The following is a 115,343-nucleotide window of genomic DNA, read 5'->3' on the forward strand; positions in this document are numbered from 1 at the left end:
TGTCCAACCACCGCCTGCACGTGCGCTGGGCCAGCGGACAGTTGCCGTTGAGCCAGGTGCTCAGTGAGCTGCGCCATATCGGTTATGCCGCCCATCCCTATCAAGCTGACCGTGCCGCCGAACAACTGGCCGGTGAGAATCGCCTGGCCCTGCGCCAACTGGGTGTTGCCGGGTTACTGTGGTTCCAGGCCATGATGGCGACCATGGCCACCTGGCCGGAATTCAATATCGACCTCAGCCCCGAGCTGCATGTGATCCTGCGCTGGGTCGCGCTGTTTCTCACAACCCCTATCGTGTTCTACAGCTGTGCGCCATTTTTCAAAGGGGCGTTGCGCGATCTGCGCACACGCCACCTGACCATGGACGTGTCGGTGTCCCTGGCCATTGGCGGGGCTTACCTGGCGGGGATCTGGACTGCAATCACCGGCGTGGGTGAGCTGTACTTCGACGCGGTCGGCATGTTCGCACTGTTCCTGCTGGCCGGGCGCTACCTGGAACGGCGTGCCCGCGAACGTACCGCCGCCGCCACCGCGCAGTTGGTCAACCTGCTGCCCGCCTCGTGCCTGCGCCTGAGCGCGGACGGGCAGAGCGAACGCATCCTGCTGGGCGAGCTGGCCGTGGGCGACCGGGTGCTGGTGCATCCTGGCGCGGTGCTGCCAGCGGACGGAGTGATTGTCGAAGGTCAGTCCAGCGTCGACGAATCCCTGCTCACCGGCGAATACTTGCCGCAGCCCCGGCATGTCGGTGATGCCGTCACCGCCGGCACCCTCAATGTGGAAGGCGCGCTGAGCGTCCAGGTGCGCGCCCTCGGCCACGACACGCGCCTGTCTGCCATCGTGCGCCTGCTGGAGCGCGCCCAGGCCGAGAAACCGCGCCTGGCGCAGATCGCCGACCGCGCCGCACAGTGGTTTTTGCTGGCATCCCTGCTGGCGGCTGCGGTGATCGGCCTGGTGTGGTGGCAGCTGGATGCCTCACGGGCGTTCTGGATTGTCCTGGCCATGCTGGTAGCCACCTGCCCGTGCGCGTTGTCCCTGGCGACACCCACCGCCCTCACCGCCGCCACCGGCACCCTGCACAGCCTTGGTTTGCTGCTGACCCGCGGCCATGTGCTGGAGGGTCTGAACCAGATCGACACGGTGATTTTCGACAAGACCGGTACGCTCACCGAAGGGCGCCTGGCGTTGCGCGCCATCCGGCCCCTGGGCGAACTGGACAGCGACCAGTGCCTGGGCCTCGCCGCCGCACTGGAAAACCGCTCCGAACACCCGATTGCCCGCGCCTTTGGCCGAGCGCCGCTGGCGGCCCATGACGTATCAGGCACCCCCGGCCTCGGCCTGGAAGGACGTGTGGGCGAACGCCTGTTGCGCATCGGTCAACCCGGATTTGTCTGTGAACTCAGCGCCAGCCCGATCCCGGCGTCACCGGACGAAGCCGGGCAATGGCTGCTGCTGGGCGATCAACGCGGCGCACTCGCCTGGTTCGTCCTCGACGACCGCCTGCGCAGCGATGCACCTGCCCTGCTGGCTGCGTGCAAGGCGCGCGGCTGGCGCACATTGCTGCTGTCGGGAGACAGTTCGCCAATGGTCGCCAGCGTCGCTGCCGAGCTGGGCATCGATGAAGCCCACGGCGGCCTGCGTCCCGACGACAAGCTGCAGGTGCTGCAACGCCTGCATCGAGAAGGCCGCACGGTGCTGATGCTCGGCGACGGCGTCAACGATGTGCCCGTACTGGCCGCCGCGGACATCAGCGTGGCGATGGGCTCGGCCACCGACCTGGCAAAGACCAGCGCCGATGCGGTGCTGCTGTCCAACCGCCTGGAGGCGCTGGTGCAGGCGTTTACCCTGGCGCGGCGCACACGCCGGGTCATCATCGAAAACCTGCTGTGGGCCGGGCTGTACAATGGCCTGATGCTGCCGTTCGCCGCCCTGGGGTGGATCACCCCCATCTGGGCGGCGATCGGCATGTCCCTCAGTTCGTTGACAGTGGTGCTCAATGCCCTGCGCCTGACTCGCCTGCCGAGCGCGCCGGCCGCTGGCGCCCCCTTGATCAATCGCCCGCTGCCGGCTTGAGCCGCGCGGGCATGGAGTGCAGATGCCAGCTCTATACGTGATGATTCCGGCGGCGCTGCTGTTAGTGGGCGTGGCCATCTACATCTTCTTCTGGGCCGTGGACAGCGGCCAGTACGAAGACCTCGACGGACCGGCCCACAGTGTGCTGTTCGACGACCAGGACCCGAATCACCTGGCCGCCATCGACGAAGCCAACCGTGCCGAGCAACCGCCCAAAGAGCCGCCCCATGCTTGAGCTGGCGCCTTTGCTGGCCTCTGCGCTGATCCTCGGCCTGCTCGGCGGTGGCCATTGCCTGGGGATGTGCGGCGGGTTGATGGGCGCGCTGACCCTGGCGATTCCCAGGGAACAGCGCAGCCGTCGGTTTCGCCTGCTGCTGGCGTACAACCTGGGACGCATCCTCAGTTATGCCGCGGCGGGGTTGCTGATCGGCCTGGCCGGGTGGGCCGTGGCCAACAGCCCGGCGGCGATGTTCATGCGGGTGCTCGCCGGGCTGCTGCTGATCAGCATGGGCCTGTACCTGGCCGGCTGGTGGAGCGGCCTGACGCGTATCGAAAGCCTCGGTCGCGGCCTGTGGCGACATCTCCAGCCGATTGCCAACCGTTTGCTGCCGGTCTCCAGCCTGCCCCGCGCTTTACTGCTGGGCGCGCTGTGGGGCTGGTTGCCGTGCGGGTTGGTCTACAGCACCCTGCTATGGGCCGCGAGCCAGGGCAATGCGCTGGATAGCGCGCTGCTGATGCTGGCGTTCGGCCTGGGCACCTGGCCGGTATTGCTGGCGACCGGGCTGGCCGCCGAGCGCGTTACCGCGCTGTTGCGCAAGCGCAGCGTGCGCATGGCCGGTGGTCTGCTGGTGGTGCTGTTCGGGCTCTGGACCCTGCCCGGGCCGCACCAGCATTGGCTGATGGGGCATTGACCGGCCCTGTGGCATAGCGCCGCTCCTCGTTGATGCAAATCAACATGCCCTCCCCAACCTGCCCCTAGACTCGGCCCACCAGCCAAACCGGGGGACCGCCCGCATGCTCGACGCCATTCGTTGGGACACCGATCTGATTCACCGCTACGACCTGGCGGGGCCGCGCTACACGTCCTACCCCACGGCCGTCCAATTCGACAGCCAGGTCGGCACCTTCGACCTGCTCCATGCGCTGCGCGACAGTCGCAAAGCCACGCGGCCGTTGTCGCTGTACGTACACGTGCCGTTCTGCGCCAATATTTGTTACTACTGCGCCTGCAACAAGGTGATCACCAAGGACCGTGGCCGCGCCCAGGCCTATTTGCAACGCCTGATGCAGGAGATCCAGCAGGTGGCCTGCCACCTCGACCCGAAACAGCCGGTGGAGCAACTGCACCTGGGCGGCGGCACGCCGACCTTCCTCAGCCACGACGAGTTGCGCCAGGTGATGAAACACCTGCGCCAGCACTTCAATTTGCTCGAGGACGATTCGGGCGACTACGGCATCGAGATCGACCCTCGCGAAGCCGATTGGGCAACCATGGGCCTGCTGCGCGAACTGGGCTTCAACCGCGTCAGCATCGGCCTGCAAGACCTGGACCCCGAAGTGCAGCGTGCGGTCAATCGCCTGCAAAGCCTGGAGGAAACCCGCGCGGTGATCGACGCGGCGCGCACCCTGCAATTTCGCTCGATCAATATCGACCTGATCTATGGCCTGCCCAAGCAGTCACCGCTGAACTTTGCACGCACCGTGGAAGAAGTCATCCGCCTGCAACCCGACCGCCTGTCGGTATTCAACTACGCACACCTGCCAGAGCGTTTCATGCCCCAGCGGCGGATCAACACCGATGATCTGCCCTCGCCGGCAGAAAAACTGTTGATGCTGCAAACCACCATCGAACAACTGACCCAGGCCGGCTACCGCTATATCGGCATGGACCACTTTGCCCTGCCGGACGACGAACTGGCCGTCGCCCAGGAAGAAGGCAAGCTGCAACGCAACTTCCAGGGCTATACCACCCACGGGCACTGCGATCTGATTGGGTTAGGCGTGTCGGCGATCAGCCAGATCGGCGATTTGTACTGCCAGAACAGCAGTGACCTCAACGCGTACCAGAACGCCCTGGCGGGCGCGCAATTGGCGACCAGCCGAGGCTTGATCTGCACCACGGATGACCGTTTGCGGCGGGATGTGATCCAGCAATTGATCTGCAATTTCAGCCTGGGATTCGAGGGGATCGAACAGGCGTACAACATCGACTTTCGCGGTTATTTTGCCGAGCTGTGGCCGCAACTGGAGACGATGGCCACCGACGGTCTGATCGAGTTGGACGCCCAGGGCATTCGTGTACTGCCGGCCGGGCGTTTGTTGGTGCGTTCGGTGTGCATGGTGTTCGATGCCTACCTCGAGCACCAGAACCGGCAGCGTTTCTCGCGGGTAATCTGAAAATACCTATGCCATAGCCAGGGAGGCGGCCTTCATCGCATCGTCGCCACTGAGCCCCTTCATGGCCTTGCTCAAGGACGCCTGCGCCGTGACGAGGCTCGCGTTCAGCGCGGCAAGTGCCCCCTGCAGGTTATTGACCTTGACCCTGGCCTGCTCCGGAGAAAGGGTTTTATCGGCCATGACGGCGGCCAGTTCGGCCTGCTTTTCTGCAATCTGTTTCTTGATCTCGCGGATCATCTTCAAGACCTGCTGGACATCGTCGGGCAGGCCGCTTTCCTCGATATCGCTGTTGGATTTCCTGGTGTCACTGATCGCCAGCAAGGCAGCGCCGGAAAACGTCACTTTCACGCCTTCTTCCGTCTTGGTGCTGAGGGGCGCCGACGTGGCGTCCTTCAACTCTTTGGCAGCCGCAGCCGACTTCGCTTCCGCCACCAGATCTTTCGGCTCCGGCAGAGGCAGCGCGCTGAGGCTTGCCGAGGTATTTGCACCAATGGAAATCATGGGTCTGGCTCCAAATTCAAAGAGTATCGTTACTTTGTATCGGCCATGACACACGAACCTTTATACCCGTGAGGCTTTTTTGTACACGCTGGTCTCAGCCCCCCCAGTGCGTTACCCTTACGTCTTATGTGTGTTTTTCCCACAAGGATTTAAGAAATGTCCGAGCCAGTTAAACTGCGCGCTCACAGCCAGGCCCATTGCAAGGATTGCAGCCTGGCCCCCCTCTGCCTGCCACTTTCGCTGAATCTGGAAGACATGGATGCGCTGGACGACATCGTTAAACGCGGCCGCCCCCTGAAAAAAGGCGAGTTTCTGTTTCGCCAGGGTGACAAGTTCGATTCCGTTTATGCAGTCCGTTCAGGGGCGTTGAAGACGTTCAGCCTCAGCGACGGTGGCGAAGAGCAAATTACCGGTTTCCACCTGCCCAGCGAACTGGTCGGGCTGTCGGGGATGGACACCGACATGCATCCGGTCTCGGCTCAGGCACTGGAGACCACGTCGGTGTGCGAAATTCCTTTCGAGCGCCTCGATGAACTGGCCGTGCAGTTGCCACAGCTGCGCCGTCAGTTGATGCGCGTCATGAGCCGCGAGATTCGTGACGATCAACAGATGATGCTGCTGCTGTCGAAGAAAACCGCCGACGAGCGCATCGCAACCTTCCTGGTCAACCTGTCGGCGCGCTTTCGCGCCCGTGGGTTTTCAGCCAACCAGTTCCGCCTGAGCATGTCGCGCAATGAAATCGGCAATTACCTGGGCCTTGCGGTGGAAACCGTGTCCCGCGTATTTACCCGCTTCCAGCAGAACGCATTGATTGCCGCCGAGGGCAAGGAAGTGCACATCCTCGACCCCATCCAGTTGTGCGCGCTGGCCGGTGGTTCCCTGGAAGGGTGATCCGCGATCTGCGGCCGAGCGAACCGGCAAGGCCGCAGGTATACTTCGGGTCCGTTTTCCGCCCAGGACCCTTCGACGATGACTTTCGATTCGTTCGACATCAAATCCCTGATTCGCCCCGTCATCGACTTCCCCAAGCCTGGGGTGATCTTCCGTGACATCACGCCATTGTTCCAATCGCCCCGCGCCCTGCGCCTGGTCGCCGACAGCTTTGCCCAGCGTTATGTCGAAGCCGACTTCAGCCATATCGGCGCGATGGATGCCCGCGGCTTCCTGATCGGCTCGATCGTCGCCTACCAGCTCAACAAGCCACTGATCCTGTTTCGCAAGCAAGGCAAATTGCCGGCTGACGTCCTCGCCGAGGCTTATCAGACCGAATATGGCGAAGCGCTCCTCGAGGTCCATGCCGACAGCCTTTGCGAAGGTGACTCGGTGCTGATGTTCGATGACTTGATCGCCACCGGCGGCACCCTGATTGCCGCAGCGAACCTGGTGCGGCGCATGGGCGCGCAGATTTTTGAAGCGGCGGCGATTATCGATTTGCCGGAGCTGGGTGGGTCGCAGCGTTTGGAAGATATGGGCATTCCCACGTTCTGCCTGACGCAGTTCGGGTTGACCGAACGATAGTGTGTGTCAGGACGGGCCTCATCGGGCCGAGCCCCCTCCCACATTCGACCGAGTTCCAAGTTTGGAATGTGGTCAAAATGTGGGAGGGGGCTTGCCCCCGATAGCGGAGTGCCCGTCAACACATTCATTGCTGATCCACCGCGATCGGGGGCAAGCCCCCTCCCACATGTTGTCCTGCTGTGGCTTTAGAGGGCGATCGGCTTGCGGCCGGCGAACGAGTGCGCCAAGGTGCCGCCGTCGACCAATTCAAGCTCGCCACCCAGGGGCACGCCATGGGCAATACGTGAGGTGATCAACCCCTTGTTGGTCAGCAACTGGGCGATGTAATGCGCCGTCGCTTCGCCTTCGACCGTAGGGTTGGTCGCCAGGATCACTTCGGTAAATGTGCCCTGCTCTTCGATCCGCGCCACCAGTTGCGGAATGCCAATGGCTTCCGGCCCCAGGCCATCCAACGGCGAAAGATGGCCCTTGAGCACGAAGTAACGCCCGCGGTAGCCGGTCTGCTCAACCGCATACACGTCCATTGGCCCCTCCACCACACACAGCAGCGTGTCGTCGCGTCGTGGGTCGGCGCATTGCGGGCAGAGTTCTTCTTCGGTCAGGGTGCGGCATTGGCGACAGTGGCCCACGCCTTCCATGGCCTGGCTCAGGGCCTGGGCCAGACGGGTGCCGCCGCTGCGATCACGCTCCAGCAGTTGCAGCGCCATACGCTGGGCAGTTTTCTGGCCGACGCCCGGCAAGGTACGCAGGCCGTCGATCAGTTGGCGAATCAGGGGGCTGAAGCTCATGGGCGAAGGGTCCGACAAAACAACGAGACGCGGTTTATACCCGCGCCCCGGATTAGCGTCAAATGCTCAATCCTGTGCGACGCGCACGACCAACTTGCCGAAGTTGCGCCCTTCGAGCAAACCGATAAAGGCTTCGGGCGCTTGCTCCAGGCCGTCGACCACGTCTTCGCGGAACTTGATCTTGCCCTCGCGAACCCAGGGCGCCATGGCGCTGAGGAACTCCGGCTGGCGATCACCGTAGTCGTCAAACACGATAAAGCCCTGGATGCGCACACGCTTGGTCAGCAAAGTGCGCTGCAGCGCCGGCAGACGATCGGGGCCGCTTGGCGCTTCATGGGCGTTATACCCGGCGATCAGCCCGCACAGGGGCACCCGCGCCTTGGGGTTGAGCAACGGCATCACGGCGTCGAACACCTTGCCGCCGACGTTCTCGAAATAAATATCCACGCCATTGAAGCAGGCCTGGGCCAGCTCGTCGGCAAACCCTTCGCTCTTGTGGTCGATACAGGCATCGAAACCCAGCTCATCGACCACGTAGCGGCACTTGTCCGCACCGCCGGCAATGCCCACCACGCGCAAGCCCTTGAGCTTGGCAACCTGGCCCACCACCGAGCCCACCGCACCCGAGGCCGCCGCCACGACCAGGGTTTCACCGGCCTTGGGCTGGCCGATATCCATCAGGCCCATGTAAGCGGTCATACCGGGCATGCCCAATACCCCCAGGGCCATCGACGGGCTGGCCAGGCCATTGGGCACCGGCATCAGGTTGCGGCCATCGGAAATACTGTGGCTCTGCCAGCCGGTAGAGCCCACGACCAGGTCGCCCACCTCGAATTTCGGATTGCGCGACTGCTCGACACGGCTGACCGCGCCACCGGTCATCACGTCGTCGATTTCCACGGGTGCTGCGTACGACGGCGCGTCGCTCATGCGTCCGCGCATGTAGGGGTCCAGCGACAGATAGAGCGTCTTGAGCAGCACCTGGCCGTCCGCCAGCTCTGGCAGGTTCACGCGTTCGAGGCGGAAATTTTCCGGAGTCGGCGCGCCTTGAGGGCGTGAGACCAGGACGATGCGTTGGTTCAGCGTCGGTTCTTGAGGCATCAGGGGCTCCTTTAAGCGAATGCATACGTATAGGGTGCAGACCCTGCTTGCTGCCCCAGGGTTCAGTTGCAATAGGCACAAACAAAAATGCCAGGCACGAGGCCTGGCATTGGAGTGCAGCTAAAACCTGCCGATCAGAACGGCAGCTTCATACCCGGTGGCAGTTGCATGCCAGCGGTCATGCCGCCCATTTTTTCCTGGCTGCTGGCTTCGATCTTGCGCACCGCGTCGTTGACGGCAGCGGCGAACAGGTCTTCCAGCACTTCACGGTCGTCATCGCTGACGCCTTCGAGCAGGCTTGGGTCGATGCTGACGCGCTTGATGTCGTGACGACCGGTCATCACCACGCTGACCATATCGCCACCGGCTTTACCGGTGACTTCGGCGTTGGCCAGTTCTTCCTGCATCTTGGCCATTTTTTCCTGCATCTGCTGCGCCTGCTTCATCAGGCCGGCCATGCCACCTTTCATCATGGGAATCACCTCAAAAGTACGTGGATCAAAAGAGTCGCCCGGTTCATGACGCCTGGGGCGCCGGGGCTTCGACAGGTTCAATAGTATCGTGACGGACGACCGCACCGAACTGTTGCATCATTTGCTGGATAAGCGGATCAGCCTGGATCGACGCCTCGGCGTCGCGCTGGCGGTTCAGGCGGCGACGCGTCGCGGCCTGGGCCGGGGTTTCCTGCTCGGGCTTGATCAGCTCGATGGCGATTGTCAGCGTGCGCCCATGGTACTGGTTGAGCGCGTCGTTCAGACGGCGCTGCTGGGTGGCATTGAACAAGGCGCTGTGGGCCGGGTCCAGGTGCAGCAGCCAATGGTCGCCGTCGATGGCAATCAACGTGCAGTTGGCGGCGATACTGCCGGTCATGCCGGAGATCGGCAACTTTGGAAACAATTCCAGCCATTGCAGGGCCAGGCCGGTGGCCGGGGCCGCGGCGGGCTCCACCTCCGGCTCGGGGGCGGGCTCGGCGGTGTGTTCGCTGGCGAGTTCGTCCAGGTAGCTGTAGGCCGAATCCATGTCCGGCTCGATGTAGTCTTCGTCCAGCGGCGGTTCGTCGTCGAGGTCAATGCCGGGCGTGGCGGCCTCGACCTGGGCCACGGTCGGCTCCGGCACCGGCGCGGACACCCACTCCGGCGCATCCGGCACCACGCTGTCCGGGGTCGGCGCGGGCATTGGCGTCAGTTCGGGCTGCTCGCCCGTGGTGTCCAGTACCGGCTCCACGGCGGGCTGTTGCTCGGGCTCGACGGGCGCTTCGACCGGGTCATTCCAGGGCAGATCCACCACCGGGGCGACTTGCGGCTCAGGCTCAGGCTCAGGCTTAGCCTCGATCACCGCTTCAGGCTCGGCCACCGGGGCGGCAACCACCGGCTCGGTAACCGCTGCGGGTGCAGCTTCCACTGGCGCGACCACCGCCGCGCCAGCCACTGGTTTGGCGGAATCAGCTGTGGCCTGGCTGATCCCCACTGGCTTTAGCGGCTGTCTCGGCGCATCCGCCGAGTCGGCGGGCCGGAAGGCCAGCATGCGCAGCAGGACCATCTCGAAGCCCCCGCGCGGGTCCGGCGCCAGGGGCAGGTCGCGGCGGCCGATCAGGCCCATCTGGTAATAGAACTGCACATCTTCGGCCGGCAACGCCTGGGCCAGCGCCAACACGCGGTCGCGGTCGCCATGGCCGTTGTCGACCGCCTCAGGCAATGCCTGGGCGATAGCGACGCGGTGCAGCACATTGAGGATTTCCGAGAGCACGCCATTCCAGTCCGGACCTTGCTCCGACAAGTGGCGCACGGCTTCGAGCAATGCCTTGGCATCGCCTTCGATCAGCGCGTGCAGCACGTCGAACACCTGGCCGTGGTCCAGCGTGCCAAGCATGGCGCGCACATCGGCGGCCAGGACCTTGCCTTCACCAAAGGCGATGGCCTGGTCGGTGAGGCTCATGGCATCACGCATCGAGCCATCGGCAGCACGGCCCAGCAGCCACAGTGCGTCGTCTTCGAAGGGGACGTTCTCGACGCCCAGCACGTGGGTCAAATGCTCGACCACCCGCTCGGGGGTCATGTTCTTCAGGGAGAATTGCAGGCACCGCGACAAAATCGTCGCAGGAAGTTTCTGCGGGTCGGTGGTGGCCAGGATGAATTTGACGTAGGGCGGCGGCTCTTCCAGGGTCTTCAACAGCGCGTTGAAGGAGTGGCTGGACAGCATGTGCACTTCGTCGATCAGGTAGACCTTGAAGCGGCCACGGCTCGGTGCGTATTGCACGTTATCGAGCAGTTCACGGGTGTCTTCGACCTTGGTGCGGCTCGCGGCGTCGATCTCGATCAGGTCGACGAAACGCCCTTCGTCGATCTCGCGGCAGACCGAACAGGTGCCGCACGGTGTCGAGGTGATCCCGGTTTCACAATTCAGGCATTTGGCGATGATGCGCGCAATGGTGGTCTTGCCCACGCCGCGGGTACCGGTGAACAGGTAGGCGTGGTGCAGCCGCTGGCTGTCCAAGGCATTGATCAGAGCCTTGAGCACATGGGTCTGGCCGACCATTTCGCGGAACGAGCGCGGACGCCATTTACGTGCAAGAACCTGATAACTCATCGAAAACCGTCGCAACTGGGAAGCGGAAGCCGGTAATGCTAGCGGAGCAAGGGGGAAATTGCATCCGGCACGCTCGTCTTATCTGACTAAGCGCCCCTCAAAGGCCTGAACCCGCCGCGTCGATCCACGTGATTATCCGGCTGTACGCCGCAAAGAACGCACCCAGCGCGCCTCCAGACCGATAGCGGCCACACTGGCCAGCACCATCAGCCCGCCCAGCAGCACCTGCAGGGTAATGCGCTCGCCCAGCAGCATCGCGGCCATGATCATCGCCACGGGTGGGATCAGGTACATCGCTACCGAGGCGCGGCTGACTTCAACGTGCTTGAGCACGTAGCCCCAGGCCAGGTAGGCCAGGGCACTGGGAAAAATACCGAGCACCAGCACCGCCATGTTTTCCGGCAACGGTGCCCGTGCCACTGCAGCGGGCAGACCGGGCAGGTTCACGCACAGCATCAAGGTGCCGGACCAGACCATATAGCAGGCCAGCGTCAGCGGGCTGTAGCGGCAAGCGTAATGTCGCAGGACAGCGAAATACACGCTCCAGGACAGGGCCGCCAGCAGGATCAGCAAGCCGCGTGGGTCCATGTCGGCCATGCCATGCCCGCCCCGGATCACCACCAGCACACCCCACAATCCCAACAGCACACACCCCCAGCGCCAGGCACTGACCCGCTCTTTCAGGCAGAAAAACGCAATCAACACACTGAACAGCGGTGCCGACTGCGCCAGCACGCTGGACGCCGACGCGCTCACCCATTGCTGGCCGCTATTGAGGCAGGTGTGGTGCAGGAATACGCCGAAAAAACCCAGCACCAGCAGCCACGGCAAATCCCGCAGGCGCGGCCGGCCAATGCCCGTCACCAGCGCCACCGCGCCCATGCACACCGAGGCGATCAGGAACCGCAGCAGCGCCAGGTGGCCAGGGCTGTAGCTGTGCAAGCCGACGTGCACGCCAATCGGCGAATACGCCCAACAGAGGATGACGACGGCAACGACTAGCGTAAGCTTTACAGGAGACGGGGCATTCATCGGCGGCATCCGGCACTCGGTGGGAATGCCGTCAGTCTTGGCCCGCGCCAGGCGCAGCACAATTAAGCGTTTCTGACTTCTGAGATCACGGGAACTGAGCAATGGAACTGGCCCAACTGAAAATGGTGCGAGCCGTGGCGCAAACCGGCAGCGTGGCCCAGGCCGCCCTGCAATTGCACTGCGTGCCGTCCAACATCACCACGCGTATCAAGCAGTTGGAAAGCGAGTTGGGCACAGCCTTGTTCATCCGTGCCGGACGCGGGCTGGCGATCAGCGCCGCCGGGGAGATTTTCCTGGATTATTGCGAGCGCATCCTGGCGCTGGTGGACGAGTCCAAACGCGCGGTGGATGCCACCGCGACCCCTCGTGGCACCTTGCGCATCGGCGCGGTGGAGTCCAGCGCCAGCGGGCGCCTGCCGCCGCTGCTGGCCGAGTACCACCGGCGCTACCCTGAGGTCAGCCTGGAATTGGTCACTGGCGCCTGGGCGCAATTGCTGGACGACCTGCAGCACCATCGGCTTGATGTGGCGCTGGTGGCATCCGGCAACCCGCGCGCCAAACTTGAGCACAGCGTGGTCTACAGCGAACGCCTGGTATTGATCGCCAGCGCGTGCAGCGCCCCCATCAACAGCGCCCGGGACCTGGCCGGTCGCACCTTGCTGGTGTGGCCGCCGGGTTGCCCCTATCGCGCCGCCCTGGAAAACTGGCTCAAGCCCCATGACGTCAAACCGGCGATTGCCAGCTATGCCAGTTGGGGCACGATCATCGGTTGCGTCAGCGCGGGCATTGGCGTGGCATTGGCGCCGGAAGGCATTCTGGCGCGCTATGAGCAGGCCAACGCGTTGGCATCGTATCGCTTCGAAGCGCTGGCGCCCGTGGACAACCTGCTATTCTGGCACACGGACACCCAACGGCACCTGGCACGGGACGCATTTGCCGGGCTGCTGCGCGAAACCTTCGGCTGACCCAATCCAAAATCTGGGAGGGGGCTTGCCCCGATAGCCATGGATATCTACACAGCTCTGTAGCGCCCAACGCTAACCACGATGCGCAGCGAGTCGCTCTTGATCTTGATCTGGCTTTTGATCTTGATCTGGCTTTTGATCTTGATCTCAGGCGCCCCGTTAAACCACGCTGGCCGAACGCGGGCTTGAATCCGTGGGTAACCCGGCAGGACGCCGGGTTAGCCGCCCCGCGCCATGGATGGCGCGTGGCGGCGGCCCACGGATTCAAGCCTGCGTTCGGGCACACCGAGCCTAGGCGAGGTGCCGAGTGGTGGGGCAAGAGCCTTTTTGGTNCCCGGTCCAATCCAACATCCTGGTCGGCCCTGAGGCCGCCATCGAGGGCAAGCCCCTCCCACATTTTCTAGATCTTCGGTGCAGCCAGCCGTGCGTACTGGTCCTGGCTGATCCAGCCCGTGAACGAACGCTCGTCAGCATTGACAAATTCCACCTGCGCCCAGCCGTCCTTGAACGCCAGTACCCCCACCACATCATTTTTGACGATGTAGGGACGCTTTGTCGCTTTGGCGCCCGGCGTTTTCAACAGGTAGGCCTTTTGCGCCGATACCGTCACCAGGCCGATCCATTTTTTCCGCGCGGTCTGGCTCAACTCCAGGCCCGTGGCGATGTCCGGCATCAACACATTGATACAACCTGGATGCTGGCGACCTTGCTCCACGGTCAGGGTCACGCCGTCGGCCGAGGCCGCCACGCTGCCGGGATAAGCTGCATCGCGCCAGGTGGTCAGCGCTTGCGGCTTACCCTGCAGAAAGAAGCTGCACCCCCGCGTGACGCCCTCCCCCATCGCCTCCGAGTAGAACCCCTCGACCTGCTGCTGCGGTGTCACCGCCAGCATCAGCCCTTCGTACTTGCCCGACTGCAACGCGCCAGGCCCTGCAAACGCCGGCACCACGACGCATAACGACAACACACCCACCGCCAGAAAACGCATCATCTTATTTCTTCCCTTCCAGTACGTCGTAGGCCTGCTTCATCAGCACGTCGTAGTTGCCGTAGTCCTCACCGTTGTAGTTGCGGGCCATGGCGGTAAAGTCCTTGTTTTTCATGGCCGTCATCAACGCGGTATTTTTGCCGCAAAGGCTGAGATAGGCCTTGAGCTGATTGCCGGCATTGACCTTCAAGGACGCCACGAACTCAAACACGGTCTTGAATCCGCAAGACGCGAAATTGAACCCCATGATCTGAAACATCCCCCACGAGGCCGACAGCAACGCCGCTTCCTGATCCAGTGCAAACGCCGTGGCCATGGTTTCCCAGGCCTTGACCTGGTCCTTGTTGTTGGCCTGCCACTGCGGCCCGGCTTTCTTCTTGTAGATGTACGACAGCAGCGGGTGCGACTGGTCGTAAATGTGCTTGGTGTACTTGCGAAAATGATGGCCTTCGAACGCGATGATCGGCAACTTCGCCGGCCCGAAGCCCACCTTCCCGCCCGATTCGATAGTGGCGAACGCCTTGATGACATTCACCGAGATCCCGTTGCCCAACTGCTTGGCGGCGTTCTGAAAGTCAGTGTCGCTGAGCGTCATGCCGCCATCGCAAGTGGACTGCATCATCAACTGCCGGTTACGCCGTTCGGCCTCGATCACCGCACGCATCTGGTTCAGATAGACATTCACGGTGGCCTGCACCGCATCGGCATTGTTATTGCCGAAGGCGTTGAGAAAACTCGGAATGCGCATCGCCGGGAAGGCCGTCACCGGCACCTTCAATGCCTCTTCGATCAGGCTGTTGAAGGTACGACCGGTAGGGTCGATCACGCCATCGGGATGGGCGTACTTGAGATGACGGAACTGGTATTGGCTGATGCACTGCACCAGTTGGCCGTCGCATTTGCCGTTTTCGGGCAAGGCGAAACCCAGCTTGGGAATGATCAGATTGAAGAGATACTGGATGCACTGAACATCGGCGGGCAAGTTGCGGGCTTTGCCGGGCGTGCCGACCGAGGCACTGATAAGACGAGGCAACCCTTGCAGGCTTTTCATGACAGACATCCTTGTGAGGTAAAGAAGCGATTGCGCTTCGATATCAAGTCCACGCCCTTGTCATACTCTGAAACAAGTGGCCGGCGGAAGCTAACAAGGTGCCTTGGGGTTGTCCAGAGAGGGTTTCGAAAGTTGTGAATCAGCCAGAGTAAATCACTCAGTAGCCATGCACATCGCGGGTCTTCTGGTACTGGTGGTAGTCGATCCACTCGACCACGTCGTAGGGAAGATAAAGCTGCACGGTGGCGCGGGAAATCGCGATGTACACCGCACACAAGCGCTGATCGAACGCATAGGCATCCTGGAATTTCACAGTGGTGAGCAACTCGGGCGTGAGCAGGACACGCTCGAACTCCATGCCGCCGGCGTCTTGCGCCAACATCAACAAACAGCGCTCGCCCGGGTGACCGCTGAGCCTGTTCAACCGTGTCACGTCGGCCACATTGAAGCCTTTTTCCAGTTCCGCCTCGACCCACAGAAACGCGTCATCGAACCGGCACGTGTCGCGCACCTGCTGCCAGTCGGCCATATCGCTGAAAAACGAATGAGGCCCACGGTCGCTGTACTCGCTGCCATAGAATTCGGGTTTGAACAACGCGATGACGGTGTCCATGAAGTATTTGAGATCCTGCTGCGCTTCGCTGCTGGCAAACGCACAGGCACGGCGCTCTTCGCTCAGATGCATGAGCCACTTCATGGTGTCCCAATAGGACGCGGTCAGCACCACGCAGCCTGGCGGCGGTACAAAGCCCTGGGGATACAGCTCGATACCGACGTCCGCATCCCGTGCGCCCTCGAAGAGCACCTTGCTTTTCTGCGAGTGCTGGCTGATCAAGGGATTGACCAGGCGCTCGACGTTGCGCCCGGAGCGTACGCTATAGCTCACATCCGTATGGCGAACCTCGCGCGCGCGCTTGACCAGTACACCGCTGGCCTGCTGATACTCGTCGCCCAGGGTGATCAGCACCTGGCGCCCGCGCTCGATGATTTGCAGCAAGGGCGCCGGAATGTCCTGGCTCTCATCAATCAACACATGGGTATAGCGCTCAGGCACCACACTGCCGGCGAGGCTGGCGCGCTTGACCATCAACAACGCTTCAAATCCGGTGTGAGCGCTCCAGGCCGGATTCGCCTCAAGGTAGGTCCATAACCGGCTGGAGTATTCGACAAGTACTTTGGCATCAACGCTGGACAGCGCTTGCTTGAAGTGCGGCAGATGCTTCGCCGACAGGCTGTAGTCCCGGGAGCCGCAGTAGTTTTCAAGCACCTTGAGGCAGACATCCAGCAGCGCCTGTCCTTGCAGATGACGAAAACCGAAGATGTTCAATTCCTGCGCCAGTGTCTGCTTGCTCGGGACGCGCCCTTGCGTAGCCAGCGGCTGTGACCTTGGGCCATGTAACAAGACGTGCGCAAACCCGTGAAAGGTTTGCCCGGCCTTTCTCTCCCGCACGCCCACCATGCGCGCGCGCAGGGTTTGAAGCTTTGCCGGTGTACGTGCCAGCAACAAGGTCTTTTCGGGTCGCAGATGCTCCATCAGCGCCACCAGCAGGTGACTCTTGCCAATGCCGGCGTACCCTTGGACATGCAGGTCTTCGTTCAGGTTGGCGCGAAAGGTCCTGACCAGTTTGTCCTGCTCGGCGCTCAGCCAGCGCTCGCGATGCCTGGGCGTGACCATCTGCTGGCGGAAGGGATTGTTTGCCTTGAGGTGACGGACTTTGTACTCGACGTCCCATTGGCCGTCGGGCAATAAATAATCTCGCGCCAGGACTTCATCCGCCAACAGAAAACGCAACTTCAGGCTCTTGACCACATTGAGGCCGAAGTACAGCTTGCGCGGGTCAAACAACCGTTGTGCCTCCGACAGCAAGCTCACGGCAGCTGAATGCCTGCCCTGCGCCGCCCAGCCAATGAGCTTGGCCAACACTCTTTCAGCGCCCACTGCGCTCAACTCGTGTTCCGGCATCTGCGCCAGATTCTGGATAACCAGCAGCGCTGCCAGCTCCGGCTCACTCAGGGTTTCCAGCGCACCCGCACCGTCAGAACCCAACAAACCCGCACAGGTTTCATCGGTGATCGGCAAGAACACGGGGCTGGATAAATCAAAATGTTCCGAGTGCATACAGCCTCATGGCCAGGGGAAAGACGCTTGGGAGTATGCCACCAGTCGTGGAAGGGTCGTCATGCACTGCGCAATAAGCGTCACAGATGACTGGCTGAATAATTGAGATTTTGGGGGGTATTACAGAAGGGAGCGTTATGGAGGCAACCCCACCAGCCACACCCCGGCACACAATGTTCCCGCTGTGGCTGCTGCCTTCCGGCTCTGACCAGGTTCACGGGTAATCGTTGCGGGGGGACCGATGGGGTCACCATAACGACGCTGGCCTCTCGGCAAGCGGGGCCATTGTACCGATCTCATCGGAAGTTACAACCGTAAAAAAATGAGAAGCTTCAAGTACTTGCCATGGCCCTCAACAATGACGCTATCCCAGCCACTCTGTAGGAGCGAGCTTGCTCGCGAAAAACGTCAACGATAACGCGTGCTTTCTGAATGAACGCGGTGCCTGTAAATTTTTCGCGAGCAAGCGTGCTCCTACAGACTGGTATCAGGGCTTGCCCTCGCACATTTCATCATTGTGCCTGCAGCACCTCATCGGCCCTGCCGCCCTCTTCCTGGATGACCAGGTGGATAAAGTGCAGCTTGGCAATCACCGCCGGGGGCAGCACGAAGGGGTAGAAATCCGGCTGGCCCATGCTGCGCGACAGTTCGTTGAGCATGCCGGCCAGTTCGATCCAGGCATTGACGAAGGAGAGGAACGCCGCCCCGCCAGGGTGTTCGGGGTCGTACAAGGTGCTCAGGGGAAACGGCTGGTAATCGAGGTCCATCTCCCGAGCGCTCATGCCAAACCCCAGGGCGGTGTCGACCGCGTCCATCATGTGCAGGTAATGCGCCCAGGTCTCGGCCCAGTCTTCCCAGGGGTGCATGGTGGCATAGGCGCTGACGCAGGTTTGCTGCCAGTCCGGGCGTGGGCCGTTCTGGTAATGCTGGTCGAGCGCGTCGGCGTAACTGGCGCGTTCGTCGCCGAACAGGCTGCGAAACGGCTCGAGCCAGTGGCTGTTGGCGATCAGGCGGTCCCAGTAATAGTGGCCGACCTCATGGCGAAAGTGACCGAGCAAGGTGCGGTAGGGCTCATGCATCTGCACGCGAACCTTTTCACGATGGGCGTCGTCAGCTTCCTTGATATCGAGGGTGATCAGGCCGTTGGCGTGACCGGTAGTGGGCGCATTGCCTTGCAGGTCGATGCCGACGAAGTCGAACGCCAGGCCGGTGTCTTCGTTGACGCTTTTGGGCACCACCTGCAGGCCCAGGCTGACCAGCTGGGCGACCAGTCGGCGCTTGGCGGTTTCCACCTTGCGCCAGCGCTCGGGATTTTCCGCGATGGACAAATCAGGGATGGTGCGGTTCAGGCTGCACGCCACGCACAGGGCCGAGGTGCTGTGCGCCGGGATCAGCCAGTTGCACGCCGCCGGGGTCTGGAGGTTGGCGCAGCGGCGAAAGGCGCCGGCGTCGAGGTTGGCGTCCATCAGCCAGGTGTCGGCCACGGGACCGGGTTGCAGTGAAGACAGGCGGCTTTGCTGCGGGTGGTAGCCCAGCAGCGCCGAGCAGGCCAGGCATTGGCTGTTGCGAAAGAACAAGGACTGGCCGCAGCGGCATTGCCATACCTTGCTGTTACGCGAGGATCCGGCCATGAACGGTGCGGCGATGCGCGTGCTGAGTTGCTCGAAGTAGCGGAACATGGCGATCTCTCCCAAGGGTGACTGAGACTAGATCATTTACCGCTCGGGATCGTTCCACTTTCCTGGAGAGGGGCTGCTTCGCAGCCCGGCGCGAGCTTGCTCCCTCGCCACAGGATGCAATCAGACCGCGATGTTGTGCTTGGCCAGGAAGGCGACGAAGGCCTCTTCGTCGAGCACTTTGAGCCCCAGTTCGCTGGCCTTGGCCAATTTGGAGCCGGCGCCCGGCCCGGCCACCACGCAGTGGGTCTTCGCCGAAACGGAACCGGCCACCTTGGCGCCCAGGCTTTCGAGTTTGTCCTTGGCCACATCGCGGCTCATCAACTCCAGGGAGCCGGTGAGCACCCAGGTATGCCCGGCTTCCGGCAGGCCTTCGACGACCTTTTTCTCGCTCTGCCAGTGCATGCCGAAGTCCTTGAGCTGCTGCTCGATGGCCAGGGCGCGGTGGGCGTTGTCCTCGCTATCAAAAAAGTCGCGCACGGCCTTGGCCTGTTTCTCGGGCAGGGCCTGGCGCATGTCCAGCCAGTCGGCCTTGATCACGCCTTCGAGGCTGCCGAACTTGTCCGCCAGTTTCTGCGCCGCGCCCGGTCCCACGGAGGGCACGTGCAGCTTGTCGAGCAGGCCGCCCAGGGTGGTGCTGGCGGCGAACTCGGCACTCAGGTCGCCCTGCTCCTGCAATTGCAGGGCGCACTCATCGGGCGACAGCAGCGCGCCAATCACCTCCTGGTTATGGCGGTCTTCAAAGAAGCTATGGATCTCGTGCGCCACTTCCAGGCCTACGTCCGGCAAGTACGTCAGCACTTCCGGCAGAGCCTTCTGCACCCGTTCCAGGGAAGCCAGGGAGCGCGCCAGCACCTTGGCGGTCTCCTCGCCCACATCGGGAATGCCCAGGGCGTAGATAAACCGCGCCAGGGTCGGCGTCTTGCTGTTTTCGATGGCGGCGATCAGCTTTTTGCTGGAAATATCGGCAAAGCCTTCCAGGTCGATGATCTGCTCGTACTTGAGTTTGTAGAGGTCGGCCGGCGAGCCGATGAGTTTTTCATCCACCAGTTGCTCGATGGTTTTATCGCCCAGGCCGTCGATGTCCATGGCACGGCGCGAGACGAAATGAATGATCGCCTGCTTGAGCTGCGCGCCACAGGCCAGGCGCCCGACGCAGCGGTACACCGCGCCGTCGCTGACGGTTTCCTTGCCCTTGCTGCGCTTGACCAGTTGCGTGCGCTCCACGTGGGAACCGCACACCGGGCAACTTTCAGGGATCTGCACCGCGCGCGCGTGCTCCGGGCGACGCTCGGTGACCACCGACACCACCTGCGGGATCACGTCCCCGGCGCGGCGGATGATCACCGTATCGCCGATCATCAGGCCCAGGCGCGCCACTTCGTCCATGTTGTGCAGGGTGGCGTTGGACACGGTCACGCCGGCAACCTTGACCGGTTTCAAACGCGCCACGGGCGTGACGGCGCCGGTGCGGCCGACCTGGAATTCCACGTCGAGCAACTCGGTCAGTTCTTCCATGGCCGGGAATTTATGCGCAATGGCCCAGCGCGGCTCACGGGCGCGGAAGCCCAGTTCCCGCTGGGCGGCGGTGCTGTTGACCTTGAATACCACCCCGTCGATCTCGTACGACAGGCTGTTGCGCCGTTCGCCGATGTCGCGGTAGTAGTCCAGGCATTCCTGAATGCCCTTGGCCAGTTTCAGTTCATGACTGATCGGCATGCCCCACTTCTGCAACTGCTTCAGGTTGCCGATATGAGTGTCACTGATATCCGTCGTCACCTGGCCGATGCCATAGCAGCAGAATTCCAACGGACGACTGGCGGTGATCTTCGAATCCAGTTGGCGCAGGCTGCCGGCCGCCGCGTTGCGCGGGTTGGCGAAGGTCTTGCCGCCGACCTCCAGTTGCGAGGCGTTCAGGCGCTCGAAACCGGCCTTGGACATGAACACTTCACCGCGCACTTCCAGGGTGGCCGGCCAACCGCTGCCGTGCAGCTTCAACGGAATGTTGCGCACGGTGCGCACATTGACGCTGATGTCTTCGCCGGTGGTCCCGTCGCCGCGAGTGGCGCCGCGCACCAGTTCGCCGTCCTGATACAACAGGCTGACCGCCAGGCCATCCAGCTTTGGCTCGCAGCTGTATTCGACGCTGGCGAACAGGTCGCCGGCCGGCAGATCCAGGCCCTCGGTCACCCGGCGGTCGAATTCCAGCATGGTCGCTTCATCGAAAGCGTTGCCGAGGCTGAGCATGGGGATTTCATGCCGGACTTGAGTAAACGCCGACAGCGCCGCGCTGCCGACCCGCTGTGTCGGCGAATCACGCGTCACCAGCTCCGGATGCTCGGCTTCCAGCGCCTTGAGCTCATGGAACAACCGGTCGTACTCGGCGTCCGGAATGCTCGGCTCGTCGAGGACGTGATAACGGTAGTTGTGCTGATCCAGTTCAGCGCGCAGTTCGAGGATGCGGGTATGGGCGGCGGTCATGGGTGTTCTCTCATAAAGCAAAAGAGCAGCCGAAGCTGCTCAATATGTTAGTGCGCTTATTCTACTGACAACGCCGAGGCGCAATCCTCAGCGTTTCTGTGTCAGGGCGCGACGCTCGAACTCGACGATGCGCTGACGGTAATGCTCGATGGTCTGGGCGGTGAGGACGCTGCGTTGGTCGTCCTTGAGCTCCCCGTTGAGTTCCTGGGACAGCTTGCGGGCCGCGGCCACCATCACGTCGAACGCTTGCTTGGGGTGACGCGGGCCTGGCAGACCGAGGAAGAAACTGACCGCCGGGGTGCTGAACAGGTCGATGTCGTCCAGGTCGAACGTGCCGGGCTTGACCGCGTTGGCCATGGAGAACAGTACTTCGCCGTTGCCGGCCATGCTTTCGTGACGGTGGAAAATATCCATCTCGCCAAAGCGCAGGCCGCTCTCAAGGATGTTCTGCAACAGGGCCGGGCCTTTGAAGCCACCGGCATCGCGGCAGATCACACTGATCACCAATACCTCTTCGGCAGCCGGCTGATCGTTGACCGATTGGCGCGACGGTGCCTTGCCGCTGTTTTCATCCGGGAAATCATCGTCGCGGCTGCTGAAGCTCGGGCCTTCATCGACATCCAGGTTCAGGTCGCCCTGATGCGGCTCGGCCACGCCGGCACTGCCGCGCTTGCCACGCTTGGACGACTCCCGGGCTTCACGCACCGGCGCGCTCATCGACGGCAAGTCGTGCTCGTCCAGCTGCGGTTCCTTGTGGGTATCCAGCACACGGGGCGGCCCCAGCAGCTCGGCGCTGCCGTCGTCGTCAGGCAGGTTGGACAGGTTTCGGTCCAAGCGGAATTTAAGCTTGCCCTTGCCACCGCGCATACGGCGCCAGCCATCAAAAAGAATACCGGCAATGACAATGATGCCGATGACGATCAGCCACTCGCGCAGACCGATTTCCATGTAATCCCGTGCCTCTAATAAAAAATGCTGAAAAATAAGGGGTTTAGCACCGTGCAAACCGCTTTAAAACGTGGCGCCAACTCTATGTTCTGACTGACGTTTTGCCCACGCGTACGAAAAATTGACATTAAATTAGCACAGTTGGCGAGAGATGTATCGGATTGGCACTTTCGTTCGCCAGTACCTTCTTCTTACGCCGGGGGTGACTGTGAGCTACGAGCTTCAAGCTTCAAGCTTCAAGCTTCAAGCTTCAAGCTTCAAGCTATAAGCCGCAAGCTCAAGCCAACTCACTTGCAGCTTGCCGCTTGCAACTTGCCGCTACGCCGCTAGGCGTCCACCATCTTCATCGCTTCTTCCACATCCACCGCCACCAAACGCGAACAGCCCGGCTCATGCATCGTCACGCCCATCAATTGATCGGCCATTTCCATGGCGATCTTGTTGTGGGTGATATAGATGAACTGCACGGTCTGGGACATCTCCTTGACCAGCCGAGCGTAGCGTCCAACGTTAGCGTCATCCAGCGGTGCATCGACTTCGTCGAGCATGCAGAACGGCGCCGGGTTCAGCTTGAAGATGGCAAATACCAGTGCCAGGGCCGTCAGCGCCTTCTCGCCGCCGGACAACAAATGGATGGTGCTGTTCTTCTTGCCCGGAGGCCGCGCCATGATCGTTACCCCTGTATCGAGTAGATCTTCGCCTGTCAGTTCCAAGTAGGCACTGCCACCACCGAAAACTTTTGGGAATAACGCCTGTAAACCGCCATTAATCTGATCAAAGGTATCCTTGAAGCGGTTGCGGGTTTCCTTGTCGATCTTGCGAATCACGTTTTCCAGCGTATCCAGCGCTTCGACCAGGTCGGCGTTCTGGGCATCCAGATAACGTTTGCGCTCGGACTGCTGCTGGTACTCATCGATGGCCGCGAGGTTGATCGCACCAAGTCGCTGGATACGCGCGGCAATGCGCTCAAGTTCTTCTTCGGCGTCTTTTTCGTTGGCCTGTGCGGTCAGCGTGTCGAGTACGCCGTGCAGGTCGTAACCGTCTTCGAGCAACTGGTCCTGCAAGGTCTTGCGGCGCACGGTCAGGGCTTGCCACTCCATGCGCTGCTGTTCGAGCTGACCGCGAATCAGCTGGGATTGCTGTTCGGCGGTGGTGCGGCGTTTTTCGGCGTCGCGCAGTTCGCGGTCGGCGTCCTCCAGGGCGATCTGCGCGGTCTTGAGCTCTTCGTCGACGGTCATGCGCTTGTCGAGCAACTCTTCAAGCTTGAGGCGCAGCTCTTCCAGGGGCGCTTCGCCCTCCTCCAGGTTGAGGCTCAACTGCTCGCGCTTTTCGGTGAGGCGTTCGGACTGCATCTCCAGGCGTTCAAGGGCCTGGGCCGTGGAGGTGTGCTGGGCGCGCAGCGAGCCGAGGCGCACCGCCAGTTGGTGCGCGTGGTCTTTGTGCTGGCGGGCCTCCTGGCGCACGCGGTCGAGGCGTTCGCGCAGGCTGTCGCGCTGGGCCAGCAGCAGTTCGCGCTGCTCGGTGTCCAGGGCCATGCTGTCGAGGGCTTCCTGCAACAGCAGGCGCGCTTCGCCGATCTGTTCGTGCTCCAGGGCGCGCTGCTCGCCCATTTCGGCAACTTCTTCGTCAAGGCGGGTGCGGCGCAGGGTCAGTTGCTCGACCTTGGCCTTGCTCGCCGACAGTTGCGCTTTCAATTCGCCTTGCTGACGCGCTTCGTCCTGTAACAGGCGGCGCAGGTGTTCGCGGCCGGTCTCTTGCTGGCGCTGGGTGGCGCGCAGGGTTTGCAGTTCGGTTTCCAGGCTTTCCAGCGTCGCCTCGCGCTCTTCGCGCTCGGCGCTCAGGTTGACGATTTCCTGGCCACGGGCCAATACACCGCTTTCGGCCTCACTGGCACGGCGTACGCGCAGGAAGTGGCGGCCGACCCAATAGCCGTCGCGACTGATCAAGCTTTCGCCGGCCGCCAATTGGCCGCGTTGGGCCAGGGCTTGCTCAAGTGACTCGACCGGCTTGACCTGGCCCAGCCACGGCGACAGGTCAATCGCCGCCTCGACCTTGTCCAGCAGGCTACCCGGCACGCGCGCGCCATCGGCTGCAGGGCTGAGCAGGCGCAGGTCGCCCTGGGTGAAACCCGCCAGGTCGAAGCCGCCAAAATCATCCACCAGCACGGCTTGCAGGTCGGCGCCCAGTACGGTTTCCACCGCCAGTTCCCAACCGGCCTCGACCTTCAAGCCTTCGGCCAGACGCGGACGCTCGGCCAGGTGCTGGTCGCGCAGCCATTCGGCGGTGCCGGTGCCAGGGTCCAGCGCGGCCTGCTGCAAGGCTTCCAATGAGGCCAGTCGCCCGTTGAGCCGCTGCAGGTCACCTTGGGCCTGTTGCTGCGCCTGGGTCGCCGTTTGCAATTGCTGACGCAGTTGCTCCAGGCGTTCCACTTGCTGCTCTTCGCTGGCCTCGAGCTCCTCGAGGGTCATCTCGCTTTCGGCCAGCTGTTCGCTCAACTGCATGATCGCCGCGTCTTCCGGGTCGGCGGCGAGTAACACGCGCTCTTCCTGCAGGCGGCGCTGGCGTTCAGCCAGGCGCTCCATGCTGGTTTCCAGTTGCTGGATACGCGATTGCTGCACCTCGGCCTGGCGCCGCGGTTCGGCGGATGTGAGGTTGAACGTGTCCCACTGCTCCTGCCAGCCGTGCATGCCGGTTTCGGCGTCTTCCAGGGCGGCGGCCGCTTCTTCGGCGGCGGCGTTGGTGATGTCCTGCTCGGGGGTGAGCATGTCCAGCTCTTCGCCCAGGGTCAGCAGCAATGTACGGTCGTGGCCCAGGTGCGATTCGGTCTCCAGGCGCGCGCGCTCGGCTTCCTTCAGATCATCCTGCAATTGGCGCAAGCGCTGCTGGCCGTGCTGGATGCTCTGCTCGACGCGAGCAATATCGCCACCCACCGAATAGAAGCGGCCCTGCACCAGATTGAAGCGCTCGGACAGCTCATGGTGCCCGTCCCGCAGGCGTTCAATGCTGGCGTCGGCGTTGCGCTGCTCGGCCACCAGCGCTTCAAAGCTGACTTCCTGGGTGCCGATGATCGCTTCACGCTGGCCGACCTGGTCGTTCAGCGCCTGCCAGCGCAGGGCCGACAGTTGTGCCTTGAGCTGGCGCTCTTCGCCCTTGTATTCCTGATACTTCTCGGCGGCCTGGGCCTGGCGGTGCAGGCGCTCCAACTGGCGCTCCAGCTCTTCGCGCAGGTCGGTCAGGCGGGCGAGGTTTTCATGGGTGCGGCGAATGCGGTTTTCGGTCTCGCGGCGGCGCTCCTTGTATTTGGAGATGCCGGCCGCCTCCTCGATAAAGTTGCGCAGGTCTTCGGGCTTGGCTTCGATCAGCTTGGAGATCATGCCCTGCTCGATGATCGAATAGCTGCGCGGGCCTAAGCCGGTGCCGAGGAAGATATCGGTGATGTCGCGTCGACGGCATTTGGTGCCGTTGAGAAAATAACTGTTCTGGCTGTCGCGCGTAACCTTACGGCGAATGGAGATTTCCGCGTAGGCCGCGTATTCGCCGACCAGGGTGCCGTCGGAGTTGTCGAACACCAGTTCGATACTGGCCTGGCTCACCGGTTTGCGGCTGGTGGAGCCGTTGAAGATGACGTCGGTCATCGACTCGCCGCGCAGGTTTTTCGCCGAGCTCTCGCCCATCACCCAGCGCACGGCGTCGATGATGTTCGACTTGCCACAGCCATTGGGCCCGACCACCGCCGCCATGTTACTGGGGAAGTTCACCGTGGTCGGGTCGACGAAGGATTTGAACCCCGCCAGTTTGATGCACTTGAGCCGCACGTTTAGGCGTCCGCCAACGCGGCGATGACCAGCGAGCTGCTGCGCTGGCAGTAGGCCGACAGCACCCTTCGGATCTGCGCCAGGTCGCGGGCCAGTACGGCAGCGAGCAGTTGTTCGAACAGTGCGAGGTACTCGCTCATTTCCGCCTTGCGCTGGTCAAGGGCCAGGTAATAGGCGCGGTTCATCGCCGGCTGCAGGTTCTCGACGGTTTCCTGCAGGTACGGGTTGTTCGCGAAGGGATACGCGGCGCGCATCACATTGAAGCTTTCTTCGACAAAGGCGCGGATGTCCTGGCGCTCGAAGCTGGCCATCAGGCGCTGCTGGATTTGCAGGAATGGCGCCATGTCGGCCTGGGTCTGCCAGCCTTCGGCCACTGCATTGCCGAGCAGGATGTACATCTCGCCCATCAACGTGCACAGGCTCTGCACCTTGTGTGCGGTGAGTTCGGTGACGTGAGCGCCACGGCGCGGCAGGATCGCGATCAGGTGCCGGCGTTCGAGGATCAGCAGGGCTTCGCGCACGGAACCACGGCTGACATTCAGCGCCAGTGTGACCTTCTGTTCCTGGATCCGCTCCCCAGGCTTGAGATCGCCGCGAATGATACGTTCGGCGAGGTGGTGAGCGATTTGCTCGGCGAGACTGTCCGGCGCCTTGAACGTCATGTTTTCCCTTCAAAATCTTCTATCGGTACAAGCGCGGCAGTGTAGCGCATTGGCCCGCTGATGGCGCTACGCCCACGGTGGCGAATTTGGCATGAAACACGCAAGCCTGAACAGCCATAAGCCCCTGAAAACACCGGTTCCAGAAGACTGGACCATAATTGAATGTGTTGTGACCGGATTTTCTTGACCCTTAAGTCAGAAAACCATTGACCGAAAAGTCAGACATGACTAGATTCGGCGCAAAGCGGTTAACAACAATAATGAGTCTGCGAGGCCTTCCGTGATCCAGTTTTTACTTAACCAGGAACTCCGTAGCGAGCACGCCCTGGACCCCAACCTGACCGTGCTCAACTATTTGCGTGAGCATGTGGGCAAATCCGGTACCAAGGAAGGCTGCGCCAGCGGCGACTGCGGTGCGTGCACCGTGGTGGTCGGCGAGTTGCATCGCAACGATCAAGGCGTCGAGCAGATCCGTTATCGCAGCCTCAATTCGTGCCTGACCTTTGTCTCCTCGCTGCACGGCAAGCAACTGATCAGTGTCGAAGACCTCAAGCACCAGAGCCAACTGCACAGCGTGCAGCAGGCGATGGTCGAGTGCCACGGTTCACAGTGCGGCTTCTGCACCCCGGGCTTCGTGATGTCGTTGTTTGCCCTGCAAAAAAACAGCGACGCGCCCGACAGCCAGAAAGCCCACGAAGCCCTGGCCGGCAACCTGTGCCGCTGCACCGGTTACCGCCCGATTCTGGCGGCGGCCGAACAGGCCTGTTGCAACAAGCCCCGGGACCAGTTCGACAGCCGTGAGGCTCGCACCATCGCGCAGCTCAAGGCCATTGCGCCAACCCAAACCGGCGAACTCAACAGCGGCGACAAACGCTGCCTGGTGCCGTTGACGGTCGCCGACCTGGCCGATCTCTACGACGCTTATCCGCAAGCCCGCCTGCTGGCCGGCGGCACCGACCTGGCGCTGGAAGTCACGCAGTTCCATCGCACCCTGCCGGTGATGATCTACGTCGGCAATATCGAAGAGATGAAGCGCATCGAATCCTTCGACGACCGCCTGGAAATCGGCGCCGCCACCGCCCTCTCCGACTGCTACACCGCGCTGCACCACGAATACCCCGACTTCGGCGACTTGCTGCACCGCTTCGCCTCCTTGCAGATCCGCAACCAGGGCACCCTGGGCGGCAATATCGGTAACGCCTCGCCCATTGGCGATTCGCCGCCGCTGCTGATCGCCCTCGGTGCGCAGATTATGCTGTGCAAGGGCCAGACCCGTCGCACCCTGGCGCTGGAAGACTACTTTATCGACTACCGCGTCACCGCCCGCCAGGACAGCGAATTCATCGAGAAGATCATCGTGCCCAAGGGCCATTCACTGTTTCGCGCGTACAAGGTGTCCAAGCGCCTGGACGACGATATTTCCGCCGTCTGCGCCGCCTTCAACCTCAAGCTCGACAACGGTGTGATCAGCGACGCCCGCGTCGCCTTCGGCGGCATGGCCGCCACCCCCAAGCGCGCCAGGCACTGCGAAACGCTACTGATCGGCGCCACCTGGAACGCCGCCACTGTGGAGAAAGCCTGTGCCGCCCTGGCCGAGGATTTCACCCCGCTGTCGGACTTCCGCGCCAGCAAGGAATACCGCCTGCTCAGCGCACAGAACCTGCTGCGCAAATATTTCATCGAACTGCAAACGCCGCACATCGAGACTCGGGTGACCGCTTATGTCTAACCATCACGCCGTGGTAAAAACCCAGGCCGAACTGGCCGAGCTGTTTGCCCAGGACCTGACCTGCGGGGTCGGCCGCAGCGTCAGGCATGACAGCGCCGCCAAGCACGTCAGCGGCGAGGCGCAGTACATCGACGACCGCCTCGAATTTCCCAACCAGTTGCACCTGTATGCGCGCCTGTCCGACCGCGCCCACGCGAAAATCCTCAGCATCGACACCGCACCCTGCTATGCCTTTGACGGCGTGCGCATCGTGATTACCCACGAAGACGTACCGGGCCTCAAGGACATCGGCCCGTTGATGCCCGGCGATCCGCTGCTGGCCATCGACACCGTGCAGTTCGTGGGCCAGGTGGTGCTGGCCGTGGCCGCCCGCGATCTTGAGACCGCGCGCAAAGCCGCGATGGCGGCGGTGATCGAATACGAAGACCTGGAGCCGGTACTGGATGTGGTCGAGGCGTTTCGCAACCAACACTTCGTGCTCGACAGCCACACCCATCAACGCGGTGATGCGGCCGGCGCGCTGGCGACGGCAAAAAACCGTATCCAGGGCACACTGCATATCGGCGGCCAGGAACATTTCTACCTGGAGACGCAGATTTCCTCGGTAATGCCCACCGAAGACGGCGGCATGATCGTCTACTGCTCCACGCAAAACCCCACCGAAGTGCAGAAACTGGTGGCCGAAGTACTCGATGTATCGATGAACAAGATCGTCGTCGATATGCGCCGCATGGGCGGCGGGTTCGGCGGCAAGGAAACCCAGGCTGCCAGCCCCGCCTGCCTGTGCGCGGTGGTGGCGCGCCTCACCGGGCAACCGACCAAGATGCGCCTGCCGCGGGTCGAAGACATGCTGATGACCGGCAAGCGCCACCCTTTCTATATCGAATATGACGTGGGCTTTGACGACAACGGCCGTTTGCACGGCATCAACCTGGAGCTGGCCGGCAACTGCGGCTGTTCGCCGGACCTGTCCAACTCGATTGTCGACCGCGCGATGTTCCACGCCGATAACGCGTATTACCTGGGCGATGCCACGGTCAACGGCCATCGCTGCAAGACCAACACCGCCTCCAACACGGCGTACCGTGGCTTCGGCGGCCCCCAGGGCATGGTCGCCATCGAGGAAGTAATGGACGCCATCGCCCGCCATCTGGCGCTGGATCCGCTGGCCGTGCGCAAGGCCAACTACTACGGCAAGACCGAGCGCAACGTCACTCATTACTACCAGACCGTCGAGCACAACATGCTCGAAGAGATGACCGCCGAGCTGGAGGCGAGCAGCCAATACGCCGAGCGCCGCGAAGCGATTCGCCTGTACAACGCCCACAGCCCGATCCTGAAAAAGGGCCTGGCGCTGACCCCGGTCAAATTCGGTATTTCGTTTACCGCGAGCTTTCTCAACCAGGCCGGCGCGCTCATCCATATCTACACCGACGGCAGCATTCACCTGAACCACGGCGGCACCGAGATGGGCCAGGGCCTGAACACCAAGGTCGCCCAGGTGGTGGCCGAAGTGTTCCAGGTCGACATCGACCGCGTGCAGATCACCGCGACCAACACCGACAAAGTGCCGAACACCTCGCCAACAGCGGCGTCCAGCGGTGCCGACCTGAACGGCAAGGCCGCGCAGAACGCCGCCGAAACCATCAAGCAGCGCCTGGTGGAATTTGCCGCGCGCAAGTACGACGTCAGCGAAGCGGATGTGGAATTTCGCAACGGCCATGTGCGCGTGCGTGAGCAGATCCTGAGCTTCGAGGCGCTGATTCAGCAGGCGTATTTCGCCCAGGTCTCGCTGTCGAGCACCGGTTTCTACAAGACCCCGAAAATCTTCTACGACCGCAGCCAGTCGCGCGGACGGCCGTTCTACTACTTCGCGTTCGGCGCGGCCTGCTGCGAAGTGATCGTCGACACCCTGACCGGTGAATACAAGATGCTGCGCACCGACATCCTTCATGACGTGGGCGCCTCGCTGAACCCGGCCATCGACATCGGCCAGGTGGAAGGCGGGTTTATCCAGGGCATGGGCTGGCTGACCATGGAAGAGCTGGTGTGGAACAACAAGGGCAAGCTCATGACGAACGGCCCGGCCAGCTACAAGATCCCGGCGGTCGCCGACATGCCGCTGGACCTGCGGGTGAAACTGGTGGAAAACCGCAAGAACCCGGAAGACACGGTGTTCCATTCCAAGGCCGTGGGCGAGCCGCCGTTCATGCTCGGAATCGCCTCGTGGTGTGCGATCAAGGATGCGGTGGCGAGTCTGGGTGACTATCGCCAGCAGCCGAAAATCGACGCGCCGGCCACGCCCGAGCGGGTGTTGTGGGGGTGTGAGCAGATGCGCAAGTTGACCGCCGCGGTGGCGGCGGATACCGAAACCGAGTTGGCTTCGCTTTAGATCGAGGCGCTGCCATCGGGGGCAAGCCCCCTCCCACCTTGGAATGCATTTCAAATGTGGGAGGGGGCTTGCCCCCGATGACGGCCTGACAGACACCACAAGAGGTGACTATGAACAACTGGATCAGCGCCCTCGCCGACCTGCAGAACCAGGGCGAGCCCTGCGTACTGGTGACCATCATCGAAGAGCTCGGCTCCACGCCGCGCAACGCCGGTTCCAAGATGGTGATCAGTGCCGCGCAGACCTTCGACACCATCGGCGGCGGGCACCTGGAATACAAGGCGATGCACATCGCCCGCGAGATGCTTGCCCGTGGCCAACAGAACACCCACCTGGAGCGCTTCAGCCTCGGCGCGAGCCTGGGCCAGTGCTGCGGTGGCGTCACTGTGCTGCTGTTCGAACCGATGGGCCAGGTGCAGGCGCACATCGCAGTATTCGGCGCCGGCCACGTGGGGCGTGCGCTGGTGCCGCTGCTGGCGAGCCTGCCGTGCCGGGTGCGCTGGATCGATTCCCGTGAGCAGGAATTCCCGCAGAACATCCCGCAAGGCGTGCGTAAAATCGTCAGCGAAGAGCCCGTCGACGAAATCGCCGACTTGCCGGCGGGCAGTTACTGCATCGTCATGACCCACAACCATGCACTGGACCTGGAACTGACCGCCGCCCTGCTCAAGCGCAATGACTTTGCCTACTTCGGCCTGATCGGCTCGAACACCAAGCGCGTGAAATTCGAACACCGCCTGCGCGATCGCGGCTTCGATACCGCGCAACTGCAACGCATGCGCTGCCCCATGGGCCTCACCGAGGTGAAGGGCAAATTGCCGGTGGAGATTGCCATCTCCATCGCCGGCGAAATCATCGCCACCTATAACGCCCATTTCGGCCAGCACACCGCCAGCGCCGAACCCATTGCCAAATTGCTGCCGGTGTCACGCCGCAGCCAAGCTATCAATTGAGATAACCATGCCTTTGACCCGCAAAGCCTACCGCGCCGCCATCCTGCACAGCATCGACGACCCTGCCATCGTGGGCATTGAAGCGTCCTACGAGTATTTCGAAGACGGCCTGCTGGTGATCGATAACGGCCAGATCAGTGCGCTTGGCCATGCCAGCGACCTGCTGCCGACGTTGCCCGCTGACATCGATATCACGCACTACCAGGATGCATTGATCACCCCCGGCCTGATCGACACCCACATCCACCTGCCGCAGACCGGCATGGTCGGCGCCTATGGCGAGCAGTTGCTGGACTGGCTCAACACTTACACCTTCCCCTGCGAAAGCCAGTTCGCCGACAAGGCCCACGCCGAGGAAGTCGCCGACATTTTCATCAAGGAGCTGCTGCGCAACGGCACCACCACCGCGCTGGTATTCGGTAGCGTGCACCCGCAATCGGTGAACGCGTTCTTCGAAGCCGCCGAAAAACTCGACCTGCGCATGATCGCCGGCAAGGTGATGATGGACCGCAACGCGCCGGACTACCTGACCGACACGCCCGAATCAGGCTACCAGCAAAGCAAGGCGCTGATCGAGCGCTGGCACGGCAAGGGCCGTCTGCACTACGCCGTCACACCGCGCTTTGCGCCGACCAGCACGCCGGAGCAACTGGCACTGGCCGGGCAACTGCTGGGCGAGTACCCGGACCTGTACATGCAGACGCACATCAGTGAGAACAAGCAGGAAGTCCAATGGGTGAAGGAACTGTTCCCCGAGCGCAGCGGCTATCTGGACGTGTACGACCATTACAAACTGCTCGGCGAGCGCTCGGTGTTCGCCCATGGCGTGCATCTGTGTGACGACGAATGCGCACGGTTGGCGCAGACCGGCTCGGCCGTGGCGTTCTGCCCGACGTCGAACCTGTTCCTCGGCAGCGGCCTGTTCAACCTGCCGATGGCCGAGAAGCACAAATTGAATGTCGGCCTGGGCACCGACGTGGGCGGCGGCACCAGCTTCTCGCTGCTGCAGACGCTGAATGAAGCCTACAAGGTCATGCAATTGCAGGGCGCGCGGTTGAGCCCGTTCAAGTCGCTGTACCTGGCCACCCTGGGTGGCGCGCGGGCATTGCGTCTGGAAGACAAGATCGGCACCTTGCAGCCGGGCACGGATGCGGACTTTTTGGTGCTGGACTACAACGCCACGCCGCTGCTCAGCTATCGCTTGAAGCAGGCCAAGGATATTGCCGAGACGTTGTTTGTACTGATGACATTGGGGGATGATCGGGCGGTATTGCAGACCTACGCGGCCGGCAATCTGGTGCACCAACGCTGATTTCAAAGACACCAAAAAACCAATGTGGGAGGGGGCTTGCCCCCGATTGCGGTGGATCAGCCAGCTTATGCATTGACTGACACACTGCTATCGGGGGCAAGCCCCCTCCCACATTTTTATTCCCGGTGTGTCGGGGAAATTACAACTTTACAGACGAGCGCCCCGCCTTCTTGGTCTGCAACAGATGCGAGAACACCGCATGCAAATCATCCGACGCACTTTCCTCATCGAGGTTGAGCTTGCTGTCAATGTGATCCATGTGATGCATCATCAAATCCACTGCCAGTACCGCATCCCGGGCTTCGATCGCGTCGATCAGCTGGGTGTGTTCATCGTAGGAACAGTGCGAGCGGTTGCCGCTTTCGTACTGGGCGATGATCAATGAGGTCTGGGACACCAGGCTGCGCTGGAAGCTGATCAGCGGCGCGTTCTTCGCCGCTTCGGCCAGCTTCAGGTGAAATTCGCCGGAGAGGCGAATGCCGGCACCACGGTCACCACGGGAGAAACTGTCGCGTTCGTCGTTGACCATCTGGCGCAACTCGGCCAGTTGCTCGGCGGTGGCGTGCTGCACCGCCAACTCGGTGATCGCCCGCTCCACCAGACGTCGCGCCATGAACACCTGGCGGGCCTCGTCGACGCTCGGGCTGGCGACGACCGCGCCACGGTTGGGCCGCAGCAACACCACGCCTTCATGGGCCAGACGCGACAAGGCGCGGCGAATGATGGTGCGGCTCACGCCGAAGATTTCGCCCAGTGCCTCTTCACTCAATTTGGTGCCAGGTGCCAGGCGTTGTTCGAGGATCGCCTCGAAGATATGCGCGTAGACGATATCGTCCTGGGTTCCGCTGCGACCGGTCTTGCCGGCTCGCGGTTGTTTCTTGAGAGGTTGCAACTGTTCGTTCATGGGCACTCGGGTAGGGAGAACGGCGGCGAATTAACGGTGATACGACAACTTTAAGGTAATACGGCAACAGGCAGTCGCTGGCAAGTATCGCCTGAAAACAGGGCACATTGTACACAACCCAATGCGCCAACACACTGTACGGCTGTTTGCGGCGCCGGCTGTATTGCAATGGGTCGTTACGTTTGAGTTTAGGCTTGATTCCACGATTTCCCATGTACGACATCCCACTGTAGGAGCGAGCTTGCTCGCGAAGACCCCAAGGGCGCCGCGTTTGATCTGATTGCCCGCGTTATCGTTGGCGATTTTCGCGAACAAGCTCGCTCCTACAGCGTGCGGAGTCAGGTAAAAAGGAACACCCTTTCATGACCGACGCCACCCAAGCGCCGTTGCGCCCGCTGGCCGACACTTCACCTTCGGCCATCGTCGCCGGTTTCATCGCCATGATGACCGGCTACACCAGCTCGCTGGTGCTGATGTTCCAGGCCGGCCAGGCCGCCGGTTTGACCACGGCGCAGATTTCCTCGTGGATCTGGGCGATTTCCATCGGCATGGCGGTGTGCAGCATCGGCCTGTCCCTGCGCTATCGCACGCCGATCACCATCGCCTGGTCGACACCCGGCGCGGCGCTGTTGATCACAAGCCTGGGCGGCGTCAGTTATGGCGAGGCCATCGGTGCCTACATCACCTGCGCGGCGCTGGTGACCCTCTGCGGGCTGACCGGCAGCTTTGAAAAACTCGTCAAGCGCATCCCCGCATCACTGGCGGCGGCGTTGCTGGCGGGGATTCTGTTCAAGATCGGCAGTGAAATCTTCGTCGCCGCACAGCATCGCACCGGCCTGGTGCTGGGGATGTTTTTCACTTACCTGATCATCAAGCGCCTGTCGCCGCGTTATGCGGTGCTGGCCGCGCTGGTGAGCGGCACCCTGCTGTCGGGCTTCATGGGGCTGCTGGATTTCAGCGGCTTTCATCTGGAAGTCGCGACGCCGGTATGGACCACGCCGCACTTCTCGCTGGCGGCGACCATCAGCATCGGTATCCCGCTGTTCGTGGTGGCGATGACCTCGCAGAACATGCCGGGGGTCGCCGTGCTGCGCGCCGACGGCTACACCGTGCCGGCCTCGCCACTGATCACCACCACCGGCCTCGCCTCCCTGGTGCTGGCGCCCTTTGGCTCCCACGGCATCAACCTGGCAGCCATCAGCGCGGCGATCTGCACCGGGCCGCACGCTCACGAAGACCGCAACAAGCGCTACACCGCAGCCGTCTGGTGCGGGGTGTTCTACGGGATTGCCGGGGTGTTTGGCGCCACGTTGGCGGCGCTTTTCGCAGCGTTGCCCAAGGAACTGGTGCTGTCGATAGCGGCGTTGGCGCTGTTCGGCTCGATCATCAATGGCCTGAGCATCGCCATGAATGAGCCCAAGGAACGGGAAGCGGCGTTGATCACCTTCATGGTCACTGCGTCAGGCCTGACGTTGTTTTCCATTGGTTCGGCGTTCTGGGGGATTGTGGCGGGGGTGTTGACGCTGCTGATTTTGAATGGGAGGAGGGTCTAGCTTTAGGCTTCAAGCTTCAAGCTTCAAGCTTCAAGCTTCAAGCTTCAAGCTTCAAGCTTCAAGCTTCAAGCTGCATGAGCTTGCGGCTTGAAGCTTGTCACTTACCGCTTCAATTCTTGGAATTGATCGGCTTTTCCGGATACCACACGTCCAGCAACGGGCTGACTTCAGCCTTGGTCAGCTCGGAACGGGTTTTCAGCCAGGCTTCAACGGCAGCACGCTGCTCTTCGTTGACCGAGCCACGCTTCTGCAGGCAAACCAGACCGTAGTCATCGCCGCCGACATAACCCAGACCGTTGGCTTCCATGGCTTCTTTGATGAATGCTTCGAGGAAAGCGTCGATAGCTTCTTCACTCAGGCCTTCTTTGAAGTCCAGGTTCAGTTCGAAACCCAGCTCTTGAAATTCATCAACGCACAGTTTTTTGCGCAGACGCTGGGAACGGTTAGTCGCCATTGGAACAATCCTCTTAAGTAATAACGGCCGGCACTTTAGCAGTTTAAGGCGGCAATTGCCCGACTCTCTGGGACGGGCGGCGCTTTGCCGATAAAAAAACCCGGATTACCCGCTATCGTTCAGCTACAAGTGGGCTCGGCTTGGGGCATAATGCCGACACTTTCATGACCAATGAGGGATTTTTCTTATATACCCCTCGCCTTTTTCACCCTTCTCAGCAGTAGGGTCTTATTTTTTATGATCAAATCGTTGCGTTCTGTTTTCCTCGCCGGTGTCCTTCTGCCATTGGCCCTGCATGCCACCGCCGCTCCCATCAATAACACCTTGCCCCCCAGCGTTGCCCAGGCCCTTCAGAAGGCCAAACTGCAAAATACCGCCTTGTCCCTGGTGATGTTGCCCTTGAACGGCCCCGGCACGCCGACCGTGTTCAATGCCGACGTTTCGGTGAACCCGGCCTCCACCATGAAACTGGTGACGACCTACGCGGCCCTGGAAATGCTCGGCCCCAACCATCAGTGGAAAACCGAGTTCTACACCGACGGCGTACTCAGTGGCGGCGTGTTGCGCGGCAACCTGTATCTCAAGGGCGGCGGCGATCCCAAGCTGAACATGGAAAAACTCTGGCTGTTGATGCGCGACCTGCGCGCCAACGGCGTACAACAGGTCACCGGCGACCTGGTACTGGATCGCAACTTCTTCCAGCAACCACAGCTGCCGGAGTTCAATGACGACGGCAACGACGAGAACAAGCCGTTCCTGGTCAAGCCCGATGCCCTGCTGGTCAACCTCAAGGCCCTGCGCTTTGTGACACGCAATGATGCCGGGCGGGTGATCGTGTCGGTCGAGCCGCCGATTGCGAGCATTCGCATCGACAACCAGGTGAAAGTGTCCAACGCCAAACAGTGCACCGGCGATGTGCGCTACAGCCCGGTGACCGCGGCCGATGGCAGTGTGACCGTGACCGTCAGTGGCCAGTTGGCGGACGGTTGCAGTTCGCAGACCTACCTGTCGCTGCTCGACCATGCCACCTACACCGCCGGCGCCGTGCGTGCGATCTGGAAGGAGTTGGGCGGCACCATCCAGGGCCGCGATATCCAGGCGCCGGTGCCCAAGGATGCCAAAGTGTTGGCCCGTGCGTTCTCGCCGGACCTGGCGGAAATCATCCGCGACATCAACAAATACAGTAACAACACCATGGCCCAACAGCTGTTCCTGAGCCTGGGTGCGCAGTTTCGCAACGATGCCGATGGCGACGATGCCAAGGCCGCGCAACGCGTGGTGCGTCAGTGGCTGGCGAAAAAAGGCATTACCGCACCACACCTGGTGATGGAGAATGGTTCCGGCCTGTCCCGCGCCGAACGGGTCAGCGCCCGTGAGATGGCGGCCATGCTGCAAGCAGCCTGGAAAAGCCCCTACGCCGCCGAATACATCAGCTCGCTGCCGATCGCCGGCACCGACGGCACCATGCGTAAACGCCTGAAGACCACCGCCATGCGCGGCGAAGCCCATGTGAAGACCGGCACCTTGAACACCGTGCGCGCCATTGCCGGGTTCAGCCGTGACAACAATGGCAACACCTGGGCGGTGGTGGCGATTCTCAACGATTCCAAACCGTGGGGCGCGTCGTCGGTGCTGGACCAGGTGCTGCTCGACCTGTATCGCCAGCCGAAGGCGGTCGCGGCCGCACCGGTGCTCTAGAACAGCGGATCAGCCTGTGGGGCGGGCTCCACCCGGTCCCTGCCCGCCTGTTTGGCGACATAGACAGCCGAGTCCGCGCGCAGCAGCAACCCATCGATGCCTTCATCGATCCGCCAGCTGGCGACCCCAAAGCTGGCGGTGACGACGCCCACCGGCGCCATCGGCACGCTGCGCAACGACTGCCATAACTCCATCGCCAGGCGGTAGGCCTGGGCGCCATCGGTATGCGGGCAGAGCACCACGAATTCTTCTCCACCCAGCCGGCAGAACACGTCGGTGCGGCGCAAGCGCTGGCTGATTCGCCTGCACAACTCGCGCAATACCCCGTCCCCCACACCATGCCCGTGCTGGTCGTTGATCCGCTTGAAGTGGTCGATATCCAGCATGATCACCGACAGCGCTCCCGAGGTGCGGTTGAGGCGCAGCAGTTCGACTTTCATACGGTCCTGGAAATAGCGGCGATTGTGGATGCCCGTCAGGGAGTCGGTGATGGACAGCGTGCGCAACTCGTCTTCCACACGCTTGAGATCGGAAATATCCGATACATAGCCGTGCCACAACGTACCGCCGCCGGGTAATTCTTCCGGGGTCGCTTCGCCACGAATCCAGCGCAGGCCTCGCTCGGGCAACTGCACGCGATACTCTTCGCGCCAATGGCTCAATTGCAGCGCCGACAAGCGTATCGATGCGCGTACCCGCTCAAGGTCCTGTGGATGAATGCGTTCCAGGACTTTGCCCGCATCCTGCTGCAACACGCCAAGCTCGATTTCATAAATATCGCGCATGCCTTCGCTGGCGTAAATGAAGCGCCAATGATCATGGGGCTCCAGCGTGAACTGGAAGATACCGCCAGGTACATGGGCACTGAGCTTTTTCAACAAGCGGTCCCGCACAGCCAAGGCCTCGTAGGCGCGCTTCTGCTCAGTGACATCCAGGTAAATGGCCAGGTGCCCGACCCACAGGCCATGGTCATCCAGCAACACAGTGGCCAGCATGTTCACGGTCAAGGGGCTGCCATCTTCACGCACCAGCGTCCATTCGCGGGCGTCGTGCTGTCTGTCCGGGCTTTCCACCAGCATCGCCTGGCTCGGCGTAACACGCTTGCCCAGCGCCGCGCTCAAACGCGTGGCGCGGGCCTCAAGCTCCGAGGCCAGGTGCAGGCTTTCCAGCGTCAGGTGGCCCACCACGTGGTCGCTCTTGAATCCCAGCATCCGTTCGGCGCCGGCATTGAACATGTTGATGACACCGCGCAAGTCAGTGGCAATGATTGCGACGTGCGTTGCCGCGTCCAGCACACTGCGCAATTGGCCGTGTGCGCCGCGCAGTTCCTGTTCACGCAGGCGCAACTGCGCGGTACGTTGTTCCACCAGTGCCAGCGCCCGCTGGCGTTGGCTGACCAGCACATAGAGCAAGGCCGCGAGCAGCCCACTCAGCAGCACGCCCATGGCGAATATGGTGTGGGTCGAAGAATGGTTCGCCTTGTCGAATGCCTCACTGGCTCGCAGGCTCAGCGCGTAGACATGGTCACCGAGGGTAAGACGTCGGACAGCGACAAGATCGCTGTCGCCCGGCACATTGCTGGACGCATACAGCACGCGCTGCTCCGTGTCGGAGGTGTCGACGATCTGCATCACCAGGTTGTCCCGGCTGGACTTGGGCAAACCCTCGGCCACCAACTGGCGCATGCTGATCACCGCCATTACATAACCGTAAGGCTGGGGATCGACCGCTTTGCGCACCGGCGCCACCAGCAGCACCCCGGCGGCATACGCCGGCTCCACGCCCACCAGTTGCATGGGCTGGGACACCGCCGCCTGGCCGCTGGCTTGTGCGCGCTCGACGACAGCGCGCCGCAGGGGTTGGGCCAGCAGATCAAAACCCAATGGGGAGCCCAACAGACTCTGGGTCTGGCTATATAAGACCGGCACGTATTCATCGCGCTCGGAAGCCGGCGCCAGCTCACCTGCCGAATTCAGTTCGCGGATGGTGAAAGGTGCGCCACGCTGGCGCGAGATGGCCTGTTCGAACTCGCTGCGCTGATCCCCGGACACCCGCGGCGCCCAGGCATAGGCACGCGCATGCAACAACAGCGGCTGGGCGAAGCCGTCAAATTCGGCGCGCGACACCTCGTCGGAATTGACGAAAAAACGGCGCAGGCTATCCAGGCGCAGCTCCTGGTCTTCGAAGCGTTCCTGAATCCGGCTGTAGCGCTCGTTGACCAGCAACTGGAAGCGCTGTCGCACCTGTTGCTGATAAAGGTCGGAAGCGGCCCACGCGATGACCAGGGTCAGTGCGCTACCGGTTGCCACGACCACCAATGCCACCAGCCAAGCCGATGCCTGCTCACTGATAAAACCAAGGATTTTCGGGCGTACGGCTTGCATCGGCATAGGCAACACTCACAGCGCCAGCGTGCGGGTTGACACTTTGGCTGGACGATAAGTTATAGCCATCCGTCGGGGGTTTGACCAGTGTAAAAAATGCGCATGCTTAATGTGGGAGGGGGCTTGCCCTAATACCGTCTGTAGGAGCGAGCTTGCTCGCGAAAAACTCACAGGCACCGCGTTCATTCAGGAAGCACGCGTTATCGTTGACGTTTTTCGCGAGCAAGCTCGCTGCTACCTGACTGGCATTAGGGCTTGCCCCCCCCCACATTGGCGACTCAGCGTGCGCTGATTTTCCACGCCCGATGGATCTTCGCGTTACGCGCGAAATCCGGGTCGATGGTCTTGTCGCTGATTTCCTCGACCGCATAGCGTTCGCTGAGGTTGTCTTCCAGCTGGAACTTGCGGAAGTTGTTCGAGAAGTACAACACGCCCCCTGGCGCCAGGCGCGCCATGGCCAGGTCGAGCAACTGCACGTGGTCACGCTGTACGTCGAAGATGCCTTCCATGCGCTTGGAGTTGGAGAAGGTGGGCGGGTCGATGAAAATAATATCGAACTCGTCACGACTGGCTTCCAGCCACGTCATCACGTCACCTTGTTCCAGGCGGTTCTTGTCGGAAAACCCGTTGAGGGAAAAATTGCGCCGCGCCCAGTCCAGGTAGGTCTTGGACAAATCGACGCTGGTGGTGCTGCGCGCGCCGCCCTTGGCTGCGTGCACACTGGCGGTAGCGGTATAGCAATACAGGTTGAGGAAACGCTTGCCGGCGGCTTCCTTCTGAATGCGCATGCGCATCGGCCGGTGATCAAGGAACAGGCCGGTGTCCAGGTAATCGGTGAGGTTGACCAACAGCTTCACGCCACCTTCGCTGACCTCGGTGAACTTGCCCTGGGCGCTTTGGCGCTCGTACTGCTTGGTGCCGCTCTGGCGCTCGCGACGCTTGACTACCACACGGCTCTTGTCGACGTTGAGCGCCTGGGGAATCGCAGCGAGCGCGTCAAACATGCGCGCCGAGGCCTTCTCCGGGTCAATGGACTTGGGCGCAGCATATTCCTGCACGTGCACCCAATCGTGATACAGGTCGATGGCCATGGAATATTCCGGCATGTCGGCATCGTACACGCGGTAGCAATCCACGCCTTCACGCTTGGCCCACTTGCCCAGCAGCTTGAGGTTTTTCTGCAGGCGGTTGGCGAACATCTGCCCGCCTTCGCTCAAGCGCGCCTGTTCGACCACCGGGGCCGTCGCCGGCTTGATCGGGTTGCCGTTCTTGTTGTACTGACGCTCGGCCGGCTCGGCCGGGGACTGGTCATAGGCCGCTTGCTCACGCTCAGCCTGGCGCTGCTCCGGAGTCCGTCGCTCGCCGGTGACGAACTGATCGGGGTTGACCTTGATCAGCAACAATTTGCACGGCAAGGCGCCGTTCCAGAACGAATACTGTTTGTGGCTGCGAATGCCCATGCGCTTGCCCAGGTCCGGCGCGCCGGTGAACACGGCGGCTTCCCAACCCATGCAGGCCTGGCGCAGACGCTCGCCGAGGTTCTGGTAGAGATACAGCAGGCTGGCCTCATCACCCAGGCGCTCGCCGTACGGCGGGTTGCAGATCACCAGCCCTTTCTGGTTCTGGTCCGGGCGCGGCTCGAACGTGCCGACTTCGCCCTGGTACACCTTGATCCAGTGGCTCAGGCCTGCGCGCTCGATGTTGTTGCGCGCCGGCTGGATCAGGCGCGGATCGGCTTCGTAGCCACGCACCCACAGCGGGGTTTTGTTCATGCCGATGGCGGCGCGTTCAGCGGCCTCGGCGTGCAGTTTTTTCCACAGCGCCGGGACATGTCCGAGCCACGTGGTGAAGCCCCACAGTTCGCGGTTGAGGTTGGGGGCCATGTCGGCGGCGATCATCGCGCCTTCAACCAGGAAGGTGCCCACGCCGCACATCGGGTCGGTCAATGCGCCGCCTTCGGCAGCAATGCGCGGCCAGCCGGCGCGGATCAGGATCGCCGCCGCCAGGTTTTCCTTCAACGGCGCGGCGCCCTGCTGCAGGCGGTAGCCGCGCTGGTGCAGGCTGTGGCCGGACAGGTCAAGGGACAGAATGGCTTCGCCACGGTCCAGGCGCAGGTGGATGCGCAGGTCCGGGTTGATCTTGTCGATGGACGGACGTTCGCCGGTCGGGGTGCGCAGCTTGTCGACGATCGCATCCTTGACCTTGAGCGCGCCGAAGTGGGTGTTATCGATGCCCGAGCCGTGACCGCTGAACTCCACCGCCAGGCTGCCGTCGCTGACCATGTGGTCGGCCCATTCGATATCCAGCACGCCGTGGTAGAGGTCTTCGGCGTCCTTCATCGGGAAGCGCTTGAGTACCAGCAGCACGCGGTTGGCCAGACGCGACCAGAGGCACAGGCGGTAGGCGGTTTCCATGTCGGCCATGCCGCGCACGGCCGAGGTGTGCTCGCGGGCCTCCTCAAGGCCAAGCCCGACGGCCTCCTCGATCAGCAGGCCTTCGAGGCCCTTGGGGCAGGTGAGGAAGAGTTCAAAACGGTCCGACATGGGGCATTCCAGGCTTTTCAGCAATAAATGAACGGGCGACGCATCGCCGGCTCGGTTTTCAGACAAGCACTTTTCTTGAAGAGCGCTCGCGTGGCACACCTGTGCCGCTCCACCCCGTCTGACAGGCCTTCGAGCCTTTATTGACGGTGCAGAAGAAGAATTTGAAGCAACAAAAAGAAATATTCCGACCCTTCGTCGAATAATAACCGACTGCAACAGGTGGTCATTCTCACCAAAGGATTAAACACATTGTCTTCGCAGGGCACATCATAGCTGGCTTTGCCTCATAAAAGGGGCGAAAAACCATCCCAGCTTATGGCTATAGCATCGTTATCGTTACGTGCTTATGACAAAACGATCATTGAATCCATGTGACCTATTGGTTAGAACTCAACACAGGTTGGCGCCGTAACGACGCCGACACATCGGCTCGCCACGCCGGCAGCGAGCCCACCAACGGCAGAAAAACTCTGCCCGGCCTCACACGAGGCCGAAGGATATCTAGACAGTCAACAAGTGAGGGAAACACCCTATGAGAAGACTTAAGCGTGATCCGTTGGAAAGAGCATTTTTACGCGGATATCAATATGGCGTTCATGGAAAATCCCGTGAGCTTTGCCCATTTACTCTACCGTCGGTACGCCAAGCCTGGATCAATGGCTGGCGAGAAGGACGCGGCGACAACTGGGACGGTATGACTGGCACTGCGGGCATCCACAGACTCAACGAACTTCACGCCGTCGGCTAATCAGGGCATTTATATTCCGACACATCAACTTGAATAGATAGCGACTTAACCACGCACGTCCTATCCGGACGGCGGGCTTCGGCCCAGGGGCTCCTTCAGGGAGCCCTTTTTATTGCCTGACGATTGCTCAGCGCAACGCGGCGATCGCGTCCACCGATTCGCGAATCAGCGCGGGGCCCTTGTAGATAAAGCCCGAATACAGTTGCACCAGGCTTGCGCCCGCCGCGATTTTTTCAGCCGCGTGCCTGCCTTCGGTGATCCCGCCCACGGCGATGATCGGCAAGCGCCCTGCCAGTTCGGCGGCCAATACCTTGACGATATGGGTGCTTTTATCCCGTACCGGCGCGCCGGACAGACCGCCCGCCTCGTCACCGTGGGCCAGACCTTCGACGCCCACACGGCTGAGGGTGGTGTTGGTCGCGATCACCGCATCCATGCCCGCGTCCACCAGAGCCTGGGCCACCAGTACGGTTTCTTCATCGCTCATATCGGGCGCGATCTTGATCGCCAACGGCACCCGCTTGCCATGGCGCACCGCCAGGTCTTCCTGGCGCTGGCGCAATGCTTCGAGCAATTGCTTGAGCGAGTCACCGAACTGCAGGCTGCGCAAGCCCGGGGTGTTGGGCGAACTGACGTTGACGGTGACGTAGCTGGCGTGGGCGTAGACTTTATCCAGGCAGATCAGGTAATCGTCCACCGCGCGCTCCACCGGCGTGTCGACATTCTTGCCGATGTTGATGCCCAGGATGCCCTTGTACTTCGCGGCCTGTACCCGCGACAGCAAATGGTCCACGCCCAGATTGTTGAAGCCCATGCGGTTGATGATCGCCTCGGCTTCAGGCAGGCGGAAGATCCGTGGCTTGGGGTTGCCCGGTTGCGCACGAGGGGTCACGGTGCCGATCTCGACGAAACCGAAACCCAGCTGTGCAAACCCGTCGATGGCCGCACCGTTTTTGTCCAGACCGGCAGCCAGCCCGACCGGATTGGGAAACTCGAGCCCCATCACCGACACCGGCACCTTCGCCGCAGCCTTGCATACCAGGCCATTGAGCCCCAGGCGGCCACCGGCGCCGATCAGGTCCAGGGACAGATCGTGGGAAGTTTCCGGGGAGAGTTTGAACAACAGCTGGCGGGCCAGGGTATACATGGGCGGGCTAGACTCGGATGGCGGCGAAAGGTAACGCGATTATAGCCGGGCGGACGGGCTGCATGCGAGGCGTGCGCCCCATCATCCATTACGATGGGCCATCAACGCCTCATAACGTGCCCAGACTTTTTCGGCGTATCGCATGCGCAACGCGTCACGCTCCGCCCCGGCGCCCGCCCCCACGTTGTAGGAGCCCACCGCCGTCCAGTTATAGCCGAAACGCTGAACGAACCCGGCAAGAATCGAGGCGCCAACCTCCACCGACAGACACGGCTCGTTCACCAGCCGTTCTTCGGTAATGCCCAGCTTGAGCAAGCGAGGCAAGTGACTGCTGTTGATTTGCATCAAACCGATATCGTGGGTGCCATTGGCGTTGGCATAATTGATCGCCTCCGCGCGGTAGCCCGACTCCACCGCCGCGATCGCCTGCAGCAACTCCGGCTCGAAGTCGTAGCGACGCGCCACCTCATCCCAGCAGTAGGCCAGGGCCTGGTTGCTGCCCAGCAGCAGGCCGAGGATCAGGCCCCTGCCCCACGGCTTATACATTGCTGATCTGTCCGCATGCCGCGCACATGTGCACGGCCCGCTTCGACTCAGCGTCTTTCACCTGCACGGGGCAGGTAAAACGATACCCCTTGCCATACACGGTCTTGATAAACCCTTTATCGGCGCTCAAGTGTTTGCGCAAAGCATAAATGCAACGGGTCAATGACTCATCGGCCACCTCGCCCCTGGGCCAGGCGAGCGCCAACAGGCGGTCCTTGGTCATCAACGAACCGCCGGAAACCAGCAACAAGCGCAGCACGCTGCCCTCTTTGGGCGGCAGTTGAATATCGGTTTGCCTGCCTGTCAGCCGACCATCGTCATGCAAGGTCCAATCAGCGAAAACGAGGGACTTTGTCGATTCTTCAATCACGACTGCCATAAGGCACCTGCACGTTCGACTGCTGACATTCAATCCATTCTTCCTGTAAGGGCCCACTTGCCCGATGCCATGACTATAAAAACCTGCCTCGCGTATCACGTTAGGAAAAACCCGATTCAATCAGCGTCTTTCAGCGTTTTGCTGTAAGACAATTCACGACTCAACCGGAATACGGTAGCCACTCCTGATACACCTCATGCAGCTCAACCCCCAACCGATCCTCCAACTGCACCAACTCACCCACCGCCATCAGTTGCCCATTGACCCGTACCTCCACGCAGTGGATGACCTCGGGCGCCAGAGGCAAGACTTTCCCCGGCGCAAACGCAGCCAGTCGCTTGCGGCTGATCAGTTGCTCCTGCAGCAGTATTTCCAGGTACATGGACTAACGCCTTTATTCAGGGAGAAAGCTCGCGGCCCGACCTGACGAACGCACGTTGCACACGTTCATATTGCGCGGCCGTCAATGGCGGCGGCCCGGCCGGGGGCTTCGATTCGTCACGACCCGCGTCCATACGCCATGACGAGATTTCGTTGACTTGCTTGGGCACATCCAATTCATCCACCAGTTTTTCGATCAGGCTGACCTGAGCAGGTTTGCCCTTGATCAGGAGGCTGTTGGTGTCCGGATAGGCGATCAACGTCAGGTTCTTGTCCGCCAGCGGGCCCTTCTGCTCACTGGCCAGCAGGCCTTGAATGACGGATGCCATGCCCGGCACCGTGACTTTGTTTGCGCCGCTCCCATGCTGCCGATCCTCGACGTGGGTATTGAACACCTGCACCACACCAAAGGCGTGCGCCCCCACACGCAGCTCACTGCGTTGCCGGTCCGTCAATTGCGCCAGCCGCAGCACCTGGCTGACATAGCTTGGCGGCCCGGACACGTAGAACGTACGCACCCCGCTGTCGCGCAAGGGATAGCGCGATTCATCCATGCCTGTTCGGCGCATGATGCCGCGCAGCCGGTTGACCGAAATGTACCGCAGCGCCACCGCAGAGGTTCTGGCTTCGCTCGCGTTGTAGAGATGCACCGCTTGCCCGTCGCTGTGCCAGATCAGACCTTCCTGCCGGGCCAGCGCTTCAAGGACCTGTTGCGGTGCGTCAAAATCAAATGTCCCGCTGACACGCCTGTGCGCCGCTTCCCGACTGACCACCACAGGCATCCCCAGCGGCACCGACAGCGCAGTGAAAAAACTGTCCAGGCTTTCATCCCTGGCCTGATACGGCTCACCCCGAACCACACAACTGACCAGCAACAGCGCCACCCACAGCAGCGTGCGACCGAGGCGGTGGCGGTTCGTCGTAATGGAGGCATCAGCATGCACCGTGGGTTTTTCCTGGGGGAGGTAGGACGCAAAAGAGCGGCCATACTGAAAGGCAGGCGAGGTTCAATCATGATGGAAAGCTGACGGCCGCCCCCGTGGCATGTGCCTTGCTAAGCACTCTCTATCAGGGCGCGCGCCAGCGACGGCACGGGCCTACGGACAAAGGCGTCGTTTCCCTGCAATGGCCGGTATAGCCATCCGAGGGCGCGACGTTTTTTTTTGAGAGAAAAGGTAGGTGTTGATGAACGATTCGGTCGACAGCAGCCCGGTGAATCCCGCGCTGGCCTGGGTAAACGGCAGTGACGCCCCGGAAAAGAGCAGCCTGGACCTGGGTTTCATGGCCCTGACTGATTGCGCCTCGCTGGTGGTCGCCGCCACCCAGGGGTTTGCGCAACCCTACGGCCTCACACTGAACCTCAAGCGCCAATCGTCCTGGGCCAACCTGCGCGACAAACTGGTCAGCGGTGAGCTGGACGCCGCCCATAGCCTCTACGGCCTGATCTACGCCGTGCACCTGGGCATCGGTGGCGTTGCGCCGAGCCCGATGGCGGTGCTGATGGGGTTGAATCAGAACGGACAGAGCATCAACCTGTCCCGTGGGCTGCAACAGCAGGGCGTGGTCACTCCTGAGGCGCTGGATCGCCACGTGCACCAAAGCCGCACAAAACTCACCTTCGCCCAGACCTTTCCGACAGGCACCCACGCCATGTGGCTGTATTACTGGCTGGCGAGCCAAGGCATCCACCCGCTGCGGGATGTGGACAGCGTGGTGGTGCCCCCGCCGCAAATGGTTGCGCACCTGCAAGCGGGGCGCATCGACGGCCTGTGTGTCGGCGAACCCTGGTGCGCCAGCGCCGTCAAGCAGAACCAGGGCTTCACCTTGGCGACCAGCCAGTCGATCTGGCCGAATCATCCGGAAAAAGTCCTCGGTTGTACCCAAGCTTTCGTCGACCAGTATCCCAATACGGCGCGCGTATTGGTGATGGCGATTCTCGAGGCCAGTCGCTTTATCGAAGCGAGCACGCAAAACCGTCGTTCCACCGCCCAACTGCTCAGCGCCCGCGAGTACCTCGACGCCCCCCTGGACTGTATCGAGCCACGGCTGCTGGGCCACTACGAAGATGGCCTGGGCAACCAGTGGCAGGACCCGCATGCGCTGCGGTTCTTCGCCGATGGCGCGGTCAACCTGCCTTACCTGTGCGACGGTATGTGGTTCATGACCCAGTTTCGTCGCTGGGGCCTGCTGCGCGAAGACCCGGACTATCTTGCCGTTGCCCGTCAGGTGCAACAACTGGATGTGTACCGTCAAGCCGCCAGCGCCGTCGGCGTCGCCACCAATGGCCAGGACATGCGCAGCAGCCAGTTGATCGACGGCAGGATCTGGGACGGCTCCGACCCCGCCGGCTATGCCCGCAGCTTCCGCCTGCACGCCATGGCGGATGACATCAGCCGCCAAGCGCTGCGCTAGGAGCACGACCATGCTGCGAATCCTGTTGATCAACGACACCCCGCGCAAAGTCGGCCGGCTCAAGGCCGCGCTGACCGAGGCCGGCTTTGAGGTGATCGATGAATCCGGCCTGACCATCGACTTGCCCGCACGCGTCGAAACAGTGCGCCCCGACGTGATCCTGATCGATACCGAGTCACCCGGCCGCGATGTGATGGAACAGGTGGTGCTGGTCAGCCGCGACCAGCCCCGCCCTATCGTGATGTTCACCGATGAACATGACCCGAATGTCATGCGCCAGGCGATCAAGTCCGGGGTCAGCGCCTATATTGTCGAAGGCATCCAGGCCCAGCGTCTGCAACCGATCCTCGAGGTGGCCATGGCACGCTTCGAAAGCGACCAGGCCTTGCGCGCCCAGCTTCATGCCCGCGATCAACAGTTGGCGGAACGCAAGCGCATCGAGCTGGCCAAGGGTCTGCTGATGAAAATGAAGGACTGCAACGAGGAAGACGCCTACACCCTCATGCGCCGCCAGGCCATGAGCCGGCAGCAGAAACTGATTCAGGTGGCCGAACAGATTATTGCCATGAGCGAACTGCTCGGCTGATCTGGCGCGGCTCTTGCTATAGAACCGTCACAGGTAGCCAACGGCGGTTGCCCCACCAACGACAAAGACGTCGCACACCCGGTTTGCCCTCGCGAACCCGGTGGCGGCGTTTTTTTTCGTTCCGGCCCCAGCGCATGGGGTCACCAGGCCTTCTGACAAGCCCCCCCAACCGTTGAGGTGCGTGATGAAATCAAGCTTCTGGAAATCCGGGCACACCCCGACCCTGTTTGCCGCGTTCCTGTATTTCGACCTGAGTTTCATGGTCTGGTACCTGCTGGGCCCCTTGGCGGTACAGATTGCCGCCGACTTGCACCTGACCACTCAACAGCGCGGCCTGGTAGTCGCTACGCCGATCCTGGCGGGCGCGGTGCTGCGCTTTCTCATGGGCATGCTGGCTGACAAGCTGTCGCCCAAGACTGCCGGGCTGATTGGCCAGGTGATTGTCATCGTGGCGTTGTTCTGCGCCTGGAAACTGGGCATTCACAGCTACGAGCAAGCGCTGTTGCTGGGCATGTTCCTGGGCATGGCCGGTGCCTCTTTTGCCGTCGCCCTGCCGTTGGCTTCGCAATGGTATCCGGCCGAGCACCAGGGCAAAGCCATGGGCATCGCCGGCGCCGGCAATTCCGGCACCGTGTTTGCCGCCCTGCTGGCACCGGTACTGGCGGCTGCCTTTGGCTGGAGCAATGTATTCGGCTTCGCGTTGATTCCGCTGATCCTCACCCTGATCGTGTTCGCCTGGCTCGCGCGCAATGCTCCGCAACGCCCGAAAGCCAAAGCGATGGCCGACTATTTCAAAGCCCTGGGTGATGGCGACAGTTGGTGGTTCATGTTCTTCTACAGCGTGACCTTTGGCGGCTTTATCGGCCTGGCCAGCGCCCTGCCCGGCTACTTCAACGACCAGTACGGCCTGAGCCCGGTGACCGCCGGCTACTACACTGCGGCCTGTGTCTTCGGTGGCAGCCTGATGCGCCCGCTGGGCGGCGCCCTGGCGGACCGTTTCGGTGGGATCAAGACCCTGCTTGGCATGTACAGCGTGGCGGTGATCTGCATTGCGGCGGTGGGTTTCAACCTGCCCAGCTCCTACGCTGCGCTGGCGCTTTTCGTCTGCACCATGCTCGGCCTCGGCGCCGGTAATGGCGCGGTATTCCAGCTGGTGCCCCAGCGTTTTCGCAGTGAGATCGGCGTCATGACCGGCCTGATCGGCATGGCCGGCGGCATCGGCGGTTTTGCGCTGGCCGCCGGCATGGGCGCGATCAAGCAGAGTACCGGCAGTTACCAGCTGGCGCTGTGGTTGTTCGCCAGCCTCGGCGTGCTGGCCTGGTTTGGCCTGCACGGCGTCAAACGCCGCTGGAGAACCACCTGGGGCTCGGCTGCCGTGACCGCTGCACGCGTCTGATGAGCCTGCAACTGAGCATCGCCCAGGCCAGTGCGATTGGCCCCAGGGCAGAAAACCAGGATGCGTTGCGGGTCGTCACACCCAGGGCGGAGTTGGCCGCGAGCAAAGGCTACCTGTGCGCATTGGCCGACGGCGTCAGCCAATGCGCCGACGGTGGCCTGGCCGCGCGCTCGACCTTGCAGGCACTGGCCCTGGACTACTACGCCACGCCGCAGACCTGGGGCGTGGCCCAGGCGCTGGAGCGCTTATTGGTCGCACAGAACCGCTGGCTGCAAGCCAATGGCGGCGGTCAGCCGCTGCTGACCACCCTCAGCGCCCTGGTGTTTCGCGGCCAGCGTTTCACCCTCGCCCACGTCGGCGATTGCCGCGCCTATCGCTGGCTGGACGGCGAGCTGCAGCGCATCAGCGAGGACCATGTGTGGGAACAACCGGGCATGCAGCATGTGCTCAAGCGCGCCCTCGGCCTGGACCAGCATCTGGTACTGGATTTTCTCGATGGAGAACTGCGCGCAGGCGAGTGCTTCCTGCTGCTCAGCGACGGGGTGTGGGCCACGTTGGGTGAGCACAGCATCAACGCGATTCTGCGCGAGCAGACCGACCTGGACCTGGCGGTCAACACCCTGGTCAATGCCGCGCATTTGGCGGGCAGCCAGGACAATGCCAGCGCCTTGCTGGTGCGCATCGATACTCTCGGCGCCGCCACGCTGGGCGACGCACTAGTGCAGTTGCAGCAGTGGCCGCTGCCGCCGCCGCTCAAGGCCGGGCAACGCTTCGAAGGGTGGCAGGTGCACAGCCTGCTGGCGCAGAGCCGACAGTCGTTGCTGTATCGGGTACAGGATGATCAGCAGCGTCCCTGGCTGCTGAAAACCCTGGCGTCAAGCCGCGACGACGACACTGACGCCGCCCAGGCCCTGCTCTCGGAAGAATGGTTTCTGCGCCGGGTCGCCGGCCGCGCGTTTCCTGAAGTGCATGCCGCCAGTGGACGCCAGCACTTGTACTACGTGATGCGCGAATACCCGGGGCTAACCCTTGCCGAACTGTTCAAGCGCCAGGGCCCGTTGCCCCTGGCGCAATGGCAGTCCATCGCCGAGCGTTTACTGCGCGCGGTCGGCCTGCTACACCGACGGCAGATCCTGCACCGCGATATCAAGCCGGAAAATCTGTTGCTGGGAGACGACGGCGAACTGCGCGTGCTGGATTTCGGCCTGGCCTACTGCCCGGGGCTGTCGCAAGACCGTGCCAGCGTGCTGCCCGGCACCCCGAGTTTTATCGCGCCGGAGTCATTCAGCGGTGAACGTCCTACGCCACAACAGGATTTGTATAGCGTCGGCGTCACGCTCTATTACCTGCTGACCGGCCACTATCCCTATGGCGAAATCGAAGCCTTCCAACGCCCGCGCTTCACTCAGGCGGTCAGCGCCAGCCGCTACCGTCCCGATGTGCCGGACTGGTTGCCTGCAAGCCTGGAACGCGCCGTGGCCGCGCAACCGCAGCAGCGCTATGAGACCGCCGAAGAATGGCTGCTGGTGCTGGAACAGGCCGACCGCCGCGAACTGAGCATACGCCCGCGCCCCTTGCTGGAGCGTGAACCGCTCAAGGTCTGGCAGACCCTGGCGACGGCTTCGCTGCTGATCAATCTGGTGCTGCTGTTCTGGCTATTGCACCACTAACGGGCAAAATTCTTACGCATCCGCGTTGAATCCCTAATAAAACCGGGGTAAGCGACACTTGGCACAGCTGCTGCATTAGCCTCTTCAACAACCCACATACAGCCGCGCCTTCAACGTCGAAGGATCGAGCTTCCCGAGAGAACGGGACCAGGACAAAGGCGTCCTCGCTAGGTAACTAGCGGGGACGCCTTTTTTTGTTTGCGCGTGATTGGTCGGAGAGCGACATGAAAAAACTCAAACTGGTGATGATCGGCAACGGCATGGCCGGGGTTCGCACCCTGGAAGAATTGCTCAAGCTCAGCAGCGACCTCTATGACATCACGGTATTCGGAGCCGAGCCCCACACCAACTACAACCGCATCCTGCTCTCACCGGTACTGGCCGGCGAGCAGACCTTCGAAGAGATCGTGCTCAACGATCTGGACTGGTACCTCGACAACCACGTCAAGCTGCTGCTCAACCGCAAGGTGGTGCAGATCGACCGGGTCAAGCGCCGCGTCATCGCCGAGGACGGTACCGAAGCCGAATACGATCGCCTGCTGATCGCCACCGGTTCCACGCCGTTTATCCTGCCCATTCCAGGTAACACCTTGCAGGGCGTGATCGGCTACCGCGATATCGCCGACACCCAGGCCATGATCGACACCGCCAAGACCCACAAGCACGCGGTGGTGATCGGTGGCGGACTGCTCGGCCTGGAGGCCGCGAACGGCTTGATGCTGCGCGGCATGCAGGTGACCGTGGTGCACATCGGCGAATGGCTGCTGGAACGGCAATTGGACAAGACCAGTGGCCAGTTGCTGCAAACCGAGCTGGAAAGCCGTGGCCTGGTGTTTCGCCTGTGCGAACAGACCCAGGCCCTGCATGACGCCGGCAATGGCCGCGTCGGCTCGGTGCAGTTCAAGAACGGTGACATCATCCCCGCCGACCTGGTGGTGATGGCCGCCGGTATCCGCCCCAACACCGAACTGGCGGAAAAGTCCGGCATCCCCTGCAACCGTGGGATTCTGGTCAACGACACGATGCAAACCTACGACCCGCGCATCTATGCGATCGGTGAATGCGCCAGCCACCGTGGGATCGCCTACGGCCTGGTCGCACCGCTGTTCGAACAGGCCAAGGTGTGCGCCAACCATCTCGCCCAGTTGGGTTTCGCCACCTATAAAGGTTCTGTGACCTCCACCAAGCTCAAAGTTACCGGCATTGACCTGTTCTCCGCGGGCGACTTCATGGGCGGCGAAGGCACTGAGACCATCACCCTCTCCGACCCCATCGGCGGCGTGTACAAGAAACTGGTGATCAAGGACGACATCCTGGTCGGCGCCTGCCTGTACGGCGATACCGCCGATGGCGGTTGGTATTTCCGCCAGATCCGTGAGAACCACGCGATCGGCGAGATTCGCGATCACTTGATGTTTGGCGAAAATGCGCTGGGCGATGTGGGCCATCAAGGCCAGGACAAAGCCATGAGCATGGCCGACAGCGCCGAAGTCTGCGGCTGCAATGGCGTGTGCAAGGGCACCATCGTCAAGGCGATCCAGGAACAGGGGCTGTTCAGCGTCGATGACGTGAAGAAGCACACCAAGGCGGCCAGCTCCTGTGGGTCCTGCGTGGGGCTGGTGGAACAGATTCTGATCAATACCGTGGGCGGGGCCGCCGACGTCAAGCCCAAGAGCGAAAAAGCCATCTGCGGCTGCAGCGACCTCAATCACGGGCAGATCCGCCAGGCCATTCGCGAACAGCACCTGCTGACCATCGCCGGCACCATGAGCTATCTGAACTGGCGCACGCCCAACGGTTGCGCCACCTGCCGTCCGGCGCTGAACTATTACCTGATCTCCACCTGGCCGGGCGAAGCCAGGGACGACCCGCAATCGCGCCTGATCAACGAGCGCGCCCACGCCAACATTCAGAAAGACGGCACCTATTCGGTCGTCCCACGGATGTGGGGCGGCGTGACCAACCCGTCGGAACTGCGCCGTATCGCCGACGTGGCCGACAAGTACAACGTGCCGATGGTCAAGGTGACAGGTGGCCAGCGCATCGACTTGCTCGGCATCAAGAAGCAGGATTTGCCTGGCGTGTGGAAGGACCTTGATATGCCGTCCGGGCACGCCTACGGCAAATCCATCCGTACCGTGAAGACCTGCGTAGGCAGCGAGTTCTGCCGCTTCGGTACGCAAAACTCCACGCAACTGGGCATTGAGCTGGAGCACGACCTGTTCAACATGTGGTCGCCGCACAAGGTCAAGCTGGCGGTGTCCGGTTGCCCACGCAACTGCTCGGAAGCGGGCATCAAGGACGTCGGAATCATCGGTGTGGACTCAGGCTGGGAGATGTATATCGGCGGCAACGGCGGGATCAAGACCGAAGTCGCGGAGTTCTTCGTCAAGCTCAAGACCGCTGAAGAGGTGCGCGAATACAACGGCGCATTCCTGCAGCTGTACCGCGAAGAAGCCTTCTACCTGGAGCGCACCGTGCACTACCTGCAGCGGGTCGGCATGGACCATATCAAGAAAGCCGTGCTGGAAGACCCGGCCCGGCGCCAGGCCCTCAACGAGCGTCTGCAGTTTTCCCTGTCGTTCGAGCAAGACCCCTGGAAAGAACGCCTGGAACAGCCGCTGCTGAAAAAAGAATTCGATGTGATCCCGGTCAAGCAATTGGAGGTGCCGGCATGAACTGGCTGGATATCTGCGCCCTGGAAGAAATCAACGCCCTGGGCTCGCGCATCATCAACGGGCCCAAGGGCGACATTGCGATTTTTCGCACCAGCGACGATGAAGTCTTCGCACTCGATGACCGTTGCCCGCACAAAGGCGGGCCGCTGTCCCAGGGCTTGATCTATGGCAAACGCGTGGCCTGCCCGCTGCATAACTGGCAGATCGACCTGGCGTCCGGTGAAGCCCAGGCGCCGGATATCGGTTGCGCCCATCATCACCTCGCCCGCGTGGAAAACGGCCGAGTGATGCTGGCCCTGCGGGATGCAGGGTGATGAACCGCCAGGTCACGGCGTCCACCTGCTGTTATTGCGGGGTGGGCTGCGGCGTGCTGATCGAGCATGACGACACCCGGATCCTCGGCGTGCAAGGCGACCCGGACCACCCGGCCAACTTCGGCAAGCTGTGCAGCAAGGGCGCCAGCCTGCACCTGACCGGTGACCTCGACGCCCGTGCCTTGTACCCGCAGTTGCGTCTGGGCAAAGACCTGGCCCGCGCCCGCACCGACTGGGACAGCGCCCTGGAACATGCGGCCACTGTATTCGCCCACACCATTGCCGAACACGGCCCCGACAGCGTGGCGTTCTACATCTCCGGGCAATTGCTGACCGAGGACTACTACAGTTTCAACAAACTGGCGCGGGCGCTGGTCGGCACCAACAATATCGACAGCAACTCACGGCTGTGCATGTCCTCCGCAGTGGTGGGCTACAAACGTAGCCTGGGCGCCGATGCGCCACCGTGCAGCTATGAAGATCTGGAGACCAGCGACTGTGTGATGATCGTCGGCAGCAACATGGCCTACGCGCACCCGGTACTGTACCGACGCCTGGAGGAGGCCAAGGCGCGACGGCCGCAGATGAACGTGGTGGTGATCGATCCACGCCGTACCGACACCTGCGACTTGGCTGACCTGCACCTGGCGATCTTGCCGGGCACGGATGTCGCACTGTTCCATGGGATTTTGCATCTGCTGCTGTGGGAAGACTGGATCGACCGCGATTTCATTCACGCCCATACCGACGGCCTGGCAGCGCTCAAACGCCTGGTGCATGACTACACGCCGCAAATGGTCACGCAACTGTGCGGCATCAGCATCGAGCAGTTGCGCCTGTGCGCGCAGTGGGTGGGCACCTCCAGTAGCTTCTTGTCGCTGTGGTGCATGGGCCTTAACCAATCGAGCGCGGGCAGTGCAAAAAACAGCGCGCTGATCAACCTGCACCTGGCCACCGGTACGATTGGCCGGCCAGGCTGCGGGCCGTTTTCCCTGACCGGCCAACCCAATGCCATGGGCGGGCGCGAAACCGGCAGTTTGTCGAATCTGCTGCCTGGGCACCGCGACGCCGCCAACCCCGAACACCGCGCAGAAGTAGCCGCTTACTGGGGTGTCGACCAACTGCCCGCAACCACCGGCCTCACGGCTATCGAACTGTTTGAACAGGTGCAGGCGGGCACGATCAAGGCGCTGTGGATCGCCTGCACCAACCCGGCCCAATCGTTGCCGGACCAGAATGCAGTGCGTGCAGCGCTGGCGACGTGTCCGTTCGTGGTATTGCAGGAGGCCTTTCGAACCACCGAGACCGCCGCCTACGCCGACCTGCTGCTGCCCGCCGCCAGTTGGGGTGAAAAAGAAGGCACGGTGACCAATTCCGAACGGCGTATTTCCCACGTGCGTCGCGCCATCACCCCACCGGGCGAAGCGCGACCGGACTGGGCGATTACCGTGGATTTCGCGCAGCGCCTGGAGCGCCGTCTGCGGCCGGGGCTGGACAGCCTGTTTGCCTTTGAGCAACCCGCGCAGATCTTTGACGAGTTCAAGCTGCTGACTCAAGCGCGTGACCTGGATGTGTCAGGCCTCAGCCATGCCCTGCTTGACCGACTCGGCCCGCAACAGTGGCCGTTTCCCGTGGGCGCACAAGCCGGAACACCACGACTCTACGTCGACGGCATTTTCCCCACTGATAACGGCCGTGCGCAATTTGTCGCCGAGCCTTATCGCGCCGCCAAGGAGCAGCGTGACGCACGCTTTCCCCTGACCCTGATCACCGGTCGCCTGCGCGACCAGTGGCACGGCATGAGCCGCACCGGCACGGCGGCGCAGCTGTTCGGGCATGTCAGCGAGGCGCTGTTGAGCCTGCACCCGGACGAGTTGCGTCGTCACCGCTTCAAGGAAGGCGACCTGGTCAACCTGAAAAGCCGTCGGGGCAATGTGGTGGTCGCGGTCACCAGTGATGACAGCGTGCGCCCCGGTCAAGCGTTCCTGCCGATGCATTGGGGCGACCGGTTTCTCAAAGGCGGCGTCAATGTGCTCACTCAGCCGGCGTTCGATCCGTTATCGAAACAGCCGGAACTCAAACACAGCGGTGTGCGCCTGGAAGCGGTGCAACTGCCGTGGCAGCTGTTCGCGCTGATCGAGGGTGACGTGCAACGACATTTCGACGCCCTGCGCCCGCTGTGCGAAGAATTTGCCTACGTCAGCCTGAGCCTGAGCGGGCGCGAGCGGCCGGCGCTGCTGGTGCGCGCAGCCCATACCGAGGCGCCCGACCTGCAGATACTGACCCGTATCGACCAGTTGCTGGGCCTGCACGACGGCCCGGTGATGGCCTATGACGACCCGCGCCGCTCTATCGGCAAACGGGTGAAAATCGAACAGGGCCGTATTACAGCGGTTCGCCTGGCCGGTGAAACCCTGGCCCGGCATTGGCTGCAAAGCCTGTGGCTGGAGGGCCGCACCGACGATCAACTGCGGCGCTGGCTCCTGGCGCCCCTGAGCGCGCCACCGGGGGGAGCGGCGGCCAGCAGCAAGATCCTGTGCAATTGCAAGAATGTCAGCGAAAACGCGGTGTGCGCCGCAATTGCCCGTGGCCTGGACCTGACCGGGCTCAAACAGCAACTGGGATGCGGCACGCAATGCGGCTCCTGCGTGCCGGAAATCAAACGTCTGCTGGCCGCCAGCCCGCAGCCAATCGCAATCAGTGTGTGAGGGGAAAAACATGAGCGCAAAAGTGTGGCTGGTAGGCGCTGGGCCCGGTGATCCGGAATTGCTCACCCTCAAAGCGGTAAGGGCCCTGCATGAAGCAGACGTGGTGTTGATCGACGATCTGGTCAACCCGGTTGTCTTGGAACACTGCACGGACGCGCGCGTGATGACCGTCGGCAAGCGCGGCGGTTGTCGCTCTACGCCGCAGGCGTTCATTCACCGTCTGATGCTGCGCTATGCACGCCAGGGCAAGTGTGTGGTGCGGCTTAAAGGCGGCGATCCGTGTATTTTCGGGCGGGGTGGCGAAGAGGCGACGTGGCTGCGCGAGCGTGGCATCGAGGTGGAGCTGGTCAACGGCATCACCTCGGGACTGGCCGGAGCGACGAATTGCCATATCCCGTTGACCTTGCGCGGCGTCAGCCGTGGCGTAACCCTGGTCACCGCGCATACCCAGGATGACAGCAGCCTGAACTGGCGCGCACTGACCGAGGGCGGAACGACGCTGGTGGTGTACATGGGCGTGGCCAAGCTCGAAGAGATCCGGCAACAGCTGCTGGAGGGCGGCATGGCTGCGGATATGCCGGTGGCGATGATTGAAAATGCATCGTTGCCCGAACAGCGCGAATGCCGTAGCCACCTCGCCGCCATGCACGAAGACGCGCAGGCTTTTGCGCTGAAAAGCCCGGCAATCCTGGTGATTGGCCGTGTTGCCGGCGCGGCGCAAATGGCATGCGATGCGGCAGCGGCCAGCGCTTGAGGTAAATCGCAGGCGAAAAAAAGCCCGGCCTGAGCCGGGCTTTTCTCTACTACTCAGTAATTACTGAGCGGTAGCTTCAACCGACGCTTCTACGCGACGGTTAACAGCGCGACCAGCTTCAGTTGCGTTGTCAGCAACTGGGCGGGATTCGCCGTAACCTACAGCAGTTACACGGCTAGGAGCCACGCCGTCTTTAACCAGGACTTGCTTAACAGCGTCAGCACGACGCTGGGACAGCTTCTGGTTGTAAGCGTCTGGACCTACGGAGTCAGTGTGACCAGCAACTTCTACGTTGGTAGCTGGGTACTGAGCCATGAAGTCGGCCAGGTTTTTCACGTCGCCGTAGCTGTTAGGCTTAACAACGGACTTGTCGAAGTCGAACTTAACGTCCAGCTCAACACGAACAACCTGAGCAACCGGAGCTTCTGGCTCTGGAACTGGCTCTGGAGCTGGTGCTGGGGTAGGAGCTGGAGCAGCTGCGCCAGCGTTACCGCCGAAGTTCACACCCAGGCCAACCAGTGCGGAGTAGTCCCACTTGCCGTTGTCCAGACCGTAGTCAGCTTCAACACCAGCACGAGCGTACAGGTTGTTGGTGAAGTAGTACTTCACGCCGGTACCGATGGTAGCGAAAGTGGTCTGGTCGCGACCGCTGTGGCCGTCAGCTTGCACGTTGGTACGGCTCTGGTGGCCGAAACCGCCTTCAACGTATGGACGCAGGCTGTCAACGCCAGCTTGACCGAAGTGGTATTGGGCAACGAGGCTGCCGGTATCACCTTTGATCTTCTGGTTGCCAGTACCGTCGTTCGAACGGGTGTGGTTAGTCTTGTCGTAGGACAGGTTCAAGGACAGGTCGTCGGTCAAGAAGTAACCGATGCGAGCGCCAGGGTTGAAGCCGTCTTCGATGTGCTTGACGCTATCGTTGTACTGCTTCTTGTAGAACAGCTCGCCCTCAACTGCGCCTTGGCCTTGTGCCAGAACGCCGAAAGAAGTAGCGGCAATAAGAGAACCAATGGCCAAGCCCAAGGTGTTTTTCAGTTTCATCCGTTAAATCCCCATCTGGTGATTGTAAAGCAGTCCCACAAACCGGGGGACAACTCGGCGACAAGTCTAACAGAACTTGCCTACACGTAAGAGATATTTGCTACGCACTAAGTTTCAGTCTCGCCCGCAAATTTCTCACGTAATTTATCAAGAGCACGTTTGTAACGCATCTTTGTAGCACTCAAGCCCATATGCATGATGTCAGCGATTTCTTGAAATTCCAATTCTGCGACGAATCGTAGCACCAGAATTTCACGGTCAATCGGATTCACATGCACCAACCAGCGATCGAGTCCGCCCTTCTCCTCGGGTGTCGGCGCCTTTTCTTCAGACGCTTCCTCAAGGGGGTCCAGACTCAAGGCGTCCATCAAGCGACGCTTTCGCCGTTCCTTTCGATACTGCGTGATGCACTCGTTGTACGTGATGCTGTAGAGCCAGGTCTTGAACTTCGATTTTCCCTCGAAGTTCTTCAGGCCGTACAGCACCTTGAGCATCACTTCCTGACAGACATCGTCCGCATCCCTATCGTTCCCCAAATACCTTGAACAAACGTTGAACAGAGTGCGTTGATATCTGCGCATCAATTCTTCGTACGCGCGTGTTACGTGAAACAGCTCCGTGTGCGAACGCGCGACCAACTCCTCATCAGAGAGCTCACGGGGGTCATAGCGCGTGGACAGCGTTTGGGCTTTATTCAAAACAAGTCGTGCCGGCAGTCAGGTCAATGTCCGCTGCAACCCGGTCAGCCGGGTTCGCGGCGGCGTACATTAGCAGGGTTTGCCGGTTTAGCGGCTACTGACCTGCTGCTCCAGGAGAATCCGGTTGGACAGCGACACCAGTTCCCCGTCATCGGTCAGCACGGTCGTCTTGACGGTGCCGATCTCCTCGATTTGCCCTTCGACCTCGCCCACACGCACCTGTTGCCCTACCTGATACAGCTCACGCACGTAGATTCCCGCAAGAATCTGACCGGCAATTTCCCGGCTTCCCAAGCCCATGGCCAGTGCAACGGCCAGACCAACGGTAATCAAAACAATCACGATAACGTGGTTCAGCAGGTCAGTTTTGACCTCCAACTGGCTGATCGCGACCGAAATACTGATGATGATCACCAGTCCCTGGGCAATTCGCCCCAGGCCTGCCGCATAGTCCAGGCCGACACCTTCAGCGGCTCCGCGTACCAGGCCATTGGCCAGTTGCGCTAGTAAAACGCCGACCAGCAGCACCAGCGCGCCGCCGAATACTTTCGGCAAATACAGTGCCAGCATGTCGAGCGTAGCTGAAACTCGCTCAAGTCCAAGGGACTGAGCCGCAGAAACCAGAAAAATAAGTAGAACGAACCAATAAACGATCTTGCCGATCAGCGTCGAAATCGGCACCTGCAGCCCGGCACGGCCCAGCAGCTTGGTCAGGCCGGTTCCGGCCATCAGGCGATCCAGCCCGAGTTTGGCGAGCAATTTGGACAACAGGGTGTCGAGCAGCTTGGCCACGACAAAGCCCAGCAGTACCAGGACCAGGGCACCAAAGAGGTTGGGAATGAAATTCGCCACCTTGGTCCACAATGCGGTCATTGCGGTGACCAGGCTCTGGGTCCAGAGATCAAGTTCCATATTCAATCAGCCTTATCAGCAGTGCGAGCAAGAGGTTTATGCCGGGAGACCGGTGATACATGGGCCGAACCGTTGTTCAGGGCCATCATCAACGCCGGCACCCAACGCCCGAGCAGACCGAACAGGTCCCCCGCCCCTACCTGACGGTTGGCGGTTTTCAGTACGCGGCCCAGGCAGGCATCGTCATCACGGTTGGATGGCGAAGCATTGAGCATGTCACGCAAAGACTGTTCGAACGGATCGTGCATAGAGACCTCTCGCAAGTGATTTAAAAGACGAGGGTAAAATTCATCGGGTCACATCGACCCTTTCCTACGTTCAGCTCATATTCAGCTCAAACCCAGCGTAACCGTCGAAAAAGCCACCATTGACCCAGCGCCACCGAGATCATCAGCAGGCAGGCAATCATGAATCCGTAAGGGCTGCTGGAAAACGGTATTCCCCCTACATTGATGCCCAGCAAGCCGGTCAGAAAACTCATCGGCAAGAAGATGCCGGTGATGATGCCGAAGCGGTACATGGTGCGGTTCATGCGCAGGCTCAGGCGCCGGTCTTCGGCCTCAAGTACAAGCCCCACACGCTCCCGAGCCAATTCGAGCTCTTCAAGGTACCGGGTCAGGCTGTTGTGTAATTCGTTCCAGTAGTCAGCGTCGTCATCACAGAACCACGCCAGTTTGATTCGCGTCAGCTGTGCAAAAATATCCCGTTGCGGCGCCAGGAAACGCTTGAGCCCTGCCGCTCGCCGACGGATCTGCAAGACGCTGCCGTGCTCGGGGGTATACCGTTCGTCGGCATCGAGTTTTTCTTCTTCGGCATCGACAATTTCGGACAGCCCAGTGACCAGATCCTGCACTTTGTTGGTCAGGTACTGCGCCATATAAAGGATCAGTTCGGATGCAGTTCTGGGGCCCTTGCCCTCGGCCAATTGCACCAGCAGCTCATCGGTGGCGCGTAACGGGCGCAACCTGAGGGAAATCACCCGATTGGCTGCCGCGAATATACGTACCGAAACCATGTCTTCCGGTTCCGCGCCGGGATTGAGATTGATCCCGCGCAGAAAGAGCAGCAGTTCGGCATCCGGCAGCGGCAGCAGCCGCGGACGGGTGTTTTCTTCCAGCAGGAGGTCACAGGCAAATTCACTCAAACCGCTGGATTTGCGCAGCCAGGTCTGGGTTTGCGGATGGCTGCGGTCCCAATGCAGCCACAGGCTTTCCTGGGGCTGCAGTTGCAACTCGTCAAGCTCGGTCCGGGCAATCGAACGCGCACCGCCTTTACCGTCCAGCACCAGGGCATGCACCAGCCCCCACTGCGCGTTGTCTTCCTCGAACATCCTCATCCCTTTCGGCTACTGCGGTTTATTCAGGCATTTTCAGCGGGCTGGGCGAGACGATTACCCCGTTGTTATCGGCGTACACGTATTCACCCGGGCGGAACGTCACGCCTGCAAAGGTCACCGCCACGTTCAGGTCACCCAGGCCACGCTTGTCGGTTTTCATCGGATGGGCAGCCAGGGCCTGCACGCCCAGGTCGGTCTGGGCAAGGATGTCGACATCGCGGATGCAACCGTAGATCACCATACCTTCCCAGCCGTTTTTCGCGGCTTTCTCGGCAATCAGGTCACCGAGCAACGCACGCCGCAGCGAACCACCTCCATCGACCACCAACACCTTGCCGGCGCCCGGCTGCTCGGCCTGTGCCTTGACCAGGGAGTTATCCTCGAAGCATTTGAGGGTGACAATCTCGCCGCCGAAGGAGTCTCGGCCACCGAAATTGCTGAACATCGGCTCAAGCACCTGCACCAACTCCGGGTAGGCGTCGCACAGGTCGGGGGTCACGTAATGGTCCATCGCGAAACTCCTGTCATCAAAGAAGGGGTCGAACAGTTCACGGCATATATCAGGAAAAACGTGCTGCAGCAGGCATTCTTTAAGTGCTCGGCCACTGGCGCCGGCCATGATCAAAGCGCAATCAACGCAACGCAATAGTCGTTACGCGACTGAATATGACCAGAAGCGCCTGAGGCGTCATATCTTAGCCGCAACCACTCAAGAGTGAAACGGCCTCGATGGCGCGCTTCGTCAAACCGCCACAGCCACCTCTGGCCGGGTGCCGAGCACAGGTGTCAGCGGATCTTTCAACCAGCGTTCCACCAAGGGCCACACTTGGGCCTGCGCGGCTTTGCTGACCAGCATTTGTACATGCCCGAAATCTTCGGTAAAACCCTGCCCACGTCCCAGGCACAGGTACTGGCGATGCTCGCTGCCGACTTGCTCGAACAGCTTGCGACACGCCCAGTCCGGATCCTGCCGATCGCCCGCCGCACTGACCGCCAACAACGGCACGTCGACCGCTGCCAGGCCTTTCCACCAATCCCGCTCGCCGTCGCCAAAGCGGCCGAACAGGCCATTCCAACGCAGCGCTTCGATTATCACACCGGCCGGTTCGTCCTCCGGTCCACGCTTGAAGCGTGGGCCAGACACCTGAGCTAGACGCTTCAGGATAAATCGACCGCCCCACTCCACCGGTGGAATTTTCAACGGCCAATGCGTGCGGCTGACCTGGCAACCAAATAACGCCACTGAGGCCACTGACTGCGCGTCCAAGGTTTGCCCTCCCAGGGCCGCAGCCAACGTCGTGGCGCCGAGGGAATGCCCGATCCAGTGCGGCACCTGCCCACTTTGCTCGTGCACAAAGGCGCCGATGGCCGGCAAATCGTAGCGCGCATAATCGGCGACACGGTTGCGCACGTAGTCGTGGTTGCGCCTGGACAGGCCATGGCCGCGCATTTCCGGGATCCACACATCAAAACCGCGGCGCGCCAGGTGAGCGCCCAGGCCAATGCCCTTGGGCGAATACCAGAAGCGCCGATTGGAAAAACTGCCGTGCAGGAAAATAACCGGCGTGCCCCGGTTTTCCGGGACATCGGCCAGGCCCAACCGGGTAACCGCCAGCTCGACGGTAGCGTCGGGGCTGTTGCCGGGTTTGAGACGGTACACATCTTCACTCAGGTCGCCACGACGTTCAGCGCTGATCAGGGCGACGGGAAACAGGTTGCTGCTGCTTTGCATAATGCTCTTGCACAAAAAAGGGCGGCGTTCGGTAGGAATTCCGCCCTGTACAGATAAGAATGCCGGTCACCCTTGACAGGTGACCGGCACTTTTGACGTAGCGGCTTTAAGCGGACGCTTGACCTTCGGCGAGGAAGAACCAGGTTTCAAGCACGGAATCGGGGTTCAGCGAGACGCTTTCGATACCCTGTTCCATCAGCCATCTGGCCAGGTCAGGGTGATCGGACGGGCCCTGGCCACAGATACCGATGTACTTGCCGGCCTTGTTACAGGCCTGGATGGCGTTGGACAGCAGCTTCTTGACCGCAGGATTTCGCTCGTCGAACAGGTGGGCGATGATCCCGGAGTCACGGTCCAGGCCCAGGGTCAGCTGGGTCAGGTCGTTGGAGCCGATGGAGAAACCGTCGAAGAACTCCAGGAATTCCTCGGCCAGGATGGCGTTGGACGGCAGCTCGCACATCATGATCACGCGCAGGCCGTTTTCGCCGCGGCTCAGACCGTTTTCGGCCAGCAGATCAACCACCTGGCTCGCCTCGCCCAGGGTACGCACGAACGGCACCATGATTTCGACGTTGGTCAGCCCCATCTCGTTGCGCACACGCTTGAGGGCGCGGCACTCGAGTTCGAAGCAGTCACGGAAGGCCTCGCTGATGTAACGCGAGGCGCCACGGAAACCCAGCATCGGGTTTTCTTCTTCCGGCTCGTAAAGCTTGCCGCCGATCAGGTTGGCGTATTCGTTGGACTTGAAGTCCGACAGCCGCACGATGACCTTTTTCGGGTAGAACGCCGCCGCCAGGGTGCTGATGCCTTCCACCAGCTTCTCGACGTAGAAGCCCACCGGGTCGTTGTAACCGGCGATGCGCTTGTCGACGCTTTCCTTGATGTCCAGCGGCAGGCCGGCGTAGTTCAACAGGGCCTTGGGGTGCACGCCGATCATGCGGTTGATGATGAATTCCAGGCGGGCCAGGCCCACACCGGCGTTCGGCAACTGCGCGAAGTCGAAGGCGCGGTCCGGGTTGCCGACGTTCATCATGATCTTGAACGGCAGGTCCGGCATGGCGTCGATGGAGTTCTGCTTGATGTCGAAGCCCAGCTCGCCTTCGAAGATGAAGCCGGTGTCGCCTTCGGCGCAGGACACCGTCACACCCTGGCCATCTTTCAACAGCTGCGTGGCGTTGCCGCAACCGACAACCGCAGGAATCCCCAGCTCACGGGCGATGATCGCCGCGTGGCACGTGCGCCCGCCACGGTTGGTAACGATGGCGCTGGCACGCTTCATCACCGGCTCCCAGTCCGGATCGGTCATGTCGGAGACCAGCACGTCACCCGGCTGGACTTTGTCCATCTCGGACACGTCCTTGATGATGCGCACCTTGCCGGCGCCGATGCGCTGGCCGATGGCGCGGCCTTCCACCAGCACGGTGCCGGTTTCCTTGAGCAGGTAGCGTTCCATGACGTTGGCCGACGTGCGGCTCTTAACGGTCTCGGGACGGGCCTGCACGATGTACAGCTTGCCGTCGTCACCGTCCTTGGCCCACTCGATGTCCATCGGGCACTTGTAGTGCTTCTCGATGATCATCGCTTGCTTGGCCAGCTCGCTGACTTCAGCGTCGGTCAGGCAGAAACGCGCACGCTCAGCCTTGTCGACGTCAACCGTTTTAACCGAGCGACCAGCCTTGGCCTCGTCGCCGTAGATCATCTTGATCGCCTTGCTGCCCAGGTTGCGGCGCAGGATGGCCGGGCGACCGGCCTCAAGGGTGTGCTTGTGCACGTAGAATTCGTCCGGGTTGACCGCGCCTTGTACGACGGTTTCGCCCAGGCCGTAGGCGCCGGTGATAAACACCACGTCACGGAAGCCCGATTCGGTGTCCAGGGTGAACATCACGCCGGCGGTGCCGGTTTCCGAACGTACCATGCGCTGCACACCGGCAGACAAGGCCACCAGCTTGTGGTCGAAACCCTGGTGCACGCGGTAGGAAATGGCGCGGTCGTTGAACAGCGAGGCAAAAACTTCCTTGGCCGCGCGGATCACGTTTTCCACGCCGCGGATGTTCAGGAACGTTTCCTGCTGACCGGCGAAAGAGGCGTCCGGCAAGTCTTCGGCGGTGGCCGAGGAGCGCACGGCGACAGCCATGTCCGGGTTGCCGGCGGACAAGGTGGCGAAGGCGGTGCGGATTTCTTCGTTGAGCTTCTCGGGGAACTCGGCTTCCATGATCCATTGACGGATCTGGGCGCCGGTCCTGGCCAGGGCGTTGACGTCATCGACGTCCAGAGCGTCCAGCGCGGCGTGGATCTGGGCGTTCAGGCCGCTCAGCTCGAGGAAATCACGGTAAGCCTGGGCCGTGGTGGCGAAACCACCCGGCACCGAGACACCGGCGCCTGCAAGATTACTGATCATCTCGCCGAGGGATGCGTTCTTGCCCCCCACGTGCTCTACATCATGGACGCCGAGCTTATCGAGGGAAACTACGTACTCTACCAAGGTGATCTCTCCACTTTCTGTGTTGGAAAAGCTCAGGACGCGGCTTGCTCAGTAGGAGCGAACGCCAGCGCTTGTGGCCTGGACCTGGAAAATAAGTGAGAATGCGGCCCACTGCGGGACGGCAAAATCGCGCCTATCATATCCAAGATTCGCCATCAGCTTAAGGCCCAGGGCTCAAATGAAACGATCTGCTTTCTTTATTTCCGATGGCACCGGCATCACGGCCGAAACACTGGGCCAAAGCCTGCTCGCGCAGTTCGAAAACATTACCTTCGCCAAATTCACGCGACCTTATATAGACAGCGTGGATAAAGCGCGGGCCATGGTACAACAAATCAATCTGGCGGCTGAAAAAGACGGTTGTCGCCCGATCATTTTCGACACCATCGTCAATCAAGACATTCGTGAGATTCTCGCGACCTCGAATGGTTTCATGATCGACATTTTCTCCACGTTCCTGGCGCCATTGGAACAGGAGTTGAGCGAGCATTCCTCTTACTCCGTCGGAAAGTCCCATTCCATTGGTCATAATTCCAACTATATGGAGCGTATCGAGGCAGTGAACTTCGCCCTCGACAACGACGACGGCGCCCGCACGCACTATTACGACAAGGCCGACCTGATCCTGGTGGGCGTGTCGCGCTGCGGCAAGACCCCGACCTGCCTGTACATGGCCATGCAATTCGGTATTCGCGCGGCCAACTACCCGCTGACGGAAGACGACATGGAACACCTGACGCTGCCCGCCGCCCTGCGCGCCCATTCGCACAAGCTGTTCGGCCTGACCATCGACCCGGACCGCCTCACCGCGATCCGGAATGAACGCAAGCCCAACAGCCGTTATTCAAGTTACGCCCAGTGTGAGTTCGAAGTGCGCGAAGTGGAAAACCTGTTCCGTCGCGAGAATATTGCGCACATCAATTCCACGCATTTTTCGGTGGAAGAGATTTCGGCGAAGATTCTGGTGGAGAAGGGTGTGGAGCGCAGGTTTAAGTGAGGCAGCGGCAAGCTGCAAGCTGCAAGCTGCAAGCTGCAAGCTATAAGCTGCAAGAACATGCCACTCGGCTCTCGTCTTGAAGCTTGAAGCTTGAAGCTTGAAGCTTACGTCTTGCGCCTTAACACCTACAACTGAAACCGCCCGCCCCCCTGCCCCAGCGCCGTCGCCAGCGCATCGAACCCCGCCCGCAGCAACTGATCATCCCCCGAGGTATTGCAAATACTTGCCCGGATAAACTGCGGCACCGCCGTCTGCCCCACGGCAAACGCTTCGGCGGTCGCGATCAGGTAGTTGTTCTGCTTGAGTTCTGCCTCGATTTCCGACGCGCGCCAGGGTTCCGGCACTTCGATCCAGAAGTGCGGGCTGTTGAGGTGAGTGCGATACTGCAGACCGCTCAATAAGCCCTCGACCAAGGCCTTGCGCCGGCTTATCTCGTTGATCTGCTGGCGCAGCAGGTATTCCGCCGTGCCGTTTTCGATCCATTGGGTCGCCAGTTCCAGGGTCACCGGGGTGGCCATCCAGCAGGTCGAACGCAGCGCCGCCGACACCCGGCTGACCAGCGCCGGCGGCGCATGCACATAGCCCACGCGCAGCCCGGCCGATACCGCCTTGCTCAAGCTGCTGATCAGGATCGTACGTTCAGGGGCGAAGTAACTGAGGGGCGGAGGACGATCCTCGACCAGCACGCCATGGGCTTCATCCTCCAGAATCAGCAGATTATGTTCACGACAGACCTTGGCCAACGCTTCACGGCGCGGGACTGACAACACTGCGGTTGTGGGATTCTGGATCGTTGGCGTGCAATACAGCGCCGAAACCCGGTGATTTCGACAGACTTCATCCAGCGCACCCGGCAGCACGCCTTCTTCATCCATCTCCAGCCCGATCAACCGCACACCCAGCATCCGCGCGGCGGTGATAAGCCCCGGGTAAGTCAGTTGCTCGGTGACCACCGTGTCGCCGGCGCGCAGCAACGCCATCATCGCGCAGAGCAAGCCATGCTGGCCGCCATTGACGCAGATGACCTGCTCGGGAATTGGATGAAAGTCGCGCTGCACCAGCCATTGCGCACCGGCCTCGCGATAGCGCGGCAGGCCCGCGTCCGGGGTATAGGCGCTGATGTCCTGGAGAAATTTGCCGTTGGTCGACAGGGTTTGGAAGCTCTGGGCAAGGAATACCGTTTCCTGCCCCGGAATATGCATGTTGCGGCTCATGTCGAAGTACTGGCGTGGCTCCTCGCTGAAGTTGCGAAAGCCTTCATCACGCTGGCGCTCCATCCCACGCTTGCGCACGAATGTACCGTCACCCACACGCGCCACCACCAAACCCAACCGCTCCAGCTCACCGTAGGCCCGGCTGATGGTGCCGATAGTGACGCCCAGGTTGTCGGAAAGCACCCGATGAGGCGGCAGTTTTCTTCCCGGTTCAATCGTGCCTTCAAGGATGCCCCGTTCCATGACATCGGACAGGCGCTTGTACTTCACGCCCTGACCGTTGGACAACCCCTCACGCATAATTGACACCATGTCAATATTTGTTTTGACAGTCATCATTCGCCCTAATAGTGTGCTTTTGCGGGTTCAATCACCGGATTGAATCACTTATAACAAGTTCAATATAGAGTTCAATTCCGGCTCAGGGAAGCAATAAACGATGCCAATGTCCGCCATTCTTGAAAACACCGCAAAAACCAAAACCCGTAAACAATGGCTGGCCGGCTTGATCACCAGCGTCATGTTCCTGATCGTGTGCCTGAGCTGGGGCACTACCTGGCTGGGCATCAAGATTGCGGTGGAAAGCGTGCCGCCGCTGACGTCAGCAGGCCTGCGCTTCCTGATCGCCTTCCCGCTGTTCCTGTGTTTCGCCATGGTGCGCCGTGAGCCGATTGTGTTCCCACGGGAAAGCCGCTGGTTCTTCGTGTTCGTGACCCTGTCCTACTTCAGCATTCCCTATTACCTGCTCAATTACGGCGAGATGCACGTCTCGTCCGGCCTGACTGCCCTGCTGTTCAGCTGCATGCCGGTGTTCATTCTGATCTTCTCCGCGCTGTTCCTGCGTGAGCGCATCTACCTGTCCCAGGTGGTCGGCATCGGCATCGGTTTCGGCAGCCTCTACATGATCATCAAGAGCCAGGGCCTGCACCTGGACCATGCCGAGTTCTTCGGCGTACTGGCGATTCTGACCGCCGCGATCATGCACGCGTTGTGCTACGTGATTACCAAACAAAAAGGCAGCGCCATCAGTGTCATCACCTATAACACCCTGCCCATCGGCATTGCCGGGCTGATGCTGTTCGTGGCCGGCCTGTGGTTTGAAAACCCGACGTTCGACGCCATCACCCTGCGTTCCTGGAGCGCGCTGTTCTACCTTGGGCTGGTCGCTTCGGTGGGCGGTTTCATTGTGTATTTCATGCTGCTCAAGCGCCTGAGCCCGATCATCCTGTCATTCGTGTTCATCATCTTTCCGGTGTTCGCAGTCATCATCGGTGCCTGGTACGAAGGGGTGGAGATTTCCCGTGACCTGATGCTGTACTCGGCGATCCTGCTGGCCGGCTTTGCGATCACCAAGCTGCCCATCGAAAAACTGCTGGCCAACAAAAATTGACCCCTGCACCCATCACCCAGCGACGCGAGAGAAACATGGATGTCCTGCGCCCCGAAGCCCTGGAACAGATCTACGCCCACGCCAGCCGCAGCTATCCCGAGGAGTGCTGCGGTTTTATCTTCGCCGACGGCAGTGTGTACCTGGGCAGCAATATCCAGAACGAGTTGCACCGCAGAAACCCGCAGATGTACCCGCGCAGCGCGGCCAACGGCTACACCTTTTCAGTCGCCGATACGCTGCTGCTGAACAAGGCGTTTCGCAGCGACAACCCGGTGGTGGTGATCTACCACTCGCACCCGGATGTCGGCGCCTATTTCAGTGATGAAGACCAGGACAAGGCGCTGTTCCTGGGCGAGCCGATCTACCCTGTAGGCTACCTGGTGGTGGATGTTCGCCAGGGCCAGGCCCTGGGGTCAAAGCTGTTTGCCTGGGATGGCAAGCATTTCGCCCTTCAACCTTTCAACGACCTGCACACGGAGTTGTCCATGAACGCTGTCTCTTTCCCCGACATTCTGGTTCGCGTGGCCAAGCTGCCGCAATCGACCCTCGAGGGCGCAGGATCGACATTGCGCGAAGTCATTGAAAACCTCTGCGACAGTCACCCACAGTTGCGCCCGCATCTGTTTCACGAGCAGAACAACCAGCTCAAGGAACACTTCCTGTTTACCGCCGAGGAAGCGTTGATCGACGCCGACGACAGCTTGCCGGAAAAGGCCCGGATCGAAGTGCTGCTGGCGACCTCCGGCGGCATCGACGTCGACACCCTGAGCAACGAAGAAGTGCAACGCTACGTACGCCATATCACTCTGCCCGGTGTCGGCCGTGAAGGTCAGTTGAACCTGAAGAAAGCCAGGGTGCTGATCATCGGCACCGGTGGCCTGGGCTCACCCATCAGCCTGTACCTGGCGGCGGCCGGCATCGGCACCCTGGGCCTGGTGGACTTCGACGTGGTGGAAAGCAGCAATCTGCAACGCCAGATCGTACACGGCAACAGCACCCTGGGCATGCCCAAGGTGGAGTCCGCCAGGCAACGTTTGCAGGATCTGAACCCCCACATCCAGATCAACACACACAACACCGCGCTCGATACCGACAACGCCCTGGAACTGGTGGGCGCCTATGACCTGGTGATCGACGGCACGGACAACTTCGACACCCGCTACCTGGTCAATGACGCCTGCGTGCAGTTGGGCAAGCCTCTGGTATACGGCGCCATCTACCGCTTCGACGGGCAAATCAGTGTGCTCAACCATAAAGGCGGGCCGTGCTACCGCTGCCTGTTCCCCAAGGCCCCGCCCGCAGAGCTGGCCCCCAATTGCAGCGCCGGCGGGGTCATCGGCGTGTTGCCGGGGGTGGTCGGCATGATCCAGGCGACCGAGGCGATCAAATTGCTTATCGGCATTGGCGAACCTTTGTCCGGCCGCTTGATGCGCTTCGATGCGCTGGCCATGAAATTCAGCGAAATCCGTTTCAAGCGCCGTGCCGACTGCCCGTGCTGCTCAGACCTGCGCCACAGCCAGACCGCCACGCCAGCGGTGTGCGCGGACGCCGTGCCGAGCCACCCGTCCCTGGCCGACGAGCGCTACATTGAGCCCCGCGTGCTCAAGCAAGTGATCGACAACCACCGCAGCGCCGACGTGTTGCTCGACGTACGCGACGCCAGCGAACTGGAAGTGTGCAAATTACCAGGCGTGGTGCACATCCCCCTGGCCGAGCTCGATGAGCAGCTCGGCAGCCTGAGCCGCGACAACACCCATTACCTGATCTGCTACGCCGGCACCCGCGCCGAGCAGGCCGCCAGCACCTTGCTGGCGGCGGGCTTCGCCAACACCAAAGTCTTGCAGGGCGGCATGAAACATTGGGTGCGCGACGTCGAACCCGACATGCCGCTGTACTGACCGGGGGCCGACCGATGCTGCATAACTCCATTCTCGACGTGATCGGCCAGACCCCGATCGTGCGTCTGGCGCAGTTTTCCGAAGACCTCGGCATCGAGGTCTACGCCAAGCTGGAATCCCTCAACCCGGGCGGCAGCCACAAGGCGCGCATCGCCCTGGGCATGATCCTCGACGCCGAACGCCGGGGTGTGTTGATGCGCGACTCCGGGCAAACCATCATCGAACCCAGCGGTGGCAATACCGGCATCGGCCTGGTGATGGCTGGCAATGTGCTCGGCTACAAAGTGGTGCTGGTGATTCCGGACAACTACAGCCCGGAAAAACAGAAGCTGCTGCGCCTGTATGGCGCCAGGGTGGTGCTCTCGGACAGCCGCCTGGGTAACAACTCCCACGGCGAAAAGTGCATGGAGCTGCTGTTGGAAAATCCCAACTACGTGATGCTCAACCAGCAACGCAACGGCGCCAACCCGCAAACCCACCGCGACACCACTGCGCCGGAAATCCTCCGTGCCTTTGGCGAACGGCGTGTGGACTACTTCGTCAGCGGCATCGGCACCGGTGGGCATCTCACCGGGATCGGCGAAACCCTCAAGGCCGCCTGGCCGGCACTGCGCGTGATGGGCGTGGAACCGGAGGAATGCGACCTGCTCAAGGACCGGCACGCCCCGCACGCCATCCAGGGCCTGTCGATTGGCCTGATCCCGAGCATTCTCAACCTGGACGTGCTGGACGGCATGCTCAAGGTGTCGCATGGGGCGTGCCTGGAGATGATCAAACGCATCATGCGCACCGACGCCATCAGCCTGGGGCTGTCCTCGGCCGCCAATATGGTCGCCATCGCCCAACTCGCCCCGGAACTGCCGCCTGAAACGGTGGTGTTGACCATGGTCTACGACAATGCCGACAGCTACCTGCCCAGTTTCGAATAGCCGGTTACCCAACCAAACAGAATGCGGGGGTGCCTCCATGGGAGGCTTTATCGACATGCAACAGCTGCACGATGAGTTGCTGACCCACCTCATCCAGACCCTGACGCCCGGGCAGATGAAGCAGCTGGAACCGCACCTGGCGCCGCTGATCCAGAACGCTTCCCAGGCGGTGGCCGAGGACCTGATCGCCTACGCCTATCGCGACCCGGCATCGCGCGGACGCGGTGAGCTGATCCTGGAATCCTACGCTTCGTTCAAGGCGGTGTTGTTCTACCGGCTTGCGCACCTGGTGTGGCATTTTCCGGAGCCCGCCCACGGCGTATTTACGCGCATGGCTCTCAAGCTCAGCAACCAGGGCAAGATCCTGTCCGGGGCCGAGATTCACCCGGCTGCGCGCATCGGCCGGCGCTTTGTGCTGGACCATGGCTACGGCACGGTCATCGGTGAAACCTGCGAGATCGGTCACGATTGCTACATCCTCTGCGGCGTGACCCTGGGCGCTCGCGGTATCGCCAACAACCCGGACGGCAAGCGTCATCCACGCCTGGGCAACCATGTCGAGGTCGGCGCCGGGGCGCGGGTGCTGGGCTATGTGCAGATCGGTGACAACGTGTTTATCAGCCCGTCCTGCGTCATTACCCAGGACGTGCCGGCGGGCACCAAGGTCAAAGTGGTCAACCAGATCCAGTTGCAGAAAAACGATGAATCGGAGCACAGCAGCTACCTCGGCGCGTTCGCACTGGATGAGCGCCTGCACGTGGTCGGCGAGGTCGATGCGGGGCACAAGGTCACGGTGCTGGACGCCGACTTTCATCCACTGCCGGGGCTGATGCTCGAACCTACGGTGAAGGAGCGCCATCACCTGCAATTTCGCCTGCGCCGTCTCGACCTCGGCGAACAACTGCCACGCCTGCCGCTGAACCTGAAAGTCTGCGGGCCGGCGTTCGAAATTACCCTGCTCTCTCCCCCTGGCTTGAGTGCGATGGTGCGTCACCTGTTGCAAGCCAGCCCACTGATCGTCGGAGGTTGAACATGTCCGTGCACACCATGGAAACCCTGGCGCTGTTCGACAGCGCGCCCTATCAAAACGCCTTCAGCGCCCGGGTGATTGCCGTCAGCGAGCACGGCGTCGCGCTGGAGCACACCCTGTTCTACCCCACCGGCGGTGGACAACCGGGCGACACCGGCCACCTCATCCTGGCCGACGGCAGCCGCGTGCAGGTCACCGGCACGGTGCGCGATCCGGTGCTGCGCTCGATCATCTGGCACCAGGTGGAACATCGCCCGGCGCAACTGATCGCCGGCGCCCAGGTAGACGCCGGCCTGGACTGGGAGCGCCGCTACCAGCATATGAAGATGCACACCTGTCTGCACTTGCTCTGCTCCATCATCGACGCGCCCGTCACCGGTTGCAGTATCAGCGCGGACAAGGGTCGCCTGGATTTCGACCTGCCGGAAATGACCCTGGACAAGGACAGCATCACGCGCGACCTCAACGCACTGATCGAGCAGGCGCACCCGGTGCAAACCCTGTCGCTGGCCGCTACCGAGTACGCCACCCTGCTGCAGATCACCCGCACCCAGGCCGTTGCGCCGCCGGTCATCCAGGGTTCGGTGCGGGTGATTGAAATTGCGGGCATCGACATCCAGCCGTGCGGCGGCACCCATGTGCTCAATACCGAGGAAATCGGCCGGGTGTTCTGCGAGAAGATCGAGAAGAAGAGCAAGCACAACCGCAGGGTGATTTTGCGGTTTGAAGGCTGAAATGTGGGAGGGGGCTCGCCCCCGATGGCGGTGGATCAGTACCTGATGCACTGACTGACACTCCGCTATCGGGGGCAAGCCCCCTCCCACACTGGCCGCGTTGTTTTCTAGATCATGAACAGGTCCATGAAACGGTTGACTGGCGTAGCCTCAAGCCGTGCCTGGTCCTTGCACAAGGCAAAAATCTCGGCGCAGCGCTGCGCGGGGAAGCGCGTCGCCAGATTGGCTTTGAACTTGGCTTCCAGCAGAGGGATGCCTTGCTCACGACGACGGCGATGGCCAATCGGATACTCTACCGTCACCTGCTCGGTGCAGGTGCCGTCGGTGAAGAACACCTGCACCGCATTGGCAATGGAGCGCTTGTCGGCCTCCAGGTATTCGCGGCTGTAACGCGGGTCTTCAACGATGACCATTTTCCCGCGCAGTTCATCGATGATTGGATGGGCCGCATGGAAGTGGTCTTCATAATGTTCGGCCACCAGGTCGCCGAAGGCCAAGGGCACGGCGGTCATGTATTGCAGGCAATGGTCACGGTCCGCCGCGTTGGCCAATGGGCCGACCTTGGAAATGATACGAATGGCCGACTCGTGGGTGGTGATCACGATACGTTCGATTTCATGCAGGCGCCGCTTGACCAGCGGATGCAAGGTGACCGCCGCTTCGCAGGCCGTCTGCGCGTGGAACTCGGCGGGAAAGCTGATCTTGAACAGCACGTTCTCCATCACGTAGGTGCCATAGGGTTGGGACAGGCTGAAGCGACGCTGTTCTTCAGGCTTAAGGGCCAGGTCCTTGTTGGTGTGGCTGAACACTACGTCGTAGAAGCCCCACTGCGGCGCGCTCAGCACACCGGGGATGCCCATCTCGCCGCGCAACGCGATATCCGCCAGGCGCACCCCGCGACTCGACGCATCGCCCGCCGCCCAGGACTTGCGCGAACCGGCATTGGGCGCATGGCGATAAGTGCGCAACGCTTGTCCGTCGACAAACGCATGGGACAAGGCGGCGAGCAGTTGCTCGCGGTTGGCGCCCATCAGTTTGGCGGTAACTGCCGTCGAGGCGACTTTGACCAGCAGCACATGGTCGAGGCCGACGCGGTTGAAGGCATTTTCCAGGGCAATCACGCCCTGGATCTCGTGGGCCATGATCATCGCCTCCAGCACGGTGCGTACGCTCAGCGGTGCGTCGCCGTTGGCCACGCGTTGCTGCGACAGATGATCAGCCACCGCGAGGATGCCGCCCAGATTGTCCGAAGGGTGGCCCCACTCCGCCGCGAGCCAGGTGTCGTTGTAATCGAGCCAGCGCACGATGCAGCCGATGTCCCAGGCAGCCTTGACCGGGTCCAGCCGCAACGAAGTGCCCGGCACCCGTGCGCCGAACGGCACCACGGTGCCTTCGACGAGCGGCCCCAGGTGCTTGGTGCACTCGGGAAAGCGCAACGCCAGCAGGCCGCAGCCGAGGGTGTCCATCAGGCAGTTGCGTGCGGTGTCCAGGGCGGACTCGGACTCGATTCGGTAAGTGAGGACATAGTCGGCAATGTCCTGCAGGACCTGGTCGTAGTCGGGGCGGTTGTTCTGGTCGACGTTGGCGCTCATGGCAGTTCTCCAAAAAGGTTGGTTTATTCCTCAGGGTCACGGTTGATCATCAGGGCAGGTCTGGTTGCCTGCCTTGGAATAGAAATCCCCTGTGGGAGGGGGCTTGCCCCCGATGGGGGTGGGTCAGCTGATGAATGTGTCGACTGACACACCGCAATCGGGGGCAAGCCCCCTCCCACAGTTAGAAAGCGTCACCGGGGACGCGCACGAAACCTTCCATCAACACCCGCGCACTGCGGCTCATGATGGCTTTCTTAACCACCCACTCACCGTTGACTTGCGTCGCTTCGGCGCCGACGCGCAAGGTGCCCGACGGATGCCCGAAGCGCACGGCATTGCGCGCCACGCCACCGGCCGCCTGGTTGACCAGGGTGCCGGAAATCGCCGCCGCCGTGCCGATCGCCACCGCCGCCGTGCCCATCATGGCGTGGTGCAACTTGCCCATGGACAAGGCTCGCACCAGCAGGTCCACATCGCCGGCCTTGATCGCCTTGCCGCTGGAGGCCACGTAATCGGCAGGCTTGGCCACGAACGCAACCTTCGGCGTGTGCTGGCGCTGGGCCGCTTCGTCCAGGTGTTTGATCAGGCCCATGCGCAACGCGCCATAGGCACGCACGGTTTCGAACATGGCCAGGGCCTGCGGGTCGCCGTTGATTGCGCCTTGCAGCTCGGTGCCGGTATAGCCCAGGTCTTGGGCATCGATGAAAATCGTCGGAATGCCAGCATTGATCAGGGTGGCCTTGAAGGTGCCGACACCCGGCACTTCGAGTTCGTCGATCAGGTTGCCGGTGGGGAACATCGAGCCGCCACCCCCCTCCTCTTCCGCCGCCGGGTCGATGAACTCCAGCCGCACTTCAGCGGCTGGAAAGGTCACACCGTCGAGTTCGAAATCGCCGGTTTCCTGCACCGCGCCGTCGGTCATGGGCACGTGGGCAATGATGGTCTTGCCGATATTGGCCTGCCATATGCGCACCACGGCCACGCCGTTGTGGGGCACGCGGCCTGGGTCGACCAGGCCGGCGCTGATGGCGAACGAACCGACCGCCGCCGACAGGTTGCCGCAGTTGCCACTCCAGTCGACAAACGGCTTGTCGATGGAGACCTGGCCAAACAGGTAGTCCACGTCATGCCCGGCACGGGTGCTCCTGGACAGGATCACGCTTTTACTGGTGCTGGACGTGGCGCCGCCCATGCCGTCGATCTGCTTGTCATAGGGGTCGGGGCTGCCGATCACCCGCAACAGCAAGGCGTCACGGGCAGCACCCGGTACCCGGGCCGATGGCGGCAGGTCCTCGAGGCTGAAGAAAACCCCCTTGCTGGTGCCGCCACGCATATAGGTGGCGGGGATCTTGATTTGCGCTGCGTGTGCCATGGTTATCCTCTTCAGGCGGTCGCCGCCGATTCCAGGAAGTCCTGGGCAAAACGTTGCAACACGCCGCCCGCCTCGTAGATTGACACTTCTTCAGCGGTGTCCAGGCGACAGGTGACCGGCACCTCGACACGCTCGCCATGCTTGCGATTGATCACCAGGGTCAGTTGCGCGCGCGGCGTGCGTTCGCCGACCACGTCATAGGTTTCGCTGCCGTCGATCATGAGTGTGTGGCGGTCGGTACCCGGCAGAAACTCCAGGGGCAATACGCCCATGCCGACCAGGTTGGTGCGGTGGATACGCTCGAAACCCTCGGCGGCGATCGCTTCCACCCCGGCCAGGCGCACGCCCTTGGCCGCCCAGTCGCGGGACGAGCCCTGGCCGTAGTCGGCACCGGCGATAATGATCAGCGGCTGCTTGCGTTCCATGTAGGTTTCGATGGCTTCCCACATCCGCGTGACCTTGCCTTCAGGCTCGATACGCGCCAGGGAGCCCTGCTTGACCTTGCCGTTTTCCTGCACCATTTCGTTAAACAGTTTCGGGTTGGCGAAGGTCGCGCGTTGCGCGGTCAGGTGATCGCCGCGGTGCGTCGCGTAGGAGTTGAAGTCAACTTCCGGCAGGCCCATTTTCGCCAGGTACTCGCCGGCGGCACTGTCCCGCATGATCGCGTTGGACGGCGACAGGTGATCGGTGGTGATGTTGTCCGGCAGCACCGCCAGCGGGCGCATGCCCTTGAGCGGACGCGCACCGGCCAATGCGCCTTCCCAATACGGCGGGCGGCGGATATAGGTGCTTTGCGGGCGCCAGTCGTACAGCGGGGCGACTTTGGGACCGGTATCTTCGTGAATCGCGAACATCGGGATGTACACCGCGCGAAACTGCTCCGGTTTGACCGACGCCTTGACCACCGCGTCGATTTCTTCGTCGCTTGGCCAGATGTCCTGCAGGCGGATTTCCTTGCCGTCGGCGTCGAGCCCGAGCACGTCTTTCTCGATATCGAACCGGATGGTGCCGGCAATCGCATAGGCCACTACCAGCGGCGGCGAAGCGAGGAAGGCTTGCTTGGCGTACGGGTGAATACGCCCATCGAAGTTGCGGTTGCCCGACAGCACGGCAGTGGCGTACAGGTCGCGGTCGATGATTTCCTGCTGGATCAGCGGGTCGAGCGCGCCGGACATGCCGTTGCAGGTGGTGCAGGCAAAGGCCACCACGCCAAACCCGAGTGTTTCCAGCTCATGCCCCAGGCCTGCTTCTTCCAGGTACATGGCCACGGTTTTCGATCCCGGCGCCAGGGACGACTTGACCCACGGCTTGCGCGTCAGCCCGAGCCTGTTGGCGTTACGCGCCAGCAGGCCGGCGGCGATCACGTTGCGCGGGTTACTGGTGTTGGTGCAACTGGTGATAGCGGCGATGATCACCGCGCCGTCGGGCATTTGCCCTGGCACTTCGTCCCACTGGCCGCTGATGCCTTTTGACGCCAGGTCGCGGGTGGCGACACGGGCGTGCGGATTGCTCGGACCGGCCATGTTGCGCACAACGCTGGAGAGATCGAATGTCAGGCCACGCTCGTATTGCGCGCCCTTGAGATCATCGGCCCACAGGCCGGTGTGGCGCGCGTATTGTTCTACCAGGGCGACTTGTTCGTCTTCTCGGCCAGTGAGTTTCAGGTAGGCGATGGTCTGCTGGTCGATGTAGAACATTGCCGCCGTGGCGCCGTATTCCGGAGCCATGTTGGAAATCGTCGCACGGTCGCCCAGGGTCAGCGCCGATGCCCCTTCCCCGAAGAACTCCAACCAGGCGCCGACGACCTTCTGTTGGCGCAGGAACTCGGTCAGCGCCAGCACCATATCGGTGGCGGTGATACCCGGCTGCAGCTTGCCGGTCAACTCCACGCCGACGCTTTCGGGCAGGCGCATCCACGAAGCACGCCCAAGCATCACGCTTTCGGCTTCAAGGCCACCGACGCCGATGGCGATCACGCCCAGGGCATCCACATGCGGGGTGTGGCTGTCGGTGCCCACGCACGTGTCGGGAAACGCCACGCCGTCGCGTACCTGAATCACCGGCGACATTTTCTCCAGGTTGATCTGGTGCATGATGCCGTTGCCGGGTGGGATCACATCGACGTTCTTGAAGGCCTTCTTGGTCCACTCGATAAAGTGGAAGCGATCTTCGTTGCGGCGGTCTTCGATGGCGCGGTTTTTTTCGAACGCCTGAGGGTCGGCACCACCGGCTTCGACGGCCAGGGAATGGTCGACGATCAACTGGGTGGGCACCACCGGGTTGACCTGCGCCGGATCGCCGCCTTGCAGGGCAATGGCGTCGCGCAGGCCGGCCAGATCCACCAGCGCGGTCTGGCCAAGGATGTCATGGCAGACCACGCGGGCCGGGAACCAGGGGAAATCGAGGTCACGCCGGCGTTCGATCAGTTGGCTCAGGGACGCGTTGAGGGTGGCCGGGTCGCAGCGGCGCACCAGGTTTTCCGCGAGTACGCGTGAGGTATAAGGCAAGGTGGCGTAGGCGCCAGCGCTGATTGCCTCGACAGCCGCACGGGCGTCGAAGAAATCCAGGCGGCTGCCGGGGAGCGGTTTGCGAAATTCAGTGTTCATCGTCAGGACTCGGTCACGGTGATTGCAAAAGGAAGACCTACGCCGGTCGGAAAATTGAAATGCAATCCAAATGTGGGAGGGGGCTTGCCCCCGATGGCGGTGTATCAGTCGACACATGTGTTGCATGACACACTGCTATCGGGGGCAAGCCCCCTCCCACACTTTGATCGCATTCCAATCCCGGGCCCGTCGGTCCTCTCATTCAGCGACGTTCGATTGGCACGAACTTGCGCTGCTCAACGCCGATGTACTCGGCGCTGGGACGGATGATGCGGTTATTGGCGCGCTGCTCGAACACGTGCGCCGCCCAGCCGGTGAGCCGCGAGCAGACGAAAATCGGCGTGAACAGCTTGGTGGGAATGCCCATGAAGTGGTACGCCGAGGCATGGTAGAAATCGGCGTTGGGGAACAGCTTCTTCTGGTCCCACATGGTCTTGTCGATGGCTTCGGACACCGGGAACAACACCGTGTCGCCCACCTCGTCCGCAAGTTTTTTCGACCAGCCCTTGATCACTTCGTTACGCGGGTCGCTGTCCTTGTAGATCGCGTGGCCAAAACCCATGATCTTGTCCTTGCGCGCCAGCATGCCGAGGGTGCCTTCGACGGCTTCTTCGGCCGATCCGAAACGCTCGATCATCTCCATCGCCGCTTCGTTGGCACCGCCGTGAAGCGGGCCGCGCAGGGAACCGATGGCGGCGGTGACGCAGGAATACAGGTCGGACAGGGTCGAAGCACACACCCGGGCGGTGAAGGTCGAGGCGTTGAATTCGTGTTCGGCGTAGAGGATCAGCGACACGTTCATCACTTTGACATGCAGCTCGCTCGGCTTCTTGCCATGCAGCAGGTGCAGGAAGTGCCCGCCGATGCTCGGCTCGTCGGTGACGCAATCGATGCGCTCGCCATCGTGGCTGAAGCGGTACCAGTAGCACATGATCGCCGGGAACGCGGCGAGCAGGCGGTCGGTGACGTCATGCTGCACGCTGAAGTCTTTTTCCGGTTCGATATTGCCCAGGAACGAACAACCGGTGCGCATCACGTCCATCGGGTGGGCGTCGGCGGGAATGCGTTCGAGCACTTCCTTCAACGCTTGCGGCAAGTCGCGCAGCTTGCCCAGCCTGGCGCTGTAGGCAGCCAGTTCGGTGCGGGTCGGCAGTTCGCCGTACAGCAGCAGGTAAGCGACTTCTTCAAATTGCGCATCGGCGGCCAGTTCACGCACGTCATAGCCGCGATAGGTCAAGCCGGCACCGGCCTGGCCCACGGTCGACAGTGCGGTCTGCCCGGCCACCTGGCCACGCAGGCCGGCACCACTCAATACTTTTGCTTCAGCCATGGTTCTTCTCCCATTTTTGTATTTATCACTGTAGGAGCGAGGGGGACGCCTGGTTCTTGCTCGCGAAGACCGCACATTCACCGCGTATCTTCAAGTTTCCCGCGTTATCGTTGACGATTTTCGCGAGCAAGCTCGCTCCTATAGCAGTTAAGCGGATAGCCGTTACTTCTTCGCGGCAAACAGCGCGTCGAGCTTGTGCTCGAAGGTGTGGTAGTCGATACGATCGTATAGCTCCATGCGGGTTTGCATGGTGTCGATCACGTTCTGTTGCGTACCGTCGCGACGGATCGCGGTGTACACATTCTCGGCGGCCTTGTTCATGGCGCGGAAGGCCGAGAGCGGGTACAGCACGATGGAAACATCGGCAGATTTCAACTGTTCGGTGGTGTACAGCGGGGTCGCGCCGAATTCGGTGATGTTGGCCAGGATCGGTGCCTTGACCCGCGAGGCGAACAGCTTGTACATCTCAAGTTCGGTAATGGCTTCCGGGAACACCATGTCGGCGCCGGCCTCGATGCAGGCGGCGGCGCGTTCCAGGGCGGACTCCAAACCCTCCACGGCCAGGGCGTCGGTGCGGGCCATGATCACGAAGCTGTCATCGGTGCGCGCGTCCACGGCGGCCTTGATGCGGTCGACCATTTCCTGCTGGGACACAATCTCCTTGTTGGGGCGATGGCCGCAGCGCTTGGCGCCGACCTGGTCTTCGATGTGGATGGCGGCGGCGCCAAACTTGATCATCGACTTGACGGTGCGCGCCACGTTGAACGCCGAGGAGCCGAAACCGGTGTCCACGTCCACCAGCAGCGGCAGGTCGCACACATCGGTGATACGGCGTACATCGGTCAGCACATCATCCAGGCCGGTGATGCCCAGGTCCGGAACGCCCAGGGAGCCGGCGGCCACGCCACCGCCTGACAGATAGATGGCCTTGAAGCCGGCGCGCTTGGCCAGCAAGGCGTGGTTGGCGTTGATTGCGCCAACCACCTGCAGCGGCTGTTCACTGGCGACCGCGTCACGAAAACGCTGGCCTGGGGTGCTCTTGTTCGTGGAACTCATGACTCACCTCTATTTATTGGGGAGCGCCGTCCGGAAAGTGACGGGCGATGTTGCGTTTCGAAGCGCCGATATGCCGACGCATCAACAGTTCGGCCAGTTCACCGTCGCGATCGGCAATCGCGTCAAGAATGCGGTGATGCTCGGCAAAGGCCTGACGTGGACGATTGGGGGTGGTGGAAAACTGGATGCGGTACATGCGCACCAATTGGTACAGCTCACCACAGAGCATCTGGGTCAGGGTGCGGTTACCGGCACCTTGAATGATCCGGTAATGAAAATCGAAGTCACCTTCCTGCTGGTAATAGCCGACACCGGCCTGAAACGCGGCATCCCGTTCATGGGTGTGCAATACCTGGCGCAGTTCTTCGATTTCCGCGTCGGTCATGCGCTCGGCCGCCAGCCGGCAAGCCATGCCTTCCAATGACTCGCGGATTTCATACAGCTCGATCAGCTCGGCGTGACTCAATGACACCACCCGCGCGCCGACATGGGGCACCCGCACCAGCAGGCGCTGGCCTTCCAGACGGTGAATCGCCTCGCGCAGCGGGCCACGGCTGATGCCATAGGTGCGCGCCAGCTCCGGTTCGGAAATCTTCGTGCCGGGGGCGATCTCGCCCTTGACGATGGCGGCCTGGATGCGCCGGAAGACGTTTTCCGACATAGTTTGGGATTCATCCGACAGCGCCGGCGGAAATTCCGGTTGACCCAGCATATTGTCGACACCTCTAAAAGCAATGTGGCAAAAACTAGCTAATACCCACTACTTAGTCAAAGAATAAATCCACATTGTCGACAATCGTCTAATAACCTCCTTTGACATTGACGAGCATGGCCGCCTGCCAGCGCTGGCGCCAAAAAAGCATCATGTTAGAATGCCCGCCGCTTTTGCCTGACATCTCCAGATGAAATGGCGCACGAGGGAGCTTGCGCAGTAATGCCAGTCGCCTTGAATTTCGCACTGCATCGCCTCAGGAATTATGAGACTCAAGCCCTTCCCCCTACTGTTATGCCTATTGTCCATACCGAGCCTTGGCGTTGCCGCCGAGAAGACGGTGTATGGCCTGAACGAATACGCCAAACTGGCGGGCATCGACCTGGAAGTCGCGGCAAAACTCGACACGGGCGCCAAGACTGCCTCGCTGAGTGCGCGCGATATCAAACGCTTCAAGCGCAACGGCGAATCCTGGGTACGTTTCTACCTGGCCATCGATACCGCCCACTCCCATCCCATCGAACGTCCCCTGGCCCGCGTCAGCAAAATCAAGCGCCGCGCCGATGATTACGATCCCGATGAGGACAAGAAGTACACCGCTCGTCCGGTGATTGCCCTGGATATCTGCATGGGCGGCGCTTTACGCAGCATCGAAGTGAACTTGACTGACCGCAGCACCTTCCAATATCCGCTGCTGATCGGCTCCGAAGCGCTCAAGCGCTTTGACGCGCTGATCGACCCCAGCCTTAAATATGCAGCAGGCAAACCTGCCTGCGCCGCCGACGCTCATACCGCCGAGTAAACCGAATGCGCTCTCTGACCCTGCACCTGAAAATCCTGATCACCATTCTGGTGGTGCTGGGTATTTCGGTCACCGCCTACCAGATCTTCGTGCTGGGCATCCCTGTCACCGAGGACGCCACCGACGACTTGTGGAACATCGACGCCAAGGTCGAGTTCGTCGCCAGTCCCAAGGACCCGGTGAAGATTTCGATGTTCGTGCCGCCGTTGAGCCGCGACTTCGTCAGCCTCAATGAGAGTTTTATCTCGAACAACTACGGGGTGAGCGTCAACCGCGCCGACGGCAACCGCAAGGTCACGTGGTCGGCGCGCCGCGCCAAGGGCAACCAGACGCTGTATTACCGTCTGGTGCTGACCAAGCGCTACAGCGGTGAAAAGGTCAAGATCAAGGGCCCGACCTTTCGCGACAGCATCGCCGTGGAAGGCCCGGAAAAAATTGCCGCCGAAGCCTTGCTCGCGCCGATTCGCCAGCACTCGGCAGACGTCGAAACCTTTATCACCGAAGCCATCAAGCGCACCAACAACCTCAACGACGACAACGTGAAGCTGCTGCTGGCGGGCGACCCGTCGACGTCGCACAAGGCCAAGATCGTCGAATTGCTGCTGTCCATCGCCCACGTTCCGGTGGAAAAAGTCCACACCATCCGCCTCGTCGCCGACCAGCCGCAATCGCCTGAACTGTGGTTGCGCAGCTTCAACGGCAACGACTGGCTGTACTTCAACCCGGAAACCGGTGAACAAGGCCTGCCCGCCGACCGCCTGCTGTGGTGGACCGGCGATGAAAACCTGATCACGGTCGATGGTGGCAAGAAAGCCATGGTCACCTTCAGCCTGAACAACAGCGAGATGAACGCGATTCGCCTGGCCAAGCTGACCGACGAAAACACCGACGCCAACTTTCTCGAATACTCCCTGTACGGCCTGCCGCTGCAAACCCAACAGACGTTCATGATCATGGTGATGATCCCGATTGGCGTGCTGGTGATCCTGATCCTGCGCAACCTGATCGGCCTGCAGACCCTTGGCACCTTCACCCCGGTACTGATTGCCCTGGCATTTCGCGAGACGCAACTGGGCTTCGGCATTGTGCTGTTTACCATTATTACAGCGCTGGGGCTGTCGCTCAGGTCCTACCTGGAGCACCTGAAGCTGCAGATGCTGCCGCGGCTGTCGGTGGTGCTGACCTTCGTGGTGGTGCTGATTGCCGCCATCAGCCTGTTCAGCCACAAGCTGGGCCTGGAGCGAGGCCTGTCGGTGGCGCTGTTCCCGATGGTGATCCTGACCATGACCATCGAACGCCTGTCGATCACCTGGGAAGAGCGCGGCGCCAACCATGCGCTGAAAGTGGCGATCGGCACGCTGTTCGCGGCCTCCCTGGCGCACATCATCATGAGCGTGCCGGAGCTGATCTACTTCGTGTTCACCTTCCCGGCGATCCTGCTGATCCTGGTAGGTTTCATGCTGGCCATGGGGCGTTATCGCGGTTATCGCCTGACCGAACTGGTACGTTTCAAGGCGTTCCTGAAGGCTGACTCGTAATGTTCGGCTTCTGGAAGACCTGGAAAGCCCTGGAGGCGCGCGGGATCATGGGCATCAACCGGCGTAACGCCGACTACGTGCTCAAGTACAACAAGCGCAGCCTGTACCCGATCGTGGATGACAAGATCATCACCAAGGAGCGGGCCCTGGCGGCCGGCATCCACGTGCCGGAGATGTACGGGGTGATCTCCACCGAGAAGGAAATCGACAGGCTCGACGACATTATTGGCGGGCGCAGCGACTTCGTGATCAAGCCCGCCCAGGGCGCGGGCGGCGATGGCATCCTGGTGGTGGCAGACCGTTTTGAAGGGCGCTATCGCACGGTGTCCGGCAAGATCATCAGCCATGAAGAAATCGAGCATCAGATTTCCAGCATCCTGACCGGCCTGTACTCCCTGGGCGGCCACCGCGACCGCGCCTTGATCGAATACCGCGTGGTGCCCGACCAGATCTTCAAGAGCATCAGCTACGAAGGCGTGCCGGATATCCGCATCATTGTGCTGATGGGGTACCCGGTGATGGCGATGCTGCGCTTGCCGACCCGTCAGTCCGGTGGCAAGGCCAACCTGCACCAGGGCGCGATTGGCGTGGGCGTGGACCTCGCCACCGGCCTGACCCTGCGTGGCACCTGGCTGAACAACATCATCACCAAACACCCCGATACCACCAATGCGGTGGATGGTGTGCAACTGCCCAACTGGGACGGCTTCATGAAGTTGGCGGCCGGCTGTTATGAGCTGTGCGGCCTGGGCTATATCGGCGTGGACATGGTACTGGACCAGGAAAAAGGCCCGCTGATCCTGGAGCTGAATGCGCGGCCGGGGCTGAATATCCAGATTGCCAACGACTGCGGCCTGACCCTGCGCACCCATGCGGTGGAGGCGCGGCTGGAAGAACTGAAAGCCGCCGGCGTGACGGAAACCGTGGAAGAGCGGGTCAAGTTCGTACAGGAAATGTTCGGCCATATTCCGCCGGTGGAAGGCTGATCCGGTCTTCAAACTGTCTATCCCCGACATCCCCTCTAGGAGCAAATCCTACAGGGGACTACAATTCCTTCCCCCCCGCGCCACTGGCTGATCCACCCCGCATGTCGACTTGTTCCGTACATCCGCTGCCCTATCGGGCCAACCCCGCCCACTACTTTGCGGCGATTCGTCATGCCCCTGGCGCGGTGCTGCTCGACAGCGGTCGGCCGGCTGCCGAGCGTGGCCGTTATGACCTGCTCAGCGCCTGGCCCGAGGCGACCCTGGCGGTTGAGCCTGAGGAGAGCGGCGGCAATTTCCTGCAACGCTTGCGCGAAAGCCTGACGCACTTGGGCGACGCGGCACTGCCCGCCGGTGTAGAGCTGCCCTTTGCCGGTGGTTTGATCGGCTACCTGAGTTACGACTTCGGCCGACACCTGGAACACATGCCCCACTTGGCGGTAGACGACTTGCACCTGCCGGACGCGCGCTTGGGCCTGTACGCCTGGGCGCTGATCAGTGATCACCAGACGCAGACCAGCCAACTGGTGTTTCATCCCACACTGGTCGACAGTGAGCGGCAGCGCCTGATTGCCTTGTTCAGTCGGCCGTTCACTGAGTCAACGGCCAGCTTCACGCTGCAAGGCCCGATGGCGCCGGACCTCACGGCCGAGGCATACCGTCAGGCCATCGTGCGCATCCAGGACTACATCCAGGCCGGTGACTGTTATCAGGTCAACTTTGCCCAGCGTTTTCGCGCGCCGTGCGCCGGTGATCCATGGGTGGCTTACTGTGCATTGCGCCAAGCGTGCCCGACGCCGTTCTCCGGATTCCAGAGCCTCCCGGATCACGGTGCGGTATTGAGTCTGTCGCCCGAGCGTTTCGTGCGTATCAGCGAGCGCCATGTCGAAACCCGCCCGATCAAAGGCACCCGCCCCCGTGGCCTGACACCGCAGGCAGACGCGGCGCACGCCAACGAACTGTTGGCCAGCCCCAAGGATCGCGCGGAAAACCTGATGATCGTTGACCTGCTGCGCAACGACCTCGGCCGCAGTTGCCGTATCGGCTCGGTAACCGTACCGGAGCTGTTCAGCCTGGAAAGCTACCCCAACGTGCACCACCTGGTGAGCAGCGTCACCGGCACACTGGCCGACGATAAGGATGCCCTCGACCTCATCAAAGGCAGCTTCCCCGGCGGCTCCATCACCGGTGCGCCGAAGATCCGCGCCATGCAGATCATCGACGAACTGGAGCCGACCCGACGTGGCTTGTACTGCGGCTCGCTGATGTACCTGGACGTGCGCGGCGAAATGGACAGCTCCATTGCCATCCGCAGCTTGCTGGTCAAGGACGCACAGGTGTGCTGCTGGGGCGGCGGCGGGATCGTGGCGGACTCGCAGTGGGAGGCGGAATATCAAGAGTCGCTGACCAAGGTACGGGTGTTGTTACACACCCTGGAAGCGCTCTAGAACCAGGCCATTCCTGCCGCGCAAGGCAGCGACTTCGCCACGAAAAACCCTGAATCAGAACGGTTGTGGACCGACGGTGAGCTGCGCGATAGCTTCCGTCTTCCACCGCCCACCGGCCGTCTGTGAAGGATCACATATGCGACTGCTCAATCGTCAGGATTTGTTTCAGAAATTGCATCTTCGGCCACTTCGCCCCACAACCTCCCAAAATGAGAGATAAGGAAAATAACGCGCAGACCGTGTGATGAACATCAAACCTATTCATTCTCAGGAAGACCTGGCCGCTGCGCTCGCGCGCGTCGAGCAGATTTGGGGAGCGGCCACCGGCAGCCCCGAAGGTGACGAACTGGAAATTCTCGCCGTTCTTATCGAGAAATACGAGGCGGAACATTTTCCAATGCCGCCTTCGGATCCGGTAGAAGCGATCAAATTCCGCATGGAACAAATGGGCTTGACCGCCCGCGACCTTGAGCCCTTTATCGGCCCGAGCGGGCGAGTGTCAGAAGTTCTGAACGGCAAGCGTAAACTGAGCCTGGCAATGATCAGACGCCTGCATGAGGGATTGTGTATTCCTTACGAACGATTGCTGGCAGGCATTTAGGCGCAGGCTGGGAGGCTCATGTGGGAGGGGGCTTGCTCCCGATGAGGCCATCAGCCGCGCCGGATAATTTACAGGCTCAACTGCCGATTCGACGCCTTGATAAACTCCCGCTTCAAGTCCTCAAACGTGTGCACGGCCGGAAACTGCGGGAATTCACGAATCACATTCTCTGGCGCATGGAACAGAATTCCACGATCAGCCTCACCCAGCATTGTGGTGTCGTTATAGGAGTCACCCGCAGCGATCACCCGATAGTAGAGTGTCTTGAACGCCAGCACCGACTGGCGCTTGGGGTCTTTCTGGCGCAACTGGTAGCCGACCACCCGGTCGCTTTCATCGGTAATCAGGCGGTGGCAAAGCAATGTCGGGAAGCCCAACTGGCGCATCAGCGGCTGGGAGAACTCGTAGAACGTGTCGGAGAGAATCACCACCTGGAAGCGTTCGCGCAGCCAGTTGACGAACTCGATGGCGCCCTCCAGTGGCTTGAGTGTCGCGATCACTGCCTGGATATCGGCAAGCTTGAGCCCGTGCTCATCGAGGATACGCAGGCGCTGCTTCATCAATACGTCGTAGTCGGGAATGTCACGGGTGGTGGCGCGCAGGGATTCAATACCGGTTTTTTCGGCGAAGGCGATCCAGATTTCCGGAACCAGTACCCCTTCCAGGTCGAGACAGGCAATTTCCACAAGACACTCCGTTCGTATTATTCAAGTTGAGCGAGCAAAAGGACTGCCGAACTCTAGCGACTCACGCACGCCGCCGCAACGCAGGGCGGATTTTGATACCATCGCCGCCTATAGAGCGCTCAGCGCCACTGACCTGTAGGAACCGTCCTGATGAACCAAGCCTTCGACGTCGTTGAACTCGCCACGACCTATGCCAACAAGTCCGCCCAGGACATTCTCAAGCTGGCGTTCAGCCAGTTCGGTGACGACCTGTGGATTTCCTTCAGCGGTGCCGAAGATGTGGTGCTGGTGGACATGGCCTGGAAGCTGAACAAGAACGTCAAGGTGTTCAGCCTCGACACCGGCCGCCTGCACCCGGAAACCTATCGGTTTATCGAACAGGTGCGTGACTTCTACAAGATCGATATCGAACTGATCTCGCCGGACCAGAGCAAGCTGGAACCCTTCGTCAAGGAGAAAGGCCTGTTCAGCTTCTATAAGGACGGTCATGGCGAATGCTGCGGCATCCGCAAGATCGAACCGTTGCGCCGCAAACTCGCAGGCGTGCGCGCCTGGGCCACCGGCCAGCGCCGCGACCAGAGCCCGGGCACCCGTAGTCAGGTGGCCGCGCTGGAAATCGATACGGCGTTCTCTACCCCAGAACGTACCCTGTACAAGTTCAACCCGCTGGCGCAGATGACCAGTGAGGAAGTCTGGGGTTACATCCGCATGCTTGAACTGCCCTATAACAGCCTGCACGAGCGCGGCTTTATCAGCATCGGCTGCGAGCCCTGCACCCGCCCGGTATTGCCCAACCAGCACGAGCGTGAAGGCCGCTGGTGGTGGGAAGAAGCCACGCAGAAGGAATGCGGGCTGCACGCGGGGAATATCATCAGCAAGGCGTGAAGTTGACGCGGTAAACACTGTGGGAGGGGGCTTGTGTGGGAGGGGGCTTGCCCCCGATGAGGGAGTGTCAGTCGGCATATTTTTAACTGACGCACCGCAATCGGGGGCAAGCCCCCTCCCACATTGGGTTCGCGTTTAGCACTTCAAATGTACACACGCCTGTAACCATCGGTGCCATTTATGTGTGCAATCGAGTTTTAAGCGCACCAAAACGTAACACTTCCTTTCTAAAATTTTTCGCCCTCCCAGATCACTCCCCATCCTCAAGAAAATAAATAGCTGTTCGAACGGTCAATTTATATCGCTTTAAATTCAGCCAGTTATTTAAACAGCCAATAAAAAAGAAATTAGCTTCTAGTTTCATAGATCGAAAACTGGCACGCATGTGGCTTAGGAGTATTTACGCTTTGTATACAATAAATACAAAACCTACATACACTTTGCCATCTGCCGCATTGCTGCGGATGTGCTGGAGCCCGCCGGAATGCGTACAAGCCTCTCCCATCACGTCGCATTGGATCTGCCCTCCTCCGCTCTGAATCCCGAGGCCGCCCGCCCCGGCCCGCTGGTTCTCAGCCCACGCCTGCACAACAAGGACCTGGCGCCGACCAAGGCCGAAGGTCGCCGCTGGGGGCGCTACAGCATCTTTGCGCTGTGGACCAATGATGTGCACAACATCGCCAACTATTCATTCGCCATCGGCCTGTATGCATTGGGCCTGGGCGGTTGGCAGATTCTGCTGTCCCTGGGGATAGGGGCGGCACTGGTGTATTTCTTCATGAACCTGTCGGGGTATATGGGCCAGAAGACCGGCGTGCCGTTCCCGGTGATCAGCCGTATCAGCTTCGGTATACACGGCGCACAGATTCCGGCGCTGATCCGTGCGGTGATTGCGATTGCCTGGTTCGGTATCCAGACCTACCTGGCCTCGGTGGTGTTTCGCGTGCTGCTCACGGCGATTCATCCAGGGTTTGCCGACTATGATCACAATTCGATTCTTGGCCTGTCATCGCTCGGCTGGGCGTGTTTCGTGGCGATCTGGCTAGTGCAATTGGTGATCCTGGCCTATGGCATGGAAATGGTACGTCGCTATGAAGGATTCGCCGGACCGGTGATTCTGCTCACTGTGGCCTCGCTCGCCGGCTGGATGTACTTCCAGGCAGGCGGCCACATTGCCTGGTCGATCCGCGAGCCACTGAGCGGCGGTGAGATGTGGCGCAATATCTTTGCCGGAGGCGCACTGTGGTTGGCCATCTACGGCACGCTCATCCTTAACTTCTGCGACTTCGCGCGCTCCTCGCCCTGCCGCAGGACGATCCTGGTGGGTAACTTCTGGGGCCTGCCGGTGAATATCCTGGTGTTCGCCGCCATCACTGTGCTGCTGTGCGGCGGGCAGTTCCAGCTCAATGGCCGCGTGATCGAAAGCCCGACCGAAATCATCGCCGCCATTCCCAATACTTTCTTCCTTGTGCTCGGCTGCCTGGCCTTTCTGATCGTCACGGTGGCGGTGAACATCATGGCCAATTTCGTCGCCCCGGCGTTTGTACTGAGCAACCTGGCGCCCAAGTACCTGAACTTCCGTCGCGCCGGGTTGATCAGCGCCACCGTCGCGGTGTTGATCTTGCCGTGGAACCTCTACAACAGCCCGTTGGTGATCGTGTATTTCCTTTCCGGGCTGGGCGCACTGCTGGGGCCGTTGTATGGGGTGATCATGGTCGACTACTGGCTGATCCGCAAAAGCCAGGTGGATGTGCCGCAACTGTACAGCGAAGACGCGCAGGGGGTTTATTACTACAGCCGGGGCGTGAACCTGCGCGCGGTAGCGGCGTTCGTGCCGGCAGCGGTGATTGCCATCCTGCTGGCACTGTTGCCCGGGTTTGCCAGCGTCTCGCCGTTCTCCTGGCTGTTTGGCGCCGGTATTGCAGGGTTGCTGTACCTGCTGATCGCCAAGCGTCAGCCGTTCTACGCCGACGTCAGCGGCGAAAGCATTGCCGTCGATAACGTCAGTCATTAAACAAGGACTTTCCATGCGCATCCTCGTGGTCAACGTCAACACCACCGAATCCATTACCCAGACCATCGCTGAGCAGGCCAGAAGCGTGGCCTCGCCGGGCACCGAGATTGTGGGGCTGACCCCCTACTTCGGCGCCGAGTCGGTGGAGGGCAATTTTGAAAGCTACCTGGCCGCCATCGCGGTCATGGACCGCGTAATGGCCTACGACCAGCCATTTGATGCAGTGATCCAGGCCGGCTACGGCGAGCATGGCCGCGAAGGCTTGCAGGAGCTGCTCAACGTGCCGGTGGTGGATATCACCGAGGCCGCGGCCAGCACGGCAATGTTCCTGGGCCATGCCTACTCGGTGGTGACCACCCTGGACCGCACGGTACCGCTGATCGAAGACCGCCTGAAACTCGCCGGCCTGTACCAGCGCTGCGCCTCGGTGCGGGCCAGCGGCATGGCGGTGCTGGCGTTGGAAGAAGACCCAGTGGCGGCCATGGAAGCGATCGTGCGCCAGGCGGAACTGGCCATCCTTGAGGACAAGGCAGAAGTGATCTGCCTGGGCTGCGGCGGCATGGCCGGGCTGGACGAGCAGATTCGCCAGCGCACCGGGGTGCCGGTGGTGGATGGGGTGACGGCGGCGGTGACGATCGCCGAGTCGCTGGTGCGGTTGGGGTTGTCGACGTCCAAGGTCAGGACCTATGCGACGCCAAGGCCGAAGAAGATCCTGGGCTGGCCCGGCAAGTTCGGCCACTGAAGATCAAGCCCCTCCCACACTTGAAACTCTGTTTACTTTGCGACCGCACTGAATCTGCGGCCCAATTGCTGCTCGGCAAACTGCTCAATCACAAAATCCACAAACGCCCGGGTCTTGCCGGGCAGCAACTTGTGTTCGGCATAGTAGATGCAGATATTGCCGTCATCCACATACCAGTCCGGCAACACCCGCACCACCGCACCGCTGTCGAGGAACGGCACGGCCATCGGCAGGCTGACCAGCGCAATGCCCAGGCCCTGGGCGCTGGCGCAGCAGGCGGCTTCGGAATCACTCATGGTCATGGCGGGCTTGAGCAGCAGCGGGCTGTGCTCGCGCTCGCGGTGGGTCAGTTGCCATGAACGCACCCGACCTGTCTGCGGCGAACGTATCAGGATGCCGTGGCAACGCGACAAATCCTCGGGCGCACGCACTGCGGGGTGTTGCGCCAGATAAGCCGGCGACGCCACCAGCACCCGGTGCGCCGGGGTCAACGTACGCGCCACTACGCCCTGGGGCAGTTCAAAGCCACCGCCAATGGCGGCGTCGAAGCCCTGGCCGATCAAGTCGACCTGGCGGTTATCGAAGTGCCAATCCGGGCTGATCGCCGGAAAGCGCCGCATGAATTCACCCAGCAACGGCACCACATACCGATTGCCGAACACCGTGCCCATGCTGACCTTCAGCGTGCCCACCGGGCGCCCCTCGGCGCTGGCCAGATTGGCCACGGCGTTCTGAATAGTGGTGAGGCTACCGCTGACTTCGCCCAGGAACAGCTTGCCGGCTTCGGTCAGGGTCAGGCGCCGGGTGCTGCGCTGGAACAGCCTGACGCCCAGGCGTGCTTCCAGCTTGGCCACGCTTTTGCCGACTACCGCCGGCGTCAGGCTGAGGTGTCGTGCAGCCTCTGCGAAGCTACCGCCCTCGGCGCTACGCACAAAGCATTCGATACTGCCAAAGCTCTCCATGAACCACCACTGTAAACTTTTGGTTTACACAGACTATAGCAATCTCGCTCTACCGGCCTGGTCGTGTGAGGCCGATACTCGGCTCATCAACTACTTGGAGATCGACATGACTACAGCAACCCTCACTGGCAAAGTCGCCTTGGTTCAAGGCGGTTCCCGCGGCATCGGCGCCGCCATCGTCAAGCGCCTGGCCGCGCAGGGCGCTGCCGTTGCCTTTACCTACGTCAGCTCGGCCGACAAGGCGCAAGCCTTGCAGGACAGCGTGATCAGCGCAGGCGGCAAAGCCCTGGCGATTCAGGCCGACAGTGCCGATGCCGCGGCGATTCGCACTGCGGTCAACGCCACCGTCGAGGCCTTCGGGCGCCTGGATATCCTGGTGAACAACGCCGGCGTGCTGGCTATCGCTCCGCTGGCGGACTTCAAGCTGGAAGACTTCGACCAGACCCTGGCGATCAACGTGCGCAGCGTCTTTATTGCCACCCAGGAAGCCGCCAAGCATATGAGCGAAGGTGGCCGTGTGATCAATATCGGCAGCACCAACGCCGAGCGCATGCCATTTGGCGGCGGTGGCCCCTACGCGATGAGCAAGGCGGCGCTGGTGGGTTTGACCAAGGGTTTGGCACGAGACCTGGGACCACGGGGGATTACCATCAACAACGTGCAGCCAGGGCCGGTGGACACGGACATGAACCCGGCGAACAGTGAGTTCGCCGAGAGTTTGATCGGGTTGATGGCGGTGGGGCGCTATGGCCATGTCGAGGAGATTGCCAGTTTTGTGGCCTATCTTGCCGGGCCGGAAGCGGGCTATATCACCGGTGCCAGCCTGACCATCGATGGGGGGTTCAGCGCATAGTTTATTGCAGAACTACAAACCAAATGTGGGAGGGGGCTTGCCCTAATGCCGTCTGTAGGAGCGAGCTTGCTCGCGAAAAACGTCAACGATAACGCGTGCTTTCTGAATGAGCGCGGTGCCTGTGAGTTTTTCGCGAGCAAGCTCGCTCCTACGAGAGGGCGGTGTACGCTTAACTGACTGGCAAGCCCCCTCCCACAGTTTCAGACCGATGTTGAATCAGGCCATGGGTGGCAAGCCATAGGCCGCCAGATCGAAATCCGACAGTTTGCGGATGATCTGGTCGGCATGCTGATATTTACTGTCAGCCATGGCTTCATCGGGCACGGCGATGGCGGTCATGTGCGCCGCTTTCGCTGCCGTCACGCCGAACGGCGAGTCCTCGAACACCAGGCAATCCTCAGGCGCCACGCCCAGGCGGCGCGCGGCGGTGAGGAAGATATCCGGCGCGGGCTTGGCGGCGCCGACCTCCGGGTCGTCGGCAGTGACGATGGTGTCGAACAGGCCAAACCATTCACGGTGCAACGTCGTCTTGTGGCCGAACGAATTACGCGACGAACTGGTGCCCACGGCAATCGCAATGTTATGCGCTTTCAAATGCCGCACCAACGCCTCGGCCCCGGGCATGCCCAGGGCCTTGGGGAAACGCTCGCTCATCAGCGGCTCGCGAATCTCTAGAAACTCAGCCGGTGTGATCGGCAGGTCCAGCGCCTTGACGACATAGTCGGCCAGGTCCTGTGCACCGCGCCCGATGATGTGCTGCTTGATGCTCCAGTCATAGGTGCGGCCGTAGCGTTCGGCAATAATTTGCGTGACTTCGGTGTAGATGCCTTCGGTATCCAGCAACAACCCGTCCATGTCGAAAATCACAGCCTTGATCGGGACAGCGGTACGCGGTGCGTTCATCACAACAGAAACCCTGGGGGAAGACTAAAAGGATTCAGCACAATAGCGGGCCCGGCTGCCTGCGAGCAACCTCGGTGAAACCCCGATAGGTCATTCATACCACGCAACAGTTTTACCTGCAGGCGTGCGCGGCGTCTGTCTAGAGTTTGTGAGTGAATAGCGATCAGCTTTCGACCGTGATCTAAAAATGCACCTTGCAAACCTTATAAAAGACTTATTACCCTCCAATGAATTCGATCCACTGGACCCGCAAATCGGTCAAACAACTGCTTCGGCTGCATACCTACCATCAGCAACAGGTAAGCAATGCGGTATCAGCGCTTGAGCGCATGCCCGATGCAGTCAACGTCAAAGCGTTGGTCAACCATCCACACGGCTATCGGTTGCGGGTGGGTAATTATCGCGTCCTTTTCGACTGGGACGGCGACATCCATGGGGTCAGCATTCTAGAGGTCAAGAAACGTGACGAACGACCCTACTGCCGTACAGATCATCCACAATATCGAGTGCAAGCCAGCCTTTGTGGTGATCCCCTATGAACATTATCTGGCCCGGCAAGACGACCCGAACCTGATTACCCACGCTGTCGTCAGCCGCCTGGTAGATGGAGCGACACCCATACGGGCCTGGCGCGAGCACTTGAACCTCACCCAGGATGAAGTTGCCAAGCGCCTGGGCATTTCACAATCGGCATTCGCCCAGCAAGAAGCGGTCACCAAACCACGTCGAACCACGCGGGAAAAAATCGCCAGGGCCGTTGGCATAAACGCCTGTCAACTTGAGTTATAACCTCATCTCCAAAGCGCGCGCCTTCGACGCCCTCAAAGCGAACCCAAGCATGCTCTACCGTTTAGCCGCCGACAGCCTGGTGCTGTTCCATTTATGCTTCATCCTGTTTGTGTTGTTCGGTGGCCTGCTGGCGCTCAAATGGCGACCGCTGATCTGGCTGCACCTGCCCGCAGCCGCCTGGGGCGTTGCCGTCGAGGTGTTTCACCTGCCCTGCCCGCTCACCCGCTGGGAAAACCTGTTGCGCCATTTGGCCGGGCAAGACGGTTATGGCGCAGGCTTCATCGAACATTACCTCCTCGCGCTGATCTACCCGGCCGGGCTCACGCCGCAGATCCAGCTAGGGCTGGGCGCGCTGGTGCTGTTGATCAATATTGCGGTGTATGGGCACCTGATCCGGCGTTATCGACAGGCTTGAGACAGCCACACTGGTGAAGAATCAGGCTCCCCAGCCTCTTCATAGACGCCGCCATGTCCGAAGCCTTCGAAGTCCCCAGCCCCCACGAAAAGCACCTCGAACACACCACCGAACAGGCCCACGGCCGGGGCGACACCTTCGCCAGCCGTATCGCGGTGATGACGGCCATCATGGCCACCGTTGGCGCCATGCTCAGCTACCAGGCCGGCTCCAGTGAAAGCGAGGCGGCGATGGACAAGAACAACGCTGCGATCATCAAGACCGAAGCCGCCAACCAGTGGAATTACTACCAGGCCAAATCCAGCCGCCAGAACCTGGCGGAGCTGGCCACGCATATTCTCGGCGTGGATGCCGCCCACTACAACGATGAAATCCAGCGCTATAAAAGCCAGAAAGAAGAGGTGCGCAAACAAGCCGAGAAACTTGAAGCCACCTCCCTGGAATGGGACCGCAAATCCGAACAAGCGCTGCACCAGCACCATCGCTGGGCCCAGGCGATGACGGCGATTCAGATCGCGATCTCACTGGCGGCGATCACCTTGCTCACGCGCAAGGAATGGCTCAAGCGCATGGCGTATTCGGCCGGCGGCGTGGCCGTGGTACTCGGCGGCCTGGCGTGGCTGCACCTCTGACCGAGCGCAGACAAATGTGGGAGGGGGCTTGCCCCCGATGGCGGCCTGACTGCTCCCATAAAATGAAACCTTGGCTAGCTGATTTCAATCCGCCACCTGAGCGATTAAAGTGTCGCGCCTCGAGAATTGGATCTCGAGATTCAGTCCATGGAGTTTCTTGTGAAGTACGTCAGTAAAGTAGTTGCAGCAGCCGTTCTTGGTCTCACCCTGGCAGGTTGCACCGGCACCGCCATGAAAACCCAGCAATACGACGCCAGCCAATACACCGTGCTCGGCCACAGCGAAGCCAGCGCCACCGGCATCATGCTGCTGGGCGTTATCCCGATCGGCCAGAACAGCCGCTTCGTGCGCGCTCAGGATGCAGCCATCAAGGCCAAAGGCGGCGACGCGATGATCAACACCCAAGTCCAGGAAAAATGGTTCTGGGCCTGGGTCCTCAATGGCTACACCACCAAGATCTCCGGTGATGTGATCAAGTTGAAAACCGCGCAATAAGTATCAGGTTGCCAGAGCGCTGAGCCTGGCAAGCGAGGTTTCATGGGCCTGACGCCAGAGGATGGCCCATGAACCTCGGTATCCGTTACGCCCGTCTCGCTGACGCTCAATCCTGAATCATTTCTCACCGCTGTGCGGGTTTGGGCAACGTCCTACACGCCTTGCAGAAATGCGGGGCTCCCGCTTGAAAATCACCCTGCCTATAGTCACCCGGTCACTCATAGGGTGACCGGGTTTGGCGACTCGACTATTAAGACGGCAGAAGCCTCCCGGCTGATTTGCGGGATGCCCCTGCACGCAATAAGCTGCTCAATGGTAGCTGTGCGTGGGAGACCTTCGGGTCTGCCGGTCTTTGTCCGTTCTTAATGCCGGTTCGCCAACCTGCGTACAGTTGCCACCTTTTGTTTGGCGACAAAAGGTGGCTCATATCCCTCAAAGCGAACGGACTTAACACATGAACCACTACATAGCCCTCACCAACAACGACAGCGCCACCCCTGCCCTCTTTGTCGACACCACCGCGCCGCTGGAAATACTTCTCGACGCTGCAACCTATCGACTTCGCGCCGTTACCCAGGTCCTTGAGAACCTCGCACTACGCAGTGACATCAGCAGCGATGCTGTCGTACTCAGCGATTTCGCACTGCTGTGCTCAATACCATTGCGCGATGGATGCGATTTGCTGGACGTCATAGGGCGGCGGATGGACATGCCTTGCGCCTGACCTGAATCGCCGGATTTTCAGATCGCAGAAATAACGAAGCCCCTGATTCTTCGCAGAATCAGGGGTTTGTTTACTTTTCAAGCGACCGCTGCACGCCTGGAGCGTTAAGGACCACCGATCTCCAGAGCACGCTCATCAGATCATGTACAAATCAAAAATCCTGTACAGTTTTTTTCGCTCATGACGATATAGATGGCAAGGTGCCATGGATCGGGCCCGCAACATCTACGAGTCCAATCTTCATGATTAATTTCTTCAAAATGCGCCGTGATCGTCGCGCTATTCAACAATTGGTGGCTGCAATCACCCGCCGGGTCCCGCCACAAGTAGACGGGTGTGCTGAACGCGCTGCCGTGCTTGATGCCTGGAAAGCTTTTGACTCCCTCGATCGCGACGCCCAGTCCCGTCTACATGCGCTTGAGCAGGAATTGGAGGCCGCCCGTGAGCTGCTTCGCGAAGCTGCGTTGTCCGCGCATGCCCACGAGGTCCGATTTGATCTTGTGAACCGCGCCTCCAGCGAAGGGCTCTGGGATATGGAGGTCGTCGCCGGCGACCCGGTGAATCCCAAAAATCGCTTTTGGTGGTCTCAGCAACTGCGAAACCTTCTGGGGTTCAAAGATGAGCGCGATTTCCCAAATGTGTTAGCCAGTTGGGCTGACCGCCTGCATCCACAGGACAAGCAAGCCACGCTTGACGCTTTTGCCCGCCATCTAAACGATAAGTCCGGGCACACGCCGTATAAGGTAAAAAATCGCCTCGCGATGAAGGACGGTTCCTACCGTTGGTTCTATGCCCAGGGAGAAACCTTACGGGATGATCGGGGGATGCCTCTACGCGTCGCGGGTTCACTGCGTGATATCCATGATCAGCTTGAGCGAGACCAGGAGCACGACGTCATCATCACCCGATTTGAACTGGCCAGGGAGATGCTCTCGGACGGTTTGTGGGATATGGAAGTCATCGCGGGAGACCCGGTCAATCCAAAGAACCCTTTCTGGTGGTCTCCCCAGTTCCGGCGACTGCTTGGATTTGAAACGGTGGAGGAGTTCCCCGACGTTTTGGACAGCTGGGCATCCCGGCTACACCCGGATGATAAGGAACAAAGCCTCAACGCATTTGGTGCGCACCTGAACGACCGATCAGGTAAAACGCCCTTTGATATCGAGTATCGCCTGAAGATGAAGAGCGGTGAGTATCGGTGGTTCAGAGCGCGAGGTCAGACTCGGCGCGACTCCAGCGGCTCACCGCTTCGGGTAGTAGGTGCCCTTGTGGATGTCCACTTGCAGCATGAGCAGGAGGCGTTACGACACAAAGAGGTTAAGCACCAGCGGACGCTTGAGGACAACATCGCTCAATTGTCACAGATCGTCGGGACGATTCAGAGCATTGCGAACCAGACAAATCTGCTGGCACTGAACGCGGCGATTGAAGCTGCGCGCGCGGGCGAAGCGGGTCGTGGCTTCGCGGTCGTTGCAGACGAAGTTCGCAAGCTTGCAACGCGTACGACTGAAGCGACAGAACAAGCTGCCGGGATGATTGCTCGCTAAGTCCCGTCCTGGTGCCTGCTGTCTAATCCGCAGCAGGCATCCAACGGCCATGAACGCGCGCATTCATCCCCCCTCCCGTATGCCCGAATAGAACGGCGGCCAGAAGCGCTGGCCACATTGTCGAAACCTTTTGCTGGCGGATACCTCAAAGGAAACGCGAAGAATCCGGCGCGGCCTTTCCGTGCCAAGCGACAAGGAATACGCCGTGCTCGAACATCTTGATCTAAATGCGCTGATCGCTGGCTACGGCTACTGGGTAATCTTCCTGGGCTGCCTGCTCGAAGGCGAGACCGTTCTTATCCTGAGCGGAATGGCTGCGCACCAGGGCACTTTGCAAGTGCTGCAGGTGATCGGGTGGGCCACTGCAGGCGGGATACTCGGCGATCAACTGCTATTTTGGACCGGACGTTATTCCGGGCAGCGCCTGCTGCCCAAACTCAAGCGTCACCAGTCAGCCATCAAACGGGTAGAGAACCTTATCCATCGCTATCCGACGACCTCGGTATTCACCGTGCGCTTTCTCTACGGCATGCGCCTGGTGGGGCCCATCGTGATCGGTGCCAGTGGACTATCGCCTTGGAAGTTTGCCCTGATCAATGTGCCAAGTGCAGCAATCTGGGCCACCCTGTTCGTCGGCGCCGGCTATTGGGCCGGCGAAGCATTGCAGCATTTCTTTGGCGACCTGAAGCCCTATCGCCTGCCGATCTTCCTCGCGGTGGTAGCGCTGGTGTCCCTGGCGGCAGGGGTGCGGTATTGGCGAAGACGATCCAAAGCGTCGCACCGCTGAGACAGGAGCTGCTGATGTAGCGGCTCGCCCGGGTGTGTCGACGCATAGCGCCTGTATGCCTGGATAAAGCGCTACAGAGTCCGGATGGGGGCAGATGGCGGGACAAAACCAGCAGGCACAAAAAAGCCCCGTAAAACGGGGCTTTTTCGTAACAATGTGGCGGTGAAGGAGAGATTCGAACTCTCGATACAATTTCTTGTATACACACTTTCCAGGCGTGCTCCTTAAGCCACTCGGACACTTCACCGTATCTCGGCAAACCAGTTCAGTCTGTCGAGGCGCGCTAATGTAGTCGAAAGCCTTTCTGATGGCAAAGGTTTTTTTCAGAATTTTCATGCGGTTAGACGGTTATGCCGGAACAGGGTCTGCGGGCGATGGTGATTGCGCCAATCTCGGGCATGGATCGGGATGGTCTACGCTGGCTGTTGTGCCCTGCTTCAGGCGCTCTGCTGCCGGCTGTGAAGCAAAAGCCTGACTGGGCAGTCAGTCACGGCGCTTTACCCGCGCGGGCGCGCTGGGTAACGTCTGCTGCATTCTTCCATAACAAGCCCTATAAGGAACCGCGTCATGAGTGAGTTGATTGCCTACCACCTCGAAGACGGTATCGCGACCCTGACCCTGAGCAACGGCAAAGTGAATGCCATTTCTCCGGCAGTGGTCAGTGCGTTCAATGCGGCGCTGGATCAGGCGGAGCAGGATCGGGCAGTGGTGGTCATCACGGGCACGCCGGGGATTCTGTCGGGTGGTTATGATTTGAAAGTGATGACGGCCGGCCCCAAAGAGGCCATCGGCCTGGTGACGTCCGGTTCGACGCTGGCGCGGCGCCTGTTGTCGCATCCGTTTCCGGTGATCGTGGCGTGCCCTGGGCATGCTGTGGCCAAGGGCGCGTTCCTGCTGCTGTCGGCGGATTATCGGATTGGCGTTGATGGCCCGTTCAGCATTGGCCTCAATGAAGTGGCGATCGGCATGACCATGCACCACGCCGGTATCGAGTTGGCGCGCGATCGTCTGCGCAAATCGGCGTTTCATCGCTCGGTGATCAATGCCGAGATGTTTGACCCGCAAGGCGCCTTGCAGGCGGGCTTCCTCGACAAGGTGGTGGCGCCGGAAGAATTGCACGCGGCGGCATTGGAAGCGGCGCGGCAGTTGAAGAAGATCAATATGAACGCGCACAAGCAGACCAAGCTGAAGGTGCGCAAGGCGCTGCTGGAGGCGTTGGACGATGCAATTATCCAGGATCAAGGTCACGTGCTGATGTAATGCCTGAACCTGCCGTGCCAAAGCCCGACCTTGAGTCGGGCTTTTTCTTACAGCCAAAGCCGAAACAGCCTGCGCCGCTCTAAACAGGCGTTATCGACCTATGTTGAAACATGCGCTTAAACATCGCCCATCTCCTACGTCTTTAGGGGCAATTGCCGAATACAGTGCACATCCGTACACTGCGCCACCTTTTGTCCCGATGGGTCGTGTCGATGCTTTTTCTGTTACGTATGTTGTTGATGGGCCTGCACTTTATGCTCGCCGGGATAGTGGGCGTGCTTATAGGGGTATGCCGCCCGTTCAATCCTGACAACAGTCGCCTCTGCGCGCGCCTCTATGCACTGCCCGCCATGTGGATATTGCGCTTGAAGGTGATGAAGGATGTCGACTCACTGCGCAACAAGCCCGGTACCTGCGTGGTGATCGCCAACCATCAGTCCAACTATGATCTGTTCGTGCTGGGCACCGTGGTGCCGCATCGCACGGTATGCATCGCCAAAAAGAGCCTGAAGTGGGTGCCGTTGTTCGGCCAGTTGTTCTGGCTGGCCGGCAATGTGCTGATCGACCGCGGCAATGCGCACAAGGCACGCCGTGCAATGCTCACCACGACCCGCACCCTGCAGCATGAAGACACGTCCATCTGGGTATTTCCGGAAGGCACGCGCAACCTGGGCAAGGGTTTGTTGCCGTTCAAAAAGGGCGCGTTCCATATGGCGATTGCGGCCGGTGTGCCGATCGTGCAGGTGTGTGTCAGTAATTACGTCACGCATATGCGACTTAATCGCTGGAACAGTGGCGAGGTGCTCATACGTTCGTTGGCGCCGATTCCTACTGTGGGGATGACGGCGGACGACGTTCCGGCGTTGATGCAGGCGTGCCAGGCGCAGATGGATGCGTGCATTGCGCAGATGGATCGCGAGCTGCAAAGCGCTGGAGCGCCTGCGTCTTTGTGAGCCACAACGGAACGCCATTCACGCTAAGCTGCCCAACCTCTGTCCTATTGATAAGAAGTGATCAGCACCATGGGTAGAGTCGTTGCGGCCGCCGTCTACAGCGCCGGAAAGAAAGTCACGGATATCACCCTCGACGAAGGTGCGGCCTGGGCCGCCAAACCCGGCCACTTTGTGTGGATCGGCCTGGAAGAACCCAGCGCCCAGGAACTGAACAACCTGCAACGCCAGTTCAACCTGCATGAACTGGCGATCGAAGACGCCATGGAAAAACACAGCCGCCCGAAGCTGGAAACCTTCGGCGACGCGCTGTTTATCGTCACGTACTCACCGGTGCGCGAGAACGGCAAGCTGGAGTTTATCGAGACCCATATCTTCGCCGGCAATGGCTACATCATCACCGCCCGCAACGGGCATTCGGCGTCCTACGGTTTTGTGCGCCAGCGCTGTGAGGCGCGTCCGTTGTTGCTGGAGCATGGGGAAGATTTCGTACTCTATGCCTTGCTGGATTTCGTCACTGAAAACTACCAGCCGGTCAGCGAAGCGATCCACGCCGAGATCGATGAACTGGAGCGCAATGTGCTGTGCAGTTCCCTGAGCGAGCGCGATATCCAGAACCTCCACGGCCTGCGCCGCGACGTGCTGCGGCTCAAGCGCTACGTGGCACCGATGGTGGAAATCAGCCAGGAATTGCAGAAGCTGAGCTTTCCGTTTATCGACAAGAACATGCGCCCCTACTTCCGTGACGTGCAGATCCACGTCACGCGGCAAATGGAAGACCTGACCACCCTGCGCGACATTGCCAGCCAGACCATCGAGCTCGGCGTCCTGCTGGAGGCCTCACGCCAGAGTGTGGTGCAGCGCAAGTTCGCCGCGTGGGCGGCGATCCTCGCGTTCCCCACGGCGGTGGCGGGGATTTATGGGATGAATTTCCAGAACATGCCCGAGCTGCAATGGCACTACGGCTACTTTGCAGTGCTCGGGTTTATTGCGGTGGGCTGCACCAGCCTGTGGGCAAGCTTCAAGCGTTCGGGATGGCTTTAGGTGTGTGCGCCACAAAGCGCATCATCCACTCCGCCACGGTCGCACCGTGGTGGTCGCGCTCAAGGCTGGCCACGCCGTTGGTGTAGACCTTTTCGCCCAGGGTTGTCTGAAGAATCTCGAGCAATTCGCGGGAATAGTCCTGAACAAATTCCGGGTGGCCCTGGAAGCACAACACCTGGTCACCGATGTGATACGCCGCGATGGGGCAAAACTCACTCGAGGCGATGACCGTGGCATTTTCCGGCAAGGTGGTGACCTGGTCCTGATGGCTGATCAACAGCGTCAGCTGCGGCACTTCCGGGCTCATCCAGGGCGCCTTGGCATCGAGTTTGTAATCGTGGATGCCCATGCCCCAGCCCTGGCTGGCGCGTTCGGTCTTGCCACCGAGCAGCAACGCCAGCAACTGGTGGCCGAAGCAGATACCCAACAGCTTGTCGCCGCGCTCATAGCGCTGCAGCACGTAGGTCTTGAGGGTCTGGATCCATGGGTCGGTGCCGAACGAGTCTGCCTTGCTGCCGGTAATCAGGTACGCGTCAAACACTTCGTCATCCGGCGGGTATTCACCCTGCACCACGTTGTACACCACAAACTCGGCGGCAATCGGCTGCCTGGCGAACAGGCGCTTGAACATCTGCCCGTAGCCTTGGTACTGATCGATCAGGCCAGGACGCAGGATATCGGTTTCCAGGATGCAGACGCGTAGCGACATAAAAAATACCTGACACGGCGATGGGAATATTGAACACCCCAGAGCGTGCCTTGAAAGGTACATGCAAAGCAAGCCCCTGGTTGATCAGCAAAAGGTTGCGCCTTGTGCCGCTTTCTCGAGCAACAACGCCGGTGGCGCGAAACGCTCTCCGTACTGCTCGGCCAGATAGCGCGCCCGGGCGATAAAATCGTTCAGGCCGTACTGGTTGATAAACTGCAGCGCGCCGCCACTCCACGCCGCAAAGCCGATGCCGAAGATCGAACCGATATTGGCCTCGGCGGTGGACAGCAACACGCCCTCCTCCACACAGCGCACGGTTTCGATGGCCTGGATAAACAACAGACGGTCGCGCACATCCTGGGGCGAAATCTGTTTATCGGGCTGTTCGAACCGCGTCTTGAGTTCGGGCCACAGGTGCTTCCGGGCGCCTGCCGGATAGTCATAGAAACCGCCCCCCGCGGCTTTGCCCGTGCGCTTGTGTTCGTTGACCAGCAGATCGATCACCGCCGTCGCCGGATGGGTCGGCGCTGCCTTGCCCTGCGCTTGCAGGTCTTTGGCGGTTTGCTGTCGGATATGGCTCATGAGGCTGAGGGACACTTCATCGGACACCGCCAGCGGCCCTACCGGCATACCGGCCTTGCGCGCTTCGGTCTCGATCATCGGCGCGGCCACGCCTTCGCCGAGCATGGCGATGCCTTCGTTGGTGAACGTGCCGAATACCCGCGAGGTGAAGAAGCCGCGGCTGTCGTTGACCACAATCGGGGTTTTCCTGATTTGCAGTACGAAATCGAAACCCCGCGCCAGGGTTTCGTCACTGGTGTGAGCGCCCTTGATGATTTCCACCAGGGGCATCTTGTCCACCGGGCTGAAGAAATGCAGGCCGATGAATTTGCCAGGGTCGGGCACCGCGCTCGACAGGCCGCTGATGGGCAATGTCGAGGTGTTGGACGCGATCACCGCGTCTGCACCGACCACGCGTTGCGCGGCGGCCGATACCCTGGCCTTGAGTTCGCGGTCTTCAAACACCGCTTCGATCACTAAATCACAGCCGGCCAGGTCGGCGTCATCCTCTGTAGGGTGGATCCGCGCCAGGATGGTTTCCCGCTGCTCGGCGGTCAGTTGCCCACGGCTGACTTTCTTGTCCAGCAACGCCGCCGAATGGGCCTTGCCCTTCTCGGCAGCGGCCAGGTTGATGTCCTTGAGCACCACGTCGACACCCGCACAGGCACTGACGTAAGCGATGCCCGCCCCCATCATGCCGGCGCCGAGTACGCCGACCTTGCGCGTCACAGACCGCGCACAACCTTGTGGTCGTGAGCCGCCGGCGTTGATTTCATTGAGCTGGAACCAGAACGTGCCGATCATGTTTTTCGCCACCTGACCGGTCACCAGCTCGGTGAAATAGCGGGTTTCGATCAGGTGCGCGGTGTCGAAATCCACCTGGGCGCCTTCCACGGCGGCGCAGAGGATTTTCTCCGGCGCCGGGAAACAGCCCTGGGTCTTGCTGCGCAGAATCGACGGCGCAATGGCGAGCATCTGCGCGACTTTAGGGTTTGACGGCGTGCCCCCGGGCATCTGATAGCCCTTGTTGTCCCACGGCTGCCTGGCCTGCGGGTTAGCCAGGATCCAGGCGCGCGACTTGGCCAGCAGCTCATCGCGATCTGCCGCCACTTCATCGATCAGGCCCGCCTGCAATGCCTGCGCCGGCCGCACTTTCTGGCCTTCCAGCAGATACGGCAGGGCTTTTTCCAGACCCAGCAAACGCACCATGCGCACTACCCCGCCACCGCCCGGCAGCAGGCCCAAAGTGACTTCCGGCAAGCCGAGCTGCACGGACGTGTCGTCCAGCGCGATGCGGTGATGACAGGCCAGGCAAATCTCCCAGCCACCACCAAGGGCCGCACCATTGATCGCGGCCACCACCGGCTTGCCGAGGGTTTCCAGGCTGCGCAGTTGCGCCTTCAACACGCCTACGTCGGCGTAGAACGCCTTGGCGTGGGCTTTGTCGACCTGGATCAGCTCATTGAGGTCGCCACCGGCAAAAAAGGTTTTCTTGGCCGAAGTGATGATCACCCCGGCCAGGGTGTCCTTTTCCGCCTCCAGGCGCGCAATGGTGGCCGCCATTGCCTCACGGTAGGCCGCGTTCATGGTGTTGGCGCTTTGGCCGGGCATGTCGAGGGTCAGCACCACGATCTGGTCCCGGCCTTTTTCGTAACGAATGGCGTCGGTCATGACAGTGTCCTTGGGCTCAGAGGCGTTCGATGATGGTGGCGATGCCCATGCCACCGCCGACACACAGGGTGGCCAGGCCGTAGCGCTGCCGACGCACTTGCAGCTCATCGAGCAAGGTGCCGAGGATCGCGCAGCCGGTGGCGCCCAAAGGGTGGCCCATGGCGATCGAGCCGCCATTGACATTGACGCGGGCGGCGTCGATCCCCATGTCCTTGATGAATTTGAGCACGACCGCCGCGAACGCTTCGTTAACTTCGAACAGGTCGATGTCCTCGATGCGCAGCCCGGCCTTGGCCAGCGCCTTGCGGGTCGCCGGTGCAGGGCCGGTGAGCATGATGGTCGGGTCGGTGCTGGTGACGGCCGTGGCGACAATGCGCGCCCGTGGCTGCAGGCCCAGTTCGCGGCCCTTGGCCTCGGAGCCGATCAACATCAGCGCGGCGCCGTCCACGATGCCGGAGCTGTTGCCCGGCGTGTGCACATGGTGGATGCGTTCCACATGGCTGTAGACCCGCAGTGCGGTGGCGTCAAAGCCCATTTGGCCGATCATCTCGAAGCTGGGCTTGAGCTTGCCCAAGCCCTCAAGGGTTGAGTCGCCGCGAATGAATTCGTCATGGGCCAGCAGCACGATGCCGTTCTGGTCCTGCACCGCGATCAGCGACTTGTTGAAGGAACCGTCTGCCCGCGCCCTGGCGGCTTTCTGCTGGGACTGTAGGGCAAAGGTATCCACGTCCTGGCGGGTGAAGCCTTCCAGGGTAGCGATCAGGTCGGCACCAATTCCCTGAGGCGTGAAGTGACTGTGCAGGTTGGTTTGCGGGTCAAGTACCCAGGCGCCACCGTCGCTGCCCATCGGCACGCGGGACATGGATTCGACGCCGCCGACCACTACCAGGTCTTCAAAACCGGAGCGTACTTTCATCGCCCCCAGGTTTACGGCCTCCAGGCCCGAGGCGCAGAAGCGGTTGATCTGCACACCGGCGACGCTGACGTCCCAGTCCGCGACCAGCGCGGCAGTCTTGGCGATATCGGCGCCCTGATCGCCCACCGGGGTGACGCACCCGAGGACGATGTCATCCACCTGGCGGGTGTCGAGGTCGCTACGCTGCGCCAGTGCGGTGAGCAGGCCGGCGACCAGGTTCACCGGCTTGACGCTGTGCAGCGCGCCGTCGGCCTTGCCCTTGCCACGGGGCGTGCGTATCGCATCAAAGATCAAAGCTTGGGTCATGATGTCCTCGGACCACAATGGGCGTATGCCCTTACCTTAGGCCCGATTGACACGGTTTCAATGACGGATGCGCTCAATGCTTTTGACCCCCTCGCTCGGACGAACGGTAGGCAGCTATGGGAAACCCCGGGTTAATCGTTTTAGCTGTCTAGCCTTGGGGTTGGCGCCAGGATGGCACTAGGCCTCATGCCGTTTTAAGCAGGAAACGTAATGAGTTGATATGAAATGGATCTATGCGCCGAAGAACGAGGGCTCTAAGGTGGAATCTGTAAGAAGCTGCTGCCGGGTTTTGCTGGAGCGGCTGTAAGAAAAGTGTCACGCCAGATCGCGATACTGAATTAACCGGCACGCATTTGACGCTCAGGAATAACAACAAAAGGCAGTCAGCCATGTTCAAACATTCGAAAGTACGTCAGGCGGGACTTATTCTGTTCGCCACCACACTGATTCTGATCTTGCCCAATTTAACCAAGGTTATCGGGTGACGACGCACGCTACCTGTTGCGTGCACCCACAGCATCGGGATTGCAGCTTTTGGCAGCACCTGCCGGGACAATGCGTATAGCGGTCCCGCTGCGGGGGCTGTCTTTTTGCGTGCGGATTTGAGGTATCGTGCCTCTCTCGCCACTTCAAACCCGGGCTCCCCCTTGAAATTGATCCTCGCCTTTGTTGCCGTGCTGCTGGCCTTGCCCGCGTGGGCGGCGCAATTGACCGTTGAACTGGACCACGCCAGCAAGACCTGGCAGACCACGGACCTGCTCAAACACCCCGACGCGCAGACGGTGCAGATTGTCGATGATGTTTCCTATAAGCGCACCATGACCTATCGCGCAGTGCCCCTGGCGGCGCTACTGCCGGGCCTGACACCTGGCAGCCATCTGCAAGCGGTCGCCCTTGACGGTTTTGCCGCCGAACTGGCCGCCGCGCCGCTGTTGGAAAAAAACGGCGCCCGCGCCTGGCTCGCGGTGGAAGACCCGGCCCACCCCTGGCCCGCCCTGGCGCAAGGCAAACCGAGCGCCGGGCCGTTCTATCTGGTGTGGACCGACCCGCAGGCAGGGCGTGTCAGCCCGGAGCAGTGGCCGTTCCAGATTTCCAGGATCAAGCAATTACAGACGGTCGCCGAGCGTTTCCCCGCACTGTTACCCGACCCTGAGTTGCCGGCGGATGACCCGGTCAATCAAGGCTTTGCGCTGTTTCAGAAGAACTGTCTGGCCTGCCATCGCCTGAACGGTGCCGGTGATGCACAAGTGGGGCCGGATCTGAATATTCCCTACAACCCCACCGAGTATTTCAGCGGCGATTTCCTCAAGCGTTACATTCGTGACCCACAAAGTCTGAGGCACTGGCCGCAGGCGAAGATGCCGGCGATTGCGACCAGCGTGTTGCCGGACACCGAGTTGGATCTGCTGGTGGCGTACTTGCAGCATATGGCGGGGCGCAAGCAGAAGCCTTGAGGCTTACACAGATCAAATGTGGGAGGGGGCAAGCCCTAATACCCATTGTAGGAGCGAGCTTGCTCGCTCCTACAGACGGTATCAGGGCAAGCCCCTCCCACATTGGAATTGCATTATCAGGTCGCTGATTATTGCTGTTGAACCGAAATCAACGGGGTCGGCGCCACAAACACCTTGGCATGCATCTGCTCATGCCCGCCCCCACGGCGCATGCCGCGCACCGGGCAGGCGTCCAGATAGTCCAGGCCCACGGCCAGCTTCAAGTGCCGCTCCGGCCGGGCCAACTGGTTGGTCACATCGAAACTGTACCAGGCGTCGTCCAGCCAGGCTTCGGCCCAGGCATGGCTGGCCAGGTGCGTGCTGTCTTCGGTGTACAAATACCCTGATACATATCGCGCCGCAATGCCCAGGCTGCGCGCGCAGGCCAGGAACGCATGGGTATGGTCCTGGCAGACGCCCGCGTGGCCGGCGAAGGCTTCGGCCGCGCAGGTGTCGACTTGGGTGGCGCCCGGCGTGTAGCGCATCGATTGGTTCAAGGCCTGCATCAGGTCGATCAAGGCCGTGCGGTCGCGCCGCTGATGGCAGTGCTGCCGGGCAAAACTGCGCAGGGCTTCGTCGGGCTCGGTCAGGCGCGTGCAGCGCAGGAACGGGAAGGCCGATTGGCTCTCGTGTTCGGCCTCGAGCAGCTCGTCGATATCCACCTGGCCACGGGCGCCGATAATGATGGAGTCGTGAGGTTCGTCCAGCGTCAGCACATGCAGGATGTTGCCGAACGGGTCCAGTTGCGCCCGCACAGGGCGCGGCAGGTCGAGCTGCCAGCTGAGCACGTGCTGGCGCTCGCTGTCGTGGGGCGTCAGGCGCAGATACTGGATGCTGGCGCGCACCTGATCTTCGTAGTGGTAGGTGGTTTCGTGGCTGATGGAGAGTCTCATGCCGCCTCCAGGTGGGAACAGTTTTTAAGCAACACAGATCAATCCTCGACCACCCAGGTGTCTTTGGTGCCGCCGCCCTGGGACGAGTTGACCACCAGCGAACCTTCGCGCAGCGCCACGCGGGTCAGGCCGCCGGGCACTACGCGGGTTTCCTTGCCGGACAGCACGAACGGGCGCAGGTCGATATGCCGTGGGGCGATGCCGTTTTCAACAAACGTCGGGCAGGTGGACAAACACAGGGTGGGTTGGGCGATGTAGGCGTGGGGCTTGGCCTTGATGCGTGCGCGGAAGGCTTCGATTTCCGCCGCCGTGGACGCCGGGCCCACCAGCATGCCGTAGCCGCCGGAGCCTTGGGTTTCCTTGACCACCAACTCGGGCAAGTTGGCCAGGACGTGGGACAATTCGTCGGGCTTACGGCATTGAAACGTCGGAACGTTCTGCAGGATCGGTTCTTCATCCAGGTAAAAACGGATCATCTCGGTGACGAAGGGGTAGACCGATTTGTCATCCGCCACCCCGGTGCCGATGGCATTGGCCAGCACGACATTGCCCGAGCGGTAGGCGGCCAGCAGGCCCGGCACGCCGAGCATCGAGGCCGGGTTGAAGGCCAGCGGGTCGAGAAATGCATCATCGAGACGGCGGTAGATCACGTCCACCCCTTTGGGCCCGTCGGTGGTGCGCATGAACACGCGATCATCGCGCACGAACAAATCGGCGCCTTCGACCAACTCCACGCCCATTTCCCTGACGAGGAAGGCATGCTCGAAAAACGCACTGTTGAAGCGCCCCGGGGTCAGCACCACCACGCTGGGGTTATCCAGGGGGCTGGCGCTTTTCAGGGTGTCGAGCAACAGGTTGGGGTAATGATCAATCGGCGCGATACGCTGGGCCGCGAACAGCTCCGGGAACAGGCGCATCATCATCTTGCGGTCTTCGAGCATGTAGCTGACGCCGCTCGGCGTACGCAAGTTGTCTTCCAGTACGTAGTACGTGCCGTCGCCATCGCGAACGAGGTCGACCCCGGAGACGTGGGCATACAGATCACGGTGCAGGTCCAGGCCCTGCATCGCCAACTGGTATTGCTCGTTGGCCAGTACCTGTTCGGCTGGAATGATCCCGGCCCTGATGATGCGTTGTTCGTGGTACAGGTCGGCGAGGAACATGTTCAGCGCCTTGACCCGCTGGATACAGCCGCGCTCGACCGTCCGCCATTCGCTCGCCGGGATGCTGCGGGGGATGGTGTCGAAGGGAATCAAGCGCTCGGTCCCCTGCTCGTCCCCATACAGCGTGAACGTGATCCCTGCACGATGGAACAGCAAGTCAGCCTCGCGCCGACGCTGGGCCAGCAGTTCAGCAGGGGTGTCGGCCAACCAGCGGGCGAACAAGCGGTAATGAGGCCGGACCTGCCCTGCTCCATCGTACATTTCATCGTAATAAGTGCGAATCATGCCGTACTCCTTGTCACCCGGACGCAAGGACCTTCGCAAGGCCCGTGCCAGCGGCATAAACACTTAAAAATCAAAAAGCTGCACAATCCGGGAATTTTCACTGCACCGTCCTGGTGCGCGGCATGACCGGAGCCTGGACGCACGCTTCATGGCAATGCGACCTCTGACTATCAACAGCATAGTCAGAGTTGATTTCACTGCCCGCCTACACCTGCGGATAATCGTCTCCATCAGCTGAAAAGGACATGTCCTACAGCTAAACCCTCTGCACAGCCAGTACCGTGTCAACTCGTGTATTGATCAGCTCCTCGATCTTCCCTTTCAGCCACCCTATTCGGGTGGCTTTTTTTTGGGTGCACGCACAGCGCGATGCAAGTGCCGAACACTTACGGCAGCCCAAACAAAATCGGCCGACCCAAAGGTCAGCCGATGCGCTGTGTTGCTCATAAACGTTACATGGGTAACCCACGCACCTCCTGCTTGACGCCCCAGCCTTCGATGATCCCGCCAAGCGGCTCTACCACTGCCTCAAAGTCCTGCTCGAAGTCTCCTATACCGTCGTAGGTTGCAGACATGATTTTGCTCAGTTCCAGGTACCAGGCACCGTCGTCGCGTGCACTGACCTGGGCGTTCAGCGATTCTCCACGAAATCGACCCGCAGCCCTGCGCGCCCGTTCTTCATCAGGAAAAATGGCGTAGAACTCGATGGGGTGAAAGCGTGAGAAGTCGAAGCCGCCTTCTTTCATGCGACGCAGAACGTTGGTGCTGATGTCTTCTTGATAGGCTGTGCTCATGAAACGTCCTCCTCAGACTGATGGATAGACTTTCCGTGCTTCCTGAAGCCCGCGCGCTACTGGCGCGGGTACCACGGCAATGACGACCGCAGGAAAACAAGCATGTAGCTGACAAGACCAGACCTTAGCGATTGATTCGCTGATCTCGATTGCAGAGTAGCGCGAAGCTACCAGCTGCACCAGAGGCGCAAGGATGGCGTATAGGGAATATTCAGGCGGCGGGTTCGACCTTGAGGTCTTTGATACCATTTTGGTCGTGCAAGCTCTTGACCGTCGGCTCGGGAACACGATCGGCAAGATCGTTGAGGTCCAACTTTTCCAATACCGGCGACACGCGTACCCGCACCATCTGTGCAGCCTCTTCCAGCGTCGGCTCATGATCGCAGTCAAATTGCTCGACTACCGGCTCACCACGGTCATTGATGAAAGAAATGTTCCACTTCGGCATCGGTGCCTCCTCGATAAAACCCATGTGTGGGCTCACATCTATCTGGACCTTGAGGGTTTACCAAACGTTCCACTCAAGACAGGAGGCACAGGATTCGCCGCGTTTACTTCTCGGCGTGTTCCTTCAGGGCTTTCAAGGTGTTGAACGGCGCGTCCACCACAAACTTGTTGGCCAACCACGATGGCACACTGCCGCCTGGCTCGGTGTGCACTTGGTAGGTCACTTCGGTTTCGTTGGCGCTTTTGGGCACCAGCGTCCAGGCACCTTCCACCTGGGCGACTCGAACATAGCCTTTTTCTTCGGGCTTGTAGGTCGGTACGCCTTCCAGTTTGCGGGTGACGGTGCCGTCAGCGGACTTGGTGGTGGTGACATGGATATACGAATCACGGTCCGTCACCGGGAACGGCGCCTTGAACTGGGTGTAGGTCCAGGCCTCATCGCCTTTCTTGTCGACGAGCTTTTGCGATTTGCACTCATGAATCCACTTGCAGGCGCCCGCTACATCCTCCTGCAGCGCAACAATCTTCGCTACGGGTGCCTTGATCACCGTCACCCCGCGATAGGCCTTGTACTTGGAACCGGCCACTTCACTCAGGGATACCTTGATCCCGTCCTCGTCCTTGGCCACTTGCCAATCCTCGGCCTGGGCGGCGCCAGCGAACATCATTGTAAAACCGCAGACCACAGCCATTCGTTTCAGCGAACCCATCGATGTATTCCTTATTGTTGAAGTTCCGATAGTAAAGCCCATCAAGCCGCCGTCATCTGCTCCCACCAGCCGATCAAGCGGATCGCGTCGGTCTGGTCGGTGCCGCAGACGTCGATATCTGCCTTGAAATCGCTGCACACCGCCGGCCGCTCCGGTTGACCGAACAACTGGCACAGTTGTTCGACCGACAAGTGCAGGCAGCGAACGCCGGCAGGTTTGCCCTGGGGCATTCCCGGCAGCGGCGAACTGATGGAGGGAGCGATGCAGCAGGCGCCACAGCCTTCACGGCATTTCATGACCAGCAGGTCCTCGACGACTCAATGGGATGGCCGGGCTAGAGTACGCCCTTAAACAGCCGTTTTAAAATGGTCCAACAGGGGTTTTTCGCACAAAACCAAGGTGACTGACCAGTCTGCGACAGATGGTCGGGGCCATGGGTCACTGGGATAGAACGTTTATTGCTTGAATTCGAAATCCAGCGCGGCACCTTCAACATCACGCCGTTCTTCGTTGCGCAATTGCAGCTTCATCTCGTTGCTGAGCAAGCGGCCATTGATTTGAAACGCGCTGTTGTCGGAAGGTTTGTCACCGAACATGGGCGGCAATAACGGCACGCTCTTGGGTTTGGGCATGGTGCCGATGGGTTGCAACAGCCTGACCATGTCCGATGGCAGGGAAAGGTCCAACTGTGCCGGTGGCAGTTTGGTCTGGGCGACTTCACGAGCGGACTTGGACTTGCTCGCAATCGGTGCGCGCTTTTTTGACTTGGCGGTTTTTTTCTTCGTCTGTGGCGCTTTCTTTACCGCTGCCGGTTTTTGCGCAGCAGCATTCTGCTCGGCGCTTGCGCCAGGCTGGGATTGCGTGACGGGCGACGCCGCCAGCGCAGTGCCAACGTTGCATAGGCTTAACAAGCCAACCATCCAGACAGCGCGAAAA

At 61.1% G+C, this 115,343-nt stretch carries 98 protein-coding genes, 1 tRNA gene, 1 other RNA gene and 2 pseudogenes (2 of these 102 cut by a window edge); 49 read left to right on the top strand and 53 right to left on the bottom strand.

Annotated features, from left to right (window positions below):
- The 4 genes from PspCFBP13528_RS13170 to hemN form a co-directional block, all read left to right on the top strand.
- Positions 1-2,069, top strand: partial view of a heavy metal translocating P-type ATPase gene (locus PspCFBP13528_RS13170; protein WP_137200362.1) — the 3' portion only. Its footprint begins 376 nt before the window's first position; only the last 2,069 of its 2,445 coding nucleotides appear in the window; its start codon lies off the left edge, out of view; it ends in the stop codon at positions 2,067-2,069.
- Between the two features lie 22 nt (positions 2,070-2,091).
- Positions 2,092-2,304 carry a cbb3-type cytochrome oxidase assembly protein CcoS gene (gene ccoS / locus PspCFBP13528_RS13175; RefSeq protein WP_057721235.1) on the top strand — a complete coding sequence of 71 codons (213 nt, stop codon included), beginning with the start codon at positions 2,092-2,094 and terminating at the stop codon, positions 2,302-2,304.
- Positions 2,297-2,980 carry a sulfite exporter TauE/SafE family protein gene (locus PspCFBP13528_RS13180; RefSeq protein WP_137200363.1) on the top strand — a complete coding sequence of 228 codons (684 nt, stop codon included), beginning with the start codon at positions 2,297-2,299 and terminating at the stop codon, positions 2,978-2,980. The genes ccoS and PspCFBP13528_RS13180 overlap by 8 nt, the downstream gene beginning before the upstream one ends.
- A gap of 103 nt (positions 2,981-3,083) precedes the next feature.
- Complete coding sequence (gene hemN / locus PspCFBP13528_RS13185; protein WP_137200364.1) at positions 3,084-4,466, top strand: oxygen-independent coproporphyrinogen III oxidase; 1,383 nt, start codon at positions 3,084-3,086, stop codon at positions 4,464-4,466.
- A 6-nt stretch (positions 4,467-4,472) separates the two neighbouring features.
- Here hemN and PspCFBP13528_RS13190 read toward each other — a convergent pair whose 3' ends face one another.
- Positions 4,473-4,967: a hypothetical protein gene (locus PspCFBP13528_RS13190; protein ID WP_065949789.1), complete on the bottom strand. Its 495-nt coding sequence runs from the start codon at positions 4,965-4,967 to the stop codon at positions 4,473-4,475.
- Positions 4,968-5,123: 156 nt separating this feature from the next.
- Here PspCFBP13528_RS13190 and fnr point away from each other — a divergent pair, with 156 nt between their 5' ends.
- Both fnr and PspCFBP13528_RS13200 read left to right on the top strand, forming a co-directional pair.
- The gene (gene fnr / locus PspCFBP13528_RS13195; RefSeq protein ID WP_065949790.1) at positions 5,124-5,858 is read left to right on the top strand and encodes a fumarate/nitrate reduction transcriptional regulator Fnr; all 735 of its coding nucleotides are present in this window, start codon (positions 5,124-5,126) and stop codon (positions 5,856-5,858) included.
- A gap of 78 nt (positions 5,859-5,936) precedes the next feature.
- Positions 5,937-6,485 (top strand): adenine phosphoribosyltransferase, encoded by a 549-nt coding sequence (locus PspCFBP13528_RS13200; RefSeq protein ID WP_065887882.1) that lies wholly within the window; start codon positions 5,937-5,939, stop codon positions 6,483-6,485.
- A 185-nt stretch (positions 6,486-6,670) separates the two neighbouring features.
- On the opposite strand, the gene recR is transcribed toward PspCFBP13528_RS13200, so the two are convergent.
- The 5 genes from recR to PspCFBP13528_RS13225 form a co-directional block, all read right to left on the bottom strand.
- Entirely contained in the window at positions 6,671-7,273 is a 603-nt protein-coding gene (gene recR, locus PspCFBP13528_RS13205; RefSeq protein ID WP_065949791.1) for a recombination mediator RecR, read from the bottom strand.
- 66 nt (positions 7,274-7,339) lie between these two features.
- Positions 7,340-8,374: an NADP-dependent oxidoreductase gene (locus PspCFBP13528_RS13210; protein WP_065949792.1), complete on the bottom strand. Its 1,035-nt coding sequence runs from the start codon at positions 8,372-8,374 to the stop codon at positions 7,340-7,342.
- 134 nt (positions 8,375-8,508) lie between these two features.
- A complete protein-coding gene (locus PspCFBP13528_RS13215; protein ID WP_057721228.1) occupies positions 8,509-8,847 on the bottom strand; it encodes a YbaB/EbfC family nucleoid-associated protein in 339 nt (112 codons plus the stop codon).
- Between the two features lie 43 nt (positions 8,848-8,890).
- Positions 8,891-10,960, bottom strand: a complete 2,070-nt coding sequence (gene dnaX, locus PspCFBP13528_RS13220) for a DNA polymerase III subunit gamma/tau (RefSeq protein ID WP_101218400.1) — start codon at positions 10,958-10,960, stop codon at positions 8,891-8,893.
- Positions 10,961-11,092: 132 nt separating this feature from the next.
- Complete coding sequence (locus PspCFBP13528_RS13225; protein WP_065949794.1) at positions 11,093-11,992, bottom strand: DMT family transporter; 900 nt, start codon at positions 11,990-11,992, stop codon at positions 11,093-11,095.
- 101 nt (positions 11,993-12,093) lie between these two features.
- On the opposite strand from PspCFBP13528_RS13225, the gene PspCFBP13528_RS13230 reads away from it, so the two are divergent.
- Entirely contained in the window at positions 12,094-12,957 is an 864-nt protein-coding gene (locus tag PspCFBP13528_RS13230) for a LysR substrate-binding domain-containing protein (RefSeq protein WP_065949795.1), read from the top strand.
- A 400-nt stretch (positions 12,958-13,357) separates the two neighbouring features.
- Here PspCFBP13528_RS13230 and PspCFBP13528_RS13235 read toward each other — a convergent pair whose 3' ends face one another.
- The 9 genes from PspCFBP13528_RS13235 to PspCFBP13528_RS13280 form a co-directional block, all read right to left on the bottom strand.
- Positions 13,358-13,948, bottom strand: a complete 591-nt coding sequence (locus PspCFBP13528_RS13235) for a hypothetical protein (RefSeq protein ID WP_101220718.1) — start codon at positions 13,946-13,948, stop codon at positions 13,358-13,360.
- Position 13,949: 1 nt separating this feature from the next.
- Entirely contained in the window at positions 13,950-14,996 is a 1,047-nt protein-coding gene (locus PspCFBP13528_RS13240; RefSeq protein ID WP_137200365.1) for an N-acetylmuramidase family protein, read from the bottom strand.
- Between the two features lie 157 nt (positions 14,997-15,153).
- Positions 15,154-17,115: an AAA family ATPase gene (locus tag PspCFBP13528_RS13245; RefSeq protein ID WP_137200366.1), complete on the bottom strand. Its 1,962-nt coding sequence runs from the start codon at positions 17,113-17,115 to the stop codon at positions 15,154-15,156.
- Positions 17,116-17,262: 147 nt separating this feature from the next.
- Positions 17,263-17,359: signal recognition particle sRNA small type (gene ffs, locus PspCFBP13528_RS13250), an RNA gene on the bottom strand.
- A gap of 268 nt (positions 17,360-17,627) precedes the next feature.
- Complete coding sequence (locus tag PspCFBP13528_RS13260; RefSeq protein WP_137200367.1) at positions 17,628-18,794, bottom strand: putative zinc-binding metallopeptidase; 1,167 nt, start codon at positions 18,792-18,794, stop codon at positions 17,628-17,630.
- A 120-nt stretch (positions 18,795-18,914) separates the two neighbouring features.
- On the bottom strand, positions 18,915-21,272 hold the full coding sequence (ligA, locus tag PspCFBP13528_RS13265) for an NAD-dependent DNA ligase LigA (RefSeq protein WP_137200368.1): 2,358 nt from the start codon (positions 21,270-21,272) through the stop codon (positions 18,915-18,917).
- 87 nt (positions 21,273-21,359) lie between these two features.
- Positions 21,360-22,220: a cell division protein ZipA gene (gene zipA, locus PspCFBP13528_RS13270; protein ID WP_065949801.1), complete on the bottom strand. Its 861-nt coding sequence runs from the start codon at positions 22,218-22,220 to the stop codon at positions 21,360-21,362.
- A 326-nt stretch (positions 22,221-22,546) separates the two neighbouring features.
- Entirely contained in the window at positions 22,547-26,035 is a 3,489-nt protein-coding gene (gene smc / locus PspCFBP13528_RS13275) for a chromosome segregation protein SMC (RefSeq protein WP_137200369.1), read from the bottom strand.
- A gap of 2 nt (positions 26,036-26,037) precedes the next feature.
- Positions 26,038-26,697 carry a GntR family transcriptional regulator gene (locus PspCFBP13528_RS13280; RefSeq protein WP_137200370.1) on the bottom strand — a complete coding sequence of 220 codons (660 nt, stop codon included), beginning with the start codon at positions 26,695-26,697 and terminating at the stop codon, positions 26,038-26,040.
- A 280-nt stretch (positions 26,698-26,977) separates the two neighbouring features.
- Between PspCFBP13528_RS13280 and xdhA the strand changes: the two genes are divergently transcribed.
- From xdhA to guaD, 4 genes are all read left to right on the top strand, one after another.
- Positions 26,978-28,426 carry a xanthine dehydrogenase small subunit gene (gene xdhA, locus PspCFBP13528_RS13285; RefSeq protein ID WP_137200371.1) on the top strand — a complete coding sequence of 483 codons (1,449 nt, stop codon included), beginning with the start codon at positions 26,978-26,980 and terminating at the stop codon, positions 28,424-28,426.
- A complete protein-coding gene (gene xdhB, locus PspCFBP13528_RS13290) occupies positions 28,419-30,818 on the top strand; it encodes a xanthine dehydrogenase molybdopterin binding subunit (protein WP_137200372.1) in 2,400 nt (799 codons plus the stop codon). The genes xdhA and xdhB overlap by 8 nt, the downstream gene beginning before the upstream one ends.
- A 110-nt stretch (positions 30,819-30,928) precedes the next feature.
- Complete coding sequence (gene xdhC / locus PspCFBP13528_RS13295; RefSeq protein ID WP_065949806.1) at positions 30,929-31,771, top strand: xanthine dehydrogenase accessory protein XdhC; 843 nt, start codon at positions 30,929-30,931, stop codon at positions 31,769-31,771.
- A gap of 7 nt (positions 31,772-31,778) precedes the next feature.
- The gene (gene guaD / locus PspCFBP13528_RS13300; RefSeq protein ID WP_101220713.1) at positions 31,779-33,083 is read left to right on the top strand and encodes a guanine deaminase; all 1,305 of its coding nucleotides are present in this window, start codon (positions 31,779-31,781) and stop codon (positions 33,081-33,083) included.
- A gap of 139 nt (positions 33,084-33,222) precedes the next feature.
- Here the strand turns inward: guaD and PspCFBP13528_RS13305 are convergent, their stop codons facing one another.
- On the bottom strand, positions 33,223-33,987 hold the full coding sequence (locus tag PspCFBP13528_RS13305) for a GntR family transcriptional regulator (protein ID WP_065887865.1): 765 nt from the start codon (positions 33,985-33,987) through the stop codon (positions 33,223-33,225).
- Between the two features lie 362 nt (positions 33,988-34,349).
- Between PspCFBP13528_RS13305 and PspCFBP13528_RS13310 the strand changes: the two genes are divergently transcribed.
- Positions 34,350-35,540 carry a benzoate/H(+) symporter BenE family transporter gene (locus PspCFBP13528_RS13310; protein WP_065949808.1) on the top strand — a complete coding sequence of 397 codons (1,191 nt, stop codon included), beginning with the start codon at positions 34,350-34,352 and terminating at the stop codon, positions 35,538-35,540.
- A 109-nt stretch (positions 35,541-35,649) separates the two neighbouring features.
- Here PspCFBP13528_RS13310 and PspCFBP13528_RS13315 read toward each other — a convergent pair whose 3' ends face one another.
- Entirely contained in the window at positions 35,650-35,994 is a 345-nt protein-coding gene (locus tag PspCFBP13528_RS13315; protein WP_101220711.1) for a YggL family protein, read from the bottom strand.
- Positions 35,995-36,231: 237 nt separating this feature from the next.
- On the opposite strand from PspCFBP13528_RS13315, the gene dacB reads away from it, so the two are divergent.
- The gene (gene dacB / locus PspCFBP13528_RS13320; RefSeq protein ID WP_137200373.1) at positions 36,232-37,692 is read left to right on the top strand and encodes a D-alanyl-D-alanine carboxypeptidase/D-alanyl-D-alanine-endopeptidase; all 1,461 of its coding nucleotides are present in this window, start codon (positions 36,232-36,234) and stop codon (positions 37,690-37,692) included.
- On the opposite strand, the gene PspCFBP13528_RS13325 is transcribed toward dacB, so the two are convergent.
- Positions 37,689-40,082, bottom strand: a complete 2,394-nt coding sequence (locus tag PspCFBP13528_RS13325) for a GGDEF domain-containing protein (protein ID WP_137200374.1) — start codon at positions 40,080-40,082, stop codon at positions 37,689-37,691. The two genes, dacB and PspCFBP13528_RS13325, sit on opposite strands and share 4 nt — an antisense overlap.
- Positions 40,083-40,354: 272 nt before the next feature.
- Positions 40,355-42,619 (bottom strand): bifunctional 23S rRNA (guanine(2069)-N(7))-methyltransferase RlmK/23S rRNA (guanine(2445)-N(2))-methyltransferase RlmL, encoded by a 2,265-nt coding sequence (gene rlmKL, locus PspCFBP13528_RS13330; RefSeq protein WP_137200375.1) that lies wholly within the window; start codon positions 42,617-42,619, stop codon positions 40,355-40,357.
- A gap of 532 nt (positions 42,620-43,151) precedes the next feature.
- Here rlmKL and PspCFBP13528_RS13335 point away from each other — a divergent pair.
- A complete protein-coding gene (locus PspCFBP13528_RS13335; RefSeq protein WP_002553055.1) occupies positions 43,152-43,367 on the top strand; it encodes a ribosome modulation factor in 216 nt (71 codons plus the stop codon).
- Positions 43,368-43,494: 127 nt separating this feature from the next.
- Here PspCFBP13528_RS13335 and PspCFBP13528_RS13340 read toward each other — a convergent pair whose 3' ends face one another.
- The 5 genes and pseudogenes from PspCFBP13528_RS13340 to PspCFBP13528_RS13360 form a co-directional block, all read right to left on the bottom strand.
- Positions 43,495-44,514: a quinone-dependent dihydroorotate dehydrogenase gene (locus tag PspCFBP13528_RS13340; protein ID WP_065949813.1), complete on the bottom strand. Its 1,020-nt coding sequence runs from the start codon at positions 44,512-44,514 to the stop codon at positions 43,495-43,497.
- An 81-nt stretch (positions 44,515-44,595) separates the two neighbouring features.
- Positions 44,596-45,060: a transglycosylase SLT domain-containing protein gene (locus PspCFBP13528_RS13345; protein ID WP_065949814.1), complete on the bottom strand. Its 465-nt coding sequence runs from the start codon at positions 45,058-45,060 to the stop codon at positions 44,596-44,598.
- Positions 45,053-45,439 carry a winged helix-turn-helix domain-containing protein gene (locus tag PspCFBP13528_RS13350; protein WP_101220709.1) on the bottom strand — a complete coding sequence of 129 codons (387 nt, stop codon included), beginning with the start codon at positions 45,437-45,439 and terminating at the stop codon, positions 45,053-45,055. The genes PspCFBP13528_RS13345 and PspCFBP13528_RS13350 overlap by 8 nt, the downstream gene beginning before the upstream one ends.
- Before the next feature lie 160 nt (positions 45,440-45,599).
- Complete coding sequence (locus tag PspCFBP13528_RS13355; RefSeq protein WP_065887857.1) at positions 45,600-45,821, bottom strand: FliM/FliN family flagellar motor switch protein; 222 nt, start codon at positions 45,819-45,821, stop codon at positions 45,600-45,602.
- 127 nt (positions 45,822-45,948) lie between these two features.
- Positions 45,949-46,746 (bottom strand): annotated as a pseudogene (locus tag PspCFBP13528_RS13360) (secretin N-terminal domain-containing protein); the annotation flags it as partial.
- Positions 46,747-47,005: 259 nt separating this feature from the next.
- Here PspCFBP13528_RS13360 and PspCFBP13528_RS13365 point away from each other — a divergent pair.
- From PspCFBP13528_RS13365 to cobA, 8 genes are all read left to right on the top strand, one after another.
- Positions 47,006-48,232 (top strand): CmpA/NrtA family ABC transporter substrate-binding protein, encoded by a 1,227-nt coding sequence (locus PspCFBP13528_RS13365; protein ID WP_065949817.1) that lies wholly within the window; start codon positions 47,006-47,008, stop codon positions 48,230-48,232.
- A 10-nt stretch (positions 48,233-48,242) separates the two neighbouring features.
- Positions 48,243-48,818 (top strand): ANTAR domain-containing protein, encoded by a 576-nt coding sequence (locus PspCFBP13528_RS13370; protein ID WP_065949818.1) that lies wholly within the window; start codon positions 48,243-48,245, stop codon positions 48,816-48,818.
- 184 nt (positions 48,819-49,002) lie between these two features.
- The gene (locus PspCFBP13528_RS13375) at positions 49,003-50,214 is read left to right on the top strand and encodes a nitrate/nitrite transporter (protein WP_137200376.1); all 1,212 of its coding nucleotides are present in this window, start codon (positions 49,003-49,005) and stop codon (positions 50,212-50,214) included.
- Positions 50,214-51,884 (top strand): bifunctional protein-serine/threonine kinase/phosphatase, encoded by a 1,671-nt coding sequence (locus tag PspCFBP13528_RS13380; RefSeq protein WP_137200377.1) that lies wholly within the window; start codon positions 50,214-50,216, stop codon positions 51,882-51,884. Before PspCFBP13528_RS13375 ends, PspCFBP13528_RS13380 begins: the two co-directional genes overlap by 1 nt.
- 224 nt (positions 51,885-52,108) lie before the next feature.
- Complete coding sequence (nirB, locus tag PspCFBP13528_RS13385; RefSeq protein ID WP_101220707.1) at positions 52,109-54,562, top strand: nitrite reductase large subunit NirB; 2,454 nt, start codon at positions 52,109-52,111, stop codon at positions 54,560-54,562.
- Positions 54,559-54,876, top strand: a complete 318-nt coding sequence (gene nirD, locus PspCFBP13528_RS13390; protein ID WP_057721197.1) for a nitrite reductase small subunit NirD — start codon at positions 54,559-54,561, stop codon at positions 54,874-54,876. The genes nirB and nirD overlap by 4 nt, the downstream gene beginning before the upstream one ends.
- Positions 54,876-57,584, top strand: a complete 2,709-nt coding sequence (locus PspCFBP13528_RS13395) for a nitrate reductase (protein WP_137200378.1) — start codon at positions 54,876-54,878, stop codon at positions 57,582-57,584. The genes nirD and PspCFBP13528_RS13395 overlap by 1 nt, the downstream gene beginning before the upstream one ends.
- 10 nt (positions 57,585-57,594) lie before the next feature.
- Positions 57,595-58,338 carry a uroporphyrinogen-III C-methyltransferase gene (cobA, locus tag PspCFBP13528_RS13400; protein ID WP_137200379.1) on the top strand — a complete coding sequence of 248 codons (744 nt, stop codon included), beginning with the start codon at positions 57,595-57,597 and terminating at the stop codon, positions 58,336-58,338.
- A gap of 60 nt (positions 58,339-58,398) precedes the next feature.
- On the opposite strand, the gene PspCFBP13528_RS13405 is transcribed toward cobA, so the two are convergent.
- From PspCFBP13528_RS13405 to ppsA, 8 genes are all read right to left on the bottom strand, one after another.
- Positions 58,399-59,379, bottom strand: a complete 981-nt coding sequence (locus PspCFBP13528_RS13405) for an OmpA family protein (RefSeq protein ID WP_065949824.1) — start codon at positions 59,377-59,379, stop codon at positions 58,399-58,401.
- A gap of 107 nt (positions 59,380-59,486) precedes the next feature.
- Entirely contained in the window at positions 59,487-60,077 is a 591-nt protein-coding gene (gene sigX / locus PspCFBP13528_RS13410; protein ID WP_057721193.1) for an RNA polymerase sigma factor SigX, read from the bottom strand.
- 87 nt (positions 60,078-60,164) lie between these two features.
- Positions 60,165-60,989, bottom strand: a complete 825-nt coding sequence (locus PspCFBP13528_RS13415) for a mechanosensitive ion channel domain-containing protein (RefSeq protein ID WP_003193288.1) — start codon at positions 60,987-60,989, stop codon at positions 60,165-60,167.
- 2 nt (positions 60,990-60,991) lie between these two features.
- Positions 60,992-61,237 carry a CrfX protein gene (locus PspCFBP13528_RS13420; RefSeq protein WP_065949826.1) on the bottom strand — a complete coding sequence of 82 codons (246 nt, stop codon included), beginning with the start codon at positions 61,235-61,237 and terminating at the stop codon, positions 60,992-60,994.
- Positions 61,238-61,323: 86 nt separating this feature from the next.
- A complete protein-coding gene (locus PspCFBP13528_RS13425; RefSeq protein WP_065949827.1) occupies positions 61,324-62,319 on the bottom strand; it encodes a zinc transporter ZntB in 996 nt (331 codons plus the stop codon).
- A 25-nt stretch (positions 62,320-62,344) separates the two neighbouring features.
- Positions 62,345-62,836 (bottom strand): ribonuclease E activity regulator RraA, encoded by a 492-nt coding sequence (rraA, locus tag PspCFBP13528_RS13430; protein WP_101220705.1) that lies wholly within the window; start codon positions 62,834-62,836, stop codon positions 62,345-62,347.
- A 231-nt stretch (positions 62,837-63,067) separates the two neighbouring features.
- Positions 63,068-64,057: an alpha/beta fold hydrolase gene (locus tag PspCFBP13528_RS13435; RefSeq protein WP_137200380.1), complete on the bottom strand. Its 990-nt coding sequence runs from the start codon at positions 64,055-64,057 to the stop codon at positions 63,068-63,070.
- 106 nt (positions 64,058-64,163) lie between these two features.
- Entirely contained in the window at positions 64,164-66,539 is a 2,376-nt protein-coding gene (gene ppsA, locus PspCFBP13528_RS13440; RefSeq protein ID WP_065949830.1) for a phosphoenolpyruvate synthase, read from the bottom strand.
- A 178-nt stretch (positions 66,540-66,717) separates the two neighbouring features.
- Between ppsA and PspCFBP13528_RS13445 the strand changes: the two genes are divergently transcribed.
- The gene (locus PspCFBP13528_RS13445) at positions 66,718-67,536 is read left to right on the top strand and encodes a pyruvate, water dikinase regulatory protein (RefSeq protein WP_003230310.1); all 819 of its coding nucleotides are present in this window, start codon (positions 66,718-66,720) and stop codon (positions 67,534-67,536) included.
- Positions 67,537-67,661: 125 nt separating this feature from the next.
- Here the strand turns inward: PspCFBP13528_RS13445 and PspCFBP13528_RS13450 are convergent, their stop codons facing one another.
- Positions 67,662-69,086, bottom strand: a complete 1,425-nt coding sequence (locus tag PspCFBP13528_RS13450; protein ID WP_065949881.1) for a PLP-dependent aminotransferase family protein — start codon at positions 69,084-69,086, stop codon at positions 67,662-67,664.
- 160 nt (positions 69,087-69,246) lie between these two features.
- Here PspCFBP13528_RS13450 and PspCFBP13528_RS13455 point away from each other — a divergent pair, with 160 nt between their 5' ends.
- The 5 genes from PspCFBP13528_RS13455 to PspCFBP13528_RS13475 are packed head-to-tail and all read left to right on the top strand — an operon-like array spanning position 69,247 to position 74,731.
- The gene (locus PspCFBP13528_RS13455) at positions 69,247-70,140 is read left to right on the top strand and encodes an EamA family transporter (RefSeq protein ID WP_162515426.1); all 894 of its coding nucleotides are present in this window, start codon (positions 69,247-69,249) and stop codon (positions 70,138-70,140) included.
- A 35-nt stretch (positions 70,141-70,175) separates the two neighbouring features.
- Positions 70,176-72,038: a molybdopterin-synthase adenylyltransferase MoeB gene (gene moeB / locus PspCFBP13528_RS13460; protein WP_137200381.1), complete on the top strand. Its 1,863-nt coding sequence runs from the start codon at positions 70,176-70,178 to the stop codon at positions 72,036-72,038.
- Between the two features lie 14 nt (positions 72,039-72,052).
- Positions 72,053-72,967, top strand: a complete 915-nt coding sequence (locus tag PspCFBP13528_RS13465; RefSeq protein ID WP_101220701.1) for a PLP-dependent cysteine synthase family protein — start codon at positions 72,053-72,055, stop codon at positions 72,965-72,967.
- Between the two features lie 37 nt (positions 72,968-73,004).
- Positions 73,005-73,997, top strand: coding sequence for a serine O-acetyltransferase (locus PspCFBP13528_RS13470; RefSeq protein ID WP_065949834.1), 993 nt, complete (start codon positions 73,005-73,007; stop codon positions 73,995-73,997).
- 2 nt (positions 73,998-73,999) lie between these two features.
- Positions 74,000-74,731, top strand: a complete 732-nt coding sequence (locus PspCFBP13528_RS13475; protein ID WP_065949835.1) for an alanyl-tRNA editing protein — start codon at positions 74,000-74,002, stop codon at positions 74,729-74,731.
- A 107-nt stretch (positions 74,732-74,838) separates the two neighbouring features.
- Here PspCFBP13528_RS13475 and prpD read toward each other — a convergent pair whose 3' ends face one another.
- The 6 genes from prpD to PspCFBP13528_RS13505 form a co-directional block, all read right to left on the bottom strand.
- Positions 74,839-76,323 (bottom strand): 2-methylcitrate dehydratase, encoded by a 1,485-nt coding sequence (gene prpD / locus PspCFBP13528_RS13480; protein WP_137200382.1) that lies wholly within the window; start codon positions 76,321-76,323, stop codon positions 74,839-74,841.
- 181 nt (positions 76,324-76,504) lie between these two features.
- Complete coding sequence (gene prpF / locus PspCFBP13528_RS13485) at positions 76,505-77,695, bottom strand: 2-methylaconitate cis-trans isomerase PrpF (protein ID WP_137200383.1); 1,191 nt, start codon at positions 77,693-77,695, stop codon at positions 76,505-76,507.
- Positions 77,696-77,706: 11 nt separating this feature from the next.
- On the bottom strand, positions 77,707-80,301 hold the full coding sequence (gene acnD, locus PspCFBP13528_RS13490; protein ID WP_101220699.1) for a Fe/S-dependent 2-methylisocitrate dehydratase AcnD: 2,595 nt from the start codon (positions 80,299-80,301) through the stop codon (positions 77,707-77,709).
- Between the two features lie 202 nt (positions 80,302-80,503).
- Positions 80,504-81,631 carry a 2-methylcitrate synthase gene (prpC, locus tag PspCFBP13528_RS13495; protein ID WP_065949839.1) on the bottom strand — a complete coding sequence of 376 codons (1,128 nt, stop codon included), beginning with the start codon at positions 81,629-81,631 and terminating at the stop codon, positions 80,504-80,506.
- Between the two features lie 162 nt (positions 81,632-81,793).
- Positions 81,794-82,687 (bottom strand): methylisocitrate lyase, encoded by an 894-nt coding sequence (gene prpB, locus PspCFBP13528_RS13500; RefSeq protein WP_101220698.1) that lies wholly within the window; start codon positions 82,685-82,687, stop codon positions 81,794-81,796.
- A 13-nt stretch (positions 82,688-82,700) separates the two neighbouring features.
- Positions 82,701-83,399: a GntR family transcriptional regulator gene (locus PspCFBP13528_RS13505; RefSeq protein WP_065949841.1), complete on the bottom strand. Its 699-nt coding sequence runs from the start codon at positions 83,397-83,399 to the stop codon at positions 82,701-82,703.
- A 265-nt stretch (positions 83,400-83,664) separates the two neighbouring features.
- Between PspCFBP13528_RS13505 and PspCFBP13528_RS13510 the strand changes: the two genes are divergently transcribed.
- The 5 genes from PspCFBP13528_RS13510 (at position 83,665) to PspCFBP13528_RS13530 (ending at position 88,771) form a co-directional block, all read left to right on the top strand.
- Entirely contained in the window at positions 83,665-84,201 is a 537-nt protein-coding gene (locus PspCFBP13528_RS13510) for an ATP-dependent zinc protease (protein ID WP_065949842.1), read from the top strand.
- Between the two features lie 5 nt (positions 84,202-84,206).
- Positions 84,207-85,739: an inactive transglutaminase family protein gene (locus PspCFBP13528_RS13515; RefSeq protein ID WP_065949843.1), complete on the top strand. Its 1,533-nt coding sequence runs from the start codon at positions 84,207-84,209 to the stop codon at positions 85,737-85,739.
- Complete coding sequence (locus PspCFBP13528_RS13520; protein WP_065949844.1) at positions 85,739-86,725, top strand: alpha-L-glutamate ligase-like protein; 987 nt, start codon at positions 85,739-85,741, stop codon at positions 86,723-86,725. The genes PspCFBP13528_RS13515 and PspCFBP13528_RS13520 overlap by 1 nt, the downstream gene beginning before the upstream one ends.
- Positions 86,726-86,826: 101 nt before the next feature.
- A complete protein-coding gene (pabB, locus tag PspCFBP13528_RS13525; RefSeq protein WP_065949845.1) occupies positions 86,827-88,170 on the top strand; it encodes an aminodeoxychorismate synthase component I in 1,344 nt (447 codons plus the stop codon).
- A 244-nt stretch (positions 88,171-88,414) separates the two neighbouring features.
- Positions 88,415-88,771 (top strand): transcriptional regulator, encoded by a 357-nt coding sequence (locus tag PspCFBP13528_RS13530; protein WP_065949846.1) that lies wholly within the window; start codon positions 88,415-88,417, stop codon positions 88,769-88,771.
- 68 nt (positions 88,772-88,839) lie between these two features.
- Here PspCFBP13528_RS13530 and thrH read toward each other — a convergent pair whose 3' ends face one another.
- Positions 88,840-89,457: a bifunctional phosphoserine phosphatase/homoserine phosphotransferase ThrH gene (thrH, locus tag PspCFBP13528_RS13535; protein WP_065949847.1), complete on the bottom strand. Its 618-nt coding sequence runs from the start codon at positions 89,455-89,457 to the stop codon at positions 88,840-88,842.
- A 150-nt stretch (positions 89,458-89,607) separates the two neighbouring features.
- On the opposite strand from thrH, the gene PspCFBP13528_RS13540 reads away from it, so the two are divergent.
- The 3 genes from PspCFBP13528_RS13540 (at position 89,608) to PspCFBP13528_RS13550 (ending at position 93,098) form a co-directional block, all read left to right on the top strand.
- Positions 89,608-90,342, top strand: coding sequence for a phosphoadenylyl-sulfate reductase (locus PspCFBP13528_RS13540; RefSeq protein ID WP_065949848.1), 735 nt, complete (start codon positions 89,608-89,610; stop codon positions 90,340-90,342).
- A 484-nt stretch (positions 90,343-90,826) separates the two neighbouring features.
- Positions 90,827-92,356, top strand: a complete 1,530-nt coding sequence (locus PspCFBP13528_RS13545; protein WP_065949849.1) for an NCS1 family nucleobase:cation symporter-1 — start codon at positions 90,827-90,829, stop codon at positions 92,354-92,356.
- Positions 92,357-92,369: 13 nt separating this feature from the next.
- Entirely contained in the window at positions 92,370-93,098 is a 729-nt protein-coding gene (locus PspCFBP13528_RS13550; protein WP_065949850.1) for an aspartate/glutamate racemase family protein, read from the top strand.
- A 32-nt stretch (positions 93,099-93,130) separates the two neighbouring features.
- Here the strand turns inward: PspCFBP13528_RS13550 and PspCFBP13528_RS13555 are convergent, their stop codons facing one another.
- Positions 93,131-94,060, bottom strand: a complete 930-nt coding sequence (locus tag PspCFBP13528_RS13555; protein ID WP_137200384.1) for a LysR family transcriptional regulator — start codon at positions 94,058-94,060, stop codon at positions 93,131-93,133.
- Positions 94,061-94,166: 106 nt separating this feature from the next.
- Here PspCFBP13528_RS13555 and PspCFBP13528_RS13560 point away from each other — a divergent pair, with 106 nt between their 5' ends.
- A complete protein-coding gene (locus tag PspCFBP13528_RS13560) occupies positions 94,167-94,913 on the top strand; it encodes a 3-oxoacyl-ACP reductase family protein (RefSeq protein WP_065949852.1) in 747 nt (248 codons plus the stop codon).
- A 216-nt stretch (positions 94,914-95,129) separates the two neighbouring features.
- On the opposite strand, the gene PspCFBP13528_RS13570 is transcribed toward PspCFBP13528_RS13560, so the two are convergent.
- Complete coding sequence (locus PspCFBP13528_RS13570; protein ID WP_137200385.1) at positions 95,130-95,816, bottom strand: HAD-IA family hydrolase; 687 nt, start codon at positions 95,814-95,816, stop codon at positions 95,130-95,132.
- 227 nt (positions 95,817-96,043) lie between these two features.
- Between PspCFBP13528_RS13570 and PspCFBP13528_RS13575 the strand changes: the two are divergent.
- The 8 genes and pseudogenes from PspCFBP13528_RS13575 to PspCFBP13528_RS13610 form a co-directional block, all read left to right on the top strand.
- Positions 96,044-96,295: pseudogene (locus tag PspCFBP13528_RS13575) on the top strand (type II toxin-antitoxin system RelE/ParE family toxin); the annotation flags it as partial.
- Positions 96,279-96,605, top strand: coding sequence for a helix-turn-helix transcriptional regulator (locus PspCFBP13528_RS13580; protein ID WP_137200387.1), 327 nt, complete (start codon positions 96,279-96,281; stop codon positions 96,603-96,605). The pseudogene PspCFBP13528_RS13575 and the gene PspCFBP13528_RS13580, both read left to right, overlap by 17 nt.
- Before the next feature lie 49 nt (positions 96,606-96,654).
- A complete protein-coding gene (locus tag PspCFBP13528_RS13585; protein ID WP_065949882.1) occupies positions 96,655-97,020 on the top strand; it encodes a DUF2784 domain-containing protein in 366 nt (121 codons plus the stop codon).
- Between the two features lie 53 nt (positions 97,021-97,073).
- Positions 97,074-97,652 carry a DUF4337 domain-containing protein gene (locus tag PspCFBP13528_RS13590; protein ID WP_137200388.1) on the top strand — a complete coding sequence of 193 codons (579 nt, stop codon included), beginning with the start codon at positions 97,074-97,076 and terminating at the stop codon, positions 97,650-97,652.
- A 159-nt stretch (positions 97,653-97,811) separates the two neighbouring features.
- Positions 97,812-98,147: a hypothetical protein gene (locus PspCFBP13528_RS13595; RefSeq protein ID WP_065937034.1), complete on the top strand. Its 336-nt coding sequence runs from the start codon at positions 97,812-97,814 to the stop codon at positions 98,145-98,147.
- A 454-nt stretch (positions 98,148-98,601) separates the two neighbouring features.
- Positions 98,602-98,871, top strand: coding sequence for a short-chain dehydrogenase (locus tag PspCFBP13528_RS13600; protein ID WP_065949856.1), 270 nt, complete (start codon positions 98,602-98,604; stop codon positions 98,869-98,871).
- A 242-nt stretch (positions 98,872-99,113) separates the two neighbouring features.
- On the top strand, positions 99,114-100,418 hold the full coding sequence (locus PspCFBP13528_RS28065) for a PAS domain-containing protein (protein WP_065949857.1): 1,305 nt from the start codon (positions 99,114-99,116) through the stop codon (positions 100,416-100,418).
- Positions 100,419-100,623: 205 nt separating this feature from the next.
- The gene (locus tag PspCFBP13528_RS13610) at positions 100,624-101,205 is read left to right on the top strand and encodes a DedA family protein (protein ID WP_137200389.1); all 582 of its coding nucleotides are present in this window, start codon (positions 100,624-100,626) and stop codon (positions 101,203-101,205) included.
- Between the two features lie 157 nt (positions 101,206-101,362).
- Here the strand turns inward: PspCFBP13528_RS13610 and PspCFBP13528_RS13615 are convergent.
- Positions 101,363-101,452: transfer RNA gene (locus PspCFBP13528_RS13615), tRNA-Ser, on the bottom strand.
- A 320-nt stretch (positions 101,453-101,772) separates the two neighbouring features.
- Between PspCFBP13528_RS13615 and PspCFBP13528_RS13620 the strand changes: the two genes are divergently transcribed.
- The 3 genes from PspCFBP13528_RS13620 (at position 101,773) to PspCFBP13528_RS13630 (ending at position 104,459) form a co-directional block, all read left to right on the top strand.
- Positions 101,773-102,465 carry a crotonase/enoyl-CoA hydratase family protein gene (locus tag PspCFBP13528_RS13620; protein ID WP_137200390.1) on the top strand — a complete coding sequence of 231 codons (693 nt, stop codon included), beginning with the start codon at positions 101,773-101,775 and terminating at the stop codon, positions 102,463-102,465.
- A 212-nt stretch (positions 102,466-102,677) separates the two neighbouring features.
- On the top strand, positions 102,678-103,418 hold the full coding sequence (locus PspCFBP13528_RS13625; RefSeq protein ID WP_137200391.1) for a 1-acylglycerol-3-phosphate O-acyltransferase: 741 nt from the start codon (positions 102,678-102,680) through the stop codon (positions 103,416-103,418).
- Between the two features lie 69 nt (positions 103,419-103,487).
- The gene (locus PspCFBP13528_RS13630; protein WP_065949884.1) at positions 103,488-104,459 is read left to right on the top strand and encodes a magnesium and cobalt transport protein CorA; all 972 of its coding nucleotides are present in this window, start codon (positions 103,488-103,490) and stop codon (positions 104,457-104,459) included.
- Here PspCFBP13528_RS13630 and PspCFBP13528_RS13635 read toward each other — a convergent pair.
- The 3 genes from PspCFBP13528_RS13635 to PspCFBP13528_RS13645 all read right to left on the bottom strand — a co-directional run bounded on the left by PspCFBP13528_RS13635 (position 104,437) and on the right by PspCFBP13528_RS13645 (position 108,622).
- Positions 104,437-105,168, bottom strand: a complete 732-nt coding sequence (locus PspCFBP13528_RS13635) for an amidotransferase (protein WP_065949859.1) — start codon at positions 105,166-105,168, stop codon at positions 104,437-104,439. The genes PspCFBP13528_RS13630 and PspCFBP13528_RS13635 overlap by 23 nt on opposite strands.
- An 84-nt stretch (positions 105,169-105,252) precedes the next feature.
- Positions 105,253-107,400: a 3-hydroxyacyl-CoA dehydrogenase NAD-binding domain-containing protein gene (locus PspCFBP13528_RS13640; RefSeq protein ID WP_137200392.1), complete on the bottom strand. Its 2,148-nt coding sequence runs from the start codon at positions 107,398-107,400 to the stop codon at positions 105,253-105,255.
- Positions 107,401-107,416: 16 nt separating this feature from the next.
- Positions 107,417-108,622, bottom strand: coding sequence for an acetyl-CoA C-acetyltransferase (locus PspCFBP13528_RS13645; protein ID WP_137200393.1), 1,206 nt, complete (start codon positions 108,620-108,622; stop codon positions 107,417-107,419).
- A 647-nt stretch (positions 108,623-109,269) separates the two neighbouring features.
- On the opposite strand from PspCFBP13528_RS13645, the gene PspCFBP13528_RS13650 reads away from it, so the two are divergent.
- Complete coding sequence (locus PspCFBP13528_RS13650; protein ID WP_065949862.1) at positions 109,270-110,076, top strand: cytochrome c; 807 nt, start codon at positions 109,270-109,272, stop codon at positions 110,074-110,076.
- A 128-nt stretch (positions 110,077-110,204) separates the two neighbouring features.
- Here PspCFBP13528_RS13650 and PspCFBP13528_RS13655 read toward each other — a convergent pair whose 3' ends face one another.
- The 7 genes from PspCFBP13528_RS13655 to PspCFBP13528_RS13685 form a co-directional block, all read right to left on the bottom strand.
- A complete protein-coding gene (locus PspCFBP13528_RS13655; RefSeq protein ID WP_065949863.1) occupies positions 110,205-111,008 on the bottom strand; it encodes a transglutaminase family protein in 804 nt (267 codons plus the stop codon).
- Positions 111,009-111,046: 38 nt separating this feature from the next.
- On the bottom strand, positions 111,047-112,456 hold the full coding sequence (locus PspCFBP13528_RS13660; protein ID WP_137200394.1) for a circularly permuted type 2 ATP-grasp protein: 1,410 nt from the start codon (positions 112,454-112,456) through the stop codon (positions 111,047-111,049).
- A gap of 452 nt (positions 112,457-112,908) precedes the next feature.
- Positions 112,909-113,250 carry a ribonuclease E inhibitor RraB gene (locus PspCFBP13528_RS13665; protein WP_057721151.1) on the bottom strand — a complete coding sequence of 114 codons (342 nt, stop codon included), beginning with the start codon at positions 113,248-113,250 and terminating at the stop codon, positions 112,909-112,911.
- Positions 113,251-113,461: 211 nt separating this feature from the next.
- On the bottom strand, positions 113,462-113,722 hold the full coding sequence (locus PspCFBP13528_RS13670; protein WP_065949865.1) for a hypothetical protein: 261 nt from the start codon (positions 113,720-113,722) through the stop codon (positions 113,462-113,464).
- 79 nt (positions 113,723-113,801) lie between these two features.
- The gene (locus PspCFBP13528_RS13675; RefSeq protein ID WP_101221364.1) at positions 113,802-114,407 is read right to left on the bottom strand and encodes an START domain-containing protein; all 606 of its coding nucleotides are present in this window, start codon (positions 114,405-114,407) and stop codon (positions 113,802-113,804) included.
- A 41-nt stretch (positions 114,408-114,448) separates the two neighbouring features.
- The gene (locus tag PspCFBP13528_RS13680) at positions 114,449-114,703 is read right to left on the bottom strand and encodes a YkgJ family cysteine cluster protein (protein WP_065949867.1); all 255 of its coding nucleotides are present in this window, start codon (positions 114,701-114,703) and stop codon (positions 114,449-114,451) included.
- A 159-nt stretch (positions 114,704-114,862) separates the two neighbouring features.
- Positions 114,863-115,343: the 3' portion of a translation initiation factor 2 gene (locus tag PspCFBP13528_RS13685; RefSeq protein WP_137200395.1), read on the bottom strand. The gene runs 11 nt beyond the window's last position; 481 of the gene's 492 nt are visible here — the last part of the coding sequence; its start codon lies off the right edge, out of view; the stop codon is at positions 114,863-114,865.

Origin of the sequence: Pseudomonas sp. CFBP13528 (assembly GCF_005233615.1) — a bacterium.
GTDB lineage: Bacteria > Pseudomonadota > Gammaproteobacteria > Pseudomonadales > Pseudomonadaceae > Aquipseudomonas > Aquipseudomonas fluorescens_AM.

Coding starts and splice junctions, on each gene's coding strand:
- guaD (WP_101220713.1), top strand. CDS start 31,779: ATGCCTTTGACCCGCAAAGCCTACCGCGCCGCCATCCTGCACAGCATC.
- PspCFBP13528_RS13545 (WP_065949849.1), top strand. CDS start 90,827: ATGCGTACAAGCCTCTCCCATCACGTCGCATTGGATCTGCCCTCCTCC.
- prpC (WP_065949839.1), bottom strand. CDS start 81,631: ATGGCTGAAGCAAAAGTATTGAGTGGTGCCGGCCTGCGTGGCCAGGTG.
- PspCFBP13528_RS13655 (WP_065949863.1), bottom strand. CDS start 111,008: ATGAGACTCTCCATCAGCCACGAAACCACCTACCACTACGAAGATCAG.
- fnr (WP_065949790.1), top strand. CDS start 5,124: ATGTCCGAGCCAGTTAAACTGCGCGCTCACAGCCAGGCCCATTGCAAG.
- PspCFBP13528_RS13515 (WP_065949843.1), top strand. CDS start 84,207: ATGCGCTCTCTGACCCTGCACCTGAAAATCCTGATCACCATTCTGGTG.
- PspCFBP13528_RS13280 (WP_137200370.1), bottom strand. CDS start 26,697: ATGACGTTCAAGGCGCCGGACAGTCTCGCCGAGCAAATCGCTCACCAC.
- prpF (WP_137200383.1), bottom strand. CDS start 77,695: ATGGCACACGCAGCGCAAATCAAGATCCCCGCCACCTATATGCGTGGC.
- PspCFBP13528_RS13365 (WP_065949817.1), top strand. CDS start 47,006: ATGAACGATTCGGTCGACAGCAGCCCGGTGAATCCCGCGCTGGCCTGG.
- rlmKL (WP_137200375.1), bottom strand. CDS start 42,619: ATGTCGGACCGTTTTGAACTCTTCCTCACCTGCCCCAAGGGCCTCGAA.
- dnaX (WP_101218400.1), bottom strand. CDS start 10,960: ATGAGTTATCAGGTTCTTGCACGTAAATGGCGTCCGCGCTCGTTCCGC.
- PspCFBP13528_RS13505 (WP_065949841.1), bottom strand. CDS start 83,399: ATGCTGGGTCAACCGGAATTTCCGCCGGCGCTGTCGGATGAATCCCAA.
- PspCFBP13528_RS13625 (WP_137200391.1), top strand. CDS start 102,678: ATGCTTTTTCTGTTACGTATGTTGTTGATGGGCCTGCACTTTATGCTC.
- PspCFBP13528_RS13445 (WP_003230310.1), top strand. CDS start 66,718: ATGAAACGATCTGCTTTCTTTATTTCCGATGGCACCGGCATCACGGCC.
- PspCFBP13528_RS13550 (WP_065949850.1), top strand. CDS start 92,370: ATGCGCATCCTCGTGGTCAACGTCAACACCACCGAATCCATTACCCAG.
- PspCFBP13528_RS13640 (WP_137200392.1), bottom strand. CDS start 107,400: ATGACCGACGCCATTCGTTACGAAAAAGGCCGGGACCAGATCGTGGTG.
- PspCFBP13528_RS13380 (WP_137200377.1), top strand. CDS start 50,214: ATGAGCCTGCAACTGAGCATCGCCCAGGCCAGTGCGATTGGCCCCAGG.
- PspCFBP13528_RS13355 (WP_065887857.1), bottom strand. CDS start 45,821: ATGTACCTGGAAATACTGCTGCAGGAGCAACTGATCAGCCGCAAGCGA.
- PspCFBP13528_RS13210 (WP_065949792.1), bottom strand. CDS start 8,374: ATGCCTCAAGAACCGACGCTGAACCAACGCATCGTCCTGGTCTCACGC.
- ligA (WP_137200368.1), bottom strand. CDS start 21,272: ATGACCGCCGCCCATACCCGCATCCTCGAACTGCGCGCTGAACTGGAT.
- xdhC (WP_065949806.1), top strand. CDS start 30,929: ATGAACAACTGGATCAGCGCCCTCGCCGACCTGCAGAACCAGGGCGAG.
- prpD (WP_137200382.1), bottom strand. CDS start 76,323: ATGAGCGCCAACGTCGACCAGAACAACCGCCCCGACTACGACCAGGTC.
- PspCFBP13528_RS13305 (WP_065887865.1), bottom strand. CDS start 33,987: ATGAACGAACAGTTGCAACCTCTCAAGAAACAACCGCGAGCCGGCAAG.
- PspCFBP13528_RS13665 (WP_057721151.1), bottom strand. CDS start 113,250: ATGAGCACAGCCTATCAAGAAGACATCAGCACCAACGTTCTGCGTCGC.
- recR (WP_065949791.1), bottom strand. CDS start 7,273: ATGAGCTTCAGCCCCCTGATTCGCCAACTGATCGACGGCCTGCGTACC.
- dacB (WP_137200373.1), top strand. CDS start 36,232: ATGATCAAATCGTTGCGTTCTGTTTTCCTCGCCGGTGTCCTTCTGCCA.
- PspCFBP13528_RS13510 (WP_065949842.1), top strand. CDS start 83,665: ATGAGACTCAAGCCCTTCCCCCTACTGTTATGCCTATTGTCCATACCG.
- PspCFBP13528_RS13340 (WP_065949813.1), bottom strand. CDS start 44,514: ATGTATACCCTGGCCCGCCAGCTGTTGTTCAAACTCTCCCCGGAAACT.
- PspCFBP13528_RS13570 (WP_137200385.1), bottom strand. CDS start 95,816: ATGAACGCACCGCGTACCGCTGTCCCGATCAAGGCTGTGATTTTCGAC.
- PspCFBP13528_RS13325 (WP_137200374.1), bottom strand. CDS start 40,082: ATGCCGATGCAAGCCGTACGCCCGAAAATCCTTGGTTTTATCAGTGAG.
- PspCFBP13528_RS13260 (WP_137200367.1), bottom strand. CDS start 18,794: ATGTTCCGCTACTTCGAGCAACTCAGCACGCGCATCGCCGCACCGTTC.
- PspCFBP13528_RS13470 (WP_065949834.1), top strand. CDS start 73,005: ATGGGAGGCTTTATCGACATGCAACAGCTGCACGATGAGTTGCTGACC.
- PspCFBP13528_RS13215 (WP_057721228.1), bottom strand. CDS start 8,847: ATGATGAAAGGTGGCATGGCCGGCCTGATGAAGCAGGCGCAGCAGATG.
- PspCFBP13528_RS13465 (WP_101220701.1), top strand. CDS start 72,053: ATGCTGCATAACTCCATTCTCGACGTGATCGGCCAGACCCCGATCGTG.
- prpB (WP_101220698.1), bottom strand. CDS start 82,687: ATGAGTTCCACGAACAAGAGCACCCCAGGCCAGCGTTTTCGTGACGCG.
- PspCFBP13528_RS13350 (WP_101220709.1), bottom strand. CDS start 45,439: ATGGCAGTCGTGATTGAAGAATCGACAAAGTCCCTCGTTTTCGCTGAT.
- PspCFBP13528_RS13680 (WP_065949867.1), bottom strand. CDS start 114,703: ATGAAATGCCGTGAAGGCTGTGGCGCCTGCTGCATCGCTCCCTCCATC.
- PspCFBP13528_RS13370 (WP_065949818.1), top strand. CDS start 48,243: ATGCTGCGAATCCTGTTGATCAACGACACCCCGCGCAAAGTCGGCCGG.
- PspCFBP13528_RS13230 (WP_065949795.1), top strand. CDS start 12,094: ATGGAACTGGCCCAACTGAAAATGGTGCGAGCCGTGGCGCAAACCGGC.
- PspCFBP13528_RS13585 (WP_065949882.1), top strand. CDS start 96,655: ATGCTCTACCGTTTAGCCGCCGACAGCCTGGTGCTGTTCCATTTATGC.
- PspCFBP13528_RS13420 (WP_065949826.1), bottom strand. CDS start 61,237: ATGCACGATCCGTTCGAACAGTCTTTGCGTGACATGCTCAATGCTTCG.
- PspCFBP13528_RS13520 (WP_065949844.1), top strand. CDS start 85,739: ATGTTCGGCTTCTGGAAGACCTGGAAAGCCCTGGAGGCGCGCGGGATC.
- PspCFBP13528_RS13530 (WP_065949846.1), top strand. CDS start 88,415: ATGAACATCAAACCTATTCATTCTCAGGAAGACCTGGCCGCTGCGCTC.
- PspCFBP13528_RS13345 (WP_065949814.1), bottom strand. CDS start 45,060: ATGTATAAGCCGTGGGGCAGGGGCCTGATCCTCGGCCTGCTGCTGGGC.
- PspCFBP13528_RS13315 (WP_101220711.1), bottom strand. CDS start 35,994: ATGGCGACTAACCGTTCCCAGCGTCTGCGCAAAAAACTGTGCGTTGAT.
- PspCFBP13528_RS13560 (WP_065949852.1), top strand. CDS start 94,167: ATGACTACAGCAACCCTCACTGGCAAAGTCGCCTTGGTTCAAGGCGGT.
- moeB (WP_137200381.1), top strand. CDS start 70,176: ATGGATGTCCTGCGCCCCGAAGCCCTGGAACAGATCTACGCCCACGCC.
- PspCFBP13528_RS13555 (WP_137200384.1), bottom strand. CDS start 94,060: ATGGAGAGCTTTGGCAGTATCGAATGCTTTGTGCGTAGCGCCGAGGGC.
- PspCFBP13528_RS13200 (WP_065887882.1), top strand. CDS start 5,937: ATGACTTTCGATTCGTTCGACATCAAATCCCTGATTCGCCCCGTCATC.
- PspCFBP13528_RS13435 (WP_137200380.1), bottom strand. CDS start 64,057: ATGCAAAGCAGCAGCAACCTGTTTCCCGTCGCCCTGATCAGCGCTGAA.
- hemN (WP_137200364.1), top strand. CDS start 3,084: ATGCTCGACGCCATTCGTTGGGACACCGATCTGATTCACCGCTACGAC.
- PspCFBP13528_RS13645 (WP_137200393.1), bottom strand. CDS start 108,622: ATGACCCAAGCTTTGATCTTTGATGCGATACGCACGCCCCGTGGCAAG.
- xdhB (WP_137200372.1), top strand. CDS start 28,419: ATGTCTAACCATCACGCCGTGGTAAAAACCCAGGCCGAACTGGCCGAG.
- PspCFBP13528_RS13405 (WP_065949824.1), bottom strand. CDS start 59,379: ATGAAACTGAAAAACACCTTGGGCTTGGCCATTGGTTCTCTTATTGCC.
- PspCFBP13528_RS13310 (WP_065949808.1), top strand. CDS start 34,350: ATGACCGACGCCACCCAAGCGCCGTTGCGCCCGCTGGCCGACACTTCA.
- PspCFBP13528_RS13235 (WP_101220718.1), bottom strand. CDS start 13,948: ATGATGCGTTTTCTGGCGGTGGGTGTGTTGTCGTTATGCGTCGTGGTG.
- PspCFBP13528_RS13240 (WP_137200365.1), bottom strand. CDS start 14,996: ATGAAAAGCCTGCAAGGGTTGCCTCGTCTTATCAGTGCCTCGGTCGGC.
- PspCFBP13528_RS13180 (WP_137200363.1), top strand. CDS start 2,297: ATGCTTGAGCTGGCGCCTTTGCTGGCCTCTGCGCTGATCCTCGGCCTG.
- nirB (WP_101220707.1), top strand. CDS start 52,109: ATGAAAAAACTCAAACTGGTGATGATCGGCAACGGCATGGCCGGGGTT.
- PspCFBP13528_RS13670 (WP_065949865.1), bottom strand. CDS start 113,722: ATGGGTTTTATCGAGGAGGCACCGATGCCGAAGTGGAACATTTCTTTC.
- PspCFBP13528_RS13475 (WP_065949835.1), top strand. CDS start 74,000: ATGTCCGTGCACACCATGGAAACCCTGGCGCTGTTCGACAGCGCGCCC.
- PspCFBP13528_RS13415 (WP_003193288.1), bottom strand. CDS start 60,989: ATGGAACTTGATCTCTGGACCCAGAGCCTGGTCACCGCAATGACCGCA.
- acnD (WP_101220699.1), bottom strand. CDS start 80,301: ATGAACACTGAATTTCGCAAACCGCTCCCCGGCAGCCGCCTGGATTTC.
- PspCFBP13528_RS13600 (WP_065949856.1), top strand. CDS start 98,602: ATGAACCACTACATAGCCCTCACCAACAACGACAGCGCCACCCCTGCC.
- PspCFBP13528_RS13635 (WP_065949859.1), bottom strand. CDS start 105,168: ATGTCGCTACGCGTCTGCATCCTGGAAACCGATATCCTGCGTCCTGGC.
- zipA (WP_065949801.1), bottom strand. CDS start 22,220: ATGGAAATCGGTCTGCGCGAGTGGCTGATCGTCATCGGCATCATTGTC.
- PspCFBP13528_RS13225 (WP_065949794.1), bottom strand. CDS start 11,992: ATGAATGCCCCGTCTCCTGTAAAGCTTACGCTAGTCGTTGCCGTCGTC.
- PspCFBP13528_RS13630 (WP_065949884.1), top strand. CDS start 103,488: ATGGGTAGAGTCGTTGCGGCCGCCGTCTACAGCGCCGGAAAGAAAGTC.
- PspCFBP13528_RS13190 (WP_065949789.1), bottom strand. CDS start 4,967: ATGATTTCCATTGGTGCAAATACCTCGGCAAGCCTCAGCGCGCTGCCT.
- PspCFBP13528_RS13450 (WP_065949881.1), bottom strand. CDS start 69,086: ATGACTGTCAAAACAAATATTGACATGGTGTCAATTATGCGTGAGGGG.
- cobA (WP_137200379.1), top strand. CDS start 57,595: ATGAGCGCAAAAGTGTGGCTGGTAGGCGCTGGGCCCGGTGATCCGGAA.
- PspCFBP13528_RS13335 (WP_002553055.1), top strand. CDS start 43,152: ATGAGAAGACTTAAGCGTGATCCGTTGGAAAGAGCATTTTTACGCGGA.
- PspCFBP13528_RS13540 (WP_065949848.1), top strand. CDS start 89,608: ATGAACCAAGCCTTCGACGTCGTTGAACTCGCCACGACCTATGCCAAC.
- PspCFBP13528_RS13375 (WP_137200376.1), top strand. CDS start 49,003: ATGAAATCAAGCTTCTGGAAATCCGGGCACACCCCGACCCTGTTTGCC.
- PspCFBP13528_RS13620 (WP_137200390.1), top strand. CDS start 101,773: ATGAGTGAGTTGATTGCCTACCACCTCGAAGACGGTATCGCGACCCTG.
- ccoS (WP_057721235.1), top strand. CDS start 2,092: ATGCCAGCTCTATACGTGATGATTCCGGCGGCGCTGCTGTTAGTGGGC.
- PspCFBP13528_RS13245 (WP_137200366.1), bottom strand. CDS start 17,115: ATGCACTCGGAACATTTTGATTTATCCAGCCCCGTGTTCTTGCCGATC.
- PspCFBP13528_RS28065 (WP_065949857.1), top strand. CDS start 99,114: ATGATTAATTTCTTCAAAATGCGCCGTGATCGTCGCGCTATTCAACAA.
- PspCFBP13528_RS13675 (WP_101221364.1), bottom strand. CDS start 114,407: ATGGGTTCGCTGAAACGAATGGCTGTGGTCTGCGGTTTTACAATGATG.
- pabB (WP_065949845.1), top strand. CDS start 86,827: ATGTCGACTTGTTCCGTACATCCGCTGCCCTATCGGGCCAACCCCGCC.
- rraA (WP_101220705.1), bottom strand. CDS start 62,836: ATGGACCATTACGTGACCCCCGACCTGTGCGACGCCTACCCGGAGTTG.
- PspCFBP13528_RS13395 (WP_137200378.1), top strand. CDS start 54,876: ATGAACCGCCAGGTCACGGCGTCCACCTGCTGTTATTGCGGGGTGGGC.
- PspCFBP13528_RS13660 (WP_137200394.1), bottom strand. CDS start 112,456: ATGATTCGCACTTATTACGATGAAATGTACGATGGAGCAGGGCAGGTC.
- PspCFBP13528_RS13425 (WP_065949827.1), bottom strand. CDS start 62,319: ATGTTCGAGGAAGACAACGCGCAGTGGGGGCTGGTGCATGCCCTGGTG.
- nirD (WP_057721197.1), top strand. CDS start 54,559: ATGAACTGGCTGGATATCTGCGCCCTGGAAGAAATCAACGCCCTGGGC.
- PspCFBP13528_RS13590 (WP_137200388.1), top strand. CDS start 97,074: ATGTCCGAAGCCTTCGAAGTCCCCAGCCCCCACGAAAAGCACCTCGAA.